This window comes from Pseudomonas sp. RHF3.3-3 (assembly GCF_048069595.1).
GTDB classification, from domain to species: Bacteria; Pseudomonadota; Gammaproteobacteria; order Pseudomonadales; family Pseudomonadaceae; genus Aquipseudomonas; species Aquipseudomonas fuscovaginae_B.
This window is the reverse complement of record NZ_CP182250.1, coordinates 5321752-5437094: the sequence shown is the minus strand read 5'-3', so window position 1 is coordinate 5437094 and position 115343 is coordinate 5321752. Positions and strand designations below refer to the sequence as shown.

The 115343-nt window shown below is 62.0% G+C and carries 97 protein-coding genes (2 of these 97 only partly in view); 70 read left to right on the top strand and 27 right to left on the bottom strand.

Annotated elements, in window-relative coordinates; genetic code table 11:
* Nucleotides 1-458 carry the beginning of a dipeptidase gene (locus tag ACMGT0_RS23645; RefSeq protein WP_416770051.1) on the bottom strand. The gene continues 1279 nt to the left of window position 1, outside the view, so the window shows 458 of its 1737 coding nt (coding positions 1-458); it begins with the start codon at nt 456-458; its stop codon lies beyond the left edge, outside the window.
* Nucleotides 459-632: 174 nt separating this feature from the next.
* A complete protein-coding gene (locus ACMGT0_RS23640) occupies nt 633-1274 on the bottom strand; it encodes a LysE family translocator (RefSeq protein ID WP_416770050.1) in 642 nt (213 codons plus the stop codon).
* Nucleotides 1275-1392: 118 nt separating this feature from the next.
* Here ACMGT0_RS23640 and ACMGT0_RS23635 point away from each other — a divergent pair, with 118 nt between their 5' ends.
* Nucleotides 1393-2343 carry a LysR family transcriptional regulator gene (locus tag ACMGT0_RS23635; protein ID WP_054063015.1) on the top strand — a complete coding sequence of 317 codons (951 nt, stop codon included), beginning with the start codon at nt 1393-1395 and terminating at the stop codon, nt 2341-2343.
* A gap of 149 nt (nt 2344-2492) precedes the next feature.
* On the opposite strand, the gene ACMGT0_RS23630 is transcribed toward ACMGT0_RS23635, so the two are convergent.
* Together ACMGT0_RS23630 and ACMGT0_RS23625 are read right to left on the bottom strand one after the other, a co-directional pair.
* Entirely contained in the window at nt 2493-2900 is a 408-nt protein-coding gene (locus ACMGT0_RS23630; protein ID WP_017905788.1) for a PA2817 family protein, read from the bottom strand.
* Nucleotides 2901-3009: 109 nt separating this feature from the next.
* Nucleotides 3010-5457, bottom strand: coding sequence for an acyl-CoA dehydrogenase (locus ACMGT0_RS23625; RefSeq protein WP_416770047.1), 2448 nt, complete (start codon nt 5455-5457; stop codon nt 3010-3012).
* A gap of 227 nt (nt 5458-5684) precedes the next feature.
* Here ACMGT0_RS23625 and ACMGT0_RS23620 point away from each other — a divergent pair, with 227 nt between their 5' ends.
* The 4 genes from ACMGT0_RS23620 (at nt 5685) to ACMGT0_RS23605 (ending at nt 8899) form a co-directional block, all read left to right on the top strand.
* Nucleotides 5685-6344, top strand: coding sequence for a transglutaminase-like domain-containing protein (locus ACMGT0_RS23620; RefSeq protein ID WP_273825744.1), 660 nt, complete (start codon nt 5685-5687; stop codon nt 6342-6344).
* A 43-nt stretch (nt 6345-6387) separates the two neighbouring features.
* Nucleotides 6388-7011 carry a glutathione S-transferase family protein gene (locus ACMGT0_RS23615; RefSeq protein ID WP_054061438.1) on the top strand — a complete coding sequence of 208 codons (624 nt, stop codon included), beginning with the start codon at nt 6388-6390 and terminating at the stop codon, nt 7009-7011.
* A gap of 179 nt (nt 7012-7190) precedes the next feature.
* Entirely contained in the window at nt 7191-8123 is a 933-nt protein-coding gene (locus ACMGT0_RS23610) for an ABC transporter ATP-binding protein (RefSeq protein ID WP_054061437.1), read from the top strand.
* Nucleotides 8120-8899, top strand: a complete 780-nt coding sequence (locus ACMGT0_RS23605; protein WP_054061436.1) for an ABC transporter permease — start codon at nt 8120-8122, stop codon at nt 8897-8899. The genes ACMGT0_RS23610 and ACMGT0_RS23605 overlap by 4 nt, the downstream gene beginning before the upstream one ends.
* Nucleotides 8900-8908: 9 nt before the next feature.
* Here ACMGT0_RS23605 and ACMGT0_RS23600 read toward each other — a convergent pair whose 3' ends face one another.
* Nucleotides 8909-9433 (bottom strand): DUF2062 domain-containing protein, encoded by a 525-nt coding sequence (locus tag ACMGT0_RS23600; protein WP_416770044.1) that lies wholly within the window; start codon nt 9431-9433, stop codon nt 8909-8911.
* 136 nt (nt 9434-9569) lie between these two features.
* On the opposite strand from ACMGT0_RS23600, the gene ACMGT0_RS23595 reads away from it, so the two are divergent.
* From ACMGT0_RS23595 to ACMGT0_RS23540, 12 genes are all read left to right on the top strand, one after another.
* Nucleotides 9570-11783 (top strand): DNA internalization-related competence protein ComEC/Rec2, encoded by a 2214-nt coding sequence (locus ACMGT0_RS23595; RefSeq protein ID WP_416770042.1) that lies wholly within the window; start codon nt 9570-9572, stop codon nt 11781-11783.
* A gap of 162 nt (nt 11784-11945) precedes the next feature.
* A complete protein-coding gene (locus ACMGT0_RS23590) occupies nt 11946-12581 on the top strand; it encodes a MotA/TolQ/ExbB proton channel family protein (protein WP_054061405.1) in 636 nt (211 codons plus the stop codon).
* Nucleotides 12578-13006 (top strand): ExbD/TolR family protein, encoded by a 429-nt coding sequence (locus ACMGT0_RS23585; RefSeq protein ID WP_054061406.1) that lies wholly within the window; start codon nt 12578-12580, stop codon nt 13004-13006. Before ACMGT0_RS23590 ends, ACMGT0_RS23585 begins: the two co-directional genes overlap by 4 nt.
* A complete protein-coding gene (gene lpxK / locus ACMGT0_RS23580) occupies nt 13006-14016 on the top strand; it encodes a tetraacyldisaccharide 4'-kinase (protein ID WP_416770039.1) in 1011 nt (336 codons plus the stop codon). Before ACMGT0_RS23585 ends, lpxK begins: the two co-directional genes overlap by 1 nt.
* Before the next feature lie 26 nt (nt 14017-14042).
* Nucleotides 14043-14228 (top strand): Trm112 family protein, encoded by a 186-nt coding sequence (locus ACMGT0_RS23575; RefSeq protein ID WP_017905777.1) that lies wholly within the window; start codon nt 14043-14045, stop codon nt 14226-14228.
* Entirely contained in the window at nt 14225-14989 is a 765-nt protein-coding gene (kdsB, locus tag ACMGT0_RS23570) for a 3-deoxy-manno-octulosonate cytidylyltransferase (RefSeq protein ID WP_054061192.1), read from the top strand. The genes ACMGT0_RS23575 and kdsB overlap by 4 nt, the downstream gene beginning before the upstream one ends.
* Nucleotides 14989-15453: a low molecular weight protein-tyrosine-phosphatase gene (locus ACMGT0_RS23565; protein WP_054061191.1), complete on the top strand. Its 465-nt coding sequence runs from the start codon at nt 14989-14991 to the stop codon at nt 15451-15453. Before kdsB ends, ACMGT0_RS23565 begins: the two co-directional genes overlap by 1 nt.
* Nucleotides 15450-16469, top strand: coding sequence for a UDP-N-acetylmuramate dehydrogenase (gene murB / locus ACMGT0_RS23560; protein ID WP_416770036.1), 1020 nt, complete (start codon nt 15450-15452; stop codon nt 16467-16469). The genes ACMGT0_RS23565 and murB overlap by 4 nt, the downstream gene beginning before the upstream one ends.
* A gap of 251 nt (nt 16470-16720) precedes the next feature.
* Nucleotides 16721-17191: a (2Fe-2S)-binding protein gene (locus ACMGT0_RS23555; protein WP_054061193.1), complete on the top strand. Its 471-nt coding sequence runs from the start codon at nt 16721-16723 to the stop codon at nt 17189-17191.
* Nucleotides 17188-19506 (top strand): molybdopterin cofactor-binding domain-containing protein, encoded by a 2319-nt coding sequence (locus tag ACMGT0_RS23550; RefSeq protein ID WP_416770034.1) that lies wholly within the window; start codon nt 17188-17190, stop codon nt 19504-19506. Before ACMGT0_RS23555 ends, ACMGT0_RS23550 begins: the two co-directional genes overlap by 4 nt.
* Nucleotides 19506-20492 carry an XdhC family protein gene (locus tag ACMGT0_RS23545; RefSeq protein ID WP_416770032.1) on the top strand — a complete coding sequence of 329 codons (987 nt, stop codon included), beginning with the start codon at nt 19506-19508 and terminating at the stop codon, nt 20490-20492. The genes ACMGT0_RS23550 and ACMGT0_RS23545 overlap by 1 nt, the downstream gene beginning before the upstream one ends.
* Nucleotides 20485-21093, top strand: a complete 609-nt coding sequence (locus ACMGT0_RS23540; protein WP_416770030.1) for a nucleotidyltransferase family protein — start codon at nt 20485-20487, stop codon at nt 21091-21093. The genes ACMGT0_RS23545 and ACMGT0_RS23540 overlap by 8 nt, the downstream gene beginning before the upstream one ends.
* A 50-nt stretch (nt 21094-21143) precedes the next feature.
* Here ACMGT0_RS23540 and rne read toward each other — a convergent pair whose 3' ends face one another.
* Entirely contained in the window at nt 21144-24485 is a 3342-nt protein-coding gene (gene rne / locus ACMGT0_RS23535; protein ID WP_416770028.1) for a ribonuclease E, read from the bottom strand.
* 719 nt (nt 24486-25204) lie between these two features.
* On the opposite strand from rne, the gene rluC reads away from it, so the two are divergent.
* Genes rluC through sppA form a run of 3 tightly spaced genes read left to right on the top strand, consistent with a single transcriptional unit; the run spans nt 25205 to nt 27820 of the window.
* Nucleotides 25205-26161, top strand: coding sequence for a 23S rRNA pseudouridine(955/2504/2580) synthase RluC (gene rluC, locus ACMGT0_RS23530; protein ID WP_054061148.1), 957 nt, complete (start codon nt 25205-25207; stop codon nt 26159-26161).
* Nucleotides 26151-26813, top strand: a complete 663-nt coding sequence (locus tag ACMGT0_RS23525) for an HAD-IA family hydrolase (protein ID WP_416770026.1) — start codon at nt 26151-26153, stop codon at nt 26811-26813. The genes rluC and ACMGT0_RS23525 overlap by 11 nt, the downstream gene beginning before the upstream one ends.
* A 20-nt stretch (nt 26814-26833) precedes the next feature.
* Nucleotides 26834-27820, top strand: a complete 987-nt coding sequence (gene sppA / locus ACMGT0_RS23520; protein WP_054061150.1) for a signal peptide peptidase SppA — start codon at nt 26834-26836, stop codon at nt 27818-27820.
* Nucleotides 27821-27869: 49 nt separating this feature from the next.
* Here the strand turns inward: sppA and ACMGT0_RS23515 are convergent, their stop codons facing one another.
* The gene (locus tag ACMGT0_RS23515; protein ID WP_054061151.1) at nt 27870-28448 is read right to left on the bottom strand and encodes a Maf family protein; all 579 of its coding nucleotides are present in this window, start codon (nt 28446-28448) and stop codon (nt 27870-27872) included.
* Between the two features lie 105 nt (nt 28449-28553).
* Here ACMGT0_RS23515 and ACMGT0_RS23510 point away from each other — a divergent pair, with 105 nt between their 5' ends.
* The 9 genes from ACMGT0_RS23510 (at nt 28554) to mltG (ending at nt 35915) form a co-directional block, all read left to right on the top strand.
* A complete protein-coding gene (locus tag ACMGT0_RS23510) occupies nt 28554-29081 on the top strand; it encodes a YceD family protein (protein WP_017905764.1) in 528 nt (175 codons plus the stop codon).
* 13 nt (nt 29082-29094) lie between these two features.
* Complete coding sequence (rpmF, locus tag ACMGT0_RS23505) at nt 29095-29277, top strand: 50S ribosomal protein L32 (protein WP_009406838.1); 183 nt, start codon at nt 29095-29097, stop codon at nt 29275-29277.
* A 3-nt stretch (nt 29278-29280) separates the two neighbouring features.
* Entirely contained in the window at nt 29281-30291 is a 1011-nt protein-coding gene (plsX, locus tag ACMGT0_RS23500; RefSeq protein ID WP_081006107.1) for a phosphate acyltransferase PlsX, read from the top strand.
* Between the two features lie 138 nt (nt 30292-30429).
* Entirely contained in the window at nt 30430-31368 is a 939-nt protein-coding gene (fabD, locus tag ACMGT0_RS23495) for an ACP S-malonyltransferase (RefSeq protein ID WP_054063004.1), read from the top strand.
* Nucleotides 31369-31384: 16 nt separating this feature from the next.
* Nucleotides 31385-32125, top strand: coding sequence for a 3-oxoacyl-ACP reductase FabG (gene fabG, locus ACMGT0_RS23490; RefSeq protein WP_010447167.1), 741 nt, complete (start codon nt 31385-31387; stop codon nt 32123-32125).
* Nucleotides 32126-32322: 197 nt separating this feature from the next.
* Complete coding sequence (gene acpP, locus ACMGT0_RS23485) at nt 32323-32559, top strand: acyl carrier protein (protein WP_017905760.1); 237 nt, start codon at nt 32323-32325, stop codon at nt 32557-32559.
* Between the two features lie 107 nt (nt 32560-32666).
* Nucleotides 32667-33911: a beta-ketoacyl-ACP synthase II gene (gene fabF / locus ACMGT0_RS23480; protein WP_054061154.1), complete on the top strand. Its 1245-nt coding sequence runs from the start codon at nt 32667-32669 to the stop codon at nt 33909-33911.
* Complete coding sequence (gene pabC, locus ACMGT0_RS23475; protein ID WP_416770021.1) at nt 33911-34726, top strand: aminodeoxychorismate lyase; 816 nt, start codon at nt 33911-33913, stop codon at nt 34724-34726. The genes fabF and pabC overlap by 1 nt, the downstream gene beginning before the upstream one ends.
* A gap of 1 nt (nt 34727) precedes the next feature.
* The gene (gene mltG, locus ACMGT0_RS23470; protein WP_416770019.1) at nt 34728-35915 is read left to right on the top strand and encodes an endolytic transglycosylase MltG; all 1188 of its coding nucleotides are present in this window, start codon (nt 34728-34730) and stop codon (nt 35913-35915) included.
* A gap of 464 nt (nt 35916-36379) precedes the next feature.
* Here mltG and ACMGT0_RS23465 read toward each other — a convergent pair whose 3' ends face one another.
* From ACMGT0_RS23465 to istA, 4 genes are all read right to left on the bottom strand, one after another.
* Nucleotides 36380-37225, bottom strand: a complete 846-nt coding sequence (locus ACMGT0_RS23465; RefSeq protein ID WP_416770017.1) for a hypothetical protein — start codon at nt 37223-37225, stop codon at nt 36380-36382.
* Between the two features lie 105 nt (nt 37226-37330).
* A complete protein-coding gene (locus tag ACMGT0_RS23460; RefSeq protein WP_416770016.1) occupies nt 37331-37594 on the bottom strand; it encodes a hypothetical protein in 264 nt (87 codons plus the stop codon).
* A 188-nt stretch (nt 37595-37782) separates the two neighbouring features.
* A complete protein-coding gene (gene istB, locus ACMGT0_RS23455) occupies nt 37783-38565 on the bottom strand; it encodes an IS21-like element helper ATPase IstB (protein ID WP_416768943.1) in 783 nt (260 codons plus the stop codon).
* The gene (gene istA / locus ACMGT0_RS23450) at nt 38562-39587 is read right to left on the bottom strand and encodes an IS21 family transposase (RefSeq protein WP_416768942.1); all 1026 of its coding nucleotides are present in this window, start codon (nt 39585-39587) and stop codon (nt 38562-38564) included. Before istA ends, istB begins: the two co-directional genes overlap by 4 nt.
* Before the next feature lie 636 nt (nt 39588-40223).
* On the opposite strand from istA, the gene ACMGT0_RS23445 reads away from it, so the two are divergent.
* Nucleotides 40224-41360, top strand: a complete 1137-nt coding sequence (locus ACMGT0_RS23445; RefSeq protein WP_416770014.1) for an RNA ligase RtcB family protein — start codon at nt 40224-40226, stop codon at nt 41358-41360.
* Nucleotides 41360-41977, top strand: a complete 618-nt coding sequence (prfH, locus tag ACMGT0_RS23440) for a peptide chain release factor H (RefSeq protein WP_273825762.1) — start codon at nt 41360-41362, stop codon at nt 41975-41977. Before ACMGT0_RS23445 ends, prfH begins: the two co-directional genes overlap by 1 nt.
* A gap of 82 nt (nt 41978-42059) precedes the next feature.
* Here prfH and ACMGT0_RS23435 read toward each other — a convergent pair whose 3' ends face one another.
* Entirely contained in the window at nt 42060-42815 is a 756-nt protein-coding gene (locus tag ACMGT0_RS23435; RefSeq protein ID WP_273825763.1) for a deoxynucleotide monophosphate kinase, read from the bottom strand.
* Between the two features lie 217 nt (nt 42816-43032).
* Here ACMGT0_RS23435 and ACMGT0_RS23430 point away from each other — a divergent pair, with 217 nt between their 5' ends.
* The 12 genes from ACMGT0_RS23430 to lpxO all read left to right on the top strand — a co-directional run bounded on the left by ACMGT0_RS23430 (nt 43033) and on the right by lpxO (nt 54887).
* The gene (locus ACMGT0_RS23430) at nt 43033-44019 is read left to right on the top strand and encodes a DNA polymerase III subunit delta' (RefSeq protein ID WP_273825764.1); all 987 of its coding nucleotides are present in this window, start codon (nt 43033-43035) and stop codon (nt 44017-44019) included.
* 35 nt (nt 44020-44054) lie between these two features.
* The gene (locus tag ACMGT0_RS23425) at nt 44055-44411 is read left to right on the top strand and encodes a PilZ domain-containing protein (protein WP_017905754.1); all 357 of its coding nucleotides are present in this window, start codon (nt 44055-44057) and stop codon (nt 44409-44411) included.
* Nucleotides 44412-44425: 14 nt separating this feature from the next.
* Entirely contained in the window at nt 44426-45208 is a 783-nt protein-coding gene (locus ACMGT0_RS23420) for a TatD family hydrolase (protein WP_054056831.1), read from the top strand.
* 418 nt (nt 45209-45626) lie between these two features.
* Nucleotides 45627-46265, top strand: coding sequence for a TetR/AcrR family transcriptional regulator (locus tag ACMGT0_RS23415; RefSeq protein WP_010447155.1), 639 nt, complete (start codon nt 45627-45629; stop codon nt 46263-46265).
* A 237-nt stretch (nt 46266-46502) separates the two neighbouring features.
* Entirely contained in the window at nt 46503-47471 is a 969-nt protein-coding gene (locus tag ACMGT0_RS23410) for a GTP 3',8-cyclase MoaA (RefSeq protein WP_054056832.1), read from the top strand.
* Between the two features lie 225 nt (nt 47472-47696).
* Nucleotides 47697-48302 carry a DUF4823 domain-containing protein gene (locus tag ACMGT0_RS23405; protein ID WP_054062990.1) on the top strand — a complete coding sequence of 202 codons (606 nt, stop codon included), beginning with the start codon at nt 47697-47699 and terminating at the stop codon, nt 48300-48302.
* Between the two features lie 16 nt (nt 48303-48318).
* Complete coding sequence (locus ACMGT0_RS23400) at nt 48319-48882, top strand: DUF1285 domain-containing protein (protein ID WP_416770011.1); 564 nt, start codon at nt 48319-48321, stop codon at nt 48880-48882.
* Nucleotides 48883-49133: 251 nt separating this feature from the next.
* On the top strand, nt 49134-49847 hold the full coding sequence (locus ACMGT0_RS23395) for a GntR family transcriptional regulator (protein ID WP_054056835.1): 714 nt from the start codon (nt 49134-49136) through the stop codon (nt 49845-49847).
* A complete protein-coding gene (locus tag ACMGT0_RS23390; RefSeq protein ID WP_416770009.1) occupies nt 49844-50848 on the top strand; it encodes an ADP-ribosylglycohydrolase family protein in 1005 nt (334 codons plus the stop codon). Before ACMGT0_RS23395 ends, ACMGT0_RS23390 begins: the two co-directional genes overlap by 4 nt.
* Nucleotides 50849-50957: 109 nt before the next feature.
* The gene (locus ACMGT0_RS23385; protein WP_416770007.1) at nt 50958-52424 is read left to right on the top strand and encodes a purine-cytosine permease family protein; all 1467 of its coding nucleotides are present in this window, start codon (nt 50958-50960) and stop codon (nt 52422-52424) included.
* A 12-nt stretch (nt 52425-52436) separates the two neighbouring features.
* Entirely contained in the window at nt 52437-53393 is a 957-nt protein-coding gene (locus tag ACMGT0_RS23380) for a PfkB family carbohydrate kinase (RefSeq protein WP_416770005.1), read from the top strand.
* A gap of 594 nt (nt 53394-53987) precedes the next feature.
* Nucleotides 53988-54887, top strand: a complete 900-nt coding sequence (gene lpxO, locus ACMGT0_RS23375) for a lipid A hydroxylase LpxO (RefSeq protein ID WP_054061103.1) — start codon at nt 53988-53990, stop codon at nt 54885-54887.
* A gap of 77 nt (nt 54888-54964) precedes the next feature.
* Here the strand turns inward: lpxO and ACMGT0_RS23370 are convergent, their stop codons facing one another.
* Both ACMGT0_RS23370 and ACMGT0_RS23365 read right to left on the bottom strand, forming a co-directional pair.
* Entirely contained in the window at nt 54965-55567 is a 603-nt protein-coding gene (locus tag ACMGT0_RS23370; RefSeq protein ID WP_054061104.1) for a hypothetical protein, read from the bottom strand.
* Nucleotides 55568-55718: 151 nt separating this feature from the next.
* A complete protein-coding gene (locus tag ACMGT0_RS23365; protein WP_054061115.1) occupies nt 55719-56585 on the bottom strand; it encodes a LysR family transcriptional regulator in 867 nt (288 codons plus the stop codon).
* Between the two features lie 109 nt (nt 56586-56694).
* Between ACMGT0_RS23365 and ACMGT0_RS23360 the strand changes: the two genes are divergently transcribed.
* Nucleotides 56695-57273 (top strand): DUF4865 family protein, encoded by a 579-nt coding sequence (locus ACMGT0_RS23360; RefSeq protein ID WP_054062986.1) that lies wholly within the window; start codon nt 56695-56697, stop codon nt 57271-57273.
* A 181-nt stretch (nt 57274-57454) separates the two neighbouring features.
* Nucleotides 57455-57940, top strand: a complete 486-nt coding sequence (locus tag ACMGT0_RS23355) for a GNAT family N-acetyltransferase (protein WP_054061106.1) — start codon at nt 57455-57457, stop codon at nt 57938-57940.
* Between the two features lie 87 nt (nt 57941-58027).
* Here the strand turns inward: ACMGT0_RS23355 and ACMGT0_RS23350 are convergent, their stop codons facing one another.
* The 3 genes from ACMGT0_RS23350 to copC all read right to left on the bottom strand — a co-directional run bounded on the left by ACMGT0_RS23350 (nt 58028) and on the right by copC (nt 60923).
* The gene (locus ACMGT0_RS23350; RefSeq protein WP_416770001.1) at nt 58028-59398 is read right to left on the bottom strand and encodes a gluconate:H+ symporter; all 1371 of its coding nucleotides are present in this window, start codon (nt 59396-59398) and stop codon (nt 58028-58030) included.
* Nucleotides 59399-59692: 294 nt separating this feature from the next.
* The gene (gene copD, locus ACMGT0_RS23345) at nt 59693-60544 is read right to left on the bottom strand and encodes a copper homeostasis membrane protein CopD (protein WP_054061108.1); all 852 of its coding nucleotides are present in this window, start codon (nt 60542-60544) and stop codon (nt 59693-59695) included.
* 4 nt (nt 60545-60548) lie between these two features.
* Nucleotides 60549-60923, bottom strand: a complete 375-nt coding sequence (gene copC / locus ACMGT0_RS23340; protein ID WP_054061109.1) for a copper homeostasis periplasmic binding protein CopC — start codon at nt 60921-60923, stop codon at nt 60549-60551.
* 354 nt (nt 60924-61277) lie between these two features.
* On the opposite strand from copC, the gene ACMGT0_RS23335 reads away from it, so the two are divergent.
* Together ACMGT0_RS23335 and ACMGT0_RS23330 are read left to right on the top strand one after the other, a co-directional pair.
* Nucleotides 61278-61823, top strand: coding sequence for a histidine phosphatase family protein (locus tag ACMGT0_RS23335; protein ID WP_054061110.1), 546 nt, complete (start codon nt 61278-61280; stop codon nt 61821-61823).
* 373 nt (nt 61824-62196) lie between these two features.
* A complete protein-coding gene (locus ACMGT0_RS23330) occupies nt 62197-62739 on the top strand; it encodes a cysteine hydrolase family protein (protein ID WP_416769998.1) in 543 nt (180 codons plus the stop codon).
* Between the two features lie 136 nt (nt 62740-62875).
* Here ACMGT0_RS23330 and ACMGT0_RS23325 read toward each other — a convergent pair whose 3' ends face one another.
* Nucleotides 62876-63955, bottom strand: a complete 1080-nt coding sequence (locus ACMGT0_RS23325) for a nucleoside hydrolase (RefSeq protein WP_416769996.1) — start codon at nt 63953-63955, stop codon at nt 62876-62878.
* Between the two features lie 119 nt (nt 63956-64074).
* The gene (locus ACMGT0_RS23320; protein WP_416769995.1) at nt 64075-64758 is read right to left on the bottom strand and encodes a TetR family transcriptional regulator; all 684 of its coding nucleotides are present in this window, start codon (nt 64756-64758) and stop codon (nt 64075-64077) included.
* A 409-nt stretch (nt 64759-65167) separates the two neighbouring features.
* On the opposite strand from ACMGT0_RS23320, the gene ACMGT0_RS23315 reads away from it, so the two are divergent.
* The 3 genes from ACMGT0_RS23315 to ACMGT0_RS23305 all read left to right on the top strand — a co-directional run bounded on the left by ACMGT0_RS23315 (nt 65168) and on the right by ACMGT0_RS23305 (nt 71315).
* Nucleotides 65168-67216, top strand: coding sequence for a hypothetical protein (locus ACMGT0_RS23315; protein ID WP_416769994.1), 2049 nt, complete (start codon nt 65168-65170; stop codon nt 67214-67216).
* Between the two features lie 196 nt (nt 67217-67412).
* The gene (locus ACMGT0_RS23310; RefSeq protein WP_416769992.1) at nt 67413-69659 is read left to right on the top strand and encodes an autotransporter outer membrane beta-barrel domain-containing protein; all 2247 of its coding nucleotides are present in this window, start codon (nt 67413-67415) and stop codon (nt 69657-69659) included.
* Between the two features lie 156 nt (nt 69660-69815).
* Entirely contained in the window at nt 69816-71315 is a 1500-nt protein-coding gene (locus tag ACMGT0_RS23305) for a hypothetical protein (protein WP_416769990.1), read from the top strand.
* A gap of 18 nt (nt 71316-71333) precedes the next feature.
* On the opposite strand, the gene ACMGT0_RS23300 is transcribed toward ACMGT0_RS23305, so the two are convergent.
* From ACMGT0_RS23300 to ACMGT0_RS23280, 5 genes are all read right to left on the bottom strand, one after another.
* Nucleotides 71334-72422 carry a fimbrial protein gene (locus ACMGT0_RS23300; RefSeq protein WP_054062981.1) on the bottom strand — a complete coding sequence of 363 codons (1089 nt, stop codon included), beginning with the start codon at nt 72420-72422 and terminating at the stop codon, nt 71334-71336.
* Nucleotides 72419-74983 carry a fimbria/pilus outer membrane usher protein gene (locus ACMGT0_RS23295; RefSeq protein WP_416769987.1) on the bottom strand — a complete coding sequence of 855 codons (2565 nt, stop codon included), beginning with the start codon at nt 74981-74983 and terminating at the stop codon, nt 72419-72421. The genes ACMGT0_RS23300 and ACMGT0_RS23295 overlap by 4 nt, the downstream gene beginning before the upstream one ends.
* 32 nt (nt 74984-75015) lie before the next feature.
* Nucleotides 75016-75771, bottom strand: a complete 756-nt coding sequence (locus tag ACMGT0_RS23290; RefSeq protein WP_416769985.1) for a molecular chaperone — start codon at nt 75769-75771, stop codon at nt 75016-75018.
* Between the two features lie 120 nt (nt 75772-75891).
* The gene (locus tag ACMGT0_RS23285; RefSeq protein ID WP_416769984.1) at nt 75892-76446 is read right to left on the bottom strand and encodes a fimbrial protein; all 555 of its coding nucleotides are present in this window, start codon (nt 76444-76446) and stop codon (nt 75892-75894) included.
* 265 nt (nt 76447-76711) lie between these two features.
* Nucleotides 76712-81742, bottom strand: coding sequence for an RHS repeat-associated core domain-containing protein (locus ACMGT0_RS23280; protein WP_416769982.1), 5031 nt, complete (start codon nt 81740-81742; stop codon nt 76712-76714).
* A 251-nt stretch (nt 81743-81993) separates the two neighbouring features.
* Between ACMGT0_RS23280 and ACMGT0_RS23275 the strand changes: the two genes are divergently transcribed.
* From ACMGT0_RS23275 to ACMGT0_RS23205, 15 genes are all read left to right on the top strand, one after another.
* A complete protein-coding gene (locus ACMGT0_RS23275) occupies nt 81994-84423 on the top strand; it encodes a hypothetical protein (RefSeq protein ID WP_416769980.1) in 2430 nt (809 codons plus the stop codon).
* A gap of 178 nt (nt 84424-84601) precedes the next feature.
* Nucleotides 84602-86434 carry a hypothetical protein gene (locus tag ACMGT0_RS23270; RefSeq protein WP_416769978.1) on the top strand — a complete coding sequence of 611 codons (1833 nt, stop codon included), beginning with the start codon at nt 84602-84604 and terminating at the stop codon, nt 86432-86434.
* A gap of 107 nt (nt 86435-86541) precedes the next feature.
* Nucleotides 86542-88971 (top strand): hypothetical protein, encoded by a 2430-nt coding sequence (locus tag ACMGT0_RS23265; protein ID WP_416769976.1) that lies wholly within the window; start codon nt 86542-86544, stop codon nt 88969-88971.
* Between the two features lie 69 nt (nt 88972-89040).
* A complete protein-coding gene (locus ACMGT0_RS23260; protein ID WP_416769974.1) occupies nt 89041-91338 on the top strand; it encodes a hypothetical protein in 2298 nt (765 codons plus the stop codon).
* Nucleotides 91339-91397: 59 nt separating this feature from the next.
* The gene (locus ACMGT0_RS23255; protein ID WP_416769972.1) at nt 91398-94292 is read left to right on the top strand and encodes a hypothetical protein; all 2895 of its coding nucleotides are present in this window, start codon (nt 91398-91400) and stop codon (nt 94290-94292) included.
* 59 nt (nt 94293-94351) lie between these two features.
* Nucleotides 94352-94837: a hypothetical protein gene (locus tag ACMGT0_RS23250; protein ID WP_416769970.1), complete on the top strand. Its 486-nt coding sequence runs from the start codon at nt 94352-94354 to the stop codon at nt 94835-94837.
* Nucleotides 94838-94855: 18 nt separating this feature from the next.
* Nucleotides 94856-99649, top strand: coding sequence for an RHS repeat-associated core domain-containing protein (locus ACMGT0_RS23245; RefSeq protein WP_416769968.1), 4794 nt, complete (start codon nt 94856-94858; stop codon nt 99647-99649).
* Nucleotides 99650-99890: 241 nt separating this feature from the next.
* The gene (locus tag ACMGT0_RS23240; RefSeq protein WP_054062969.1) at nt 99891-100151 is read left to right on the top strand and encodes a hypothetical protein; all 261 of its coding nucleotides are present in this window, start codon (nt 99891-99893) and stop codon (nt 100149-100151) included.
* Nucleotides 100152-100512: 361 nt separating this feature from the next.
* Entirely contained in the window at nt 100513-100743 is a 231-nt protein-coding gene (gene vapB / locus ACMGT0_RS23235) for a type II toxin-antitoxin system VapB family antitoxin (protein WP_054059261.1), read from the top strand.
* Nucleotides 100743-101141 carry a type II toxin-antitoxin system tRNA(fMet)-specific endonuclease VapC gene (gene vapC, locus ACMGT0_RS23230; protein ID WP_416769966.1) on the top strand — a complete coding sequence of 133 codons (399 nt, stop codon included), beginning with the start codon at nt 100743-100745 and terminating at the stop codon, nt 101139-101141. The genes vapB and vapC overlap by 1 nt, the downstream gene beginning before the upstream one ends.
* Nucleotides 101142-101277: 136 nt before the next feature.
* Nucleotides 101278-102420 (top strand): RHS repeat-associated core domain-containing protein, encoded by a 1143-nt coding sequence (locus ACMGT0_RS23225; RefSeq protein ID WP_416769964.1) that lies wholly within the window; start codon nt 101278-101280, stop codon nt 102418-102420.
* A gap of 368 nt (nt 102421-102788) precedes the next feature.
* Nucleotides 102789-103724: an RHS repeat-associated core domain-containing protein gene (locus ACMGT0_RS23220; protein ID WP_416769962.1), complete on the top strand. Its 936-nt coding sequence runs from the start codon at nt 102789-102791 to the stop codon at nt 103722-103724.
* A gap of 253 nt (nt 103725-103977) precedes the next feature.
* On the top strand, nt 103978-105054 hold the full coding sequence (locus ACMGT0_RS23215; protein ID WP_416769960.1) for an RHS repeat-associated core domain-containing protein: 1077 nt from the start codon (nt 103978-103980) through the stop codon (nt 105052-105054).
* Between the two features lie 232 nt (nt 105055-105286).
* A complete protein-coding gene (locus ACMGT0_RS23210; protein ID WP_416769958.1) occupies nt 105287-106303 on the top strand; it encodes an RHS repeat-associated core domain-containing protein in 1017 nt (338 codons plus the stop codon).
* Between the two features lie 173 nt (nt 106304-106476).
* On the top strand, nt 106477-107574 hold the full coding sequence (locus ACMGT0_RS23205; protein ID WP_416769956.1) for an RHS repeat-associated core domain-containing protein: 1098 nt from the start codon (nt 106477-106479) through the stop codon (nt 107572-107574).
* A gap of 179 nt (nt 107575-107753) precedes the next feature.
* Here the strand turns inward: ACMGT0_RS23205 and ACMGT0_RS23200 are convergent, their stop codons facing one another.
* The 3 genes from ACMGT0_RS23200 to ACMGT0_RS23190 form a co-directional block, all read right to left on the bottom strand.
* A complete protein-coding gene (locus ACMGT0_RS23200; RefSeq protein WP_054062966.1) occupies nt 107754-108392 on the bottom strand; it encodes a response regulator in 639 nt (212 codons plus the stop codon).
* Nucleotides 108393-108525: 133 nt separating this feature from the next.
* Entirely contained in the window at nt 108526-108798 is a 273-nt protein-coding gene (locus tag ACMGT0_RS23195) for a helix-turn-helix transcriptional regulator (RefSeq protein WP_054058599.1), read from the bottom strand.
* A gap of 467 nt (nt 108799-109265) precedes the next feature.
* Nucleotides 109266-110930 (bottom strand): electron transfer flavoprotein-ubiquinone oxidoreductase, encoded by a 1665-nt coding sequence (locus ACMGT0_RS23190; protein ID WP_054062965.1) that lies wholly within the window; start codon nt 110928-110930, stop codon nt 109266-109268.
* A 530-nt stretch (nt 110931-111460) separates the two neighbouring features.
* Between ACMGT0_RS23190 and ACMGT0_RS23185 the strand changes: the two genes are divergently transcribed.
* From ACMGT0_RS23185 to ACMGT0_RS23165, 5 genes are all read left to right on the top strand, one after another.
* Entirely contained in the window at nt 111461-112210 is a 750-nt protein-coding gene (locus tag ACMGT0_RS23185; protein WP_054058597.1) for an electron transfer flavoprotein subunit beta/FixA family protein, read from the top strand.
* Between the two features lie 2 nt (nt 112211-112212).
* The gene (locus ACMGT0_RS23180) at nt 112213-113142 is read left to right on the top strand and encodes an electron transfer flavoprotein subunit alpha/FixB family protein (protein ID WP_054058596.1); all 930 of its coding nucleotides are present in this window, start codon (nt 112213-112215) and stop codon (nt 113140-113142) included.
* A 374-nt stretch (nt 113143-113516) separates the two neighbouring features.
* Nucleotides 113517-114329, top strand: a complete 813-nt coding sequence (locus ACMGT0_RS23175; RefSeq protein ID WP_416769952.1) for a substrate-binding periplasmic protein — start codon at nt 113517-113519, stop codon at nt 114327-114329.
* 9 nt (nt 114330-114338) lie between these two features.
* Entirely contained in the window at nt 114339-114695 is a 357-nt protein-coding gene (locus tag ACMGT0_RS23170) for a DUF4398 domain-containing protein (protein WP_054059953.1), read from the top strand.
* Nucleotides 114692-115343, top strand: the 5' portion of a protein-coding gene (locus ACMGT0_RS23165) for an OmpA family protein (protein WP_416769950.1). 161 nt of this gene lie beyond the right edge of the window; 652 of the gene's 813 nt are visible here — the first part of the coding sequence; the start codon lies at nt 114692-114694; its stop codon lies off the right edge, out of view. Before ACMGT0_RS23170 ends, ACMGT0_RS23165 begins: the two co-directional genes overlap by 4 nt.

The window sequence follows — 115343 nt, the reverse complement described above, 5'->3', positions numbered from 1 at the left end:
CGGTTGTCGATGTTGCGAAAGTTCAGGTTGAAGGACTGTGCCAGGCTCTTGATCCTGTCGGCGATCCGGATGAACTCCGGGTTGTCGTGCTGCTCCACGCCGTCGACGCGAAAGGTCGGGATCTCGACCAGTTCGCGCAGGGTTTCGGTGGCGGCCTTGCCATACTTCACCCGTGCATACAGGCCGAGCAGGCGGTGGATCTCGTTCTGCTGTTCGGGGGGCAGGCTCTTGTCGCCCAGGAACGCGCTGATGGCCGGGCCCAGGTTGGCGCTCTTCGCCAGCTCGCTCTTGCCCAGGCTGCCGAGGAACTGCCGGAAATCCGTGACCGAAGTGTCGCTGAAGGACTTGAGAATAGCCTCGTTCTGTTGTGCGCTGAGGTTGGCCGAGGCGGGGATGGCGAGCGCCGAGAGACCGGCCAGCAGCGTGGCGCAGGCCAGTCGTTTGAGTGCGAAGTTCATTGCAGGAGGCATTCCTTTGCAAGCGGATTGTGGGAAATATCTGATCGATCAGACAAAAACCTGTTCAAGCTAACACCTTGAGCGCGTGATAAGGGAGCCCTTGTCCGTCGATTTTTCGCACAACTGTCGTGCAAATCTGCTTGCAGCACGCCTTCCATGTCGGCGCGGTCGGGCTTACAGGGACAGTACCAGCCGCCCGGCAAAGAGGATCAGCACGACGCCCATGCTGCGCTCGAACCAGTGACCCATTCTCAGGAAGGCCTGGCGTACCCGCTCGCTGGAAAACAGCAGGCTGACCAGGATGAACCACAGCGCGTTGACGGCGCACATCCAGAGCCCATAGAGCGCCTGGATCTGCAGCGGTGTCGAGGTGCTGACCACCGTGGTGAAGATCGCCAGGAAGAACAGCGTCGCCTTGGGGTTGGTGGCGTTGGTCAGGAAACCGGTTGAAAAGGCCTTGAACAGGCCCTGGCGCGGCGCTCCATCCGTCGCCTGTGCGGCGATGTCCGCCCGGGCCGCCTGCGGTTTGCTCCTGAGCAGGTTGAGGCCCAGGTAGAGGATGTAGCCGGCCCCGATGACCTTGGCGACATGCAGCAGCCAGGGTGCGCTGTTCATCAATGCGCCGACGCCCAGCAGCGTGTACAGCACATGCACCGAGATGCCGGCGCCAATGCCGATGGCCGTGAGCAGTCCGACCAGCCGACCGAAGCGTACGCTCTGGCGGATGGTCACGGCGAAGTCCGGGCCGGGGGCGACCACGGCGAGAAAATGGATGGTCGCCAGGGCGATGAATTCAGGGAGGTACTGGGAGTGCATGACGGTTTCCACGGGGCAGTCGTTGAGGGGCGGGGCGCTGATCAGCCTTGTCGGTGGCCAGTATAAAAATGGCCTGGACATGTGATAATCCACTCAAATCTCAATGGACCTGTGCGTCATGAGCATGAATCCACCCCTGGCACTGCTCGGCGAAATGGCGATTTTCGTCAAGGTGGTCGAGACTGGCAGTTTCTCCGAGGCGGCCCGTCAGCTCGGCTCGTCACCTTCGGCCGTCAGCCGCTCGATCGCCCGCCTGGAAAAGGCCCTGGCAACCCGACTGCTGCAGCGCACCACGCGCAAGCTGCGCCTCAGTGAAAGCGGCGAGGAGACTTTCAAGCGATGCCGGGAGATGGTCAATGCGGCCCGCTCGGTCATGGAGATCAGCGGTCAGTACACCGACGAGGCGCAAGGCCTGGTGCGCGTCAGCGTGCCGAAGGCGGTGGGGCGCTTCGTGGTGCACCCGCACATGCCGGCGTTTCTGCGACGTTATCCACAGGTCGACGTGCAGATGATTCTTGAAGACCGTCCCGTCGACCTGATCGAGGACAATGTCGACCTGATCCTGCGCATCACCGATCACCCACCGGTGGGGCTGGTGGGGCGCCAGTTGATGCCCATCGAGCACCTGCTGTGCGCGACCCCGCACTACCTGGCCGAGCACGGGACGCCGCGGCATCCCCATGACCTGTTGGAGCACAGTTGCATCTATCTGGGGGATACGCCCAACGATTCGCGCTGGAAATTCAGGCGGGGTGGCAAGACGGTGACGGTTGGCGTGCGCGGGCGCTATGCGGCCAATCATACGGGGGTGCGGCTGGACGCGGTACGGCAGCATATCGGCATTGGCAGCCTGCCGTATTTCACGGCCAAACATGCCCTGGAGCGGGGCGAGATCGTGCAGGTATTGCCGCAATGGACTTTCCTCGCGTCCTACCATGGCGGGCTGTGGCTGCTGTATCCGCCGACGCCCTACCTGTCGCCGAAGTTGCGGGTGTTCATCGATTATCTGGTGGAGTGCCTGGCGCGGGAGCCGACCCTTAAATCCGCCCAGGCCTCGGTATCACCTTGACCCGGGAGGCGCAACGGGCCTTGCAGGAGCCGGGCTTGCCCGCCAAGCTTTTAGTGTCCTCAAGGACCTCTTCGCGGGCAAGCCCGGCTCCTACAGGGCGGCGTCAGGCCACGGGGCGCAATTGACCCTCGGAGAGGGGAGGCGGGAAATCAGTGCTTGCTGTCCTGATCCGACAGCGCCAGCAACTGCTTTTCCTGGTTCCAGTCGAACGGCTCGTCGTTCTGTTCGGCTTCGTAGCGGCGCTCTTCCAGGGCCTGGTAAAGGTCCAGTTCCTCGTCGGGCATGTAGTGCAGGCAATCGCCGCCGAAGAACCACAGCAGGTCGCGCGGGACCAGATGGGCGATCTGCGGGTAGCGCTGGATCACCTGGCACAGCAGGTCCTGGCCCAGGTACTGGCTTTCGATCGGATCGACCGGCAGTTGCGCGCGCAGTTCATCGAAGCGCTCCAGAAACAACGCGTGGCTTTCCTCGGGCACCTGTTCGGCTTCGCCGACGGCGACCAGGATGCTGCGCAGGTGGTCGAGCAGGACCAGATGATCGGCAAGTACGTTGGACATGGCAGGGGCCTCAAGAATAAAACAGGCGCGGGAGTATAAAGCTCCGCACGCCTGTTGTCCCGTCGGGCGAGGCTGGGCGACGGACGGAGCGTCGCCGGCCGCTGGGCTGTCAGCGCACCTTGCCCGCGCTCGGGCTCAGTTCCTCCTTGCTGAAGTCGTCCACGTCGATCACCCTGCGCCGTGCCGCTTCGGCTTCGCGCAAGGCTTGCGCCTCGCGTGGTTGCAGCACTCCGGCTTCCAGGCCCGCATCGATCGCCGATTCCCCGGGGGCCGGCGCGAGCTGGCCGCTCCTGAGTGCCGTGTGCAGTTTTTTCTGCGCTTCATGGCTGGCGGCCAACAGGTCGTGGGCTTGCTGCAGGGCACCCACCGGATCGTCCGCCGCTTGCGGGCGATAGCAGCCGGCGAGGATCGCTTCCAGGGCCGGATCGCCCTTGGCTCGGCCCAGCACGGCGGCGACTTCGGCGTCGAGGGCGTCCGACGGCCCGGTATGCCGGCGGCCGAACGGGAACACGATGACCCGCAACAGGCAACCGAGCATTCGGCTTGGGAAGTTGCGCAGCAGTTCGTCCAGGGCCCGTTCGGCATGGCCGAGGCTTTCTTCCAGGGCCCAGGCCAGCAGCGGGTCGAGTGCTTGCGGCGAGTTCAGGTCGTGATAACGCTTGAGCGCCGCCGAGCCGAGATACAGGTGGCTGAGCACATCGCCCAGGCGGGCTGACAACCGCTCGCGGCGTTTCAGCTCGCCACCGAGCAGCATCATGCTCAGGTCTGCCAGCAGGGCGAAGGCCGCCGCCTGGCGATTCAGGGCCCGGAAATATTTCTGGCTCAGGCGGTTGCCCGGTGCCGCTTCGAAGTGTCCGAGCCCGAGGTTCAGCAGCAGGCTGCTGCCGGCATTGCCCACGGCAAAGCCGATATGCCGCAGCAACAAGCCGTCGAACTCCTTCAGTGCCTGGTCGTGGTCCTCGCGGGCGGCCAGGGCCATTTCCTTGAGCACGAACGGATGGCAGCGAATCGCCCCCTGGCCGAAGATCATCAGGTTGCGCGAGAGGATGTTCGCGCCTTCGACGGTGATGAAGATCGGCGCACCTTGCCAACTGCGGCCCAGGTAGTTGTTGGGGCCCATGATGATGCCCTTGCCGCCGTGGACATCCATGGCGTGGCCGATGCACTCGCGGCCGCGTTCGGTCAGGTGGTACTTGAGGATGGCCGACAGCACCGAGGGCTTCTCGCCCAGGTCCACGGCATTGGCGGTGAGCATCCGCGCACTGTCCATCAGCCAGGCATTGCCGCCGATTCGTGCCAGGGCCTCCTGGATGCCTTCGAAGGCGGCCAGCGGCACGTTGAACTGCTCGCGCACCTGCGCGTACTGGCCGGTGACCAGGCTGGTGAACTTGGCCGCGCCGGTGCCGACCGCCGGCAGCGAGATCGAGCGGCCCACCGACAGGCAGTTCATCAGCATCATCCAGCCCTTGCCGAGCATGTCCCGGCCGCCGATGAGGTAGTCCAGGGGGATGAACACGTCCTTGCCGGCGTTCGGGCCATTCATGAAGGCGGCGCCCAGCGGCAGGTGACGACGGCCGATCTCGACGCCCGGGGTATCGGTGGGGATCAGCGCGAGGCTGATCCCCAGGTCCTCCTGCTCACCGAGCAGATGGTCCGGGTCGTGAGCCTTGAACGCCAGGCCGAGCAGGGTGGCGACGGGGCCGAGGGTGATGTAGCGCTTTTCCCAGTTCAGGCGCAGGCCGAGGACCTCCTCACCGTTCCAGTCGCCCTTGCAGACCACGCCGGTATCCGGCATCGCCCCGGCATCGGAGCCCGCCAGTGGCCCGGTCAGGGCGAAGCAGGGGATGTCGTCGCCGCGGGCCAGGCGTGGCAGATAATGGTCGCGTTGCGCTTCGGTACCGTAATGCAGCAGCAGTTCCGCCGGCCCCAGGGAGTTGGGGACCATGACGGTGGAGGCCAGGTCGCCGCTGCGGGTCGCCAGCTTCATCGCCACCTGGGAGTGGGCATAGGCAGAGAAGCCCTTGCCGCCGTACTCCTTGGGAATGATCAGGGCAAAGAAGCCGTGCTCCTTGATATGCGCCCAGGCTTGCGGCGGCAGGTCCATGTCCTGGCCGATCTGCCAGTCGCTGACCATGGCGCAGAGTTCTTCGGTCGGGCCGTCGATGAAGGCCTGCTCTTCCTCGGTCAGTTGCGCCTTGGGATAGGCCAGCAGCTTGTTCCAGTCCGGGCGACCGCTGAACAGTTCGCTATCCCACCACACGGTGCCGGCATCGATGGCATCGCGTTCGGTCGCGGACATCGGCGGCAGGACCTTGCGGAACCAGGCGAACAGCGGGGCCGTGAACAACCGGCGGCGCAGGTCGGGCAGCAACAGGGGGGCGGCGACCGCCGCGAGGAACAACCAGAGCACCAGCATCAGGCCGCCGGGGGCATGACCGAGGGTTCCCATCGCCAGGAGATACAGCGCCACTGCGCCAAGGGCGGGCAGCGCGGCGATGCGCCGGTGTGCCAGGTAGGCGACGCCGAGCAGCAGAACCAGTATCCACAACAGCAGCATATTCAATCCTCCATGAGACAGGGCAAAAACACTTCAGAGCTTAGTCGGCATCCGGCAAGCCGGATGCCGGGGCTGTGTATCCAGATCGGTGGGAGCGGGCCGCCGGACGGATGCCGCCGCGCACTGCCCGCAAGAAAGGCACGGTGGGTCTGTGACTTGGCCGAATCGTCGTGCCCGGCGCGCGGTGCCCGGGGCTAGACTCGAGACTGGCCACGGGGACTGCGCTCATGCACGAGTATCTGAATCCAGGACGCTTCATCGATAGTGACCACCCGGCGGTGATGGAGTTCGCCGAGAGTCGTCGCGGCGCCAGCCGCGACCCGAGGGAACAGGCCATCAGTCTGTACTACGCCGTGCGTGATGAGGTTCGCTACAACATCTACGCCTTCAGCCGCAACCCGCAGACCTTGTGCGGCAGCCATGCCCTGGCGCTGGGGCAGAGCTACTGCGTGCCCAAGGCGACCCTGCTTGCCGCCTGCGCCCGGCACTGCGGGATACCGGCCCGGATCGGCCTGGCGGACGTACGCAATCACCTGTCGACGCCCCGGGTGCTGGAGTTGCTCAAGAGCGAAGTGTTCGCCATGCACGGCTATACCGAGCTCCATCTGGACGGACGCTGGGTCAAGGCCACGCCGGCTTTCGACAAGGGGTTGTGCGAAGCCTTCGGGGTGATACCGCTGGAATTCGACGGGCATAGCGACAGTGTGTTCCATCCCTACACCCATGATGGCCAGCGGCACATGGAATACCTGCGCGACCACGGGCAGTTCGCCGATGTGCCGCAGGCGTTGTTCTTCGGTCATCTGGCCGAGTGTTATCCCCACCTGTTCCTCGCCGACGCGCTGCCCTTGCGAGGTGACATGCGCGGCGATTTGAGTCGTGGCTGATCGGGCGTAGACTGCGTCGGCATTTATCCTGTGAGAGGCCGTCATGCTGAAGATCTGGGGTCGGAAGAATTCGTCGAATGTCAGGAAAGTACTATGGATTGCCGAGGAGCTGGGACTTTCCTACGAGTCCATCGATGCCGGTGGTGCCTTTGGTGTCGTGAACACGCCGCAATACCGTGAGAAGAATCCCAATGGCCTGGTGCCGATGATCGAGGATGGCGACTTCGTCCTGTGGGAATCCAACGCCATCGTCCGCTACCTGGCGGCCAGGCACGCCGCCAACCCGGTCTGGTCACCGGCGGACTTGCAGGTGCGGGCCCGTGCCGAGCAGTGGATGGACTGGGCCACCTCGTCCTTCGTCGCGCCGTTTCGCGTGGTGTTCTGGGGCGTCATGCGCACGCCGGCCGAGCAGCAGGACTGGACCGCGATCAACGCCGGCTTGCAAGCCTGTGGCGAGCTTCTGGCCATGGCCGACCGGGCTCTGGCGCAGCAGCCCTACCTGTCCGGCCAGGAGATCGGCCTGGGCGACATTCCCCTGGGCAGCTTCATCTACGCCTGGTTCGAGATGCCCATCGAACGACCGGAGTTGCCCCATTTGAGTGCCTGGTACGAGCGCCTCAAGCAACGTCCGGCCTACCAGCGTGCGGTCATGACCGCTTTGACTTAATAGCTACTATTAACGCGGGTTGCTGTACTTGTGCGGCGTAGCCAAGCACCATAGTCCTGGCGCGCCGCTATTGTTCACGACCCGGCGTGCCCTTATATGGGGCTATGGAAGGCCGGCCATGCGGTTGGTTTTCGCGCAGTTTCCCGACTTTTTCCTTCCTTCTTGGTGCATCGTCCGCTATGAGTTCCGCTCTGTCCATCCGGCAGCTAACCAAAACCTACGGCAACGGTTTCCAGGCCCTGAGTGGTATCGATCTGGACGTCGCCGAAGGTGATTTCTTCGCCTTGCTCGGCCCCAACGGTGCCGGCAAATCCACCACCATCGGCATTCTCTCGACCCTGGTGAACAAAACCAGCGGCACGGTGAATGTCTTCGGCCACGACCTGGACCGGCAACCCGCCGCACTCAAGCGCAGCATTGGCGTGGTGCCGCAGGAGTTCAACTTCAACCAGTTCGAGAAGACCTTCGACATCGTCGTGACCCAGGCCGGCTACTACGGCATCCCGGCCAAGGTCGCCAAGGAGCGCGCCGAGCAGTATCTGACCCAGTTGGGCCTGTGGGACAAGCGCGACGTGCCGTCCCGTTCGCTGTCCGGCGGCATGAAGCGCCGGCTGATGATCGCCCGGGCACTGGTGCACGAGCCGCGCCTGCTGATCCTCGACGAGCCGACCGCCGGGGTCGACATCGAGTTGCGTCGTTCGATGTGGACCTTTCTCACCGAGCTGAACGAGAAGGGCATCACCATCATCCTCACCACCCATTACCTGGAAGAGGCCGAACAGCTGTGCCGCAACATCGGCATCATCGATCACGGCACCATCGTCCAGAACACCAGCATGCGCCAGTTGCTCAGCCAGTTGCATGTCGAGACCTTCCTGCTCGACCTCAAGCATGCACAAACCGTCGCACCTAGCCTGATCGGCTACCCGAGCAAGCTGCTCGACAGCCATACCCTGGAAGTGCAGGTGGACAAATCCGTGGGCATCACCGAACTGTTCGGCCAACTGGCCACGCAGCAGATCGAAGTCCTCAGCCTGCGTAACAAAACCAATCGCCTTGAGGAACTGTTCGTGTCACTGGTAGAAAAGAATCTGTCGAAGGTGGCGGTATGAGTTCGGAGCTGCAGGCCAACCTGGTCGCCCTCAACACCATCGTCTACCGGGAAGTGCGTCGCTTCATGCGGATCTGGCCGCAGACCCTGCTGCCGCCGGCCATCACCATGGTCCTGTACTTCGTGATCTTCGGGAACCTGATCGGCCGGCAGATCGGCGACATGGGTGGCTTTACCTACATGGAGTACATCGTGCCGGGGCTGATCATGATGTCGGTGATCACCAACTCCTACGGGAACGTGGTCTCGAGCTTCTTCGGCAGCAAGTTCCAGCGTTCGATCGAGGAGCTGATGGTGTCGCCGGTTTCGCCGCACACCATCCTCGTCGGCTACACCCTGGGCGGTGTGCTGCGCGGCCTGATGGTGGGGATCATCGTGACCCTGCTGTCGCTGTTCTTCACCCACCTGCAGGTCCATCACCTGGGCGTGACCCTGCTGGTGGTGGTGCTGACGGCGACGATCTTCTCGCTGCTGGGGTTCATCAACGCGGTGTTCGCGCGCAACTTCGACGACATCTCGATCATCCCGACGTTCGTGCTGACGCCACTGACCTACCTGGGCGGGGTGTTCTACTCCATCAGCCTGCTGCCGCCGTTCTGGCAGACCGTATCGCTGGCCAACCCGGTGCTGCACATGGTCAACGCCTTCCGCTATGGCATTTTAGGGGTATCGGACATCCGTATCAGCGTGGCCATCGCCTTCATGCTGCTGGCGACCGTGGTGCTGTATTTCGGTTGCGCGCGGCTGCTGGTCAGCGGGCGCGGCATGCGCCAGTAATCTGCAGGATCATCCCTTGGCACGGCGCTGTTCCCGGCGCCGCTGCCATTGCCGGGCCACCCACCAGCGCCAATAGCTCATCGTCAGGCAGTAACCCAGGACGGCCAGCAGCAGCCCCAACAGCACCGAACCCAGCAGAAAGGGTTGCCACAGCGTCGACAGCTGGTCGCTGATCCACGCCCAGGTCAGTTCGTCCGGCAGGCTGCGTGGCGGCAGGTTCATCACCCAGCTTCCCAGCTTGTAGGTGCAATAGAAGATCGGCGGCATGGTCAGCGGGTTGGTCAGCCACACCAGGCTGACGGCGATCGGCAGGTTGCCGCGCAGAAAAATCGCCAGGCACGCCGCCAGCAGCATCTGCAACGGGATGGGTATCAGTGCGGCGAACAGGCCGACCGCCATGGCCCGTGACACCGAGTGGCGATTGAGGTGCCAGAGGTTCGGATCGTGGAGCAGCTGGCCGAAAAATCGTAAGTGCTTGTGTTCGCGGATGCTCTGCGGGTCGGGCATGTAGCGTTTGAATAGGCGACGCGGCATAGGGCTTCTCGGTCGGTTCAAGCGGGCAGTATGCCCGGATTCTACTGACGACCCATTCAGACATTGTGACAATTGATAAAGCAGCTGCCGGCCAATCGGGCTATTCCGAGAACTGAACGGGTTCATGGAGTGAGAGATGCGCACAGGGATGTTGGCGCTGGCGGCGGGCCTGCTGAGCCTGCGTTTTCTGCCGCAGTTGCCTCCGCTCGGGTGGCTGCCGGTGTTGTCGCTGCTCGGCCTGATGCTGTTGCCGTTTCGCAGCTATCCGGTCGCGCTGGTGCTGTTCGGTTTCAGTTGGGCCTGCCTGCAGGCTCACCTGGCCTTGAGTGACCGCCTGGCAGCGCAGCTGGACGGCCAGACACTGTGGCTGGAAGGGCAGGTGGTGGGACTGCCGGAAAACGATGGAGCAGTGCAACGCTTCGTGCTGGAAGACGCGAGCTCCCGGCGCACGCTGCTGCCGCGGCGCATGCGCCTGGCCTGGTACGGCGGGCCCGCGGTCGGCAGTGGCGAGCGCTGGCGGCTGGCGGTCAAGCTCAAGTCGCCGAGCGGGCTGCTCAATCCCCATGGCTTCGACCGTGAGGCCTGGTTGCTGGCCCAGCGGATCGGCGCCACCGGTACCATCAAGGACGGCCAGCGACTGGCCGCATCGCCAGGGTCCTGGCGCGACGGGATTCGTCTGCGCCTGCTGGCGGTCGATGCCTGGGGCCAGTCGGCGACCCTGGTGGCGCTGGTGCTGGGCGATGGTTCGGGTTTGTCGCCTGACACCTGGCGCGTCCTGCAGGACACCGGCACCGTGCACCTGCTGGTGATTTCCGGGCAGCATATCGGGCTGTTCGCCGCGCTGGTCTATGCCCTGGTGGCGGGGCTGGCGCGTTATGGCCTGTGGCCGCGGCACCTGCCCTGGCTACCCTGGGCCTGCGGCCTGGCCTTTGCCGCGGCGCTGGGCTACGGATTGCTGGCCGGCTTTGGCGTCCCGGTGCGCCGGGCCTGCGCGATGATCGGCATGGTGCTGCTCTGGCGCCTGCGCTACCGCCATCTGGGGGTGTCGTGGCCGTTGCTGGTGGCGCTGAACCTGGTCCTGCTGGTCGAGCCCCTGGCCAGCCTGCGACCGGGTTTCTGGCTGTCGTTCGCCGCAGTGGCGGTGCTGATCTTCTGTTTCGCCGGCCGGCTGGGGGCCTGGAACCTCTGGCAAACCTGGACCCGCGCGCAATGGACCATCGCCCTCGGCCTGCTGCCGTGGCTGCTGGCGCTCGGCCTGCCCATCAGCCTCAGCGGCCCGTGGGTCAACCTGGTTGCGGTGCCCTGGATCAGCCTTGCGGTACTGCCGCTGGCCTTGCTCGGGACCCTGACCTTGACGCTGCCCTGGATCGGTGAAGCGCTGTTGTGGCTGGCCGGCGGCCTGCTGGAAATCCTGTTCCAGGGATTGGCCCAGGTGGCGACACGGGTACCGGCCTGGCTACCCGGAACCCTTGCACCCTGGGCCTGGGGCCTGGGCAGCCTGGGTGTTCTGCTGTTGTTGCTGCCCGCGGGCGTGCCGTTACGGCCCCTGGGCTGGCCGCTGGTGGCCATGGTGTTGTGCTCGCCGCCGTCCAGGGTGCCGCAAGGGCAGGCCGAAATCTGGCAACTGGACGTCGGGCAAGGCCTGGCGATCCTGGTCCGTACCCGCCATCACAACCTGCTGTATGACGCGGGGCCGCGCTTCGGCGCGTTCGACCTGGGCCAGCGGGTGGTCCTGCCGACGCTGCGCAAGCTGGGGGTACGCGAGCTTGACCTGATGCTGATCAGTCACGCCGATGCCGACCATGCCGGTGGTGCCCTGGCGGTCCGCAACGGTATGCCGGTGAACCGGGTGATCAGTGGTGATGCCCCGGGATTGCCGGCACCCCTGCATGCCGGTACCTGCCCCAGTGGCGAGCGCTGGCAATGGGACGGAGTGAGTTTCGGGCTCTGGCAATGGGCCGCGGCGCAGGATAGCAACCAGCGTTCCTGCGTGCTGCAGATCGAGGCCCGGGGGGAGCGGCTGCTGCTGACCGGAGACATCGACACCCACGCCGAGCAGGCCTTGCTGGACAGTCCGCTGGCGGTCGCCACCGACTGGCTGCAGGCCCCTCATCATGGCAGCCGCAGTTCCTCGTCGATGAGCTTTCTCCAGCGACTGGCGCCGAGGGCCGTGCTGATTTCCCGGGGTCGTGGAAACAGCTTCGGCCATCCGCATCCGCAGGTGATGGCTCGTTACCAGGCATTGGGGATGGCGGTACATGACAGTGCCGAGCAGGGTGCGGTGCGCCTGGTGCTGGGGGCTTTTGGCGATGCGCAGTCGCAGCGCGAGGACAAGCGATTCTGGCGTTGATCCGATAGAGGGCTGAGCACTCCAGTCCCCTTGTGGGGGTGCCGGTGCAGCGTGATTCAAATAGCCCAGGGTTATTAAACCGCTCCCTGATGCGACATCACGTTCTTCGGCCCGGCCGACCCCTATGTTAGAGTGGCGCACTTTTTCGAGGGGGCTGTCACTGTGTGGGAATTGGTCAAATCCGGCGGCTGGATGATGTTGCCGATCATTCTGAGTTCCATCGCCGCCGTGGGTATCGTCGCCGAGCGCCTGTGGACCCTGCGCGCCAGCCGGGTGACCCCGGAGCATCTGCTGGGGCAGGTCTGGGTGTGGATCCGCGACAAGCAGCTGGACAAGGAAAAACTCAAGCAACTGCGCGCCGATTCGCCCCTGGGTGAAATCCTCGCCGCGGGCCTGGCGAACTCCAAGCACGGTCGCGAGATCATGAAGGAGTGCATCGAAGAGGCCGCCGCCCGGGTGATCCATGAACTGGAGCGCTACATCAACGCCCTCGGCACCATCGCCGCCATGTCGCCGCTGCTCGGCCTGCTCGGTACGGTGCTGGGCATGATCGATATCTTCAGCTCGTTCATGGGCTCGGGCATGACCACCAATGCGGCCGTCCTCGCCGGCGGTATCTCCAAGGCTCTGATCACCACCGCGTCGGGCCTGATCGTCGGTATTCCCGCGGTGTTCTTCCACCGCTTCCTGCAACGCCGCATCGATGAGCTGGTGGTGGGCATGGAGCAGCAGGCGATCAAGCTGGTCGAAGTGGTCCAGGGCGACCGCGATGTTGAAATGCCCGGGGGCAAAGCGTGAAGTTCCGCCGCAAGCCCCGGGAAACCATCGATATCAACCTCGCCTCGCTGATCGACGTGGTGTTCGTCCTGCTGCTGTTTTTCGTGGTCACCACCACCTTCACCCGCGAAACCCAACTGCGGGTCGACCTGCCGCAGGCGGTCAGCGGTTCGCCGGCGGAGGATCAACTGGTCAAGCAACTGGACATCGCCATCAGCGCCGATGGCGTATTCTCGGTGAACAACCAGATACTGCCGAAGAATGACCTGTCGACCCTGATGGAAGCGTTGCAGAAGGAGTCCAACGGTGACACCAACATGCCGCTGTCGATCAGTGCCGACGGCAAGACCCAGCACCAGGCCGTGATCACCGCGATGGACGCCGCCGGCAAGCTCGGCTTCAGTCACTTGCGCATGACCACCGTCGAGGCGGCGCCGGCGCCCTGATGGCTCTCTCGGACCGTTTGTTGCGCGCCTGGTACGAGGGCCATCCGGCCCTGACCCTGCTGCGCCCGCTGGAGTGGCTGTATCGTCGCGTGGTCGATGGCAAGCGCGCCCGCTTCGTTGCCGGCGCAGGCGACATCTACCAGCCTGCGGTGCCGTTGATCGTGGTCGGCAACATCACGGTCGGCGGTACGGGCAAGACCCCGATGATTCTCTGGCTGGTCGAGCATTGCCGGCGTCGCGGCCTGCGTGTGGGCGTGGTCAGCCGTGGTTACGGCGCCAGGCCGCCGAGCCTGCCATGGCGGGTACGTGCCGAGCAGTCCGCGGCGGTAGCCGGCGACGAGCCGCTGCTGATCGTCCGGCGCAACAATGTGCCGCTGATGATCGATCCGGATCGCAGCCGCGCGGTGCAGGCCCTGCTGGCCGAGGAACAGCTCGACCTGATCCTCTCCGACGACGGCCTGCAGCATTACCGCCTGGCCCGCGACCTGGAACTGGTGCTGATCGACGCCGCCCGTGGCCTGGGCAATCGCCGCTGCCTGCCCGCCGGCCCCCTGCGCGAGCCGCTGGAGCGCCTGCAGAGTGTCGACGCGCTGATGTACAACGGCGCCGACGCCGATCGCGGCGACGGTTTCGCCTTTCGCCTGCAGCCGACCGCTCTGGTCAATCTGCTGAGCGGCGAACGCCAGCCGCTCGACCACTTTCCCGTCGGCCAGGCGTTGCACGCGGTGGCCGGCATCGGTAATCCGCAACGTTTCTTCAATACCCTCGAAACGCTACACTGGCAGCCTGTGCCCCACGCCTTTGCCGATCATGCCGAATACAGCGCGCAGGCCCTGAGTTTCACGCCGTCGCTGCCGTTGGTCATGACCGAAAAGGACGCGGTGAAATGCCGGGCGTTCGCGGCCGCCGACTGGTGGTACCTGGCGGTCGACGCGGTGCCTTCCGAAGCGTTCGTGGCCTGGTTCGACACGCAATTGCTGCGTCTGCTGCCCGATCGTCTTTTGCCCTAAACCCCTTTTTATCCAGGGAACTCCTCATGGACACCAAACTGCTCGATATCCTCGCTTGCCCGATCTGCAAGGGGCCGCTCAAGCTCAGCGCCGACAAGACCGAGCTGATCAGCAAGGGCGCCGGCCTGGCGTTCCCGATTCGCGACGGCATCCCGGTGATGCTCGAGAGCGAGGCGCGCACCCTGAGCGCCGATGAGCGTCTGGACAAATGAGCACTCCGTTCATCGTCGTGATTCCGGCGCGGTATTCCTCCACGCGCCTGCCGGCCAAGCCACTGCAACTGATCGCCGGCAAGCCGATGATCCGGCACACCTGGGAACAGGCGCGCAAAAGCAGCGCCCAGCGGGTGGTGGTGGCCACCGACGACCCACGGATCGTCGAAGCCTGCCAGGCCTTCGGCGCCGAAGTGCTGTTGACCCGCGAAGACCATGAGTCCGGCACCGATCGCCTGGCCGAAGTCGCCAGCCTGCTGGGGCTGGAACCGGAGGCGATCGTGGTCAACGTCCAGGGTGACGAGCCGTTGATCCCGCCGGCGGTGATCGACCAGGTTGCGGCCAACCTGGCGGCGCACACCGAAGCGCGCATGGCCACCCTGGCCGAGCCGATCGAAGAGGTCGAGGCGCTGTTCAACCCGAACGTGGTCAAGGTGGTCAGCGACATCAACGGCCTGGCCCTGACCTTCAGCCGGGCCACCTTGCCCTGGGCCCGCGACGATTTTGCCGGGGATCGTGAACACCTGCCGAAAGGCGTGCCGTTCCGTCGGCATATCGGCATTTATGCCTACCGTGCCGGCTTCCTGCATGACTTCGTCGGCTGGGGCCCGTGCTGGCTGGAAACCACCGAGCGCCTGGAGCAGTTGCGGGCCCTGTGGCACGGCGTGCGAATCCATGTGGCCGACGCCCTGGAGGCACCGCCCACCGGCGTCGATACACCACAAGACCTCGAACGCGTTCGTCGTTTGCTGGAGGCCTGATGCGGGTCCTGTTTGTCTGCCTGGGCAACATCTGTCGTTCGCCCACGGCTGAAGGCGTCTTGCGCCACAAGTTGCGCGCGGCCGGTCTCGCCGAACTGATCGAGGTCGATTCCGCCGGTACCGGCCACTGGCATGTCGGCAAGGCGCCGGACAGCCGCAGCCAGCGGGCTGCGCGGCTGCGCGGCTACGACCTGTCGGCGCAGCGCGCCCGCCAGGTGAGCAGCGCGGATTTCAACCGCTTCGACCTGATCCTCGCCATGGACCAGAGCAACCTGCGCCACCTCAAGCAGCTGCAGCCGGCCCAGGGCAAGGCCGAGCTGGACCTGTTCCTGCGTCGTTACGACGGTGCGTTGGACGAGGTCCCGGATCCGTACTACGACGAGGAACACGGCTTCGAACAGGTACTGGACCTGATCGAGCAGGCCAGCGATCGCCTGGTCGACGAACTCCGGGGGCGTCTATGAGCCTGCAACCGCAAGCCGGTGTTTCCCTCAAGCCCTACAACAGCTTTGGCGTCGATGTCCGTGCCCAGTGGTTCGCCGAGGCCCACGGTGATGACGACGTGCGCGAGGCCCTGGCTTTCGCGGCGCAGCGGCAATTGCCCCTGCTGGTGATCGGCGGTGGCAGCAACCTGCTGCTGACCGGCGATATCCAGGCGCTGGTGTTGCGCATGGGCAGTCGCGGCATTCGCCTGCTCAGCGATGACGGCCAGCGTGTGATCGTCGAGGCCGAGGCCGGCGAACCCTGGCATCCGTTCGTGCTGGCTACCCTGGCCCAAGGCTGGTATGGCCTGGAGAACCTCAGCCTGATCCCCGGCACCGTCGGCGCCGCGCCGATGCAGAACATCGGTGCCTATGGCGTCGAGATCAAGGATGTGTTCGCTGGCCTCACCGCCCTCGACCGGCAGACCGGCGAATTGCGCGAGTTTTCCCTGCAAGAGTGCCAGTTCGGCTACCGCGACAGTCTGTTCAAGCACGCCCAGGGGCGCTGGCTGATCCTGCGGGTGCGCTTTGCCCTGAGCCGGGTCGAGCAGTTGCACCTGGGCTACGGTCCGGTGGCCGAGCGCCTGAAAGAGCAGGGTGTCAGTCAGCCGGGGGCGCTTGATGTCAGTCGGGCGATCTGCTGCATTCGCAGCGAGAAACTGCCGGACCCGGCGGTACTCGGCAATGCCGGGAGCTTCTTCAAGAACCCGCTAGTCTCGGCCGCTCACGCCGCCGAGCTGAAGCAGGCTCACCCCGCGCTGGTCGGTTATCCACAGGCCGACGGGCAGGTGAAACTGGCGGCCGGCTGGTTGATCGAGGCGGCCGGCTGGAAGGGCTTCCGCGATGGCGACGCCGGTGTGCATCGCCTGCAGTCGCTGGTGCTGGTCAACCACGGCGCGGCGACGGGGGAGCAACTGCTGGCCCTGGCCCGGCGGATCCAGGCCGATATCGCCGAGCGTTTTGCGGTTCAGCTGGAAATGGAACCGAACCTCTACTGAATGAGGCTATGCTGATCGTTGGTCAGCCGGAGCGCTTTCTCTCAAAGCCCTGTGCAGTCGGACTGCATGGGGCTTTTTTGCATGGAATGGCTTTCCCCGGGCTGGTCAAAACGGTAAAAAAGCCTCAACGAACGGCCCGGTGAAGCATCCGCTTCACAAGAGAGCCGATTAGCCTGAGTCGATCTGCTGCCGTCCGTGCGGCCCCTTGCAGATGGCTCGACCCCATGACCTTCAACGATGCGGGCGTGCCCATGATTACCCTGAAACTCAATGGTCAAGACCATCCCCTGGACGTCACCGAGGATATGCCGCTGCTCTGGGCTATTCGCGACGTGGCGGGTTATACCGGGACCAAATTCGGCTGCGGCATGGGCCTGTGTGGTGCCTGTACCGTGCATATCGACGGCCTGGCGGCCCGTTCCTGCGTCACGCCGATCGGCTCGGTGGTGGGCCGCGACGTGCGCACCATCGACAACCTGCACAGCGATCCGGTCGGCCAGGCGGTACAACAGGCCTGGCTCGACGGTGGCGTGGCGCAGTGCGGGTTCTGCCAGGGCGGACAGATCATGTCGGCCACTGCCCTGCTCAAGGTGAACCCCAAGCCCAGCGACGAGCAGATCGAGGAAGCCATGCTTGGCAATATCTGCCGCTGTGGCACCTACAACCGCATCAAGACGGCCATCCAGGCCGCGTCCGCCCATTTGCAGGAGGCCAAGGCATGAGCCGCTCCCTGAACGATTTCGCCCTGAGCAACCTCAGCCGGCGCGGCTTTCTCAAGGGGGTCGGCGCCACTGGCGCGCTGGTGCTGGCGGCCACCTGGGGCCTGCCCGATGCCTTTGCCGAAGGCGAGAAGAAGTACGGCGCCGACGGCATGCCCAATGGCTGGGTCGACGATCCCAAGGTTTATGTCAGCATCGACGCCGATGGCAGTGTGACGGTGGTCTGCAACCGTTCGGAGATGGGCCAGGGCGTGCGTACCAGCCTGAGCATGGTGGTGGCTGACGAACTGGAGGCCGACTGGGCGCAGGTCAAGGTCCGCCAGGCGCCGGGAGACGAAGTGCGTTTCGGCAACCAGGACACCGATGGCTCGCGCAGCATGCGTCACTGGTACGAACCCATGCGCCGCTGTGGTGCTGCCGCACGGACCATGCTGGAACAGGCTGCCGCGCAGCAATGGAACGTCCCGGTCGGCGAGTGCCGGGCGCAGTTGCACAAGGTTATCCACAGCCCGAGCGGGCGCGAGCTGGGCTATGGAGTCCTGGCCGCCGCTGCCGGCGCCCTGGCGGTGCCGCCGCGGGACAGTCTGCGGCTCAAGCAGCCCGCGGAGTTCCGCTATATCGGCAAGGAATCGACGCGGGCCATCGACGGTGCGGATATCGTCAACGGCCGTGCCCTTTACGGGGCCGATATCCATTTCGAGAAGATGGTCTATGCCACCGTGGCGCGTCCGCGGGTGTATGGCGGCAAGCTCAAGTCGTTCGATGCGGCGGCGGCGCTGAAGGTGCCTGGCGTGCTCAAGGTGCTGGAGATCGAACCTCGCCCGTTGCCGTCCGAATTCCAGCCGCTGGGTGGCGTGGCGGTGATCGCCAGCAACACCTGGGCCGCGATCAAGGGGCGCGAGGCGCTGAACATTGTCTGGGACGATGGCGACAATGCCCGCTACGACTCGGTTGCCTATCGCCAGGAACTGGAAGCCGCGTCGCGCCAGCCGGGCAAGGTGGTGCGCAATACCGGCAATGTCGATGAGGCGCTCAAGGGGGCCGCGAGCCACTTCGAGGCCGGCTACTACCTGCCGCACCTGGCGCAGGCGCCGATGGAGCCGATGGTCGCCATCGCCCGTTTCAACGACGAGCAATGCGAGGCCTGGGCGCCGACCCAGGCCCCCCAGGTCACCCGCGAGCGGATTGCCGAGCGGCTGGGCATCGGTTTCGACCAGGTCACCGTCCATGTCAGCCTGCTCGGTGGTGGCTTCGGGCGCAAGTCCAAGCCGGACTACGTCATCGAGGCGGCGATCCTGGCCAAGGCGATGCCGGGTACGGCGGTGCGGGTGCAATGGACCCGCGAGGACGACATCCACCACTCCTATTTCCACACCGTGTCGGCGGAATACCTGCAGGCCAGCCTGAACCAGGACGGTACGCCATCCGGCTGGCTGCACCGCACCGTGGCCCCGAGCATCACCGCGCTGTTCGCGCCGAACATGAACAACGAGGCGGCGTTCGAACTGGGCATGGGTTTCACCAACATGGCCTATGACATTCCCAACGTGCGCCTGGAGAACCCCGAGGCGAAAGTCCACACCCGGGTCGGCTGGTACCGCTCGGTGTCGAACATTCCCCATGGTTTCGCCATCCAGAGCTTCGTCGACGAACTGGCGCACAAGGCCGGCCAGGATCCGCTGGCCTATCAGCTCAAGCTGCTGGGACCCGACCGGCAGATCGATCCGCGCAGCCTGAGCGAACAGTGGAACTACGGTGAGTCGCCGGAGCGTTACCCGATCGATACCGGACGCCTGCGCACCGTGCTGGAAACCGCGGCCAAGGCGGCCGGTTGGGGGCGCAAGCTGCCCAAGGGACGTGGCCTGGGCCTGGCGGTGCACTACAGCTTCGTCACCTATGTGGCGGCGGTGATCGAGGTCGAGGTCAAGGACGATGGCACGCTGATCGTGCACAAGGCCGATATCGCCGTGGACTGCGGACCGCAGATCAACCCGGAACGGATCCGCTCGCAGTTCGAGGGCGCTTGCGTGATGGGCCTGGGCAACGCGGTGCTGGGCGAGATCAGCTTCAAGGAGGGCCAGGTCCAGCAGGACAACTTCCATATGTACGAAGTGGCGCGCATGTCCCTGGCCCCCCGGGAAGTGGCGGTGCACCTGGTCACGCCGCCGGGCCAGGTGCCACTGGGTGGTGTCGGTGAACCTGGGGTGCCGCCGATCGCGCCGGCGCTGTGCAATGCGATCTTCGCTGCCACCGGTCAGCGTATCCGCAACCTGCCGGTGCGTTATCAACTGCAAGGCTGGAACAAGGCGCAGGCCTGATGGACAGCGTCGATCTGAATGTCCTGCGCAGCGTCCTGCAGTGGCGCCGCGCCGGGCACCGGGTAATGCTGTACAGCGTGGTCCGGACCTGGGGCAGCGCGCCGCGCCAGCCCGGGGCGATGCTGGCCTTGCGTGGGGATGGCATGGTGATCGGCTCGGTGTCGGGTGGTTGCATCGAGGATGACCTGATCGCCCGCCTGCACGATGGGCGCCTGCCCGCAGACGGGCCCCCGGTGCAACTGGTGACCTATGGTGTCAGTCGCGAGGAGGCGGCGCGCTTCGGCCTGCCGTGTGGTGGCACCCTGCGTCTGACCGAGGAACGGGTCGGCGATGTCGCCTGGGTCGAGCAACTGCTGCGGCGTTGCGAGGCTCACGAGATCGTCGCGCGTGAACTGGATCTGCTCAGCGGAACGGTGACTCTGCATGAGGCCGGCCGGCAGGATCTGCTGAGCTTCGATGAGCGCACGCTGCGGGCCATCTACGGGCCGCGCTGGCGCCTGCTGCTGATCGGCGCCGGGCAGTTGTCGCGCTATGTGGCGCAGATGGCGCGGATGCTGGATTTCGAGGTACTGGTCTGCGATCCGCGCGAGGAGTTCGTTCACGGCTGGGAGGAACCGCACGGCCGTTTCGTACCGGGCATGCCCGATGAGGCGGTGCTGAATATCCAGGCCGACGAGCGCACGGCGATCGTCGCGCTGACCCATGACCCGCGGCTGGACGACATGGCCTTGCTGACGGCGCTCAATTCCAGGGCCTTCTACGTCGGTGCGCTGGGCTCGCGGGTCAACAACCGCAAGCGGCGGGACAATCTGGCGCTGCTGGGGCTGGGCAGCGAGGCGATCGCACGGTTGCATGGGCCGATCGGCTTGCCTATCGGCAGTCACACGCCGGCGGAGATCGCCTTGTCGCTGTTGGCCGAGATCGTCGCGATCAAGAACGGCGTGGAGTCACGGCAGAAGAAAGCGGAGCTGGCACCGGGTGAATGAGTCGATTGCCGCGATCATCCTGGCGGCGGGGCAGGGCAGTCGGTTCCGGCAGGTGGCCGGGGCCGATCAGGACAAGTTGCTGGCCGCTTGCGAGGGGCGTGACGGGGTGGTGCGTCCGGTACTGGAACAGGTGCTGCGCAGCCTGCCTGACAGCCTGGGCGCGCGGGTGCTGGTGACCACGGCGGATCGGCCTGAAGTGATTCGCCTGGGCCAGGCCCACGGCTGCCGGGTGCTGTTGCCCGGGTCCACGGGCATGGGTGACAGCATTGCCACCGGGGTCGCCGCCAGTGCCGAGGCCGACGGCTGGCTGATGGTGCTGGGGGATATGCCATTTATCCTGCCGGAGACCTTTGAACGGGTGCTGGCGAGGATGGCAAGGGAGAGGATCTGCGTACCGACGCTGGCTGGCGGGTATGGGCATCCCGTGGGGTTCGGCCGCGATTTCGGGGAGGCGTTACGGGCGTTGTCCGGTGATCGTGGAGCGAAGGCGCTGTTTGCCACGGGGCGGGTCGAGCCGGTGCCGGTGGAGGACCGCGGGATCGTCTGGGATGTCGATGTGCCTGCGGCTCTGGTTTTCGAAGCGCACCACCCTGACCCATGAAAAAGCCCCGCCTGCATCACTGCAGGCGGGGCTTTTCATTGGCCATCGAATCAGGCGTGAGGCTTGTGCTCTTCGACTGTTTCCAGGGCTTTTGGCGCGTGCTCGATCACTTCTTCGGCAGGCTGCGAGTTTTCCTCGGTAGCCGCTTCGTTGTGAACGACAGGGGCCGCAGGGGCCTGTTCCGCCTCGACAACCACCGGCGCCGGTTCGGCAGCAACGGCAGCTTCCTCGGCAGGAGCAGCAGCGGCGGCAGCCAGTTCGGCAGCCTTGCGTGCTTCTTCCTCGCGCTTGCGACGGCGTACTTCACGTGGGTCGTTCGGTGCGCGGCCATTGCTGGTCAGGACCACCGCTGGGGCTTCCACCGCAACCGGAGCCGCTTCTTCAGCGACCACTGGTGTGGCTTCGACAACCGGAGCGGGCTCAGGCTGAGCGACGACCGCAGGTTCCACGGCAGCAGGCTCGGCAACCACGGGCTCGGCAACCGGCGCTTCGACGGCGGCAGGTTCGGCAGCCCACTGGAAGGTGGCCTGGATTTCCTGAGCAGGTTCGGCAGCCTTCTCGACGACCGCTGCTTCAACTGCCGGTGCTTCAGCCGGGGCAGCCTCGACAGTCGGGGCTTCGGCGGCTGGAGCTTGCACGACTGGAGCCTCGACCGCCGGCTCAGGCGCGACGAACACCGGCAGCTCGGCGGCAGCGGTTTCGATCGGTGCTTCAGCTACCGGCGCAGCTTCGCGAACCTCGGCGACTTCCACTTCCGGTGCGGCGATCACCTCAACCGGGGTGGTCGCTTCAACGGCAGGCGCTTCAGCGGTCGGGGTTTCCAGGGTGGCGGCGGTGGCACGTTCAGCCTGCTGATGCGCTTCGGCTTCGGCGTTGGCGCTGATCGCGCTGCTGGCAACGGCGGCGGTCACGGCCAGGCCGGCAGCCAGTTCGGCGCCGCTGGCTTCGGCCTGCTGGCCTTCGCCGGCTTCATCCGAGCCTTCGATCACGTTGCCGTTGGCATCGCGCTGACGTTCACGACGGTTGCTGCGACGACGCTGGCCACGGGAGCGACGACGTGGACGCTCGCCACCTTCGGCGTTGTCCTGGCCATCTTCCAGTTGCTCTTCGCCCTGCAGGACTTCTTCCTCGCTGGCCGCGGCAGCCTGTTCGGCGCGTGGCTGACGCTCTTCACGCGGTGGGCGTGGCTGGCGTTCCTCACGTGGCGCACGGGCTGGACGTTCCTCGGCGACTACCGCGGCAGCGGCAGCAGCGGCTACGGCACCGACGGCCGGGGTGGCATCCAGCGGCTCGCGCAGTTCGCGTACACGTTCCTCGCGCTCGCCGCGTGGCTTGCGCTCTTCACGTGGGGCACGCGGCGCGCGTTCCTCGCGTGGTGGGCGCGGTGCACGTTCTTCGCGGGCGGCTGGCACGTCGTCACGGGTTTCACGCAGTTCGCGCGGGGCGCGCTCCTCGCGTGGCGCACGCTCCTCACGTGGGGCGCGCTCTTCACGCGGCTCGCGTGGTGCCCGTTCTTCACGAGGTGCACGTTCTTCGCGCGGCTTGCGGTCTTCGTCGCGGCGGCCGTTGCGGTTGCGGCTCTGCTGACGGCCGTTGCGGCGCTCTTCGTTGCGCGCCGGGCGTTCGGCGACAGGCTTCTCGACCACCACCGGCGCGGCCGGTTCTTCCTTGCCGGCGAACAGGCTGACCAGCGACTTCACCAGGCCCTTGAACAGGCTTGGTTCCGGGGCTGGAGCCGGAGCCGGAGCGGCGGCAACCGGGGCGGCCACTTCGGTCGGCACCGGTGCATTGGCGCGGGCCGGGGCGGTCTTGACCGCAGCTTCCTGGCGAACCAGGGTGCGGGTCGCGGCCGCCGGCTGGGCTTCTTCCGCTTCGGCGGCGGCGGCAGCGATCTCGTAGCTGGACTGGTTGTTGGTGGCGTCCGGGTTGTCGTCACGCAGACGTTGCACTTCGAAGTGCGGCGTCTCCAGGTGATCGTTCGGCAGGATCACGATGCGGGCGCGGGTGCGCAGTTCGATCTTGGTGATCGAGTTGCGTTTTTCGTTGAGCAGGAATGCGGCAACCGGGATCGGCACCTGGGCGCGGACTTCGGCGGTGCGGTCCTTCAGGGCCTCTTCCTCGATCAGGCGCAGGATTGCCAGGGACAGCGACTCGACGTCACGGATGATGCCGGTGCCGCTGCAGCGTGGGCAGACGATGCCGCTGCTCTCGCCCAGGGATGGGCGCAGACGCTGACGGGACATTTCCAGCAGGCCGAAGCGCGAGATGCGGCCGACCTGAACGCGGGCACGGTCGGCTTCCAGGCATTCGCGGACCTTTTCTTCCACGGCGCGCTGGTTCTTGGCCGGGGTCATGTCGATGAAGTCGATCACGATCAGGCCGCCGATGTCGCGCAGACGCAGTTGGCGGGCGATTTCTTCAGCGGCTTCCAGGTTGGTCTGCAGCGCGGTCTCTTCGATGTCGCTGCCTTTGGTGGCGCGCGCCGAGTTGATGTCGATGGACACCAGGGCCTCGGTCGGGTCGATCACGATGGAACCGCCGGACGGCAGCTCGACGACGCGCTGGAAGGCGGTCTCGATCTGGCTTTCGATCTGGAAGCGGTTGAACAGCGGTACGCTGTCTTCGTACAGCTTGATCTTGCTGGCGTACTGCGGCATCACCTGGCGGATGAAGGTCAGGGCTTCGTCCTGGGCTTCGACGCTGTCGATCAGCACTTCGCCGATGTCCTGGCGCAGGTAGTCGCGGATCGCGCGGATGATCACGTTGCTTTCCTGGTAGATCAGGAAAGGTGCGGAACGATCCTGGGAGGCTTCCTTGATCGCGGTCCACAGTTGCAGCAGGTAGTCGAGGTCCCACTGCATTTCTTCGCTGCTGCGGCCCAGGCCGGCAGTGCGGACGATCAGGCCCATGTCGGCCGGGGCGACCAGGCCGTTCAGCGCCTCGCGCAGTTCGTTGCGCTCTTCGCCTTCGATGCGGCGGGAGATGCCGCCGGCACGCGGGTTGTTCGGCATCAGCACCAGGTAGCGACCGGCGAGGCTGATGAAGGTGGTCAGGGCGGCGCCCTTGTTGCCACGTTCTTCCTTCTCGACCTGGACGATGACTTCCTGGCCTTCGCTCAGGACTTCCTTGATGTTGACGCGGCCTTCGGGTGCCTTCTTGAAGTACTCGCGGGAGATTTCCTTGAGGGGCAGGAAGCCGTGGCGCTCGGAGCCGAAGTCGACGAAAGCGGCCTCGAGGCTGGGCTCGATACGGGTGATCCGGCCTTTATAGATGTTGGCCTTCTTCTGTTCGCGCGCACCGGACTCGATATCCAGGTCGTAGAGGCGTTGGCCGTCTACCAGCGCAACACGCAACTCTTCGGGTTGAGTTGCGTTAATCAGCATTCTTTTCATGTAGTACCGTCGGTTTCCGGGCTGCCGGAAACGGCGTTCGGCACACACGACTTCTCACGGTCGGTGTCAGGTGCGTCATGGAGTGGCGGGCCATTCCAGTGTCTAGCGAGATTTCGGCCTACTAGTACTAGTGGCGAAGTCGCGACCGACGCTTCCTGCTTGCTGTGGTGGCATAAGCCCCGCTTTAAGCAAAACTGAGTCAGGAGGAGGAATCAACCGCGGGTGTGGACGATATGAAGCGTCTTGAACAAGCCTAATGCTACACAGTCCGACGGTTGTGCATCTCCACCCTACACGTATCCCTGATAATTCGGGTGCTGCCGCGCGCAGAATCCGCAGCGGGTTGCATTTACCGTGAACGCCTAAGGGCAGTTCACGCATCATGGCTAATTAGGCGTTGTTTCCGACGCCTTCGCTGTCGGTGGGTCCTGCGACTGACTGCACTTTGTGAACTGTCCGTGAATATCGGCTCGGGAGACGAGTGGTTACTCAGTTTCCCGGCTCGCTTCAGGCCTCATGTCACCTGCGCTTGTTACAATCGCGAACCTGCCAAATGTAGCGAAAGCCCCGTAGGACGGCCTCGCGTCCTGATGAATTGCGTGGGTCAGGGTCGGCTGTTTGCCGTTGTTCCGCTGCCCGGCCGCTTTTGGCGGCGTTCGCGACTATAGCAGCAATGATTAAGTGCTTCAATTCCATAAAAAATTGTTATCATCCGCGACATGACGACGACTACCCCCCCGACCTCTGGCGTTCAACTGCTCGAGGTTTCGCCGGAATTTGCCGGCCAACGCATCGACAATTTTCTCCTGGCCCGGCTCAAAGGCGTACCCAAGACCTTGATTTACCGCATCTTGCGCAAAGGCGAAGTGCGAGTGAACAAGGGGCGGATCAAGCCCGAGTACAAGCTGCAGGCAGGCGATATCGTTCGTGTGCCTCCCGTGCGCGTTCCCGAGCGCGACGAACCCGTGCCTGTCGCCCAGGGGCTGCTGCAGCGCCTGGAGGACTCGATCGTGTATGAGGACAAGGCGCTCATCGTGATCAACAAACCGGCGGGTATCGCCGTGCATGGTGGCAGCGGCCTGAGTTTCGGCGTGATCGAAGCCTTTCGTCAGTTGCGTCCCGAAGCCAAGGAGCTGGAGCTGGTGCACCGCCTGGATCGCGACACCTCCGGGCTGCTGATGATCGCCAAGAAGCGCAGCATGCTGCGCCATCTGCACGAGGCGTTGCGCGGCGATGGCGTCGACAAGCGCTACATGGCGCTGGTGCGGGGTCACTGGGCAACCTCGGTCAAGCAGGTGCGGGCCCCGTTGCTCAAGAGCAACCTGCGCTCCGGCGAGCGCATGGTGGAGGTCAACGACGAGGGCAAGGATGCGCTGACGGTGTTCAAGGTGCTGCGTCGTTTCAACGACTTCGCCACCCTGGTCGAAGCCAAGCCGGTGACCGGTCGCACCCACCAGATTCGGGTGCACACCCTGCATGCCGGCCACTGCATCGCCGGCGACAGCAAGTACGGGGATGACGACTTCACCCGGGAAATCCGTGAACTGGGCGGCAAACGCCTGTTTCTGCATGCCTACATGCTGACAGTGCCGCTGCCTGATGGCGGCGAGCTGAAGCTGCAGGCGCCGGTGGATGAAATGTGGGCCAGGACCGTGGAGCGCTTGAGTGCGGGCTGATTACAAACTGCTGATTTTCGACTGGGACGGCACCTTGGCCGATTCCATTGGTCGGATCGTCGAGGCGATGGGCGCGGCGGCAGGGCGCTCCGGTTTTCCACTGCGGGACGAGCGGGCGGTCAAGGGCATTATCGGTCTGGGCCTTCCAGAGGCGATTCGCACCCTTTATCCAGAAATCTCCGACGAAGAGCTGGTAGTTTTTCGTCAACACTACGCCGATAGCTACATCGCCCTGGAAGCGGTACCTTCGCCACTGTTTCCGGGCGTGGTCGAGTCCATGGCGGCGTTCCGCGAGGTCGGCTACCAATTGGCGGTGGCCACTGGCAAGGCTCGTCGCGGGTTGGACCGGGTGTTGAAGGCCCATGGTTGGCTGGATTATTTCGATATCACCCGGGCCGCCGACGAAACCGCGAGCAAGCCGCATCCGCTGATGCTTGAGGAGATTCTCGCCCATTGCGGCGTGCCGGCGTCCCAGGCGCTGATGGTCGGTGACTCGGCCTTTGACCTGCAGATGGCCCGCAATGCCGGCATGGACAGCGTGGCGGTGGGTTACGGTGCCTTGTCCCTGGATGAGTTGCAGGTGTTCGAACCGCGCCTGGCGATCGACAGTTTTCCTGAGTTGCATGCCTGGTTGAATGGCCAGGCCAATTGAGTCTACTGGGGTGAGCACATATGGCTGATGAATGGAATGCACCGTCCAAGGCGAATGCCGACGGCGAAGATAAAAGCTGGAAGCTGCTGGAGCGTACGCTTCAGGCCGGCATCACCGAGCAGCGTCGGGCCCGGCGTTGGGGGATCTTCTTCAAGCTGCTGGCCTTTGTCTACGTGGGAACCGTGTTGGTGATGCTCTCGCCCCTGGTCGATGTGGAAAAGAGCGCCAGTCGTGGCGCTCACTACACCGCGTTGATCGAGGTGCGCGGCATGATCGCGGACAAGGAGTCGGCCAGCGCCGACAATATCGTCGGCAGCCTGCGTACGGCCTTCGAGGATCCCAAGGTCAAGGGCATCATCCTGCGTATCAACAGCCCGGGCGGCAGTCCGGTGCAGTCGGGCTATGTCTATGACGAGATCCGTCGCCTGCGTGGCCTGCATCAGAATACCAAGGTCTATGCGGTGATCTCCGATCTCGGTGCGTCGGGCGCCTATTACATTGCCAGTGCGGCCGACGAAATCTATGCCGACAAGGCCAGCCTGGTCGGTTCCATCGGTGTGACGGCGGCGGGCTACGGATTCGTCGGTACCATGGAGAAGCTCGGCGTGGAGCGTCGCGCCTACTCCTCGGGTGAGCACAAGTCGTTCCTCGATCCGTTCCAGCCACAGAAGGCGGATGAGACCCGCTTCTGGCAGGGCGTGCTGGACACCACCCACAACCAGTTCATTGCCAGCGTGAAGAAGGGCCGGGGTGACCGCCTCAAGGACAAGGAGCATCCGGAGCTGTTCTCCGGGCTGGTCTGGTCCGGCGAGCAGGCGTTGTCGCTGGGGCTGATCGACGGCCTGGGCAGTGCCAGTTCGGTGGCACGGGACGTGATCGGCGAGAAGAAGCTGGTGGACTTCACTGTTCAGGAGTCGCCGCTCGACCGCTTCTCGAAAAAGCTCGGGGCGAGCGTGGCTGAACACCTGGCCATGTGGATGGGTTTCCAGGGGCCGACCCTGCGCTGACAGCCTCTGCGTACGCCCACCGTCATCCTGCGGTGGGCGTGTCCCGGGGTCAGGGAATCTCGACGCCCTCGGCCAGCAACATATCCACCAGGCGGATCAGCGGCAGGCCGATCAGGCTGGTGGCATCCGTCCCTTCGGTGCTCTGGAACAGGCTCACGCCCAGGCCTTCGGCCTTGAAGCTGCCGGCGCAGTCGTAGGGCTGTTCGGCGCGCAGGTAGCGTTCGATGCGCTGTTCGTCGAGCTGGCGCATGTGCACGGTAAAGGCCACGCAATCGACCTGGCAGCGGCCGCTCTGGCTGTTGAGCAGCGCCAGGCCGGTGAGGAAGCTCACCCGGGCACCGCTGGCGGCCAGCAACTGTTCCCGGGCCGTTTCGAAACGGTGGGGCTTGCCGAGGATGCGCCCGTCGAGCACCGCGACCTGGTCCGATCCGATGATCAGGTGCCGCGGGTGGCTGGCGGACAGGGCTCGCGCCTTCTGTTCGGCCAGGCGCCGTACCAGCGCTTCGGCAGGCTCGCCCGGCTGGTGGCTTTCGTCGATATCGGGCGAGCTGCACGTGAAGGGCAGGCGCAGGCGGTCGAGCAATTCCCGGCGGTAGACCGAGCTTGAGGCGAGTAACAACGGCAGCATGCGCTTCTCCTGAAGGTGGTCGGCGATTCTATCCACAGGCGAAGCCGACGGACAGGGCTGAATTTCCTTTGACATGGGCGGGTGCATCCCTATAATGCTGCGCCTATGTTGAATGACCCGATTCCACCTCACGTTGACCCGCGCAAATTGGCTGATCGCGGCACCACCCTCCAGGGTGAGCTGCTGCTGGCCGATTTGGAGAGACTCTGCGACCCGCTTTCCGACACAGTCGGTACGGTGCAGGCCAAATTCGTTTTTGAACGAGATGAACGTAAGTCTGTGGTTATCCACAGCTTTATTGACACCGAAGTCAAGATGGTTTGCCAGCGTTGTCTTGAGCTGGTCACCCTGCCGATTCACAGTGAATGCAGTTATGCTGTGGTGAAGGAGGGTGCGAATACCCAGTCGTTGCCGAAAGGTTATGACGTGCTGGAACTGGGCGAAGATCCTTTGGATCTGCAGGCATTGATCGAGGAAGAGCTTCTGCTCGCCTTGCCCATTGTGCCTGCTCATCATCCGGAAGAATGCCAGCAGCCGGCGGGGCTCGACGAGCCCGAACCAGCCGAGGACGAGGTAACGCGGTCCAACCCGTTCAGTGTATTGGCGCAGTTAAAGCGTGACCCAAACGTTTAGGAGTTAATCAATTATGGCTGTTCAGCAGAACAAAAAATCCCGCTCTGCCCGTGACATGCGTCGTTCGCACGATGCCCTCGAGGCCAACGCTCTGTCCGTGGAAAAGACCACCGGTGAAGTTCACCTGCGTCACCACGTTTCGCCAGAAGGCGTATACCGTGGTCGTAAAGTGATCGACAAGGGCGCTGACGAGTAAATCTTGTCCGCTCAGATCATCGCGATCGACGCAATGGGCGGGGACTTCGGTCCCCGCAACATTGTCCAGGCCAGTGTTGCCTGCCTTTCTACTACACCCTCGCTGCACCTGACCCTCGTCGGTCAACCCTCCCTCCTGGAAGAATTGATTGCTGGCTATCCGGCCGTTGATCGTGCGCGCCTGAATATCGTCCCGGCGAGCGAAGTCGTCACCATGGATGACCGTCCGTCCCAGGCCTTGCGGGGCAAGCCGGACTCGTCGATGCGGGTGGCCTTGCAATTGCTGCACGATGACCGCGTCCATGCGGTGGTCAGCGCCGGCAATACCGGGGCGCTGATGGCCCTGTCGCGCCATGTGCTCAAGACCCTGCCGGGCATCGATCGGCCGGCGATGGTCGCGGCGATTCCGACCCAACGGGGCTACTGCCAGTTGCTCGACCTGGGGGCGAATGTCGATTGCACCGCCGAAAACCTGTTCCAGTTCGCCGTGATGGGCTCGGTGGCCGCCGAGGCCCTGGGCGTGGTGCGCCCGCGGGTGGCACTGTTGAACGTCGGTACCGAGGACATCAAGGGCAACCAGCAGGTCAAGCTGGCGGCGGGGCTGCTGCAGCAGGCGCGCGGCTTGAACTACGTCGGTTTCATCGAGGGTGACGGCTTGTATCGTGGCGAGGCCGACGTGGTAGTCTGCGACGGTTTTGTCGGCAACATCCTGCTCAAGTCCAGCGAAGGGCTGGCGACCATGATCGCCGCACGCGTCGAGGCGCTGTTCCGGCGCAACCTGGCGTCGCGGCTGGTCGGTGCCCTGGCCTTGCCGTTGCTCAGCCGGCTGCGGGCCGATCTGGCGCCGGCGCGGCACAACGGTGCGAGCTTCCTCGGTCTGCAGGGGATCGTGGTCAAGAGCCATGGCTCGGCCGGCGTGCAGGGTTTGCAGAGCGCAATCCAGCGGGCGCTGATCGAGATCCAGGAAAACCTTCCCGAACGCCTGCATGGGCGTCTGGAGGACCTGTTGCTTTAGGCGTTTTGCCCGGCAGGCGCTTACAATGTGACCGCCCGGTTCAATGGGCCATCCAACTGACAGTTTATTGCGTTTCCGTTCGTTGTATTCCGACGGAACGCCAACTCTCCGACGATAAGATCATTAGGGGCTCGTTTCATGTCTACCTCCCTCGCATTCGTCTTTCCAGGGCAGGGCTCGCAGTCCCTCGGCATGCTGGCCGAGCTGGGCGCACAGTACCCGCTGATCCTGGAAACCTTCGCCGAGGCCTCCCAGGCTCTGGGCTATGACCTCTGGGCACTGACCCAGCAAGGTCCGGAAGAACTGCTGAACCAGACCGACAAGACCCAGCCGGCGATCCTCACCGCCTCGGTCGCCCTGTGGCGCCTGTGGCTGGCCGAAGGTGGTCGGCGTCCGGCCTACGTTGCCGGTCACAGCCTGGGTGAATACAGCGCACTGGTTGCCGCCGGCAGCCTGAGCCTGGCCGACGCCGTTCGCCTGGTCGAGCGTCGTGGCCAACTGATGCAAGAGGCCGTACCGGCCGGCCAGGGTGCCATGGCGGCGATCCTCGGCCTGGAAGATGCCGATGTCGTGGCGGCCTGTGCCGACTCCGCCCAGGGCGAAGTGGTCAGCGCGGTCAACTTCAACTCGCCGGGCCAGGTGGTGATCGCCGGTGCCAAGGCCGCCGTCGAGCGCGCCATGGAGGCCTGCAAGGCCAAGGGCGCCAAGCGCGCCCTGCCGCTGCCGGTGAGCGTGCCGTCGCACTGCGAACTGATGCGTCCGGCTGCCGAGCGTTTCGCCGAATCCGTTGCCGCCATCGACTGGCAGGCACCACAGATCCCGCTGGTGCAGAACGTCAGCGCCAGCGTTGCCGCCGATCTGGACAGCCTCAAGCGCGACCTGCTGGAACAGCTCTACAAGCCGGTACGCTGGGTCGAGTGCGTGCAGTACCTGGCGGCCCAGGGCGCGACCGAACTGGTCGAGTGCGGTCCTGGCAAGGTCCTGGCCGGCCTGAACAAGCGTTGCGCCGACGGCGTCAACACGTCCAACCTGAATACCCCGGATGCCTTCGCCGCCACGCGCGCGGCGCAGGCCTGAATTAGGAGAAGCCTGCATGAGTCTGCAAGGTAAAGTTGCACTGGTCACCGGCGCCAGCCGTGGTATCGGCCAAGCCATCGCCCTCGAGCTGGGTCGCCTGGGCGCCGTGGTGATCGGCACCGCGACGTCCGCCTCGGGTGCCGAGCGCATTGCCGCGACCCTCAAGGAGCACGGCATCCAGGGCACCGGCCTGGAACTCAACGTCACCAGCGACGAGTCGGTCGCTGCCGTCCTGGCGAGCATCACCGAGCAGTTCGGTGCGCCGGCCGTACTGGTCAACAACGCCGGCATTACCCGCGACAACCTGATGATGCGCATGAAGGACGATGAGTGGTACGACGTGGTCGATACCAACCTCAACAGTCTGTACCGCCTGTCCAAGGGCGTTTTGCGCGGCATGACCAAGGCGCGTTGGGGCCGAATCATCAATATCGGCTCGGTAGTGGGTGCCATGGGCAACGCAGGCCAAGTAAACTATGCGGCAGCCAAGGCAGGCCTCGAAGGTTTCAGCCGCGCACTCGCGCGTGAGGTCGGCTCGCGGTCGATTACGGTAAACTCGGTGGCGCCAGGCTTCATCGACACCGACATGACCCGCGAACTGCCGGAAGCACAGCGCGAAGCCCTGTTGACGCAGATTCCGCTGGGCCGTCTGGGCCAGGCTCAGGAGATCGCGCAAGTGGTCGCTTTCCTGGCTTCGGAGGGTGCGGCATACGTGACCGGAGCTACAATTCCGGTGAACGGCGGGATGTACATGTAATTCAAATGTGACGGATTGCTTCAAAAAAATGTCATACCAGCTGTCTAAAATCCGTTATAAAGCTGCAACTTATTGACGGGCAGGGGGACACGGCGGGGTGAAGGCGCAAGCTTTCGGTTGAAAAGCTGAAAAGCCTTTCTATACACTTACCCACCGGCCAGCTGCCTGAATTTTTCCATTAGGAGTGAAAACAAGGTATGAGCACCATCGAAGAACGCGTCAAGAAAATCGTTGCCGAGCAACTGGGTGTGAAGGAAGAAGAAGTCAAGAACGAATCTTCCTTCGTTGAAGACCTGGGTGCCGACTCCCTTGACACCGTTGAGCTGGTGATGGCTCTGGAAGAGGAATTCGAGACCGAAATCCCTGACGAAGAAGCTGAAAAAATCACCACCGTACAAGCTGCTATCGATTACATCAACGCCAACCAGGCGTAATAGTTTGTAATCTTTGCCTGCTGTCATGGAAAAACCGCACTGCCATCATGGCGTGCGGTTTTTTCTTTAGGTGAGGCAAACTGGTCAACAGGAAAAAGGAGAGTGCTGTGTCGCGTAGACGCGTCGTAGTCACCGGTATGGGGATGTTGTCGCCATTGGGTACGGATGTTCCGAGTACCTGGCAGGGCATTCTGGCTGGCCGTAGTGGCATTGGTCTGATCGAACACACAGACCTTTCTGCCTATACCACCCGTTTTGGTGGCTCGGTAAAAGGCTTCAATGTCGAAGAATACTTGTCGGCCAAAGAAGCCCGCAAACTCGACTTGTTCATTCAATACGGCCTGGCAGCCGGTTTTCAGGCGATCCGCGACGCGGGCCTGGAAGTCACCGACGCCAACCGTGAACGTATCGGCGTGGCCATGGGCTCGGGTATTGGCGGTCTGACCAATATCGAGGAAACCAGCCGCACCCTGCATGATTCCGGGCCGCGGCGCATTTCGCCGTTCTTCGTGCCTGGCTCGATCATCAACATGATTTCCGGCTTCCTGTCCATCCACCTGGGTGCGCAGGGACCGAACTACGCCATCTCCACCGCCTGCACCACCGGTACCCACTGTATCGGCATGGCGGCGCGCAACATCGCCTACGGCGAAGCCGACGTGATGATCGCCGGCGGTGCGGAAATGGCCGCTTGCGGCCTCGGCATGGGCGGCTTCGGCGCTTCGCGCGCGCTGTCGACCCGCAACGACGAGCCGACTCGCGCCAGCCGTCCTTGGGACAAGGGCCGTGATGGCTTCGTACTGTCCGACGGTGCCGGTGCCCTGGTACTCGAAGAGCTGGAGCATGCCAAGGCACGTGGTGCAACCATCTACGCCGAACTGATCGGCTTCGGCATGAGCGGCGACGCCTACCACATGACCTCGCCACCCGCCGATGGCGCCGGCGCGGCACGTTGCATCGCCAACGCCCTGCGTGATGCCGGGATCACCCCGGACCAGGTGCAGTACATCAACGCCCACGGTACGTCGACCCCGGCCGGTGACATCGCCGAAGTCGAGGCGATCAAGACCGTGTTCGGCGAGCATGCCCACAAGCTGGCGGTCAGCTCGACCAAGTCGATGACCGGTCACCTGCTGGGTGCCGCCGGTGCGATCGAGGCGATCTTCAGCGTCCTGGCCATCGCCGACCAGGTGGCGCCGCCGACCATCAACCTCGACGAGCCGGACGAAGGCTGTGACCTCGACTTCGTGCCTCACGAAGCACGGCGCATGCCGATCGACGTGGTGCTGTCCAACTCCTTCGGGTTCGGTGGCACCAACGGTTCGCTGGTGTTCCGTCGGTTCGCCGAGTGATGCAGAGCTGGGTCGACGGTCAGCCGGCTGATTCGTTGCCGCTCAAGGACCGCGGCCTGGCCTATGGCGATGGTCTGTTCGAGACCATCGCCGTCAGGGGCGGGCGCCCGCTGCTGCTCGAACGGCACCTGCAGCGCCTGGCCGACGGCTGCCGCCGACTGGGTTTCGCCGCCAATCAGGCAGTGATTCGCAGCGAACTGCTGGTCTACAGCGCCGCACTGGGCGAGGGTGTGCTCAAGCTGATCCTCACCCGCGGCGACAGCCTGCGTGGTTATGCCGCGGCGGCCGATGCGCAGCCGCGGCGCATCCTGCAAGGCAGCCCGCTGCCGACTTATCCACCGGCCCTGCAGAACCTGGGGATCCGTCTCTTTCCCTGCACCACCCGTTTGTCCGAGCAGCCGTTGCTGGCCGGTCTCAAGCACCTCAACCGGCTGGAACAGGTCATTGCCCGTAGCGAATGGCAGGATGGCGAGCATGCCGAAGGGCTGATGCTCGATGCTGCTGGGCGGGTGATCGAGGGCGTGTTCAGCAACCTGTTCCTGGTCAGCGATGACGTGCTGCGCACAGCCGATCTGAGCCGTTGCGGCGTGGCCGGGGTGATGCGTGCCGAATTGCTGGACCAGGCCCGGGACCTGGGGATCCCTGTGGATATTTCGGACATCAGCATGGAGCAACTCCGGCAAGCTGATGAGGTCTTTCTCTGTAACAGCGTTTACGGCGTCTGGCCGGTTCGCGCCTTGGCCGATCTGAGCTGGTCGGTAGGGCCGCTCACCCGTAAACTGCAAGGCATTGCCCGCGCGCTATTGGAAGTTTGAATTGAGACGTAAATTCTTGTTGCTGCTGCAGACGGGTCTGGTGCTGGCGGGATTGCTGCTGGGCGTATCGGCCTGGAAGATCCACTCCGCGCTGGAGCAGACTCTCGACCTGAAGCAGGAGCAACTGCTCGACGTGCCGACCGGTGCGACCCCAACCGGTACCTTCAACCGCATGGAGGCCGAGGGTACCCTGCACGATGCCTTCTGGCTGCGCCTGTACTGGCGCTTCAACATGGCCGGGGTGCAGTTGCACAGCGGCGAATATCGCCTCACTCCAGGCATGGATGTCCGCACCCTGCTGGGCCTCTGGCAGCGTGGCGAAGTGGTGCAGTACAGCCTGACCCTGGTCGAAGGCTGGAACTTCCACCAGGTACGCAGTGCGCTGGCCAAGCAGGAAAAACTCCAGCAGACCCTGGCTGGCCTCAGCGACAGCGAGGTCATGGCCAAACTTGGACATAAGGATGTGTTCCCGGAGGGGCGTTTCTTCCCGGACACCTATCGTTTCGTACGCGGGATGACCGATGCCGAGCTGCTGGAAAAGGCCTACGATCGCCTGCAGAGTGTCCTGGCCCAGGAATGGGAAAAGCGTTCGGCCGATGCGCCTTACACCGAACCCTACCAGGCGCTGATCATGGCGTCGCTGGTGGAGAAGGAGACCGGCGTACCCCAGGAGCGCGGGCAGATCGCCGGTGTCTTCGTCCGCCGGCTGCAGCTCGGCATGCTGCTGCAGACCGATCCGACGGTGATCTACGGTCTGGGTGAGCGCTATACCGGCAAATTGACCCGTGCCCATCTGCGCGAGGCCAACCCCTACAACACCTACCTCAACGTCGGCCTGCCGCCGACGCCGATCGCCATGGTTGGCCGCGAGGCGATCCATGCCGCACTGAACCCGGTGGAGGGCAAGAGCCTGTACTTCGTCGCCCGCGGTGATGGCAGCCACGTCTTCTCCGATGACCTGGACGCCCATAACAACGCGGTGCGCGAGTTCCAGCTCAAGCGCCGGGCTGACTATCGCTCCAGTCCGGCGCCGTCTCCGGCTGCGGGGGCTGCGGTGGATCCTGCGCCGGGTGCCGAGGTCAAGCCTGCTCCGCCTGTCCAGGAGTCCGGCGACCCTAATGTAAAGCCGGCTCCGGCCCCGGCAGAAATGCCGTCTGCTGCGGAGTCTGAGGCGACAGGAATGCACTGATTATGTGGTTACGGGCTGTTCTGGGCTGAGTTTGTTTGGCCTGGCTCGAATAGTCCGATCTGAATATCGATATTTCCGTTTGAGTTCGGGCAGATTCCGATGGGACTGCTTGTTTCTTGCTGGATCATCGTATGACGACCATCTGGGTGAGATAGGTGAGCGCCATGACAAAAGAAACCACTCTCGGTCTGGCGTGGGAAAATGTCTTCAAACGCTCAAGATGAGTCGGTGCGGCCTTCAGGCCATCCTGGGCGTCTGTAGCTCAGTTGCGCAAGACTGACGCCGATTTCCTGCAAGAGCGGCTCGCAGTGATCGATGATAGGGAGGGCAATCCGCGTGACCCTTTCGGCGCGGCAAATCTGTCTTTTCTGAATGGTCAGGGGCGCTCAGCGCGTCCGCGTGGAAAACACTTGAACAAAAAAAGACTCCTTTTTAGGAGCCTTTTCTTATCAAGAATGCATCAGCTAGTAAAAAATGCCAAAAAGGTCGCCATCAGTTACGAATTGACGCGAGTTGCGTAGAACCTGCTCCAGAAGGACGGGTCTCGCGCCGCTTTCTTGGCATACCAGGGATCGGAAGAGTATGCATCTTTTAAACGTAGTGATCCCCGCGCTCGCCTTTCCGCTTCTTGCAAGGTGATTACTCCAGCTTCCAAAAACTGGCTCCAATAGCTGTCCGCCTTCAGAATCGCAGAAGGTTTTTGCGATAAAGTCGTAGTGGGCATTGGCTATCTCCGGCACCGCATATTCAAGGGATGCAATCACAGTTTCAATCATGCGCTGGATGTTGTCCAGCGTGTGCCCCTTCACCCACTTCAATGGGGGGACACCTAACCGATCACTGCCCGTGATTTGCTCAGGATGGGGGGCAAGATGATCTGTAGTTCCGTATTTGATTGCGGAGCATAGCATGTTGTCGAGGCGCCTACGAAGCGCCAGGTCTGAGAGACCATCGGGATCTCCGACGAACGTGAGGCCCCGATTATAGGAAAAGGTCGCTACGGCAGCATAAATTGCAGAACCACCTAGGCCGGGGCGGCTTTCTGAGACGTCTAGCCAGGTTTCAATGGAGTTCACATAGACATTAAAGAAAATGTCCTGGTGGGCTGCTTGAAATGCAAAATCGTAGCGATGAGTCTCAGGCCTGTCTGCCAATGAATGTATGCTGTGGAGGGTCGAGCCTGGCAGGAAGCGCTCCATGATGTTCTTGAGGTTTCCTTCTCCTGACCGAGGGTTGAAAAAAAGATCTTCTTCCTTTGAAAGCCTTAAAAGCCATTCGGCTGCAAAAGTTCTGCCTTCTTTATCAACCATTCCCGGCCTGCTTATCGTAAACATCGCCCCCCATTAGCTTTGTAGCTAACGGTCTGCCCCTCTGGGGCTGTAGAGGGGCTTCCCAAGCTAAGCTCTTCATGAAGTCTAGCTATCTGCCATGCGCCCCTGCATCGCATCCAGCGCATCACAGCCATCCTGTAGTAGCAGATAGGCAGCGCCAGCAAAGTGGTAGAGATCGCGGTCGCAGGTATTGCCGATACTCATACAAGTGAGGCTGTGGGCCAGATCGCGAGCGGCCTTGATTCGTTGTACGGCGAATTCATGCAGGTCGTGAATCGGGGCTTTGAGATTGAGGAAGAGAACGGGTGTAGGAGTGAGGTTGCTTTGCAGTGGACGATATTGAGTCATTGATGAGGCTCCGTAACTTTGGGGCCACCACCTTTTTGCGGCTAAACAAAAGTAGGGTGGCAGCTGTGCGCGGGTTAGCCGACCGGGACCCATCGGAGCTACACCCGGCACACCTGTCAACGCCAACCCAAAACTGACCCCTCTACCTCATTTTTCGCCAACTGAAATTTGACCCCCTTGGCCTGTTTCTAAACGGTTTTCTCTGCCCTGGTCGGGCTGGTACCCGCCTTGCGTTTGTCCTTGAGGCGATAGCTGTCGCCCGAGATCTGCACGATGTGTGCGTGGTGTAGCAACCGATCCAGCATCGCGGCCGTCAGCGTCTGGTCATCCGCAAAGGTGCCAGCCCACTGGGTAAACGGCAGGTTGCTGGTCAGAATCATGCTGCCGCGCTCGTAGCGCCTGGCGACCACGTTGAAGAACAGGTTGGCTTCGTCGCGACCGAAAGGCAGGTAGCCAATTTCGTCGATGACCAACAACCGAGGCCCCATCACCGCACGGTTGAAATACTCTTTCAGGCGATCCTGTCGATGGGCCGCTGCCAGTTGCAGCATCAGGTCAGCGGCGGTGATGAAACGGGTTTTGATACCCGCCTGGGTCGCGCGATAGGCCAGGGCGCAAGCCAGGTGCGTTTTGCCTACGCCACTGGGGCCGAGCAGGACGATGTTCTCGGCACGTTCGACGAAGCTCAGCCCGGCCAACTCCTGCAGTTGCGCTCGCGGCGCACCGCTGGCAAACGCGAAATCGTACTGCTCCAACGTCTTGAGCGCAGGCAGTGTCGCCATCTTCAGCAATGTCTGGCGCGAGCGCTCAAGGCGTGCCTCAGCTTCAGCGCGCAGCAACTGCTCCAGGAAATCGGCGAAGCTCTGTTCCTGAGTCGCGGCTTGTTGTGCCAGGCCCGCCCAGTCCACCGCCATCCGTTCAAGCTTGAGCTGTTGGCACAGTTCGATGATGCGGGCATGCTGCAGGTTCATCGGCTCAACTCCAGTAACTCATCATAGACCGAAAGCGGGTGCTGCAAGCTCTCATGCGGTAGAACCCGTCCCAGGCGCAACGAGGTGATCGTCGGTGCGCTCGTCACCCGGCAGGCTGGTAGGGGCAGCAAGACATCACGTTCTTCAGCCAGGCGAGTTGCCGGTTTTACACCGGTGGTGCCATGTATCCGCTGGTGCGCGATTTCCTCGAGCCAACGACCAATATGCGCATTGGCGGTGGCCACATCCAACGGTAATCCCGCGCTCTTGAGCGTGGCCGCCAATGGTGTAATGAAACTGCCCTTGAGGTAGCCGTTGAAGCGCTCGACCTTGCCTTTGGTCTTGGCCCGATAGGGCCTACAAACACGAGGACGAAAGCCATATTCGTCGGCCAGCGCCAATAACCGGGGATGCCAGCGATGCAGACCTTCGCCATAGGCATCGCGCTCCAGGATGATCGCTCCGGCGTTGTCGAACAGCGCCTCCTCGGGTACCCCGCCGAAATAAACAAAAGCCTCACGCAAGCCGTCCAGCCATGCATCACTGTCTTCGCGGGCACCGAAGCGGACGAAAGTGACGCGGCTGTAGCCCAGCGTGGCGACGAATGCCTTGAGCGGGTTACTGCCCCTGCGGATGGTGGTGAAATCGACTTGCACCTGCTGACCGGGCGCCGTCTCGAAGCGCACCACAGGGTCATGACGCGGACATTTGAACGGTGCCAGGTAGGATTTGAGCCGGCTGATGCCGCCTGTGTAGCCTTGTGCCTGGACTTCACGCAATAGCACCGTCGCAGGAATCCAATGTGGCCGGGCCGCTTCCACGCGTTCTTGCAGATAAGCCTTGAACGGGTCGAGCTTCTCTGGACGCGCTGCTCGGCCTGTATAGCGCGGCGACTCGGCTTCGCCACGCAGGTACTTGCGCACGGTGTTGCGCGACAAGCCCAGCGTGCGCGCGATGGTTTTGATGCCCATGCCCTGACGGGCCAATACCCTGATTTCCACTGACTGCTCCTGGGTCAACATCTCGGCAGCTCAAAGCCGCCATGATGGCCCAGGGGGTCAAATTTGCGTTGGCGTTAGGGGGTCAGTTTTACATTGGCGGTGACACACACCCGTAGGTGTCCCGCGCACAGCTGCCATAACGTAAACGTCAGACAGTAGTAAGCCCCAGCATTGTAATCGCGGTGCTCAAGCTTCGTTAGGATTTTCGACCGGCTAAGATCGATCACCGATATGTCGATGACTACCGAACTATAGTCCAGCTCTTTTCCAAATAGTCGCTGCTTTTACACCTTGAAATACGAGCCACTGCAAGGGCCATTAATGGCGATTTGTAAGGGCTATTCCAGCCGAGACGCCAGGCAGAGTTGTTGTGGCATCGCCGTTTCTGCGTTAGCATGCCGGCCTTTCTTCCACCACGCAGCCAAGGAGACCATCATGCAAAACACCGCATCTTCCCTGGCAGAGCGCGCCCAAGCTTGAATTCCCCCGTGCCCGGCATCAGTGCCGCGCACGTCGAATGGCCTTAGGCCCCGGCTCTGCCCTAGCCAATTCATTTGCTGATTTCGTTTTACTGAACCGTCCGGTTCGGGACCGTATTGCGCCTGCGCGCTCGCCGCGCCAGGCCGTCGGCGTCCTGCCGGATGGATGGGACTATTCATGGGCAATTGCATGCAAACCCTGTCCGAGACCGTCACGCTGCTGGCCTCGGACGACACCTGGATCGAGGGCACCGCGATCCAGCAACTTCACACCACCGCTGCGCTGCCGGGCATGGCCCGGGTGGCCGGCATGCCGGACCTGCACCCCGGTCGCGGCTATCCGGTGGGCGCGGCTTTCTTCTCCGTTGGCCGCCTCTATCCAGCCCTGATCGGCGGTGATATCGGCTGCGGCATGGCGCTGTGGCGAACGGACCTTGCCGTGGGCAAATTGAGCGCCGACAAGCTGGACAAGCGACTGGGCAATCTGGATCGCCCGCTGGACGAGGACTGGCGCGAGCGGGTGGCGGCGCTGGGGCTGCCGGCCAATGGTTTCGACACCGCGCTGGGCACCATCGGCGGCGGTAATCACTTCGCCGAGCTGCAGCGGGTGGAGCAGATTTACGACACCGAACGCACCGCCGCGCTGGCGCTGGACCCCAAGCGCCTGCTGCTGTTGGTGCACAGCGGTTCGCGCGGCCTGGGCCAGGCCATTCTGCGCGAGCAGGTGGACCGGCACGGCCACGCCGGTCTGCTGGAGGGCAGTGCCGATTTCCTCGCCTACCTGGCCCGCCACGACGAGGGCCTGCGCTTTGCCGAGGCCAACCGGCAGCTGATTGCGCAGCGCATGTTGGAGCGCTTGCGCGCCAATGGCGAGCCACTGCTGGACGTCAACCACAACCTGGTGTCGCCGGCCCGCATCGGCGGCCTCGACGGTTGGCTGCACCGCAAGGGCGCGACGCCGGCGGATGCCGGCCTGGTGGCGATTCCCGGTTCGCGTGGGGATTTCACCTACCTGGTGGAGCCGCTGCCCAGCGAGCTGAGCCTGTTGTCGCTGGCGCACGGTGCCGGCCGCAAGTGGATGCGCAGCGAGTGCAAGGACCGGTTGTCGCGGCGTTTCAGCCCGGCGCAACTGATGCGCACCCGCCTGGGGGGACATGTGATCTGCGAGGATCGGCAGTTGATCTACGAGGAGGCGCCGGAGGCCTACAAGCCAGTGGACAGCATCGTCGATACGCTGGTCCGGGCCGGCCTGGTGCGACCGCTGGCACGGTTGGCTCCGGTGTTGACCTATAAAACCCGCGGGGAGTGCTGCTGATGATTCTGCTGCAATTTTCCGCCGCCCAGGGACCGGAGGAATGCTGCCTGGCGGTGACCAGGGCGCTGGGGCGCTTGCAGGTGGAAGCCGAGGCGCAAGACGTACGCTTGCAACTGCTGGAGCAGGAGGCAGGCCCGCGAGCGGGTACATTGCGTTCGGTGCTGCTGAGTCTGGAAGGCTCGGACGCCGAAGCGCTGGCAGCGCAATGGACGGGTACGTTGCAGTGGCGGGCGACCAGCCCCTACCGGCCGCGCCATCCGCGCAAGAACTGGTTCATCGGTGTGGCGCGCTGCCCGGAGCCGGCCTTGGGGCTCGAAGGGGAAATCCGTTTCGAGACCCTGCGTGCTTCCGGTCCCGGCGGCCAGCATGTCAATCGTACCGAATCGGCGGTGCGCGCTACCCACCTGGCCAGCGGTATCAGCGTCAAGGTGCAGTCCGAGCGCAGCCAGCACGCCAACAAGCGGTTGGCGCTGGGCCTGATCGCGCTGAAGCTGGAGGCGTTGGCGCAGCGCGACGCGGCCGATGCACGGGCCGCGCGGCGTTTGCTGCACCACCAGTTGGAGCGTGGCAACGCCGGACGGGTGTTCGTTGGCGAGCGGTTCGAGCCGCTGGGTTGAAGCCGCGAGGGGGGCGGCGGGCTTGCCGGCCCCTTCGCTGGCAAGCCAGGCTACTATAGGGGCGTGGGCTGCGGCAGGATTATCAATGTGCCTGTTGGGCGGTCTTGTGGTGTTGCCAGGCTCGTATCACCGTCTCCTGTAGCTGTTCGAGGCTGCCGTCATTGACGATCAGCACATCCTCGGGCAGGCGCGCCACGCCAAGTTCGGAGGAGTGGGCATTGACCCGCTGCAGGTTGGGGCGGGCGATGTGCCAGATGACGCCATGGTGTTCGCGCAGGTACCGGGCTTCGTTCTCGAAGCGGATGTCCTTGATGATGATCGTCGAGGCGCTCGCCGGCAGGGGAGGACGGCGCTTGAGCGGGGTCAGCGGCAGCTGGCCGCGTTTGGCCGCATAGTCGGGGTCGAAGGCCAGGGCGTGCCGTTCGATCAGGGCAACGGCATCCCGTGGGGAAATGTCCCAGCTCGGATCGACTTGTGCGTAATGCTGCGGGTCCCAGATCTGCCCATCGGAAAAATCGAAGAAGGCCTGGGCCGCCAGGCGGAAGGGGGCGTCGGTCGCGGACAGGTCCGCGGTGCCCGACCAGGTGCTGTCGTCCCGCGGTGGATTGATCTCGCGATCCGCCCGCTGCAACCAGTGGTCTGGGTTATGATTGCGCATCCACTCCGTGCCGACCTGCTGGAAGAACTCGCGCGGGGAACGGTTCCACAGGTCAATCCTGCGCTCTTTTACTGTATCGTCCCAGGTTTGTTCATCGCTCAGGCCGAAGAGGGCCTGGCAGCCGACCTTGAGCGGATCGGCCAGGGCAAAGGCGGCAGTCTCCGCCTGTGCGAGCAGCATTGACGCTACCGTGTCCTTGCCGGATCTGGCGAGTGCGGCGAGCCCGATGATGGTTCTCAAACTGTTGCTCCTGAAGCCTTGCCAGGGCGACCGGCGCGGACGGCCTCCCTGTTCACCTGTTGTCGAAAGGATACCCATACTGCTGTGTTTAGATTTTTTATCAAGATAAAACAACAGGCTGGCGCACCATGGGGCGTGATTGCGACGGGGTTGCAGCATGGCTGAAGCCTATCCCTGGCAGGACACCCTCTGGCAGCAACTGGCCGGCCGTACCCAGCATGCCCATGCCTATCTGCTGCATGGCCCGGCCGGGATCGGCAAGCGCGCGCTGGCCGAGCGGCTGATGGCGCTGCTGCTGTGCAAGAGCCCGGCGGGCCTGGAGGCTTGCGGGCAGTGCAAGTCGTGCCTGCTGCTGGCGGCCGGCAGCCACCCGGACAACTACATCCTCGAGCCCGAGGAAGCGGACAAGGCGATCAAGGTCGACCAGGTGCGTGACCTGGTGGCGTTCGTCGCCCAGACCGCGCAACTGGGGGGACGCAAGGTGGTACTGATCGAGCCGGTGGAGTCGATGAACATCAACGCCGCCAACGCCCTGCTCAAGAGCCTGGAAGAACCGTCCGGCGATACCGTGCTGCTGCTGGTCAGCCACCAGTCCAGTCGGCTGCTGCCCACCGTGCGCAGCCGCTGCGTGCAGCAGGCCTGCCCGCTGCCGGGCGAGGCGATGAGCCTGCAATGGCTGGCCACGGCCTTGCCCGATTGCAGCGAAGAGGAGCGGATGGAACTGCTGACCCTGGCGGCGGGTTCGCCACTGGCGGCCGCGAACCTGCAGGCCCAGGGCGTACGCGAGCAACGGGCGCAGGTGGTCGACGGGGTGAAGAAACTGCTCAAGCAGCAGATGTCGGCGACTCAGCTGGCCGAAGGCTGGAACGCCATTTCGCTGTTGCTGCTGTTCGACTGGTTCTGCGACTGGTCGAACCTGATCCTGCGTTATCAACTGACCCAGGACGAGGAGGGCCTCGGCCTGCCGGACATGCGCAAGGTGGTGCAGTACCTGGCGCAGAAGGCGTCGCGGGAAAAGGTCCTGAATATCCAGGACTGGATCCTCGCCCAGCGCCAGAAAGTTCTGAGCAAGGCCAACCTCAACCGGGTACTGCTGCTTGAGGCCCTGCTGGTGCAGTGGGCCGCTTTGCCTGCTCAAAACTGAGGTAGAATCGACTTATCCGCATTTCGGGAGTCCGCATGAACGAACCTATTGGTCCTGGCCCGCGCAACGGCATCCTGTCATTGACCATCAAGGACAAGTCGGTGCTGTACGCGGCCTACATGCCCTTTATCAAGAACGGCGGCCTGTTCATCCCCACCAACAAGAGCTACAAGTTGGGCGACGAGGTGTTCATGCTGCTCAACCTCATGGACGAGCCGGAGAAGATTCCGGTCGCCGGCAAGGTCACCTGGATCACTCCCAAGGGCGCCCAGGGCAATCGCGCCGCCGGTATCGGCGTGCAGTTCAATGACGGCGACAACACCGCCCGCAGCAAGATCGAAACCCATCTGGCCGGTGCCCTGAAGTCCGACCGTCCCACTCATACGATGTAGTTGCCACCTTTGCCATGCTTGTAGATTCCCATTGCCACCTCGACCGCCTGGACCTGACCGCGCACCAGGGCTCCCTGGACGCCGCCCTGGAGGCTGCGCGCCAGCGCGGTGTCGGTCATTTCCTGTGCATCGGCGTCAGCGCCGACAATGCCGCCGAGGTGAAGGCCCTGGCCGAACGTTATGCCGATGTCGACTGTTCGGTCGGGGTGCACCCGCTGGACGTCAAGCCCGACGCGACCCCGGCCCTCGACTGGCTGCTGCGCGAGCTCGATCATCCGCGGGTGGTTGCGATTGGCGAAACCGGCCTGGACTATCACTATGAGCCGGAGGCGGCCGAGGTCCAGCAGGCATCTTTCCGCCTGCACCTGGAGGCGGCACGCAAGACCGGCAAGCCGGTGATCGTGCATACCCGCGGTGCCCGTGCCGATACCCTGCAACTGTTGCGTGAAGCGCAACTGCCCCAGGCGGGCGTGCTGCATTGTTTCACCGAGGACTGGGACATGGCCAAGGCCGCGCTGGACCTGGGTTTCTATATCTCGCTGTCGGGCATCGTCACCTTCCGCAATGCCGATGCGCTGCGCGATGTGGCACGGCAGGTGCCGGCCGACCGTCTGCTGGTGGAAACCGACTCGCCGTATCTGGCACCGATTCCCCATCGCGGCAAACCGAACCTGCCGCAATACGTGCGGGAAGTGGCGGAATACCTGGCGATGTTGCGGGGCGTGCCTTACGAGCGTTTTGCCGAGCAGACCACCGGGAACTTCAAGCGACTGTTTCCGCTGGCGCATGTGGCCTGAGGGTTCGCCGGCTCGAATCGCAGGCAAAAAAAACCCGGGTTCTGGGGGGTGAATCCGGGTCAAGACCATTAGGAGTAAAACAAAGGCGCGCGGTCCATTGGCACCTTTATCGACGTGACACTTGGGGGATATGCCCGTCGACATTTGAAGTATTGGTCAGTATCGCGGTACGTCCAGTCAGGCCTGCTCATTTTTTAAACAGATTTGGAATACATCCGCTTCCCTTGAGTTCTCACATGTTCAGCCGGGGCGCGGGCCTTGTCGTAGAGCGACGCAGCGTGACCCGAACGAAGACTTTTTGACTGGCGAAGGCTGATTCGTCGACAGTGAAAACGAAAAGCCGCTGATGATTCGTGCAATTTGGCGCGGCTCAGGCATAATACTTCGCTTCGATTTTGCCCCTACAGACCTTTTTCTTATGCACAAAGAACCCCGTAAGGTCCGTGAGTTTCGTCGCCGCGAGCAGGAAATTCTCGATACCGCGCTAAAGCTGTTCCTCGAACAGGGTGAAGACAGTGTCACCGTCGAGATGATCGCGGATGCCGTCGGTATCGGCAAAGGCACCATTTACAAGCACTTCAAGTCCAAGGCGGAGATCTACCTGCGCCTGATGCTCGACTACGAGCGCGACCTGAACGAGCTGCTGCACTCGGCCGACGTCGACAAGGACAAGGAAGCACTCTCCCGTGCCTACTTCGAATTCCGCATGCGCGACCCTCAGCGCTACCGGCTGTTCGACCGCCTGGAAGAGAAGGTGGTCAAGGGCCACCAGGTCCCGGAGATGGTCGAGGAACTGCACAAGATCCGCGCCTCCAACTTCGAACGCCTGACCCTGCTGATCAAGGGCCGTATCAGCGAAGGCAAGCTCGAGGACGTTCCTCCGTACTTCCACTACTGTGCCGCCTGGGCGCTGGTGCACGGCGCGGTCGCGCTGTACCACTCGCCGTTCTGGAGCAACGTGCTGGAAGACCAGGAAGGCTTCTTCCAGTTCCTGATGGATATCGGCGTGCGCATGGGCAACAAGCGCAAGCGCGACACCGATCATTCGGTAGCCTGAGCTCTATACTTGTCACTGGAAGGGACTTCCGAGAAAGAACTTGCCAAAACCTGATTTTGGAGTCAGGTTTTGGCGGGTGCGGTGTCTTGATGTCACGCTGCACCTGCAGGAGCCGGCTTGCTGGCGATAGCGACCTGTCAGTCACGGATTGGCCGTCTGACATCCTGCCATCGCCAGCCAGCCGGCTCCTGTGGGGTCCGAGTCTGCAAGTTTCCAAGTTCTCCGTCGGAGTGTCCCATGATCGTTGACCGTCAAGGCAGGCGTTTTCGCAATCTGCGTATCAGCCTGACCTCCGCCTGCAACTACGCCTGTACCTACTGCGTGCCCAATGGCAAGCGGCTGGTGGCGGCCCAGGACGAGTTGTCGGCCGAAGCGATGGCGCGTGGGGTTGCCTACCTGATCGAGGCGGCGGGCATCGAGCGGCTGCGCATCACCGGTGGCGAACCGCTGGTCAGTCCAAAGCTGGAGGCCTTCATGGGCGCGGTGGGCAAGCTGGGGCTGGACGACATCAGCCTGACCACCAACGGCCAACTGCTGGCGCGCAAGCTGCCGCTGCTGCTGGAGGCGGGGATCCGGCGGATCAACGTTTCCCTCGATACCCTGGATGCGGATGCCTTTCGCGGTATCGCCCGGGGCGGCGACCTGGCCAGCGTGCTCGATGGCATGGAGCAGGCGCGGGCGGCCGGGTTGAAAATCAAGGTCAACATGGTGCCGTTGCGCGGGCAGAACCTGGACCAGGTGATGCCGCTGCTCGACTACTGCCTGGCGCGCGGTTACGAGCTGCGCTTCATCGAGCTGATGCGCATGGGGCATCTGGCCAGTGACCACAACGCCTTTCTTCAGCAGTTCGTCAGCCTCCAGCAGTTGCTGGAGTTGATCGGCGAACGCTACGCCTATCTGCAGGCCAATGCGCCGGTGGATGCCACCGCAGTGCGCTACGAGATCCCCGGTCGCGGTCATTTCGGGGTGATCGCCAACGAAAGCGTACCGTTCTGCCGCACCTGTTCGCGCTTGCGGCTGTCTTCCACGGGGTGGCTGCATGGCTGCCTGTCATCGAGCAACCGGCATTATGTCGGCGACCTGCTGGACAAGCCGCGCCATGAGGCCCTGCCGGCGTTGCAGCGCCTGCTGGTCCGGGCGTTGGGCGACAAGCAGTCGGTGGCGTTTTCCGGTGGCGCGACGGTGATGAAGATCATTGGTGGGTGATCGGCCGGGCTTCCTGTGCGCCCCGGTCGCGGATGAATCCGGCCCCCAGGGGGCACTGCGGTGATCACCAATCTTGTAGATGCCTCACAAACCCGTGGGCACCGGATTGATCCGCGAACAAGGCCGCCGCTGTCCTGCAAATCCCGACTCCCCATCAATCTGGCGCGGAAGCTGCATCCTGGGGCTGTTCGCCGGTTTTCCGTCACCGGCCTCTGGAGGATTAGGATGCGTAGCCTGGTTATGCTGCTGGCGCTGTTGGCGCTGGGCGGCTGCATGAAAGTCAGCGATCTGGGAGAAGGGGCTCGTTATCAGATGAGCGACGCAGGGCTGCTCGATCATAGCGATACGCGCCGCATCCACTCGTTCCGCATTCAGCCGGACTCCTTTATCTACATCGCCCAGGGCGCGTTCGCCCCGCCCGGCAGCGCCTACCCACGGCCCAACGTGGTGGCCGAAGAAGCCTTCAACGGCTTCGTCGAATACTTCCCGATGGTCCGCCGCGCCCGCGCCCCGGTCGGCCTCGACCAGGCCATGGCCGAGGCCCGTTCGGCCGGTGCCCACTACCTGCTGTACACCCGTTTCGCCAAGGCCGACGACCGGATCGGCAACTATGACGAATGGGCCGACCAGGAAGCCGTCGACCGCCTTGGCGTTGACACCGGGGTGATCCAGATCATGCTGATCGAGACCGGTACCCAGTACCTGATCGACACCGCACGGATCAGGAGTCGTGGCGGTTTACTGACGTTCCATGACAACAAACCGCAAGACCTGATCGCCAAACCGCTGGCAGAATATGCCCGTAGCCTGCTGGGCTTGAGCGATCAGTAAGTCATTCGGAGCGGACATGAGTGAATCAGGCAAGGCCAACGACCTGTTGGCGCAGATCCCCGGGACGGAAAAGGGGCTGCCACCGGTTCACCTCTGGAACCCGGATTTCTGCGGCGATATCGATATGCGCATCGCCCGCGACGGCACCTGGTATTACCTGGGCACGCCGATCGGGCGCAAGCCGATGGTCAAGCTGTTCTCCACCATCCTGCGCCGCGAGGGTGACGACTATTTCCTGGTCACCCCGGTGGAGAAGGTGGGCATCCAGGTCGACGATGCGCCGTTTGTCGCGGTGACCCTTGAGGTGCAAGGGCAGGGTGAGGCGCAGCAACTGCGTTTCACCACTCAGGTCGACGAGCAGGTGACGGCCGGTGCCGAACATCCGATCCGGGTGCTGATCGATCCCCACAGCGAAGAGCCGGCACCCTACCTCCTTGTGCGCAGCAACCTCGAGGCGCTGATTCACCGCAATGTGTTCTACCAGTTGGTCGACCTGGCGGTGACGCGGCAGATCGATGGCCAATCCTGGTTGGGCGTGTGGAGCGGCGGCAAGTTCTTCCCCATTGGCCTTGAGCCCTGAGGCCTCCCGTAACTGGGTTTTTGTGCGCTTTCTTGCTGCCGCCCTCTTGTGTAGGAGCAGGGCTTGCCCGCGAAAGCGGCCTTGAGATCGCCAGTGGCTTTGCGGCAAGCCGCAGGCCCTGGTGGCCTTGTGGGCCAGTCCGTTCCCGCAGGCTGCGCAGGCCTCCTGAACCCGTTCGTCAGACCACCATTCATCTTCCGGCAAGATAAATTTCTTGCAGCCACACGCCTCTTTCGGTTATCAAATTGTACATGATTAGACATGTCCGATTTGACAAGAAAAAACGGGTGGTCGATGAGCTCATCCGGCGCATCGAAAGCGGTCTTCTCGAAGACGGCTTTCTGTTGCCGGGCGAGCATCAGTTGGCCGAAGAATTCTCGGTGAGCCGTGGCACGCTGCGCGAAGCCCTGGCCGAGCTCAAACGACGCAACTACATCGCGACCCAGAGCGGCGTCGGTTCGATCGTCACCTACGACGGCATGACCCTCGACCAGGGGGCCGGCTGGGCCCAGGCCCTGGCCGATACCGGCGCGCGTATCGACACCGAGATCCTGCGCTTTGAGGCCGTGCGTCGGCCGGACCTGCTCAGCCGCTACGGCACCGAGCAGTTCATCGCCCTCGACCGGCGTCGGCGCAACCCCGAAGGGGTCGTGGTGTCCCTCGAATATTCGCTGATGCCGGCCAGCGGCGGCCTGGAACGCCTGCCCGAAACCGGCCTGATCGACGACTCCCTGACCATCACCCTGGCCGCCCATGGCTTCATCGGCCAGCACGGCGACCAGTGGATCGGCGCCGAGCCCCTCGGCGAAGTGGAAGCCGAACGCCTGGGCCGCCCGGTCGGTACGGTGTTCCTCAAGGCCCTGCGCACCACCTACGACCGCCAGGGACGTTTCATGGAGCAGGTCGAAAGCCTGCTCGACCCCCAGCATTTCCGCCTGCACCTGGCTTTTGGAAACCCGACATGACCCCGACCAGCCGCGCCCTTGGCGCTTTCTACGGGCTGGCTCTGGGCGATGCCCTCGGCATGCCGACCCAGTCCCTGAGCCGCGCGCAGATCCAGGCGCGTTTCGGCAGCATCCGCACCCTGGTGGAGGCCGGCCCGGATCAGCCGATCGCGCCGAACATGCCCGCCGGCTCCATCACCGACGACACCGAACAGGCGATCCTGGTCGGTCAGTTGCTGATCGATGGCCAGGGCCATATCGAGCCCGCCGTGCTCGCCGAACGGCTGATCGCCTGGGAGGCGGTGATGAAGGCCAAGGGTTCCCAGGACCTGCTGGGGCCCTCGACCAAGCGGGCGATCGAAATGATCCTCGCCGGCCACAGCCCCGAAGAAGCCGGGCGCTACGGCACCACCAACGGTGCGGCGATGCGCATCACGCCGGTGGGGATCGCCGCCGACATCGCCCGGCCCCAGCACTTTATCGACGCGGTGGTACAGGCCTGCCAGGTGACCCATAACACCACCCTGGGCATCGCCAGTGCCGCGGCGGTGGCCGCGGTGATCTCCAGCGGGATCAATGGCAAGGGCCTGGTGCATGCGCTGGAGGCCGGCACCGAGATGGCCTTTGTCGCCGAGCGGCACGGGCACTGGGTCGCCGGTGGCCGCATCGGCCCGCGCCTGCGCTGGGCCCGGCAGCTGGTCGCCGATTGCGCCGACTCGGAACTGGCCGACCTGCTCTACGACGTGGTCGGTACCTCCGTGGCCAGCCAGGAGTCGGTGGTGGTCGCCTTTGCCCTGGCCCAGCGCGTGGCCCGCGGCCAACTGAGTGCCTTTGACGCCATCTGCCTGGCCGCCAGTATCGGCGGCGACACCGATACCATCGCCGGCATCCTCGGTGCCATGCTCGGCGCCTGTGACGGCCTGGAGTGCTGGCCGGCCGAACTGATCGCGCAAATCATCGAAGTCAACGGTCTGGAACTGGTCCCGCTGGTCCAGGGCCTGATCGCCTTGCGTACCGCCTGACGCAACAACCCGCAATGGATTGCAGACCGCCGGGGCTGAAGGGGCGCACGTTCCCCCACGCCTCGTGCATTGCCCACAACCACAACAATGGCATCAGGAGCAGAACAACATGACCTCATCAAACGCCGGGCAAAGTGCCGGGCAGTTGGAAACCCGTGGCATCGAGCCGGCTCCCGAGGCCGAATGCAATGGCCATCCCCTGCAACTGTTCTGGGTCTGGTTCGCCGCCAACATCAGCATCCTCGGCTTGCCGCTGGGCGCCACCCTGGTGGCCTTTCGTGGCCTGGCGATCTGGCAGGCGATCATCGTCGCAATCATCGGTGCGGCGGGTTCCTTCGCCGTGGTCGGGGTCATCTCGATTGCCGGCCGTCGCGGCCGTGCACCCAGCCTGACCCTGTCACGGGCGATCTTCGGGGTACGCGGCAACATCGGCCCGACCCTCGTCTCGCTGATGTCGCGCCTGGGCTGGGAAACGGTCAACACCACCACGGCGGCCTTCGTGCTGCTGTCGCTGTGCTCGATCCTGTTCCACTCGCCGGTCGAGGCCAAGAGCGCGCCGCTGCTGACGCTGTTGTTCATCGCCATCTTCGTGCTGCTCACGCTGTGCGTCTCGGGTCTGGGCCATGCGACCCTGCTGGTGATCCAGAAATGGGCGACCTACGTGTTCGGCGCCCTGAACATCCTGGTCGGCGGTTTCCTCTGCGCCACCATCGACTGGAACGCGGTGTTCAATGCCACGCCGGCCCCGCTGAGCGCGATGATCATCGGCATCGGTACCATGGCCGCCGGCACCGGGATCGGCTGGGCCAACGCCGGCGCGGACATGTCGCGCTACCAGCACAGGAGCGTCAAGGCCGGCCGCCTGGTGGCTTCGGCGGCCTTCGGTGCGGGTATCCCGCTGGTGTTGCTGATCACCCTCGGCGGGCTGCTGTCGGTGGGCAACCATGACCTGGCCCAGGCCAACGACCCGATCATCGCGATCCGCGACATGCTGCCGACCTGGATGGCGGTACCGTACCTGATCACCGCCTTTGGCGGCCTGCTGCTGTCGAACAACCTGTCGGTGTATTCGGCGGGCCTGACCACCCTGACCCTTGGCCTCAAGGTCAAGCGCGTGCATGCGGTGATCGTCGATATCGTGGCGATCTTCGCCGGCTCCATCTACTTCATGCTGATCGCCGACAGCTTCTACGGTCCGTTCATCACCTTCATCTCGCTGCTGGCGGTACCAATCACCGCCTGGGTCGGGATCTTCGTGGTCGATCTGCTGCACCGCCAGTACTACAGTGCCAGGGACCTGATGAACGTCGGGCCGGGCAGCGCCTACTGGTATCGCGGCGGCGTCGAGTGGCGTGCCTGCGGTTCCTGGGCCGTGGCCATCGTGCTCGGCTTCAGTTTCACCACCATCGGCACCACGGCGCAAAACGTCTGGTTCCGCGGTTTCCTGTCCGACTCCTGGCTGGGCCACAATGGTTTGGGTTGGGTCGTCACCTTCCTGGTTGCAGGCGGTCTCTACGGCCTGCTGGGCGGCGCGGCGGACCGTCGTGCCGCCCTCGTGGAAAATGCCAATGGCTGAGGATGGCTGCCTGTGAGACGCAACCCCCGATTGCTGCATACCGGCCAGGTCATCGTCGACCTGGTCATGGCTGTCGACCAACTGCCCGGCAGCGGTGGCGATGCACTGGCCCATTCGGCCACCTTCGAGACCGGTGGCGGTTTCAACGTCATGGCCGCGGCGCAGCGCAACGGCCTGCCGGTGGTCTACCTCGGTCGCCATGGTACCGGCCGTTTCGGCGACCTGGCCCGTCAGGCGATGACCGCCGAAGGCATCCGCATGGCGCTGGAGCCTGATGCCCGGCGCGATACCGGGCTGTGCGTGGCCGTGACCGATGCCAGCGCCGAGCGGACCTTCATCTCCCATATCGGTGCCGAGGGTGGGTTGTCGGCCGAGGATCTGGCGCGGGTGCCGGTGCAGCTCGACGACTACGTCTATGTCAGCGGCTACAGCCTGCTGCAGCCGAACAAGGTCCAGCCGCTGCTGGACTGGCTGCTGGCATTACCGCGCGAGGTGGTCGTGGTGTTCGATCCGGGGCCGTTGGTGGACTCGCCGGAGGTTGCGCCGATGGCGGCCCTGCTGCCGCGCATCGATATCTGGACCAGTAACGCCGATGAGGCCCGGCGTTTTACCGGGACCGTGCAGATCGGCAGGGCGCTGGAAGGGTTGGGCCGGTTGCTGTCGGAACAGGCGCTGCTGCTGGTGCGTGATGGTCCGCAGGGTTGCTGGATCAGCCGGGCAGGGCAGGTCGAGCAGGTGCCGGGCTTCAAGGTGCAGGCCGTGGACAGCAACGGTGCCGGCGATGCCCATGCCGGGGTGTTCATCGCGGCGCTGGCCAACGGCCTTACGGCCAGCGAGGCGGCTCGACGGGCCAATGCCGCAGCCGCCATTGCGGTCACCCGCTGGGGGCCGGCGACGGCGCCGGGGACAGGGGAAGTCGATGCGTTGCTGGTGGCGCAAGGAGATATTGCCGGGCAGCCGACCCGCTGATACCAGCACAACGTGACAGCGTGATGACATGCAGACGTCGGTCTGGCCGGCTGTCGATGAAGTAGCGCGCCCTTACGGGGCTCGCACCTTCGTATTGCCAGAGCAGTTCGTGGGTTTCTCCCGCTCGGTGTTCATACAGGGGCACGGTCTATGAGTAGGCTTCCACCCCGCTTGCCTGGGAGCGTGCGCCGACACATAGAGAGGGCAGGGAATGCTTGTCGCTGTTCATCGCTGTCTCCTTTTCCGTCTGGTGAGCCACGTCCTTTGCCGATTCCGGACGGGCACCCCGGATTTAGCGCTGAACAGGGCGGTTTGCCTAGCTGTCAGAAATGACAGGTGCCTGGTCTTTTCAGCGCTTCACCGGGCGGCGAAAGGGACGCTGTTCGCGGCGGGTCGATCCATGAAAAATTGACGGAGATCCATACTGTGGGTGTTTTCCGGGCGGGTTGAACAGGAAACACTGGAAACCGGCGCGGCTGCTGTTCTACCCTACCGCGTTAGCTTCCCTTTCCCGACACCAGGATTCCGGTTTCTGCCCCGGGCCACCTGTGTGCACAAAGGGCAGCGTTCTTCCCGACTCTTGTGACGACGCCTGTGAAACTCATCATCATTGCTGTTTACGTACTGTCCATCGCGTATGTACACCTGCGCGGCCAAGTCCGGCACAAGCTGGGCCGCCAACTGAGCGACCACTCCAGCTTCCTGGCCCCGATCAACTGCTTCCTCTACCTGTTCTCGAAGATTCCGAGCCGCCCCTACCTGGAGGTCAAGGACTTCCCGGAATTGAAGCCTCTGCAGGACAACTGGCAGGAAATCCGCGAAGAGGCCCTGGCGCTGCTGCGCGCCGGCGAAATCAAGAAGTCCGAGCGTCCCGATGACGTGGGTTTCAACTCTTTCTTCAAGACCGGCTGGAAACGCTTCTACCTGAAATGGTACGGCGACAACCACCCGTCGGCCCTGGAGTTGTGCCCGCGCACCACCGAACTGCTCAACAGCATCGGCACGGTCAAGGCGGCGATGTTCGCCGAACTGCCACCCGGCTCGCGGCTGGTTCGCCATCGTGATCCCTACGCCGGCTCCCTGCGTTATCACCTGGGGCTCGAAACCCCGAACGATCCGGGCTGCTACATCAACGTCGACGGCCAGAACTACCACTGGCGCGACGGCGAGCCGGTGATGTTCGACGAGACCTTCATCCACTACGCGGAAAACACCACCGACAAGGACCGGGTGATCCTCTTCTGTGACGTCGAGCGGCCGATGCAGTACCGCTGGGCGGCGGCATTCAACCGCTGGTTCAGCCGCAACGTGATGGCTGCCGCCGCGGCGCCGAACGGCGACGGCGACAAGACCGGCGGGATCAACAAGGCCTTTACCAAGCTCTACGGCATCCGCCAGCGCGGCAAGGCGCTGAAGAAGACCAACCGCACGCGCTACTACCTGGAGAAGTGGGCGATCTTCGGTGGTCTGCTGGCGTTGTTCCTGCTGATCTAGTACCGCGATCCAGGGCGATGAAAAAGGCCGGACTCCTCACAGAGTCCGGCCTTTTCTGTAGCTCTACAGTGAATCGATCAGATGCCATCCTGCGGATGCAGGGTGCGCTTGGCCAGGTCTTCGGGGCTCTTTTCCTGCCAGACCTTCCAGTACTCGACGCGTTTCTCTTCAACGCTGCCCTTGTTGTTCTCGAACCAGGACAGCGACTTCGGCGAGTTGCCGACCAGTTCGGTGTCCTTGATCAGGTTGTCGACTTCCTTGCTGCCCTTGGCGAACTCGGCCTTGCTGTCGGAACTGACCGGCCACAGCGAGAAGCGGGCTTTCCAGGCGCCCATGCGCGGTGTCACCACGCTGTAGTAGGTCTTGCCCGCAGCCAGGTCGGCCTCGAGGAAGTCGGCGGCCTCGGAAACCACCATGAACGTGTGCTTGCCCGGGGTAGTGGGGTAGTTGATCTTGCTGCCGTTGGCCATGATGCCGATGAATTTGGTCTGGCCGCCGGTCACGTCATACAGCGACGCATCGATGATCTTGCCGACGAAGGAGGAGCGCATGAAGACGACCTGCGCGGCGTTCGGTTCGGCGCTCGGAATGGTTTGCGTGGGGGCCACCTGCATCGGGTTGCCGGCACAGCCGCCCAGCAGGGCGGCAGCGGCCAGAAGGCAGGCGTGGATAATGCGCATCGATTGCTCCTTGGTCTTGTATTCGAGTGGTTCCCTACTCAGGTGCGCCGCGGCAAGGCAATGCTCGCCGCTGCGGGCATCTTTCAGGCCCGCCCTTTAAAACATGAAGGCAATTGGCTATCAAGTATTTTCGGTTTTGCCGGAGCGGCCGTCAGCGCTCCTGCACCCCGCGAAACGCCGCACTCAAGGCCCGCAGTGTTTCCTGCGAGCGGGCATCCGTCGGGCGTGCATGCAGGATGATCTCTGTCATCGGCAGGGGTGGCAGCCCCCATTGTTCGCCGACTTCGATTGCGCCGGCCGGTGCCACCCGTTTGGCCAGGGCGGCGACGCCGAGGCCGGCGCTGACCGCCGCACCCACCGCCATCACGCCGCCACCGACGAAGACTTCGGTCCAGGCGATCGCCGCCTCGTCCAGCACCCGCACCGCCAGTTGCCGCACGCCACAGGGCGAAGCCATGGTCGCCAGGCGCAGGACACTGCCCGGGGTGTGCTGCCAGGTGGGGGAGGCGAACCAGCCGAAGCGCTCGACCACCAGCACCTCACCGTCATGCCGCTCGCCTTCGCTGCGCACGATGGCGGCATCCAGTTCGCCGCGGTCGAAGGCCGCACTCAAGTCCCGCGACGAGCCGATGCGCACCTCGATGATCAGCAGCGGGTCGTATTGCGCCAGGCGGCTGAGCAACAGCGGCAGGTCCGGGCCGGCCACATGGTCGCTGATGCCGATGATCAGCCGGCGGTTCTCAGGCACCTCCATGTCGCCCAGGGCCCGCTCATGGGCCAGCAGCAGGTGGCGGGCGGCCTGGATGAACTGCTCGCCGCGGGGCGTCAGGTGCACATGGCGTGGGGTGCGTTCCAGCAGGCGATAACCCAGGCGTTCTTCCAGGCGCTTGAGTTTCAGGCTGATGGCCGCCTGGGAGGTGTCCAGCGCCTGGGCCGCCCGGGTGAAGCTGGCGAAGTCGGCGATCAGCACAAAGGCCTGGACGGTATCGAGATCGAGAGGTCTGCCGATGTCTGCCATATCCATCTCTTATCACACATATATTGGAGGATATCTTGTTGTAATTATCGACCTTGCGCAAGCTGGCTCCGGGTTATCCACATCCGGTCATTGCCGAAGGAGCGCAGTCATGTTTGCCAAACAATATTCACACCGCTTGCCCGCCAACTACGACATGGAGCTGATCCGCCGCCGCGCGAGGGAACTGGGGCCGCGCTGGGACGGCACCCCAGGCATGCTGTTCAAGGCGTTCATTGCCCGCGAGCGGGGTGTGTTCGCTGCCACGGACAATCTCTACGCGTCGGTCTACCTGTGGGCTGACCCGCAGGGCGCCGCCCATTTCCTGATGGACGAGCGTTTCCAGGTGGTCATCGATTCGTTCGGGCGGCCGCAGGTCGAGGCCTGGCTGCCCTTGGAATTCAGCTTCGGCCCGGCGCGCGAGGCGAAGGCGCTGTACCGGGAGGAGTGGGCGATCGAGCCGCAGACCGATCGTATCGGCTTGCTGGCGGCCGAGAGAGAGCGGAGCCAGGCGATCCTGAGCCGGGAGGATACCCTGGCGTCCTTCCTGGCATTGGATGCAGCCAACTGGCGGCTGCTGCGTATCACGCTGTCGTCGGCCGCCCCGGATCGCAGCCGGGGAGGGCAGGTCTACGAAGTGCTCTACCTGGCGCAGTCCGATCTTGAGAGCCTGCGCCATGGGCGCTCATGAGCAGGGCCCGGAGCACTTTCGGCCCATGGCCCATCTGCAGGGACTGGCAGTAGGCGCCTTGCCGATCCTGGGGCTGACGCTGCTGGCCTGTCTGCTGTTGCCGGCGAATTTTCGCTGAAGTGTTTCAAGTGGCGACACAATCCGAATAGCATGGGCGACTTCATCGATTCTGGAAGCGCCCATGTCCCTCGAAATACGCGAAGCCCGGCCCAGTGATGCGCCGCAGATCCTGACCTTTATCACCGAGCTGGCCGAATACGAACGGGCCCGCCACGAGGTGCTCGCCAGTGTCGTGGACATCGAGCGCAGCCTGTTCGGCGAAGGCGCTACGGCCCACGGCCTGATCTGCCTGCGCGATGGCGAGCCGGTCGGTTTCGCGGTGTTCTTCTTCAGCTACTCGACCTGGCTGGGCCGCAATGGCCTGTACCTGGAGGACCTGTATGTCTCGCCACAGCAGCGCGGCGCGGGGGCGGGCAAGAAGTTGCTGCGGCACCTGGCGAAGATCGCCTGTGCCAATGACTGCGGGCGCCTGGAATGGAGCGTGCTGGACTGGAACGAGCCGGCGATCCGCTTCTACGAATCCATCGGTGCGCAACCGCAAAGCGAGTGGGTGCGCTACCGGATGGATGGCGAAGTGCTGAAGAATTTCGCCTATTCCGAGGACTAGGCCAGCTTCACGGGCCCAGTCGCGGATTTATCCGCGAAAGCGCTGGCGCAGGCAGCACTTTTCCACGGGATAACCTGGGGGGCAGCTTTACTGGAACCACTGCCACAACAGCAACGCCCCCACCAGCCCCACCACCGAGACGATGGTCTGCAACACCGACCAGACCCAGATCGTCTGCTTGAGCTGCAAGCCGAAGTACTCGCGCACCATCCAGAAGCCGGCATCGTTCACATGGCAGAAGAATACCGAACCGGCACCGATCGCCAGGGCCACCAGCGAGCTCTGGGTGCTTGCCAGGCCGGCCATCAGCGGGGCGAGGATGCCGGCGGTGGTGGTGGTCGCGACGGTGGCCGAACCCGTCGCCTGGCGCAGGGCGACGGCGATCAGCCAGGCCAGCAGCACGTAGGACAGGTGCGCTCCGCTGGCGATCTTGCTGATGGTATCGCTGACCCCGGCTTCCAGCAGCGTCTGCTTCAGGCCGCCACCGGCACCGATGGTCAGCAGCAATACGGCAATCGGCGCCAGGCTCTTGCGCAGCACGCCACCGACCTGGTCCCGGGCCATGCCGATCGACCAGCCCAGGCAGATCACCGCCGCGATTACCGCAATGCCCAGGGCGATCAGCGGTTCACCGAGAAACTTCAGGGTGATCGCCAGGCTGCCTTGCGGCGCCATGGCGACCTTGGCCAGCGTGCTGCCGAGCATCAGCAGCACCGGCAGCAGGATGATCAGCAGTGACACGGCAAAGCTCGGCTTGCGGCGGGTTTCGATCTTGGCGGTGAACAGCGCGCCGAGTTCGGCAGGTTCCTGGACATCCAGTCGCTTCGACAGCCAGATGCCATACAGGGGGCCGGCAAGAATCACCGCCGGTACGGCGATGCACAGGCCCAGCAGCATCGTCGTGCCCAGGTCGGCATGCAGTGCGCTGACGGCGATAAGCGGCCCGGGGTGCGGAGGCATCAACGCATGCAGTGTGGTCATGCCGGCCAGGGCCGGGATCGCCACCTTGAGCAATGGCTGGCCGGACTGCCGGGCGATGACGAAGATCACCGGCACCATCAGCACCAACCCGACTTCGAAGAACAGCGGCAGGCCGATGACCATCGCCACGAATGCCATGACCCAGGGCAGGGCCTTGCCTTTCGCATGCCGCAGCAGGGTCGAGGCGATCCGGTCGGCCGCGCCGGATTCAGCCATCAATGCGCCGAGCATCGCGCCCAGGGCAATGATGATCCCTGCCTCGCCGAGCAGGCTGCCGGCGCCCTTGCTGAAGGCCTTGGCGACTTCTTCCGGCGGCAACGCCGCACCGAGCCCGGCGACGAAGGTGCCGATCAGGATCGACAGGAAAGGCGGCAGTCTGGTCAGGCTGATCAGGACGATGATGCTGGCTATGGCGGCCAGGCAGCAGAGGATCAGGCGGGTGTCGTGGGCGAGCCACGCGGCATGTGAAAGATCCAACGGAAACCCCTTATTGTAATATCTTGTTACGTGTTTCCAGGGAATATACCTGAAGGATTCATATAGATGACTATCTGAGTTGGTTTTTTTGTCCATTGCGCCTGAATGGACGATGAGTGGCCTGGCCGCTGCCCGCTTCACAGGCAAGCCTTGCTCCTACAGGTTGTGGCAGGGCGTGGTCATGAAGTTCGATACGGACCTTGTAGGAGCCTGGCTTGCCAGCGAAGAGGCCCTCAAGCACGCCAACGGCTTCGCAGGCAAGCCTTGCTCCTACAGGGTTGTGGTGTGTGCAGGTCAGTTCATCAGCACGGGCGGCAGCGTGCCCAGCAGCGACACCGCGAGAATCGCGCCAAGGCCCAACAGCCATTCGAGAGTGACGCTGCGCCGCAGCATCGTGAAGCGCCCACGACGGCTCATCACCAGGTTGAACAGGGCCAACCCGAGCATCAGCAGGACCACCAGCACCTTGGCCAGCAATATCAGCGCAAAGCCCTGCAACAACGGTGTCGGCCAGAGGGTCCCGGTGAGCACGCGGACGTTGACCAGGCCGGTGACGACGATCACCGCGACCATCAGATAACCCAGATTGCTGAAGCGTCGCAGGATCCGCTCGAGGTCATGCCCGGCCGGGCGGCTCAGCACCAGGGCCAGCAACATCAAGCCGCCGATCCAGGCGCCGACCCCGCTCAGGTGCAGCAGTTGATTGAACATCAGCAACTGCCCACCCAGCCCGTCGAGCATGGCGCCATGACCCACCGGTGCCAGGGTCGCCAGTTGCAGGAACGCCAGCAGCAGGCTGACCCGTGGCGGCGCATTGGTGCCGAGGGCGATCAACAGCAGCAGGCTCAAGCCCAGGTGCCAGGTCCAGACCTGGCCGAAGAAGGTGCTGCCCAGCACCAGTTGCAGGGTGGGCAGGCGGATGGCGTCCGCCCCGTCATCGGTCATGCCGACGGTGGTCAGCAGCAACCAGGCCGTCGCACTGAGCAAGGCCAGCCCGGCCATCCAGCGGCGCGCCCTGAGCAGGCGTGAATCGAGCGCTGTGTCGGGCGTCGAACCGATCAGCAGGGGCCTGAACAGAGAGACCCCGAACAGCGACAGGACCATGGTGAAATGCACGAAACGACACAGGACCATGGCATCCGGCATGAACTCAGTTGCTCACCTTGAAGCCGTAGTTGCCTTCACTCTTGTGGGTATCGACCGAGACCGCATGCCAGTTGACCTGGTAGTCGCCCGCCTTCAGGGCGGCCGCCGGGGTCACGATCAGCACCTTTTTGTCGGCCGGATCGGTGGCGATGCCTTTCAGCGCGACCTTGCCATCGCCATTGCTCAACTCGACCTTGGTCAACGCCGCCTCGACACCTTCGCTGAATACCAGGCGCAATTCGCTCGGGGCGCTGACGGTGCTGTCGGCTGCCGGGGTTTCGCTTTTCAGGTGGGCATGGGCGAACGCGGAATCGGTCGCGGCGAAACCGCCGAGCAGGACAACGGTGCCGAGGAATTTTTTCAGGCGGGAAGATGACATCGATCAGTACCTTGATGATGGGAACAGGTGAGGATGCCGCGCAATGGCATGGAGGCCACAATAGCCGCTATGGAAGCGTTTGGCACCTGCAAGACAAAAAGGGAGCCGGGATGACCGACTCCTTTTTGTGTTGCAGATGTCCGATACTGTGGCGTCGGCCCTCTGAAAATTCTCCCGGGATTGTGCGTCAGGTCTGAGAAACGACCGCGCCTGGAAGGAGCTCGCGCTCGGTATCCAGAATGCGATTACAGTGGCGCCGTCGTGCCGGGTTCTCACCGGCTTCTATTCTTACAATAATGACCAGTGCTCGTGCGGCGTGTGCCCGCAGCGGGGCAGAACGGGAGAAATGTCCATATGGCGATCCGGCTCAGCGTTGTTTGCCATGCCCGTACCGAGGCTCAGCGTCTGGGGCGCTTCCCGCTGGATGAGCCGGTCGAACCCAAGGGACTGGCCAAGGCTGCCGAATTGGCCAGCCGGCTGAAAAAGCCGGTACGTATCCTCAGTGCACCGGAGACCCGCGCCTGGCAGACCGCCGAGGCGCTGGGCAGCGAGATCGAGATCGTGCCGGAGCTGGGGGACTACGATTTTGGCGAGTGGCAGGGCCTGAGCCTGAGCGACCTGCAGGAGAACGCCCCCGAGGCACTGGCAGCTTGGGTCAGCCATCCGGAGATGGCCCCGCCGGCGGGCGAGTCGGTGATCGCACTGTGCGCCCGGGTGGCGGCCTGGCTCGACAGTTTCCAGGAGGACGGGCACTTCGTTGTCGTCACCCACCCCTTCGTGATTCGCGCGGCGATTCTCCATGCGTTGCAGGCCGGGCCGGCCTCGTTCAACGCCATTGATATCGAGCCGTTGTCGGTGGTCGACCTGCGTCGCAACGGGCACTGGCGCTTGCGCTTCTAGGACCGGGTGGTCAGACGGGCCACCAGCGGCCGGCATACATGACTTGGCAGACACCCCGATGAACGAGGCGCCGCCGTCTTCTGTAGAAATGTCCGGATAGCCCCGACTTTCATCCATGGCTTGCACGCTATCGGTAGGCGGTGTGCAAGTTCAAGAGTGGCTGGGGTTGTCATTATCCTCGACGCTGTAGCATGATCGACCCTATGAAGATCGTCTCGCTGCATCTGACTACCACGACCACCGCGACCGCCCAGGGCGGGTGCGAGGTTGCTGTGTGAGTGATTGAAACGCAGTGAACCAGGGCCCCGCCAGCAATGGACGGGGCCTTTTGGTTTCCGGCCCCCTGCTGGCATCACCAGGAAGGAGAAACACCATGCAGGTTCACAGTCCCCAGCGCTCGGCGCTGTTGATCATCGATATGCAGGTCGGCCTGTTTCATGGCCCGGACAAGCCATGGGAGGGCGAGCAGGTGCTGGCACGCATCACCACGTTGATCGGGCAGGCGCGCCGGGCCCGGGCACCGATATTCGCTCTGCGGCACACTGGCCCGCAGGGCTCGCCGATCGCGGCAGGGAGTGTGGCGTGGCAAGTCCTGTCGGAGCTGGAGCTGGACCCGGCGTCGGATCATCTGCTCGACAAGACCCGGCCCAGCGGTTTCTTCGAAACCGGTCTGGCCGAGCAACTGGACGATGCCGGGGTGAAGCGGCTGGTCATCGTCGGGATGAAGACCCAGTACTGCGTCGACAGCACCTGCCGGCTGGCCCGGGACCTGGGCTTCGAGGCGGTGCTGGTGGGTGACGCCCATACCTGCATGGACACGCCCGGCTTGTCGGCTCGCGCCATCGTCGAGCATCACAATGCGACCCTGAACGGGGCGTTCGTGCAGGTGATGAAGGCGGCGGATGTGAGTTTCTAGAGAGGGGCGTGCTGCTGCCATCGCCAGCAAGCCGGTTCCCACAACGCATCGCGTCCTGCGCGGACTTTGCGTCTGGCGCAACTCGCTGTGGGCGCCGGCTCTGCTGGCACTGGCAGTGCTTCTGGCTACACGATCTTCAAGGTTTCCTGACCGGCGTCGGCAAGGTCACCAGCGATACATAGTCGTTCCAGAACTTCTTCTGGTCGACGGCGAACACCACCCTGGCCTTCTGCGTACCGACCGGTGCACCTTTGCTGTAGCCCAGCGCCCGGCCGTAGTCCGGACCGAAGTGGGTGTCGACGTCGATCCACATCTCGCGTGACTCGGTGACGATGCCTGGCTCGGTCAGGAACAACGCCGGCAGGCTGTCCCAGGTGAAACTGTGGTAGCCCGGGTCCTTGGCGAACTCCGGTCCGAACACGCTCTGGTACAGTTCCGGTACCGCACCCTTGGCGGCGATCACCCGTTGGTAGACCGAAGCGTCGAAGATGACCTTCTCGCAGACATCGTTGGGGAAGATCACCTGTTCGATCGGCGAGCGCAGGACGATCCGCGCCGCTTCCGGGTCGAACCACCAGTTGAACTCGGCGGCCGGCGTGGTGTTGCCGGGAACCTCGATGGCACCGCCCATGTACACGATGCGCTTGATCAGCGGCACGATATCCGGGGCCTGGCGGATCGCCAGGGCCAGGTTGGTCAGCGGGCCGATGGCCAGCAGCGTCACTTCGTGGGGGTTCTTGCGCACGCTGTCGATGATGAACTGCGGGGCGGTTTCGCTGCGCAGCCGGGTATGGGTCGCCATGCCGTCCGGCGGGGCCACCAGTTGCGTCGCCGAGGTCGGCCGCGGGTTCTTGAACGCCCCGGGCCAGCCGGAGCCGAACAACGCCTGCTCCTGGGGATAAGTGGCGAAATCATGCAGCAGCGGGTAGGCCGCGCCGGAGTAGACGCCGATCTCCTTTTCCACGCCCATGCGCTCGACCGCCTTCAGCGCGTCGACCTGTGCCTGGTCGACCCAGGCATTGCCGCTGACCAGGGTCATGCCGAGCAGGTCGATTTTCTTCTGCGCATGCAGCTGCGCGAGCATGATGAAGGCCTGGCCGTCGTCGTTGAGCACGTTGAAATCGGTGTCGAGAATGACCTTGTCCGCCGCGTGCAGCGAACCGGTCGACAAGCCGACGGCCAGCGCCAGCGCGCAGCCCTTGAGAAAGCGTTGCATGGTGATTTGCCCCAATGAGTTATTGTTGTATTGCGGTGGCCCAGCATGCCTGGCGATGCGGGGAAACGCCATCGGCAGGTAAGTGTCTACTTAACCAGGGGCACTGCCAGGCCGTTGAGTCAGGGGGAGGTTGCCGGCCGGGTCGCGGGCAAGTCCGCTCCTGCAGGTGAGAGCAGGACCCCGCGCACCACCAGGTCGCTGATGAACGCCAGCCACTCTTGTTGTGTTCGCTTCTGCGCCAGCGGTTCGCCGAGGAACGAGCTCAGGGTGTACTGGTTGGAGTTATAGAAATAACAAAGCGAGGCGATCATCAGGTACACATGCTTGATGTCCAGGTCCTGGCGAAAAAGCCCCTGGGCCTGGCCGGCCTCGATGATCGGGCGCAGCACGCCCACCGCTTCCCCCGACAGGCGCTGCAGTTCGCCGGATTGCCGGGCGTGCTTGCCCTGGTGCAGGTTCTCGATGCTCAGGATGGCGACGAATTCGGGATGGCGGACGTAGTAGTTCCAGATGAACGCGACCAGTTCACGCAAGGCTTGCTCGGGCTTGCCGAGCTCCAGGCGCAGTTTGCCTTCGGCCTTGTTGAACTGCTCGTAGATGTGTTCCAGCACGCAGAGGAACAGGCGTTCCTTGCTGCCGAAATAGTAGTAGAGCATGCGGTCGTTGGATTCGGCTTCCTGGGAAATGCTCTCGACCCTTCCGCCGGAATAGCCGTCGCGGGCGAACACCTTCACCGCGGCCTTGAGGATACGGGCGCGGGTCTGGTCGGCTTGCTGGGCGCGGATGCCGGTTTTCCTGGTCACCGTCTGGCGGTCCTTCGGCTGGAGGGCAGGAAGGCGAATATACCACGGCCCCCCGAAGGCGCTGTACACCGTGCTCTCGGCCCGCACACCCCAGCCGTCCGTTGCCCGCAGATCTACGAGCCGAGCCTGATCATCGCCGCCAGGGCGGCAAGCTGACCCACCTGGCGTTACTTCGAGCGCAGCCCGGAGGGCGGAGCAGGTGCCCTGAGGTCAGAAAGCCACTGCCGCTGAAAACCTGTCATTTCTGACAGTATCCAAATCCTTGAGCATGGCGTTAAATCTGTCCAGGCCCCAGTGGCCGGGCGAGTCAAGCCGAAGTGTCCGTGGACTGTCGTCTCGATCGACTGCCGAATCTTATTCCTTTCCCTGGCAGACAGGGTTTGATAGCGAACGAGAGGAGTGCAAGGACATGACAGTCTCCGATATCAAGAAGCTTGCGGCCCAGGGGCGGCAGGCGTTTCGTAAGACCCTGGCGGAGCGTCGCACAACGCCCAAAGATCCAGTGCTGCCTGTTCCCGTCGGAGTTATCGATCCTGCGGATGGCACCATCGGCAGGCCGTATAACTATGCGGCATTGAAAGTGAGTATTCAGAGATGGACCAATACTCCAAATCCTGGTGAAGACAATGAGGTGTTTCTATTCTGGGCGCCGGGACGCAACCCATCCGATGGTGTGTATCAACAGGTTGATAAAAGGCTCATCGATGGCAACAATTTGCCAGGTTTTCCTTTGGAAATGAATATCCCGCTTGAAGTTTGGAGAGATACCGAAGGTGCTTTTTCGATCAAGTATGATATTCGTTTAGCCAACGGCATTACGGATCACAGTGGTGTGTTCTCGGCGATCCGCGATACTAAAGCTCCTTACGCCGATGCTGATGAGCCTGAACCGTTGAAGTTGATACTGCCGACAGAACTCGAAGATGCCGATCTGGATGCGGCGGAGCCTACAGGCGTGGAAGCGGAGATTCCCGATTATCCCGACTATCAGCCGAAAGACAAAATAGCCTACTGGTGGGTCACCGAAGTCCCTTCATTCGATCCAAATGATCCAAATGCTCCGCTTCCCATTGCTAATGTTTCAGTGCCAGACGATCGAAAGATCTACTTTCCTGTCGATTATATTCGTGACAAAGGCGATGGCGGTTGCTTTGTCGCTTATACACTGTTCGATAAGGCGGGAAACCGCACTCCATTGTCTCATCCGACAGAGGTGGGTGTGGCGATTGGGGTGATGCCCAGCAACTTTCAAAATCCGAGCGTCCCTCAGTCCCAACCCAAGGGCTTTGTCAATCAGAAAGATGCGCTTGATGGTATCTATGTCGTTATCGAGGAGTTCACCCCCCATAAACCGACCGACAATATCGAGGTGACCTGGGGTCAGAGCAAGTTGACAGCGGAGCCCATCGGTTCATCACCGACATGGCCAAAGCGGATCAAGGTACCCGAGGATGTCCTGATCAAGGAGTACGATTGGAGTAACGGAGGGCGGATACCGACCCCCATCGGCTACCGGTTTCTGCGCGGTACGGTGCCACGTGGACCTTTCACCAGTTCGGTGGATGTGTACTTTTCCGTCCCGGGACCGGGCCCCGATAATCCGATCGATTGGCCCGACCCGGTCAATGCCGATATGACGCCTGGCGAAGTCTTTGGCAAGAGCACACCCGGCCAGCCCAATGTGCTGGTGCGTGCGGATGACGGGGAAGATGCGACGTTCGAGTTCACCTTTTATGACGATACAACGGCCGATGTTGGAAAGGTCATAGAGTTCTATTGGGGCGCTTACCATGTCGAGGAAGCCGATATCCAGCTCAAGGGCAATGAAGGCGGCGAAGACGAAACGGTGACTATACCCTGGAAGTATATCTATGATGAGGGCAACGATCCCAAGGTGCTTGTCCATTATCGGATCAGGGACAAGACATCCGACAACTGGCAGCGTTCGCCTTATACGGAGGTCAATGTCAATGCCGTGGTCTATCGGCCCGATGCTCCGGAGTTCGAGGGCGTCAACGAATTTGGTTTCCTCGCCTGCCCTGCATTGTACGATCCACCCTATACACCCGGTGGCCCGAATAACCCCGATGATCCGTCTGTGCGCCTGAGAATACCGGATCTGAGCAAGGATCTTGGACCCGGCGAGACACTCACATTGAAGTGGGTGGCTTATCAGCATTCGGACCCCACTGACGGCGAAATCGCTGCAGAATACGAGCTACCCGTCACTTTGGGACCGGACTGGCCCGTTACGGGATTTGTTTGGCGTATTGGCTATGACGCTTATGTCAAGCCTATCTATATACCGACGACCAGTCCGGGTGGAAGAGCAAGGGCAACTTACTCCTTTGTGGATAAGACAGGGGAGACTGTTACTTCGAAATGTGCCGATATTAAAGTCGGCATGTACGAATCCGATGAGCCCTGCCCAATACCGCCCAGGCAGCCGACGCCCTAGTTGTTTGAATAGCCAGAGTGGATAACCGCTCTGGCTGTTGTTTTTGTATAGGGTCGGCGTTTTTAATCGGAAATTTTCCTAACTCTATCAGGAATATTCCTACATATCAGTAGCTAATGAATCTATAGGCTTTTTCCTCCTTTTGGGTGTGACGATGGTTTAAAAATCAATGAATTTTCAATTTTCAGATGGCGTTATGCCGGTCGGTTCTGTGCTCAACCTCAATCCACTGGTGCGTGCGATCAGTTCGCCGGCCCGTCGTTCCCTATGGCGTCGTTGTTCATGGAGCAAGGTCGCCGCATTGACGTTCATACCGTTGCTGGTGTTCTGCAACGCCGCTCAGGCGCGGGATCTGATCAACGAGAATCTGACCATCGACCACACGACCGCCCCGGACAGCTATCGCCTGGTGGGCACTTCGGTACTCACCGCGACAGGCGCCTCGACCCTCGGCATCAGCGCGGATGTGGGGACCAGCCTTGACCTTGGCGGTACTCAGGTCAGCGGGGGGGCGGCGACCGGCGTTGCCCTGATAGGGGGCGCCACCGCCAGGATCGCCGCCGGCAGCACGGTGACCAGTGATAGAACCGCGCTGATTGTCGGCGAGACGGGGGGGAACGGTTCCACGGCCATCGTCAGTGACAGTGTCCTGGCGGGCGGTACCGCCGGCGCAGTGGTGAGTGGGCTCAGCAGCCTGGTGTTGAACAACAGCGTGGTGTCCGGCGCCACCAGCGATGGCGTGCAGGTTTTCGGCGGCACCCTGCAGGCAACCGGCGGTTCGATCACCGGCGGGCGCAACGGACTTCTCCTCGGCGATACCGCAGGCAGCTCCAACGGTTCCCAGGTGACGCTCGATGGCACCCATGTCGAAGGCCTCAGCGGGGCGGCGATCCTGGTCAACAACCCCGGAGGCAACAACGAGTCGACGATCAACGTCCGCAATGGCGCGACGCTGGTGGGCAGTAACGGCCTCCTGCTGCAAGTGATCGACGGTGCCAAGGCGAATCTCGATGTCAGCAACAGCGCTCTGGTCGGTGACGTGGTGGCCGAGGCAGGCAGTACCGCCAATGTGACCCTGCAGAACGCTGCGACCCTGACCGGACGCCTGCAAAACGTCGACACCCTGACGCTCAGCAGCCAGGGCAAGTGGATCATGGTCGAGGACGGCGAGCTGAAGAACCTGGCCATGAGCGGCGGCTCGGTGCAGTTCGGCCAGCCGGGCAGCTTCTACACCCTGTCGGTGGAGAACCTCAGCGGCAATGGCAACTTCATCATGCACACCGATTTCGCCACGGGCCGTACCGACTTCCTGGATATCACCGGCACCGCCACCGGCAGCCATACCTTGGATGTGGCCAGCAGCGGAGCCGACCCATTGTCCGACAAGCAGATCCATGTGGTGCGTGCCGCCGCCGGCGATGCGTCGTTCTCGCTGCTCAATGGCCGGGTCGACCTCGGGACCTTTTCCTACGACCTGATCAAGGTCGGTGCCAACGATTGGTACCTGGATGCCTCGAGCAAGGTCATCAGCCCCGGCACCGACTCGATCCTCTCGCTGTTCGACGCCTCGCGCACCGCCTGGTATGGCGAGTTGAGCACCCTGCGCAGCCGCATGGGCGAGGTGCGCATGAACAACGGCCAGACCGGTGGCTGGATGCGCGCCTATGGCAACCGTTTCGATGTCTCCGCCGACTCGGGCATGGCCTACAAGCAGACCCAGCATGGCCTGAGCTTCGGTGTCGACACGCCGTTGCCCGCCCTGGGCGATGGCCAGTGGGTGGTCGGCCTGCTGGGCGGCTACAGCCGTTCCGACCTGCAGATCAAGCATGGCACCACCGGCGAGGTCGACAGCTACTACATCGGCTCCTATGCCACCTGGCTCGATGCCGACAGCGGCTACTACTTCGACGGTGTGCTCAAGCTCAACCGTTTCCAGAACGCGTCCAGCGTCAGCCTCAGCGATGGCGCCAAGGCCAAGGGCAACTACGCCACCACCGGCGTGGGCACCACCCTGGAGTTCGGCCGGCATATCAAGCTCGACGATGGCTATTTCGTCGAGCCCTATGCCCAGGTCGCGGCCCTGGCGGTACAGGGCAAGTCCTACGCGCTGGACAATGGCATGACGGCCCATGGCGACCATGGCCGTTCGCTGCTGGGCACCCTGGGTTCCACGTTCGGGCGCGATATCGACCTGGGCGACGGGCAGGTCGTGCAGCCCTATCTCAAGGCCGCGGTGGTCAACGAGTTCGTCAAGCGCAACGACGTGCGGGTCAACAACACCACCTTCAACAACGACCTCTCCGGTTCGCGCCTGGCCCTGGGTGGCGGTGCGACGATGAAGGTCAGCGACAAGGTGCAGATGCATGCCGACCTGGACTACAGCCATGGCAACCAGGTCAAGCAGCCGTGGGGCGTGAATCTGGGCGTCGAGTACAAGTGGTAAGGCAGTGCCGGGTCGGCCTGGTGCAAACCACGGCGGGCAAACGACGATCCGCACCTGAGTAGTCGTGCGGCGGGGCGTTCAACAGCTTCACAGGTCAAGGCGCAGGCGGTCAGGTTCACTATACCCGGCCGCCTGTCCGGGGCGAGGAGAGCGATAATGTCGAAGTCCAAGCGTTCGAAAAACCATTCCCCCCTCCAGCAGGTCCAGGAACCGAAGGCTCCGCGGGCTCCGGACGCGCTGCCGGACATTCCGAATGGCGAGGAAAACCTGCTACCGATTTCGGCGCTGACCCGGCCTTTGACGATTATCGTCCCCATGTGGGGTAACTCCGTGCCGACCCCGCAAACCCCGGAGTCGGTGCGACTCAGATGGGACCGTTCGGAATTTGGCTTCCGGCAATGGACGGCTCCGGTCCCGGAGACGGACCTGGTCTTCGAGGCGCCGGTGGAGGGCTTTGGCGAAGGTCAGCATGAAGTCATGTATGAGCTGACCCTGGCCAACGGCGAGAAGTTCGACTCGCAGAAGCTCACGCTGACCATCGATAAAACCAAGCCGCTGTTGAACCAGACCGACGAAAAACCGATTTTCCCCGACGAGATCCGCCTCAATGGCGTGACCGCCGCCTACCTGGCGCGTCCGGAAAACAACGATGAGGTCAAGGCGATCATCCCCCCTTACGATGCGCTTGCTGGCGGGCCCAGACCGGGCGATGTCATCACCTGGTACCTGAATGAAAGAACCGGAACGGGCGAGCCGGATCAACTGAGGGTCGATCAGTTGACCGTGCCTGATCCGGTCCCTGCCGTACTGGAAGCGGTGTATCCGGGACGGGCGTTTCGCGATTTCGGTGACCGCGAAGGTTATGCGCGCTATCGGGTCGAGGACCGCGCGGGCAATCGCAGCGAGTTGTCGGCGCGGGTCGATCTGGATATCAAGGCCGCGCCAATACCCCGTGACCTGAGCTACCCCCGAGTGAAGGAAGCCACGGGCAGTCCCCAGGCCAGTCAACTGAACCCCAACCCCGCCGACGTCGTGCTGAATGGCGCCATCGTGATCATCCCGCAAAATGCGCTGATCTCGGAGGATGAAACCGCGGCGGTGCTGTTTGGCGAACCGGGTTCCTTCGGTTTCTATCAGGCGGACACGCCGACCACCGTCGGCGGTCGCGAATACCGTATTCCAAGGGAATACATCGCGCGCAATCTGAAAAAGACCATTCCCGTCTCCTTTGCCGTCAGCGTGCCCAGCCGTCCCGATCCGCTGCCCTCCGCCGTCCATCAACTGAGCATTTCCAGCCTGACCGACCTGCCGATGATCCAGTGCGACAAGGTCACGAACGACCGGCTGCCGCTTTCGAGCATTGTCGACGGGGGCGTGGCGACCTTTACCCTGGGCAGTTGGAAGTACCTGTCGACCTCACAATTCCTGCGGGTGAGGGTCATAGGGCTGCTCGCCGGCGGCGGGCAGGAAACCATCACGGTACTGGAGGCCGCTTCAGTCCCCGCGTCCGGGACGGTGCCGGCGGGCACTATCTCGAAAGCTACACTGCAGCGTTTCAAGATAGGTGAAATGCTCGAGATCCGCCCGTACGTCAGCTTCGACAACAAGGCGACCTGGTATGACTTTCCCTATCCGACTCCGACGCTGACCGCCTGACACGCCCGATACCTGTTTCTAGCGGTAGGTGATGGTGAAATTCAGCGCTCCCCTGGCATTGCCGGGCTCCACCCGAGCCTCGGTCTGGTAGAAGCGGGCCATGAAGTCCAGCACCGTCGTGCCGGGCCTGATCGGCGTCATGGGCACCTCGGTGCCCAGGGCCACCGGGGTCACGCCATCGCCGCGCAGGACCTGGATGCCGAACCCCGAGGCGCTGGAGTCGCTGGTCAGGCTGAAAATCCCGCGGTCTTCGTCGATCGGTTGCGAGCCGCGAACGCCATCGAGCCTGATGGTCGCCATGGCGACGTTCTCGTCTTCGGGGTCGGCCTCGCAACCGGTGAGCGTGATGGAGAACGACACCGCCGGGGTGCCAAAGCCCGGGCCGCTGAAGTCGGCCGCGTCCCACTCGCCCAGCCGTACCGGGTCGGCACTCACCGGGTTGCCGGTGGTGCCGCACTGAGCCTGGATCACCGTGCCCTGGGCGGCGAAACTGAAGCCTTTGCCCACGCCGCTGAACTGGCCGCTGAACAGTTCGCTGCCATCCAGCGAATGGGGACCGGCGGGAATCGGGCCGGTCTTGATCAGGGTGACCCAGGCCCGCAGGCTCTGCAGGGAAAAGGCGAAGTGGCCGGTGGGTTGGTCCTGATAGGCGTCGAACGGCGCCACCGGACGGCCGTCCACCGGGATGAAGGTGTTCAGGCCGCTGCCGTCGAAGGGGAATCCCAGTTTGATAAAGGCCCCGACGCCCGGAATATTGGTATTGAATACCTTGCCGTTCAGATCCTCGCCATTGACCGGCGGCAAGTCGCCCGGGAACAGCGCGACACTGGGCCGTGCCTGGAAATTCAGCACCACGCCGGGGGTTTCGATCCGGCACCCCAACTGCGAGCTGCCGCCGCTGCTGAAGGTGTGCCGGGCAAAGGTGCCGATGACACTGCCCTGCGGTGCATTCAGGGGAACGTAGAGGGTACCCAGTTGCGCCTGGAAGGCCAGAGGCCCGCTACCGATCTCCCAGTAGCAGCTGTCGTTGCCGGCGAAGGCCGCCCCGGCCTGGCCGCCGGCCGCCAGCAGCAGGGCGGCCAGCAGTTTTCGTATCGATCGGTTCATGTCGTTTCCTGCGTTGAAGGGGCGGTGGGTTCCGAGGTCTGGCACGTCAGTGTCTGCACGTAGTAGCCCTGGGTCTGTTCCAGCTGTTGCGGGTCGAGCCACAGTGGGCAGCCCTGGCCGTTGTCCTCGCCCCAGCGTACTTCCAGGCGCTGAACCTGCGGGTCGATGGAGAGCAGCACCTGGCCGGCCTGGCCGACCGTGCCGAGTGGATTGCCGTGGGCATCGCTGACCTGGGCGCCGAACGGCAGCGGCTTGCCCTGGGCGGTCAGGGCGGTGATCAACAGGCGGTTGACCGTGCGCGCCGCGAACCGGGTCTTGACCACCGCGCCCCGGCGCGGCACCACCTGGGCCGTGCCATTGTCGATCTCGACCTCCGGGCCCAACTGGTCGGTCTGCAGACTCAGGGTGTTGGCGCGATAGGGGCGCAGATAAGGCACCAGGGCAAAGCCACGATCATTGGTGATCACCCCGGCGGCGTTCTGCACGCCGATGCCGGCGATATCCGGCACCTCGACCAGGGCCGCGGTCTCACCCAGATAGGGCCCCATTTCCAGGCCGTCGGCATGCAGCAACAGCGCGCCGCTGGCATTGAGCGAGGCGTTGCGGTAATTGCTGCCCTGGGTCAGGCCGGCACCGATGTTGCCCGAGGCGCCCTGATAGCCCAGCGACAGCGCGGTGTTGTATTGGTCATGGGCATCGCGGCTGACGCTGGTGCGGTAACTGATCCGGTTGTCGTCGGCCTGACCGCTCAGGCTGCTGCGTTGGCTGGAGCGGCCGGCGCTGTTCTGCAGGTCGAACGAGAGCATGCTCGACGAGCCGAAATCCAGTGGCAGCGACACGCTCAGACCGAACTGGCGTTGCTCGCCCACCCGGGTATTGGGCCTTTCGCTCAGCGATTGTTGTGCGAAGACGCTATAGGAAACGCCACGATGGTGGGTGTTGAAGCCGAATTGAAACTGGCGCTGGGTGTAGTGGGTCTGCCAGTAATCCTGGTGCGACACGGTCAGGTTGAGGGAACTCTGCCGGCCGACCTTCTGGTAGACACTGGCCTCCAGGCGGCTGCGCCGGCTGCCGATGAAGCGGGTATCGCGTTCGCGTTCGCGCACGGCCTCCTCGAAGTCGCGGTAGCCGGCGGTGGAATAGCGATAGCCGGCGAAGCGCAGGTTGGTGCCGGTCTGGAACGATTTGCCGTATTTCATCGCATAGCTCAACCCCTGCACCTTGCCTGTCGCCGGGGCGTCGATGGTCGCGCTGGAGTGGGTCAGGTCCAGCGCCAGGGCGCCGAACGAGCCCAGGTCACGGGCCACGCCCAGGTTGCCGGCGCGATAGAAATCGCTGCCCATCAGGCCGCCGTAGAGGGTCGAGCTCCAGCCGGTGCCGACGGCCAGGGTGCCTTGCCAGAGTGGCGCGTCCGAGTCGAAGCCGATGGCGTTGTGGCGCCCGATGGCTGTGCTGTAGCGCCAGACCCCTTCGCGCAGCAGATTGGACAAGGTGGAATAGGACTGGGTGAAACGCTGGACCTGGCCGTCGGCCTCGGTCAGCACGATCTCCAGTTCGCCACTGCTGGCCACGGTGCTGAGGTCATCGATTTCATAGGGGCCGGGGCTGACGAAGGTGGAGTAGATCGGGTAGCCGTTCTGCAGGATCTCGAGCTTGGCGCGGCTCTGGGCGGTGCCGCGAATGATCGGCGCGTAGCTTTGCAGGGTGTCCGGCAGCATGTCCTGGTCGGAGGCGATGATGGCCCCGCGAAACGCCAGGCTCTTGAAAATATCGCCACTGGTGAAGGTGTCGCCCAGGGTCAGGTTCGCATTCAGGCCGGGCAGGTCGCGCTGGGCATAGCTGTAGGCGCTGTTCCATTCCCGCCGACCCTGGTCGTCCAGGCGCAGCGAACGATTGCCGCGCAGACGCCAGGCGCCGAGGTTCACGCCGCCGTTGAGGTAGAGGTCGTCGCTGTGGCTGGAGCCCCCCAGGCGGTGCCGGCTCTGCTGGGTCGAGAGCTGATAGTTGACGAAGGCGGCATTGATGCCGGTCTCCCAGTGCTCCGGTGCGATATAGCCGATGACGTCGCGGCGCATGGCGATCTGTGGAACGGAGATTTCCAGGCGCAACTGGCTGCCCTCGAAGTGGCTGTCGGCGCCGGGAATGACCCGGGCCAGCTCGACGCAGCCGCCTGGCGTAGGCGCGGTTTCGGCCAGGCTGTCGAGTTTTACGCCCAGTGTGCCGAGCAACTCGGCGGACAGGCAGGGCAGCAGGCGGTTGCCCTTGGGGTCCAGGCTGAAGTCCAGTTCCCGGCTGCCGGCGGGGCGCTGGTTGATCAGCAACTCGACCCGGTAGCGTCCCGGTCCCAGGTCGTTCTGCTGGCCCAGCGCCTTGAGTGCCTGGCTGCCGGCCTCGTGGGCATATCCCGGGTGCTGGTGCAGAAAACCGGATTGGAACTCGATGGGCGGTTCCGCCAGCGCGCATTGGCTGGCCAACCACAGGGCACTACCGCCGGTTACGGGCAGCAGGTAACGCAGACGCCGGCGCCAGACTGGCCGCCGATCTCGGAAGAATGGAGTCATGATGGCTTTCACGCAGGGCAGGAGGGCATGCCTCAGGGGGTCGATTGCACGGGCGCATGCAAGGGCGCGCTGACGGCCCCGTAGTCATTGATGGCGTTGAAGCTGACGCGCAGGCCGGATGCCGGTCTCACCGTATCCAGGGCGAAGTGCTGTTGCTTGAGCGGCTCGACCATGGCCGGATTGTTCAGGGTTTCCGCTTGGCCGTTGCCGCTCAACTCGATGCGGTTGAACGACACGTGAAAGGGCGTCGGGTTATGCACCAGCAGGTGCGGTTTGCCATTGATGGGCCGGACCGACCACTGCAGGTCCTTGAGGCGGCTACCGGGTTTTTCCTTGAGCTGCACGGGCCGGTAGAACAGCTTGATCCGGGTGCGCAGGGCGATGTTCAGCACATTGCCTTGCACGCCGCTGGCCTGGGGGATTTCCTGGACGTTGAAGTAGAACAGCGACTCGCGATCGGTCGGCAGGCTGTTGGGCAGGCCATTGATCTGAACCTGCTGCTCCTTGCCGGGGTTGAGCCGGAACAACGGCGGCGATGGCATGAAGGGCACGGCGGTGGTGGTGTCGTCTGCGGCGGTGTTGACCCAGGTCTGCACCGCGTAGGGGCTTTGGCTGGGGTTGTTGACAATCAGCGAGACGTTGCGTTTGTCGCTGTCGAACACCACGCGCGTGGCGTTCAGGCTCAGGGCGGCCTGGCTGGACGGGATGTGCGAGGCCAGCAGCAACAGGGCCGTGCCGGCGCCGGCGGCAAGACGCCAGGACGCCACCTGGGGAATGAAACCGAGCATGGATCAGTACCTCTGGAACAGGCGCGAGGTTCGCGCCTGAAATACAGCGTGGAGTGCCCTGGCTTGATCGAGGTTCAGGCGCGGCTGGCCGTCGCCGCCAGGGAACGCGGTAATGGCCGGTCAGTTGACGGCGACGACGAACAGCACGTCGGCCGAGGCGCTGCCGGGCAGCACGCTGCTGCCGGCCGGGGCGGTACGGCGGTAGTAGGCGTTGAACAGCATGTCGGTCGGGCCGCTGGCGTTCAGGTCGTATTCGGCGGAGGTGCCGCCGGGGGCGACCGAGCTGCCGGTCTTGTCGCGGATCACGATGGCCACACCCTTGGCCACGCTCGGATCCTGATCGGAGCCCACGGAGAAGTAGTTGCCGCTGGGGTCGGCGGTGCCGTTGAAGGTCACTTCCGCCGCGGTACCGCCACAGGCGGAGGCGTCCCCGACGCGCAGGGCGAAGGCCTTGCCACGGTATTCCTGGCCGGGGGCGGTGAAGCGGCCGGCGTCGACGCTGCCCATCTTGACCTGGTTGCTGATGGAGCCGTCCTCGGGGTTGACCACTTCGATCGGGCAGGTGCTGCTGGTGATCTTGCCTTCGAAATTGATGGTGCCGGTGTTGGCGAAAGCATGGGTGCCCGCCAGGCTGGCGGCCAGGCCGAGGGAGAGGGCGATCAAGGGTGTTTTCATCGATGCTGATCCTGTTGCTGCGCAGTGCCCGGCGTTTTTGGGGGTAAGGCGAGACTCCCGGGGTGCACTGCGATACTGAGAGGCCGGTGTTGTAGGGAAGTGTCTCGGGGCGGGAGTCTAGGGAGGGGGGGGGGCGGGGGATATGAGAGAGTTCTCAATGTGGGGGAGGTGGCTGCGTATTGCCGGGTATGGATGTAAACGCATCAGGCACAACATGGGTGGATGCTGTGCCTGATATTGAACCTTTGTCTGGTCTCCGGGAAAACTACGTGAGGAATGCTCTGAGCTCATAGTTTTTCTTTTTAAGCGCGGTTTCTATATTCTGTACATTATGTTCTCCCACTTGAGTTGTATTCTTAAGTGTTGTCTGCATTTCTACCAGGAACTCGTCAAATGGACTTTGCTGCTGGACTTTTGTGTTGGGAGGGGGGGGATTTGCAGCCCTCCCTCCTGAACCAGCGCCATTATTTGTCGGAGGAGCAAAATTAGAGCCGCCAGAGGCATTATTAGGAGCAGGAGAAGCAGCAGGTCCTGATGCTGGTACCTTGTGGATGGGGCGTGGAGATGGTAGTGGTGTTGGCGCCGCCGAAGCAGACTGAGCTAGACCAGCACTGATTGGTTGCGCTCTTGGTATTGTAATGCCGGGTTCTGGCACTATTGTTGGCATTTTTGGGCTAAAGCTTCCTTGATGACCCAGCAACCAACTGAAGCCCGAGGTGGAGCGGTAGCCTGAGGCGGAGCCCCGCATGACGGTGCTTGCCAGCCCAGCCACCGCTATATGGGCAACACTGAGAACCGCTGAGGCTATTCCCATCCCAAAGGCGGCCTTGCTAAAGGTCTCATTCCTGGTTTCCACACCCACAGCCTCGAAAACCGTGGCACCGGCGGCCATCCCTACGCCCACTGCCGAGATTATCACCGCAGCCGGTGTGGCGCTGCCCAGGGTGCCTATCGCGATCGCGAAGGAGACCGCTACCATGGCCGCGCCGATGATCACGCCAATCCAGTTCTTTTTCGGCGGATCCGGCCGCCGTACGGGGGGCTCGTCTTCGTTCGGTACGCGCGTGCGGCCCGTGGATGAGGCGTGGCCAGTGGGGTCGGTCATCAGGATCGGGTTGCCCAGGCAGTAGCAATAGGGGTTCAGGCCGCCTGAGCCGAATGGGCTGAGGTTATCGCGGCTATGGAACCGCATCAGTTGCGGGTTGTAGGCCCGGTAGCCGCTTCCCAGCAGATACCAGCCGCTGGCCGCTTCGCGCAGCTCGCCGTTGAAGGCCTTGAGGCTGAGCAGCGTTTCGTCGCTGCTGCGTTCGCCATAGGCGTTATAGACCGCCGTGCGCAACTGGCCGCTCTGGCCTTCTCCGAGCACGCTGCCATTGCCGTCGCTGAGCAGCAGCAGGGTCTGGTCGGGGTCGCCGGGTTGCTGCTGACCCAGGTTCTCGAGAAAGTGGGTTTGCCGGTCGCCCTGCACCAGATGGCTCAGTTGCCCGCCCTGGTAGAAACGCAGGATTTCTTCCTGGTTGGCCTCCTGGGAAGCCAGCAACTGGTCATGGCCGTCATAGCGATACTGGCTCACGGGCTGCTGGTTGGCGGCGCGAACCTCCAGCAGGCGGTTCTGGCTGTCGTAATACAGCCGTTGCCCCTGCAGGTCGTTGAGCAGGTTGCCATTGGCGTCGTACTCGAAGTCCTGCCGTTGCACCGCCTGGCTATCGAGACTGCGGCTGATACCGGTCAGTTGGAAGGGATCGTCGCTGCGGTAGTGGTATTCGCACATCTCGTCCGTACCATCGGCGAACCGGGTCAGCCGCAGGGTGATGTTGTCCAGCGGGTCGAATACATAGACCTGTTCGCTGATGGCGCGACCGTCTTCGCCCTTGGGCAGGGTCAGGCCGGAGCAGCGGTGCACTTCCAGGCGCCCGCGCTGGTCATAGAAGAAGGTTTCCTTGAGCAGGCTGGTCAGGTTGCCCTGCCCGTCATCGAGCTGCAGATGGCGGCTGCCGAGTTGCCCGTCGATATCCCAGTGCTGTTCGAGCCGGCGTGTGGGGTGGCCGTCCAATTGTTGGGTGCGCAGGATCTCGCGGTTCTGTTCGTCATACCCCAGGGTCGTGACCAGGTGGCTGCCGGCGGCGGTATCGGTGGTGGTGCTGCTTTCGAGCCGACCCAGGCGGTCGTAGTGGAAGCTGGCCTGCAAGTTACCCTGGGCGATAAGTTTCAGGCGCCCGTCGCCGTAATAGTGGTATTCGCTGACGAACTCGCTGGAGCCGTTGCGGTCGATGCGGCGGATCGGTGAGCCGTTGAGCGAGCTGACATGCTCGGTTTCCCAGGTCTTGCCCTGGGAGTCGGTCCAGCTTTCGTGGCGCAACCGGTTATCCGGGTAGTAGCGGTAGGTCCTTTTACCCTGCGAGTTCTCCGCCGCGGTCAGCAGGGCACTGAGGGGGTCGTGGACGTAGGTGGACAACTCTTCCGGGGCCTCGCGCCGTTCGGGTTCGTCGGTCAGTTGCAGGTTGTACTTATAGGTGATCGACTCGCCCGCGGCGGTGATGCGTTCATGGGGCTGTAGCTGTTCGTCCTGGTAGAAGAAGCTTTCCCGGTAGGGCCCGGTTTGAGTCCAGGTAAGGCGTTCCAGGCCGTCGAAATGTTGGGTGCCGATTTCGGTTTCCTCGCTTCCCCGCAGCACGCTGAGCCGGGTCGGCAAGTCGGCCTGGCTATGTTCTGCGTAGGCGCGCCGCACCGTGGTGTTGTCCGGCAGGGTGGTACTGAGCATGCGCAACCAGGGGTCGTAGCTGAAGCGGGTCACACGTTTTTTTTCATCGGTCTGCCGGGTGCAGTTGCCCAGCCCGTCATAGCGGAAGCTGCGGCTGGAAAGCCTTGCACCCTGGGCATCCTGGCTGTGCACTTCCACCGGTTTTTCGAACAGGTTCAACCAGGTTTCGCTCTTGCCGCTGATCAACGGCCTGGCCCCAGGGCTCTGCTGCCAGGTGGTCTGGATCGGCCCCCGGGTCCATTTCAGCGGATCGCCGATGGGATTGAAGTCGGTATGTTGTTCGACCCCCGCCGAGTCGATGACACAGGATTGCCGGCCCCAGTCGTCATACTGGTAGCGGGTGACATAGGCCTGTTTATCCTCTTCGAAATAGTCCCACAGAGTCTCTTCGATCAGGTCGCCCAAGCCGTCGAAACGGGCGCCATAGGTTGGCTCGACCCGTCCCTGGTTATTCTCGTGGACCTGGTCGCGCTCCTCGTAAAACGCTCGACCCAGGCCGTCGAACACGGTTCGGGTGGTGATCTCGCGGGCACTGACGATGGTCTGGCTGCCGAACTTGCCCAGCCCGCCGGACAAACTGTACGAATACTGGCGAGAGGCCTCGAAGGCGGTGCCTGGGGCTGTGGTTTCGCGGGTGAGTCGACCCAGGTTGTCGTACTCGTAGCGGATCCGGGTTTCATTCGACTGTTCCAGCAGCAGCCAGCCGGTGAGCAGCGCATGCTGCTGGATCGTGGTGCTGCTGGCCGCGTCGAAATCGGTGGTCAGGATTTCCATGGTCTGCCTGGCTGGTTCGGGCACGCCACCGCCACTCACTACTTCATAGTGGAAGCGGGTCCGGGTGGTCATGCCATTGAGGGTGATCGCCTGTTGCCGGGGCTGGCCGTGAAGAAAGCGATCAGCAGGCGCGTCATGGTATTCAAAGCGCGTTTGTTGCAGGGTTTCTTCCCGTTCCTGGGCCGTGCCCGGGTTATGCACCTGCACCAGGGTTTCGCTTTCCAGCACCGTGACGGGCGGCTGCCGGCTGTCGCTCAGCGGTTGTTGCTCGATATAGCGGCAGTATGTCTTAAGGGTGGGCGCGGCATCGTAGTCGCTGGACACTGCCGGGCTCATGGTCCTGCTGCGGAGCTTGCGGACAAACCCATAAGGGTCCCTCGGGCAGTCGGCCTCGGTGCCGTCTGCGAGGAAGTAGCTGCTGGTCCTGATCTGGCCATTGGCCTGGGTATGTTTCAGTTCATTGCCCGAAGTGTCGTAGGCGAAGCTTTCGGTTTCCTCGCGATGGCGCGTGGCATCGTTCTTCAGGCGCCAGCGGGTGACGACTTTCATGGGCAACTGGTAGGTCGTCGGCTGGGCTACGACCGAGCCGCCGACCAGGTTGTAGTCTGTCTGGGTCTCCTGGATCGTATTACCCTGCTCGATGCGTTCCAGGGTGAGCGAATGAAACCGGTTGAACTGGCGCAGGGTGCTGCGCACGGGAATTCCACCTCGATAGTGGGTCTGCGTGGTTTCATAGATGTAGTCGGCCATCTGATAGATCAGCGGATCGTGGTAAGTACCGCTCCAACTGATGGGCAGGGTATTGCCCAGGAAGTTCTTTCCGTCCGCTGAATAGCTGTAGTGCACTTCCAGTTTGTCGGGGTTCTGTGGATCGCCATCCGGATACTGCTCGTGCCGGGTGACCCTGGGCAGCTTGCGCGTGGCGCTGTTGGGGAATGCGTGGTCTTCGCCGTAGGTGATGCTCTCACTACCCCCTAGCGGATTTTGTACGGCGACGATGACAAGGTGTTCATGGCGGTAATCGTAGTCAAAGCGCCAGGTACCGGTTTGTCCCGTGCTATCGGCCGGCAGGGTGATACTGCGTACGTGGTTCTCGGTGCCGATATCGAAACCCAGCACGTAGCGGGCCAGGGGGCCTCCACTGGGGCCGCTGCCGGGATGCAGGTCCAGGGTGAGGCTACCGGTATCGCGCCTGATCTCGAGAATGGGCGTGCCGTTCTCATCCTTGATCGATTCGAGCCGGGGATGCTGGCTGTTGAACAGTGCATAGCTCAGCGTCAACTTGTGCCCCAGGGGCGAGTGGATCTCCACCGGTACGGCGATGATTTCGTTGCGGCCATGTTCCTCCAGTACTTCTACCAGACCGTCCTTGTGCACCACCTTGTAGCGACGCTTGCCCAGTTCGGATGCCGGGTAGTTGTAGAAGCGGAAACTGTCGAGTTTCCTGGCCTGCATCAGCAGTTCGTCGTTGGCGCCGTTGCCGGTGACGATATGCAACTCGCCGGTATAGAGAGACAGCACCCGGCTCGTCGGCGCGTACTCCGACAGTTGCAGAGTCCAGCCGGTGCCGTAGCCACGGTCTTCGCGATTGAGCGCGCTGAAGGCCAGGGACAGGGGAAAGGCCGGGCCGCGCAACTGGTTCGCTTGCAGTTCCGAAAGGTCGAGCGATATCCGGTATTGCCCGGTACGCGGGTCGACACCGTTCTGTATCGCCTGCATGAAATTCAGTGCCGACGAATGGAGGGAAGTGGAGCTGCTCATGGAAGTAAGCCTCTGTATTGATCGCGGACCAACACTCTCGATATCGCCGACGAGTACACTTCAGCCCGTTTTTAAGCCGTATGGAAGTTTCGTTGAGAACATGGGAACGATAATTGGCGAATCTTCGTTATCCACGGTAACAGATCACTTGGCGGGACAAACCTAGCAGTTCTACTAGTAGGCACCGGGCTGGGCCAGGCGTAGAAGTCGCTTATTCAAGTGGGGTTCCCTATCATAACGGAGCTACGGTCATGGTGGCGTCGACTTATACAAAAGCTGAATTATTGGCTTGGTTGAAAGATGAAAAACGCATGCTCGGTTGGGATGCGATTATCGCGTTACAGCGCGATGCCACCAATACCCTGCTGCTGCAGCAATATATCGAGCACTTTGACCAGGGCGCTTCCTACTGGTCGGGGATTGGCGGTTTCATCCCCACCAGCGGCAATAATGTCATGGAGGCCATCAGCAACTTCACCCTGGATGTGCCGCGTTTGTTCTTTGAAGACACCGGGCTCGACAACTCCCGGGCCAATCTCGAGATGGCGATTGTCGAAGGCAGTCAGTTGACGCTGCTTCGAGTCATCAACCACTGGGCGGTGACCCGGATTTCCGAGTATTCCCCCAGCGAAGGCCCGCGCCTGTACCTGGACCTGCTGCTGGCCGATGTGCCGGGAGAGATCGACGGTGACCGGCGCATCCGTCTGGACCTTAAGCAAAGCAGCGATTTTCGCCTGACTTTCGCCAAGACCCAGTCGGAACAGCTCGAGGGCGGCCGGTTTTTCAAGCTGCTGTTCGAGCAACTGCCCGACGATCAGCGTATCTGGGTCATGGGGGAGATCAAGGAGGGCACCAACCCGATGATGCAGCCGGAATCCTTTGGTCTTCGTACACAACAGGGTGGGGCAGCGGGCGAGGGGGCGATCCTGGCCTTCGTGCGCATGAAGGGTCGGCACGAAGGTGGCTTTCCGGGGGCGAGCAGCGGTTTTCGCTACCTGATTCCGAAGGATGCGGGCAAGGACTATTCCGCCACGGTATTGCTCAGCCGGGGGCGGGTGATGATGGCGCAGTTGCTCAAATCGTTCGGTGAATTGATGGGCGATGATGATTTTTCCTACGTCTTCGATCAGGACAATGAGCTGATTTTGGCGACCTCGACCGGAGGAAAGTTCGATATTCCGAACCAGCGATTTACAGAGCGTTTCGAATTTGGTTTTCCTTCCGGGATAGCCTGGATAAATATTATTTTTGGGTTCGATAGTTTTTCGATACCCTTGGCTAATGCGTTGGTGTTGGAAGTCAAAGGGCAGGAAGTGACGGTCCGGCTGCGTGCTCGTGGTCAGATACCTATCAAGTTTTACCGTGTGGAAGATAGTGATCCACCGATGTATGTCGAGTATTTTTCCGGGGACTTCTCTCAGCACTACAACCTGTCCATTCTTGCGAATTATGAGTTGGTAGACAGCAGTGGTGGCGGAGAGATCAGGCTGAAGTCATTCAAGTATGAGGCCTTTACCGATGAGTCAGGTTCGCCCAGCGAATGGGCACCCTCTTCAAAGGTCAGTCGTGGAGGCTTGGAACCAGAGGAGCTGGCGTATTTCATACAGTATGTAGAAAGTCAGAGTGCCGCGATCACGGCTGCAGCCACGAAAAGAATTATAGACGGTCCCGAGTTTGAAAATGCAATCAAGGAAGCATTCGAGCGCCAGTTTCCCTCAACTCTTTCGGTAAGAGAGTTCGTCGAAGAAAACATTGAACTGCATTTTGGCAATGCCATTGTCGGCAACGAGGTTCATTCTCCCGGCGATGTCGGTTTCTTCGGCCGGGTCAGCCCGCAACAAACCCATTTTGCAATCACCACGCCAGAGCCGTTGCTGGCGGCGGGGGCTTCCCATGCATTCCAGACCCAACCGGCCGTCAGCGGCCTGCGCTGGACGGTGCAGGACCTGCGCCGCAGCGCACGCAACCCGGGCAGCATCGACCCTTCCACCGGCCTGTACCGGGCCCCGCAAGCCGGGCAGATCGAGGGCCGCTTCACCCGGGTGCGGGTCACCGCGACGGACCCGGCGACGAACTTTCGCAGTGCGGCCCTGGTGACGGTGGTGGCCAACCCCCTGACGATCAATCCGCTGATCAGCGTTTGCGATCCCAATGAACGGGTCGACCTGGGTCTGGGGGTACTGGGGCAGGGCCGCGTCGAGGTAACGGTCAGGCGTCCGGGGCCTGGCAGCGGCACGATCGAGCAGCAAGATGGCCAGTACACCTATGTCGCTGGGGATCGAGTGCAAAGGGAAACCTATGTACTGGACGAAGTCGTGGCGACCTGCGAGGGGCAATCACGATCGGCCTGCATGCTGGTCAAGCAGCAGAATCCGGCCCTCACCGTATCGCCAGTGACCGATGCAGGCCAACTGTCGGCGGGGCAGATACAACTCAAGACCGAGTTCAATGGCCTGGATATCACCAAGGATGTGGAATGGCTCATCGCGTTCGACGGGCCAGGGCAGATGGATGCGGATGCCCCAGGCCTCTATCACGCGCAGCCGAGTGCCGATGCGCGGTTCGTCTGCATCATCGCGCAATACGACATGGCGGGCTTCGGCACTTTCAAAGGCCACGTCATCCTGCCGTTACCGCTGATCGAGTTTCCCAGTGAGTTGCAGATGCTGAGTGAGCCATGACGCCAGCCCTCCAGGGTTGCACGCTGACGCTAGCCGACCGCCCGTCTCTTGCAACCTAGCAGTTCTGCTAGTAGGCAGCCTGTTACGACCAGCGTACAAAAGACTCATCCGCGACACGTCGAAGTCTCTGTGTCGGCGACCCGAGCAATGACGGGAGTCAAACCGGAGACGCCATTCCATGAGTACCAAGATCACCCCACCTGTCCCTCTCGTTCCGCTGCTGAGCCGTGACAATGCCCTGGATCTCGACAGCCTGGGCAGCGATGATCTTATGACCTACATCCAGTACCCCGGCATAGCCAAAGGCCATCTGATCGCTCCGCAATGGCGGGGCCGTGCCAGGGACGGCCAGGCGATCGATGAAACGGCCAATCAGGATGTGGACGATCGCCTGGAGTACGACGATAACGGCGACCCCTGGATGCCGATCCCCATCGTCAACAGCAAGGTCGTGGCGCTGGACCAGGGCGAGGTGTTCTATTCCTATCGCTACTCCGAGGATGGCGGCAACACCTTTACCGATGAGTCGTTGCGGCTGTTTTTTTATGTCGGCAAACGGCCCTGGATGTCCAGCCTCCTGTTGCCGGTCGCTCACCTTAAAGAGTCCCATGATCGCTGCGTGGACGTGAACAGCGACCCGGTACTCGATGGCGCCACCCTCACGACGGTGCCCTACCAGGCCATGGCGGAGGGCGATGAGCTGGCGTTCGTGTGGGCAGGCTACCGGCCCGGCTCCCCCACTCCGATTGTGGAAACGTACTACAAAACCGTCAGTGCCGAGGAAGTGGGGCATCCACTGGAGTGGCACCTGCCCTATGCCCGGTTGCAGATCATCAAGAACGGTTATGCGTTGATGAGCTACAGCGTGACCTATGCCGATCCGGTGGATCCGGCTGCGCCACAAACATACTCCGCCGAACAGCGGATCGCCGGTGTGCCCCCCAGCGAGCCGCTGCTCCCCCTGTTGTCGGTGGTTGGTCATGCCGGCGGGCAGATCGACCCTTCGCTTTACCCATTCGGCGTACCGCTGCGCATCCCACCTTATGCCGACCCGCAGGTCGGCGACACGGTGGTGGTGTATGCCGATGGGGAGAACTCCTCGATCCAGCTTTCGATGCAGTTGGATATTACCAACGTCGAGAGCGCCATCCTTGAACTGCGCCTGGATGCCCGCTGGTTGCAGGCACATTATGGCGAAGAGGTCAGCTTGAGCTACCAGTACGCAAGGGCCGGCGCTTCGCTCAGCTCTGAAGCCCTGGTCCTGAGGGTACGTAGGCAACTACGGTTGTTGGCGCCGGTCGTCGAGAACGCCGTGCCCTACGATGACGATGGCACCGGCATACCCAAGGGTTGGATCACCGCGCCCGGTGCTCAATTGGGGGTAGTTATCCGGATACCGGAAGAGGGTGAGGTCGTCCCCGCTGACGAGCGCTGGGTGGTATGGAGCGGTCATGACGGAGACCATCGGGTGGATAACCCCGTTGGTGGGTCCGATTGGCGGTACAAGATCGTTTCCGAAGTCATTCCGGCGGATCTGGGCAAGTGGGTGAAGATCCGTTATGCGGTCATACCCGTCGGTGAACGCGACACTCATTGGTCGCCGGACTTCGAACTGTATATCAAGGATTTCGAGGGTGGCTGGCCGTCGCTTCAGGCCGAAAGCCCGAAAGTCAGCGATGGACTAAACGGTATCAGGCTGAGCCAGGTGGGCCAGTTCATGGTCTTCAAGGTGTCCTACTGGCAATTCATGGACGAGGGGCAATTGCTCAAGGCGCACATCTCGGGGATTCGTGACAGCGATGGTGAGACTGTTTCCCGAACGATGCGAGATGAGAGCGAACCGGTGACCGAGGACGAGTTCTACGACGGCCAGGTTCTGGTGAAGGTTTCTGGTGACTTTATCCAGCAATTGAGAATTGGTGAGCAGTTTGATGTCACCTTCGAAGTCAGCTTCGATAAAGGTAATTCCTACAAGTCTTTTGGTGTAAAAGCATTCAAGTTGCTGGAGTGATGCTCCGTACTTTCAAGGTGTTTGCCGGTTTTTAACGAGCAGGGCTTTTCTGTGAATTGACGGTGCTTGGGATAAGTGTCTGCTGTTTTTGAACGGTATCAGGGGTCATGATCATGACAACTACGACATATACAAAAGCTGAACTGCTGGCTTGGCTGGAAGATGAGAAACGCATGCTCGGTTGGGACGCGATTATCGCATTGCAGCGCGATGCCACCAATACTCTGCTGCTGCAGCAATATATCGAGAGATTCGACCAGAACTCCTACTTGTCGGGAATTGGCGGACTCGTACCCACCAGTGGCAATAATTTCATGGAGGCCATCAGCAACTTCACCCTGGATGTACCGCGTTTGTTCTATGAGGATACGGATCTCAACGATTCCCGGGCCAACCTTGAGATGGCGATTGTCGAAGGCAGTCAGCTGTCGTTGCTTTGGGACATCAACCACTGGACGGTGACCCGGATCCAGGAGTACTCCCCCAGCCAAGGCCCCCGCCTGTACCTGAAGCTGCTGCTGGTCGATGTGCCGGGACAGATCGACGGTGACCGGCGCATCCGCCTGGACCTGAAGAAAAGCAGCGACTTTCGCCTGACTTTCGCCGAGAACCCACTGGAACAGAGCGAGGGAGGAAAGTTTTTCAAGGAGCTGTTCGAGCGACTGGACGATGATCAGCGGGTATGGGTCATAGGGGAGATCAAGGAGGGAGCGAACCCGCTGATGCAGCCACAATCCTTTGGCCTTCGTACCCAGCGAGGTGGGGCGCAGGGAGAGGGAGCGATCCTGGCCTTCGTGCGTATGCGGGGCCGTCACGAGGGTGGCTTCCCGGGTCCGAACAGCGGCTTTCGCTACCTGATTCCGAAAGATGCGGACAAGGACTATTCCGCCACGGTATTGCTCAACCGCGGACGGGTGATCATGGCGCAGTTGCTCAAGTCGTTCGGTGATTTGATTGGTACCTATGATTTTTCCTACGAATTCAATGATGACAAGGAACTCATCAAGGCGACATCGAACGGAGGAAAACTCGATATTCCGGCCCTGGAGCTTACAGAACGTTTCGTGCTCAAATTTTTGGGTCGTGAGGCCTGGGCCGAAGTGACCTATGGGATCGATGCTTTCTCGATACCCTTGGCCAAGGCTTTGGTGTTGGAAGTCAAAGGGCAGGACGTGACGGCCCGACTACAGGCCTCTGGTTTTGTACCCATCAATTTAAAGCCAGGGGAGGGTGACCCAAAACTTTCTCCTGGAGATCTTGAAGAGGGTAAATTATTCAAATACTACAGTTTGTCCATTCTGGCGGATTATGAACTGGTCGATACGAACGATGGCGGAGAAATCAGGTTGAAGGCATTCAATTATGAGGCCGATACCGAAGAGCCAGCTTCGTCAAGCGAGTGGGTACCCCCTTCAAAAGCCAGTCCCGGATGGCTGACGCCGGATCAATTTGCTACTTTCATTCTTTATATCATAGGGTCGCTTTTCTTGTTTTTGGGTGAGGCTCTATTGAGAGTCCTGCTGGGGCCCGCGTTTAAGAATGCGATTGAAGCAGCCTTCAAACACAGTATTCCCTCAAACCTTTCAGTCAGAGAGTTCGTCGAAGAAAATATTGAACTCAACTTTGGCAATGCCATTGTCGGCAACGAGGTTCATTCTCCCGGCGATGTCGGTTTCTTCGGCCGGATCAGCCCGCAACAAACCCATTTTGCAATCACCACGCCAGAGCCGTTGCTGGCGGCGGGGGCCTCGCACAGGTTCCAGACCCAACCGGTCATGAGCGGCTTGCAATGGACAGTGCAGGACCTGCGCCGCAGCACGCGCAACCCCGGCAGCATCGACCCTGCCACTGGCGTGTACCAGGCCCCGCAAGCCGGGCAGATCGAGGGTCGTTTCACCCGGGTACGGGTCACCGCGACCGATCCCACGACGAGCTTCTACAGCTCGGCACTGGTAACGGTGGTGGCCAATCCACTGACGATCAACCCGCTGATCACCGTTTGCAGTATCAATGAGAAAGTCGAGCTGGGCGTGGGGGTACTGGGGCAGGGTAGCGTCGAGGTGACGGTCAAGAGTCCGGGGCCCGGCAGCGGCACGATCGAGCTGCAAGGTGGCATCTACACCTATGTTGCCGGGGCAGGAGTGGGGACGGATACCTATGTGCTGGACGAAGTCGTGGCGACCTGCGACGGGCAATCACAGTCGGTCTATATGCTGGTCAAGCGGCAAAATCCACTGATCACCCTATCGCCGGATCCCGATGCAGGCCAACTTCCGCCTGGGCAGATACAACTCAAGGCCAAGGTTGCTGAAGATGTAACGGGCGTTGTGGAGTGGCTTATTGCATTCGAGGGACCAGGTCATATGGATGCGGATATCCCGGGCCTCTATCACTCGGACCCGAATGCCGATGCGCGGTTCGTCTGCATCATCGCGCAATACGAGATACCGGGCTTCGGCACTTTCAAAGGCCACATCATCCTGCCTTTGCCGCTGATCGAGTTTCCCAATGCATTGCAGCAGTTGAGTCATCCGTAACGCGGTTCGACTTTTAAACGAACAGCTCTATTTCATCCACGCTGATCCGTTATCAGCAGGAGATCGAACATGGCCGGTTTTTCGCTGGAGGAACTGTTGGGCTGGATGCAAGGTACCAGCCGCATCAATGACTGGGACCATTTGCTCGCTTTATCGGGGCGTGCCCTCAATACCGCATTGCGCGATCAGCACGCGACCCGCTTGAGCCTGGGTAACGCCTTGCGCGGCATCAGCGGTTCTTTTGAAATACCCGATACGCCGGGTGTGATGGTCCAGTACCACCTCAACGACTGTGCCCTGGATTACCCCGTACTGTCTTTTGCCCAGGTTTCGTACGTATCCAATAACCTGAGCGTCAGCCTGCAACTCAGCGGCGGCCAGAAAATCATCACCCACGACGGTGCTGTCCGTTCGCTGGGTACCTACAGCCTGCTCGATGGCCCACGGTTGGAGTGCGTCGTGCCGATCACCTTCCGCGCCGCCAGCGCCGGGCAGGAGGCACAGGTGGTGTGCGACCTGGCGCAGGAGGGGGCCGTTTTCCAATTCATGGACGCTGACACGCAGAATGAGCGGGATGCCGGCGGGCACTTTTTCAAGCAGCAACTGCAAGCGCTGGGCGAGCGCAGCAGCTATCCGCTGGTGGGTTTTGCCGACCAGGGCAACCCGTTCATGCACCTCGAACGGGTCGAGATCGGTAGCCAGTCGCCCGAGCCCGGTTCCGAAGAGGGGGCCCTGCTGCTGTATTCAACCATGGCCCATGGGCAAGCCGGCCACAAGCCGAGCAATGACTCGGGCTACAAATACCTGATCCCCAACGACCCCGGCCAGGACTACGAGTTCGCCGCCCAGTTTTCCGCCAGCCTGGTCAGCCGTGCCGGCTTCGCCGTGGCGCTGCTGGATACCTTCGGTGCCGATAATTTCGAATTCGTCCACCAGCGGGGCCGCGCCCGTCGCGCCCGGGCAACCGGCATCCGGGCCAAGGCCGGCGCGTTCAGCGTGCCCCCGGTGAACCAGTACAAGGATGACCGCTACGAGTACCGCAGCGAGGCCTTCGAACTCTCGGCGACGCAGGGCGCCGCGCCGCTGTCGGCCGATTTCGAGGAGACCCGGGTGGTGCAGCACTGGCAGACCCGTGGCAGGGTGAAGGTGGAATATCGGCTACAGAGCGACACTTCCTCCTGGACCACCTATACCGTTGAGTTTTCCTGGCGCCTGGAGCAGGTGTTCCAGTTGGTGAACGACGAATTTGGCGCGGGAGTGGAAGGCGAAGTGTTCGTGCCCCAGTCCCGCGAGCCAGACGTCGTGCCGATCGATTTGCCAGACAACGTGTCGGCGGATATGCGCCAGCGCATCGTGGCTTTTGTCGGCCATATCGTGAAGACGGCGCTGCTTGAACGCTACTCCGAGAAGCTGACGGCCGAGGTGGCACCGGATTTTCTCGAGCACACCGACGTGGCCGATATCCTGCCGCTGCAACCTTCGATGATCGCGATGCCACGAGATTATGTTGCGTTCGGCCCATTTGCCTCACCTTCGGGCTCGTTGCGGATCGTACCGGCCAACCCCTCCGTGCTGGCGGGCGGGCGCCTGGCGTTCTCCGTCGAACCACAGCGGTCGGTGGTGTACTCCCTGGATAACCTCGACGCCAGCAACGCGGGGACGATCGATGCGCAGGGAAACTACCGCGCACCCCCACGCCATACCCTGGGAGCCCGGCCTTCGGTCCAGGTATTGCTGCGCGCCGAAGACCCCCAGAGCCGTGAGAGCTGCGTCACGATCATTACCGTGCTGCGCCAGGCGCTGGGGGTGCTCACCGATATCCAGGTGTGCAACCCGGGCGAGCAGGTCGAGTTGGCCGCGTACTCGCAGGGGGACGGGCCCTTGGAGTGGCAGATCGAGAACCCGGTCGAAGGTGAAAGCGGCACGCTTGATCTCGACGAGACTTCGCGGCACTGCACCTATACGGCGGCCGGGCCGGTGGCGGGGAAAACCTATGTGCTCGATGAAGTGAGCGTGACCGACCCGGCCAGCGGCGAGACGGCCTCCAGCCATGTGGTGGTGCTGCAGCGCACCTCGCTCCTGCACATCAGCGCCGATTTCGCTGGCTCGACTCCGGGCAGCGTGCAGTTGCAAGCCTCGCTCAATGGCGTGCCCGTCGAGCTTGGCGTGGAGTGGGGCATCGGCTTCGCCGGCCCCGGCACCATCGACTCACAGGGGCTGTACCGGGCGGACGCCGAGAGCACGGCGCACTTTGCCTTGATTACCGCGGTTTTCAACGCCCCGGTCATTGGCACGCTGGAAGGCTATTTCATCCTGCCACTGCCCCTGGCGAACGCGGCAAAGGTCCTTGGCCGCCTGCGTCGCTAACCAAGCGGCTGGCGGTTTTCATCAGGATGTGACGCATAAACTTGAGAGAGTACGCAATCATGGCCCGGTTAAACGAACTGCTGTCAATGATGCAAGGAAAGTTGATCACACGCGGGTGGGATGCGATTTTTTCCTGTAACCGCGTGCGGCTTAACCATTTGCTGGAACAGCAATATATCACCCGTTACGAACAGTTCTGTTTCCTGCCGTATATCAGTGGTCAAACCCGCACGGGTGAACAGAACGACGAAGTTATCCAGGTGCAGTCCCTGCGGTTGGGGCCGCCCCGCCTGTCGTTCGAAAGCGCCACATCCAGGGATTCCACGGCCACGGTCACCATGGCCATCACCTCGGGCGAGATTCATACCTGGCATCGCGAGGCGGGTGCAGCGCTGCAATTGCGTTCCCGGTTCGATGTCACGCAGCAGCAGGGCTTCAGCGTGACCATGAGGGTCGACCTCAAGGTGGTGGTGGCCGAGGTCGACCACCAGGGCCGTATCACCATGGACCTGCGCGGGGCCACGCGATTTTCCTGCGACTTGCTGGGGGCGCCGGAGGCGGAGGCCCTGGGCGCGTTCTTCGAGCAGCGGTTCAATGAACTGGATCCCGGCCAGACGAGTTTCCAGTTGGGGCGCATCAACCTCAAAGGCTATCGCAAGCTGACGCCGGAACGCTTCCGTTTGCGCACCCAGGCGGAGCCGGGGGCGCGAATCAAGGGCGCTCCCAATGAAGGCGATGGTGTGGTGTTGGCGCTGATCGAGGTACGGGGCGGCAAGGGGTTGGGGCAGGAACTGGGCGAGGATTTTCCCATCCTCATTCCCAGCGACTTGGAAAGCGGCCAGCCCAGGTACACCGCCTCGCTGGTGGTGTCGCGGGAGGTGCTGTCCTATGCGGTGGGCGATGACCTGGAGGTGCCGGAAAGCCTGTTGTTCCCCGAGCAGAACTACTTCAAGGTGCTGTCGACCCACACGCCGCACGATTGGCTGGCGGTGGGCCAGATCAGCCCGACCACCGCCAGTGTGGTGGTGCAGCCCGCGTTCGCGGCCATCAAGGCCGGCCAGCAGCAGCGTTTCCAGTTGCTCGACTGGCAGGGCCAGCCGCTCACCGGGGTGACCTGGAGCGCGGTCAGCCTGCGCAGCCACTCCCTGGAGGGGCATGGTCGGATCGATGGCAGCGGTCTCTACACCGCCGTGTCACCGCAAAGGATCGGTTATCACAATCTGGAGGTGGTGGTGACGGCCTCCGTGGGCAACTACCACGCCTCGGCCCTGTTGCGAGTGGATTTCGAGTCCCTGGAAGTGGCTCCGGCGCTGCAGGTGCAGGATGTGGCGCAGCAGGCCGCTATCGACTTGAGCGTGGCGGCCAACGATGGCAAGACCGTCACCTGCAGCCTGCTTGCCCCCTTGCATGGCAGCCTGCAGAAAACTGATCAGGGGGCGCATTGGCGGTTCACCGCTAATGCTGAAGCCAGGGGCAAGTCGCTGTCCCTGCAGCGGGTGCTCTGCGAGACCGGTGCGCCTGTCCAATCGGTTGAGTCGCTGCTGGTCTTGAACAATGCGCAGTCCTTCCTGCACGTCGAGCCGGCCTTCATCCCGCACCTGGCGGGGGGCGCCAATGTGCAATTGCGCAGCGACGAGAGCGTGCTGCCCGATGTGCCCAGGCGCTGGAGGATTCTCAGTGGTGTCGGCAGTATCGACCAGCAGGGCCGCTACACGGCACCGGCGGGCGGCGTCAGTGAGGCCACGGTGCTGGCCTGTGAGGTGGTGCGAAATGGCGTGGTGCTGTTCCGGGACATCGCCCTGCTCGACAGGACGCAGGCGGAGCCGGAGCCGACCTGGAAGGAATTATCCCTGTTCAAGATCGAAATACCCGCCGGAGAGTTTGACGAGAGCCAGGGGCGGATGTTGCGCAACGGTTATCAACAGTTGCGCGTTCGCGTGACCACCAAAACCCAGGGCGTCCTGGTGGAAGGCGAGCTCAAGTATTTCAAACTGAGCCTGGCCGAGCGGGCGAGTATGCGCCTGGCCACCAATGTCGGGCGGAATTTCCTGGAGATTATCCCGCCCGACCAGGAGGGTATCGAGGATGTCCCTTCGGGGCTCGAATGGCAGGTGCGCAAGACGCCCAGCGAATATTTTGCTATCGCCGACCCTCGGAACCCGGCCCAGTCGAAGATCGCGGATGAGCCGCCTGTTACGTCAGGAGAGGACGATTCGTTGACCGAGCAGTACTTCTATCTGCTCAGCGTGGCGGCGAAGAACGAGAGCACCGCCCTCAGTGCCGGATTTCAGCAGGACCATGTCGATACCTGGCATTGGTCCGGAGAATCAGGGGGGGGCGGTGTGGGAACGAAAATCACCGTAGTCGCCGTGGATCCCGGAGTGTTCGAGTACAGCTTTACCCGTGAGAAGCGGCTATGGGGCATAACCACGGGCAGTGTGGAAGACCAGATGAACTATGAACTCAACAGCGGTGATTTCTGGTTATTGACGTGCCGCGGGCAGAAGTTTATCACCCTGGAATTCCCGCCGCACCCGGGGGCAATGAACGAGATCAATCGGTCGATGATTCGTTGGGAAAGCGAACGGCCTACGGAAATCATGTTCAGTTATACCGTGTATTACTTCGAAAGCCCGATGCTACCCGATGAAAATACCGGGAAAACCGGATTTGACGATGCTCTGCGTACGATCCCTGTAATGGACAACCAGCCCTTGAGGCTGAGTATCGAAAAGCCCAGCCCTTATGAGCCAGGAACGTTTGGTGTCGTGTTGGGGCGGGCCGATAATGTTAAGTTTATTATGCCGAAAGATTCTCCGCGCCCGTTACTGGATCAGGATCTGATCGTTGCCCTGCGGGACGAGAACGGTAATTTGCACCAGCGTCGGATATATTTCAACGCCAGTCAAAACGTAGGCACCCGAAATATGCTTGATCAGTCAAAATATGCTTGATCAGTCGAGGTTTGCGATCTGGCGGCGTTGATATCATTTAATGCGAGAGGATTATTGTCATGAATCGGCTCAAGGTGGTTTCACTGGGGCTACTGTTCTGCTCGATCAACCCGGTCGCCAGTTATGTTCTGGCGGCGAATGAGGTGGAGGGCTCGATAAGCATGGCCCAATACGCGGATGGCGGTGGCACTACTTGCGTTGTTGAATTAAAAACCATGCAGATCGATCTGGGGTATTACAAGGAGTGCAAGAGAGATAAGCTGAACTTCTTTAAACTGAATGGTGTTCCCTCGGGAACGACTATTGAGTTTAATTCGAATGCTCAATGCAGTCCCAAGGGTAATTGGCATTATACTGTGCGTACTTATATTGAGCCGACCGATACCATATATATATCTATTCCTGACAAGCTTTCTACGCATAAGCCTAAAGACATTGTTTACAAAGGGGTGCTGTTGGAGTCTTATCATTATAATGGTGGGTATATAAATGGTCAGTTGGCTTGCATGCATATCAAAAAAGGCGATTTGGTGCCAAAACCATAAGTTACGGAGCACAAGGTCATGAGCGATGCCACTTCAGTTCATTCCAATGCCTTTAACTTCATGAGTTACTGGCAGGGCGGGGTTGATCCACGAACCAACCAATACACCCTGTCCATTGACTTCCCGGAGTTCAAGACCAACTACCTCAATGGTCCGCTGGTGCCCCTGGCACTGAGCTTCAACCCGATGAATCTGCTCGACAGCGGTTACGGGTTGGGCTGGAACCTGCAGTTGTCGCAGTTCACCCCCCATGACCAGATGCTGTCGTTGAGCACCGGCGAGCGCTTCAAGGTCACCGGGCAGGATGGCAACGAACAGATCATGAAGGAGCGCAAGCTGACGACCTTTCGTTTCTATACCCATGACGGGGCGGACTACGACTATCGCCTGGTGCACAAGTCCGGCCTGATCGAGCGGCTCAAGGTGCATGGCAGCGGCAATGATCGGATTGCCCTGCCGGTGGAGATCCTGTCGCCCGAAGGCCATAAGGTCACGCTCGGTTACCGGAGTTTCGAGCAGCGCCACTGGATGCTCGAGTGGATCGACGATATCCAGGGGCGCCTGGTGCAGGTGCGCCGCGATACCGGCAGCCTGACCCTGGACCTGCATCCCGGCAAGGGCCCCGGCAATGGTGCGCTGGCCAGCTATGTGGTGACTCTGGATACCAGCGCCAGCAAGTTGGCCAGGGTCATTACCTTGCCGGCTGATGCCGGAAGCAATATCAGCTGGCGCCTGGATTATCAAAAGATCGGCGATTATTTCTGCCTGTCGCAGATCCAGACGCCCATGGGAGGGCGCGAAGTCGTGGACTACGATGCCGTCGGCCATGAGTTCCCCTCCGGCAGCGGCCGCCGGCCCGTGCCCCGCGTATCTCGTCATCGGGTTTTCCCCGGCGGCGGGCAGCCCGATGTCGATACCCGCTACAGCTATGACGACAGCAGCAGCTACCCCGCCTCGAACAATTTCCTCGGACGAAACCTGTCGTTGACCTGGACCGACGACGGCCTGGACAACCTCTACAAGGCCACCGATCGCAGCTATGAGTACGGCAGCACCGAGCACCTGATGTCGGAAAAGGGTGAGAAGCTGCGCAGCATCAAGCGCACCTTCAACCGCTTTCACCTGCTCACCCGGGAAACCACCCGGCGCCATGACAAGGAGCAGGAGGTCGAGACCACCTACCACCTGGACGATGGCCCCTTCGACAGCCAGCCGGCCTATTTCCAGTTGCCCTTCGAGACGATCAACCGTTGGTGGGTGGTCGACACCAATCGCCGGCGCAGCGAGAAGTCGAGCACCACCTACGACAGTTTCGGCAACCCGCTGGTGGAGACCCAGGCCAACGGCATCGTCGAAACCAATACCTACTACCTGGCCGCGGGAGAGGACGGCTGCCCCGCGGACCCCGATGGTTTTGTCCGTAACCTCAAACGCAAGACCACGACCCCGGCGCCGGGCCATGTTGCCGGAGCCCCGACCCTGCGTACCGACTATCGCTACACGGCCCAGCCACCTCTGACCGGCAGCGCCCGTACGGACTGGCTGGCGCTCGAACGGGAAACCCGGGTGCGGCAGGGCACCACCGACAGCGAGTTGCAACGTACCGACTACAGCTACTACAACGCGCCCGACGACCCGGTGAGCCATGGCCGCATCCAGCGCCAGGGCGTCGTCATGAACGGCAAGACCACCTACACCGACTATGTCTACAGCGCGCTGGCCAGCGCCCGCCTGGGTGAGACCGTGCTGCAGACGCTGCAGACCCTGAGCACCGACTTCGATACGGTGAACAAGCTCATCACCCTGGAAAGTTCGTTGCTCAATGGCGAGTCGCTGCTGGAGCGCGATGACAACGATGTGGAGATCCGCCGCACCTACGATGCCCTGAACCGGGTCACCAGCGAGACCGTGGCGCCGGACGACCCTGTCTACAAGGCTACGCGGCGCTACGAATACTCCCTGTCGTCCAACCTGCAGCAGCGCGCCGAGCAACGGCTGTTCGACGTCAAGGGGGTCAAGACGGTGACCACCCTCGATGGGCTGAACCGACCGATCCGCGAGGAGCGCGCCGATGCCGACAGTGCCACGCCGACGACGATGCGCCAGACCTACGAGGCCAGCTACGACGAGTTCGGCAACCTGATCCGGCAGGTGGAGTTCGACTGGTGGGATGTGGACTGGGCAATGTTCAAGAACGTACCGCTGGTCAGCCAGTTCCAGTTCGATGACTGGAACCAGCAGTGCTGCGTGATCCGCCCCGACGGGGTCGAGGAGCACACCGAGACCGACCCCATCGGCGACGGCGTGACCGGGCCCACGGAGCGTAGCTGGCAACAGGACGCTGCCACGCCGGCCAAGCGCAGCGGCGTCACCGTCACCCAGTTCAACCTGTTCGAAAAGCCGGTGCTGGTCGAGCGTATCGATCTGGCGGACAAGCCGATCAGCCGGCAGAAGAACAGCTATGACGGTCTGGGCCGTTCGGTGAAGGAAGAGGTCGGGTTACGCAGCCCGTTGCGGATCACCGAATACAGCTACGACGCCTTCGACCGGCTGGTGCAGAACAGATTGCCACTGGGGGCTGTGGTGGTCCGTGAGTATGCCGAACACAGCGCCGAGGACTGGCCCACCCTGATCAGCGTCGACAAGAAGACCCTGGGCACGCAAGCCTTCGATGGCCTGGGACGGATGACCGAGTCGGTCACTGGTGGCCGCCTGCAGACGCTCAAATATGAACCGCAGCAGAACCAGCCCAAGCTGGTGACCACGCCCGGTGGGCAGGATATCGGTTACGAGTACCGCCCCTCCCTCTGTGAGGAACCGCGGCAGCGCCGCCTGCCCGGAGTCACCAGCGACTACGAGTACGACCCGCAGAACGCCCGCCTGTTGAGCTGCAGCGAAACGGGCCAGACCCTGAGCCGCACCTACTTCAGCCACGGCGAACTGAAAAGCGAGACCCGCCAGGACGAGGGCGGGCCCGAGCGGGTGATGCACTACCTCTACAGCCTGCGCGGGCGCCTGCTGGAATACACCGATGTGCTGGGCCAGACCCAGGAATACCGTTACGACCTGCAAGGCCGTCTGGAACAGACCTCCCTGGGCAGCACCCTGTCGCGCTTCCATTACGATGAGCTGGGCAATGTCCGCCTGATCGAAACCGAGGATGAGAGTGCCCCCGGTCAGAAGCGGCGGGTGAGCATCGCCCTGGAATACGACGAGTTCAACCGCGAGATCGAGCGACATTTCGACCTCGATGGGATCCGGCAGACGCTGACCCAGCGCTACGACGATGTCGATGCCCTGCTGACTCGCACCCTGGCCGAAGGCAGCGAGACCCTGCGCGCCGAGCGCTACACCTATGACCTGCGCCGCCGGCTGGAGACTTATACCTGCACGGGCAGCCAGCCGCCTGAGGACCCTTATGGCAATGCCATTGCCAGCCAGACCTTCATCCTCGATGGGCTGGACAATATCACCTGGGTGATCACCGAGACGGCCGATGGCAAGAGCAATGTGGCCGAGTACCTGTTCAACAATCCCCAGGACCCGGTCCAGTTGACCGAGGTGATCAACGCTGGCGATGCCGGCTACCCGCCATCGATTCAACTGACCTACGACCCCAATGGCAACCTCACCACCGACGAAGCCGGGCGAATCCTGGAATACGATGCGCTCAATCGCCTGCTCAGCGTCAGCGCTTCAGACGGTGGCACGCCGCGGCGTTACAACTATGACCCGCTGGATAGCCTCTCGCACCAGCAGGAGGGGGGCGAGAGTCAGCAGCGCTTTTATCGTGATGGGGAACTGGCCAATACCCTGGGGCCGGAGCAGAACCGGACCTTTATGCGCGGCGGCGACAGCCTGCTGGCCGAGCGCCAGGGTAACGGCACCCTATTGCTGGCCGGCGATGCGGCCAACAGCGTGCTCAGCGAAGTCGACCCGCAGGGAGAGCGCCGGGATATGGCCTATAGCGCTTATGGTGAGCGCAGCGGTGGGCGAGCGGAGGGGTGTACGCTGGGGTTCAATGGGGAACTGCGGGAAGAGCAGAATGGGTGCTATCTGCTGGGAAACGGCTACCGGGCGTATAGCCCGGGGTTGATGCGGTTCTATAGCCCGGATAATGAGAGTCCGTTTGATGACGGGGGGGTGAATGCGTATGCGTATTGTGAGGGGGATCCAGAAAATACTATTGATCCGACAGGGCACTTTAATACTTTGAGGTTTTTAAGTACTCCTATACGGCACTTCTCTCGGCTGTTGGGGGCATATAAGGAAAAGGTTGCAGCAGCAGGGAAAGTGTACCCTCGTTCTTCTTCTATCCTTCCCGCTACTCCTCCGTCTCCAGCTTCTAGCGTCAAATCTATAAATGTGGCTAAGCGTACACCTTTGGAAACTCATCGTGAATTCTATAAGGTATCGTCGAGGGATGCAAACGGGAGGATATTTAATCCATTGCCTAAAGATAATCCAATGCAGGGGCTCCCGTCGCCGTCAGTGTCTGGTGAGCGAGCTGCAACCAGTTTGTCTCGCAGTACCAGTGAGATTTCATCATATAGTAGTTATGAGAGTGTTATGAATTCGGCAGGAAACCGCATGTCTTCGCCGATAAAAGGATCCACGAGTGTGAATCTTGAAAAGCCTAAAGCCAATGTTGTTAGGGATGGGACTTGGGATAATCTTTATGATCGAATGATGCGGCAGCAGTTGACTGGAAAGGCACCTAGGAAGACAAAATTTACTCCATCGTTGCCTGCTAAGGATAATTTGCCTAAAGATCCGAATCGGCTTGCTCATAGGTTTGGCGGGGGAGGGTAAAAGTACTGTGTTCAATATTTTCATGCCGGGTGTTGCTCGGCATGGAAATATTGAATGTTTTTATATTTAATATGAGTGGTTGATCTCTATATACAATATCTAAAACTTTCCCCGCTGTTGCAGCCTTGCGCTGCCTGAGGCTTGGGGCCTATAGTCCATTGGTCGCTCATATTGGCGACACGGGTTTGGCGACTCGTTAAATAGACGAGCGATGTTTTCATTTAAAAACGAGGCCTTACCCATGACCAAATACGTCCCCCTCACCGCCATCGATTGCCTGATCCCCAGCCTGCTGATCGACGCCGACAGCCCGACCGATGTCCTCCACGCCAACGCTGCCGCGCGCTTTCGAACGGCAACGCAGATGCTCGAATCCCTGGCCCGCATCGAGTTGCACAATGCCAATGATATCGACTTCCAGCACCTGCTCCAGCTTCCGGCCATGGTGCTGCGCGATGGCTGCGACCTGATGGATGTACTGGGCGGGCGCCTACCGGCCTGAATCGCCCTCGCGCCCCTGAGCACCTGCCAGGGGCGCGGCGCAAACCTGATACTTCTGCCAGTACCCAGCGCCGCTGGCCTGGCGGCCCCTGCTCCAGGGATATCGAACCCTCTGGAGCCCGCGCCATGGCAATCTCTCGAACCTTGCTGAGCCAGTACCGTTACGATTCGCTCGACCGACGGGTGGCATACAGGCCGGTCCAGGCAGAACGTGTTACTGGTGGATGCCGTAGGTGGACCATTGAGGTTTTTCAGGCTGGCTGAAACGGCTCGAATGGATCGGGATTTTGTATATCCCATTGACATATCCCTTTGCCGATCTACACTGGGATATACATTAGGCATATCCCTTCAGGTGCGTTATGGAGCAAGGTTCTGTTTTTCAAAGCAACCGCAGTCAGGCGGTACGTTTGCCAAAGGCTGCTGCGCTGCCCGATGACGTAAAGCGTGTTGATGTAATCTCTATCGGCAGATCGCGGATCATCACGCCGGCGGGTGAGTCCTGGGATAGCTGGTTTGACGGCGACGGCGTAACCGCTGATTTCATGACGGATCGTGAGCAGCCGGCCGATCAGGAGCGCGAGTCTTTCTGATGCTCAAGTTCATGCTCGATACCAATATCTGCATCTTTACCGTGAAGAACAAACCTCAGCACGTGCGCGAGTTGTTCAATGCGCACCACGGGCAAATGTGCATCAGTGCCGTCACCCTGATGGAGCTGATATACGGCGCGGAAAAGTCCTCGAATCCAGGGCGGAATCTGGCGGATATCGAGGGCTTTGCAGCGCGCCTGGAGGTACTGAAGTACGATCAGGACGCAGCCGCTCACACGGGGCAACTTCGTGCGGAACTGGCGAGAGCGGGTACACCCATTGGTCCTTATGACCAGATGATTGCCGGCCATGCCCGCTCGCAGGGGCTGATTCTGGTCACGAACAATCTGCGCGAATTTGATCGGGTGCCGGGCCTGCGGGTGGAAGACTGGGTCTAGAAAGGCTCGGGCGATTGTTTGATTGGATATCAGGGCGATGCCACCGGGCGAAAGCCTGATACTTCTGCCAGTAGCCAGCGCCGCTGGCCAGGCGGACACTGTCTCCAGGGATTTCGAACCCCTTGGAGCCCGCGCCATGGCAACCCCTCGCACCTTGCTGAGCCAGTACCGCTACGACCCGCTCGACCGGTTGGTGGCTTGCCGTCCGGTCAACCTTGACCCGCAACAGCGTTTCTATTGCAAAAGCCGCCTGGCCACCGAGATTCAGGGGGCGATCGTCCATTCGTTCTTCCAGTCGGATAACGGACTGTTGGCCCAGCAGCGACGACAAGGGGCAGGCCGCGAGACCGTTCTGCTGGCGACGGACCAGCAAGGTTCGGTGCTGCAGGCCTTGGATGGGAGGCAACGTCAAGCTATTGCATACAACCCCTATGGCCATCGGGCACCCGGCAACGGTCTATTGAGCTTGCGGGGCTTTAATGGCGAACGGCCGGACCCGGTGACCGGGCATTATTTATTGGGTAATGGCTATCGGGCCTTCAATCCGGTGTTGATGCGGTTCAACAGTCCGGACAGCTTGAGTCCGTTTGGAGCTGGAAAGTACAATGGGTATGCTTACTGTGAAGCGGATCCGGTGGGCAACATCGATCCTACAGGGCATTTTGCCAATCCCTATGCGCTTATAAGCTTAGTGTCAGGGTTAGCGGCGACGGGTTCAGCTATTGCTGCCGGCCTTACAAAAGACGAGACTCAGGTTGCTTTGAGTGTAGCTGGTGCGTTAATGGGGATAGTCTCAATTTCGTCTGGGCTCTTAGGTATTTATGCTAGAGCGAGCAGAGTTCAAAGAGATTGGCGGGCGCGTAACAATCGAGAGGCTGCTATACGGCGCGATCAAACTAGTCGGGCTGAAAGGGATTTAGAATGGGGTGGGATTCTTAATCTTCCCCCAGATTCTCAGGCTACTGCTCGTCCTTATTCTGGGGCTCCTCCCTCTTATTCTGAGGCTACTACTCTTTCCTCTGATGCTCCTCCCTCTTATTCTCAGGTTGCTGCGAAATATTCAATGTCATCAGAGGTAACCAGAAAGTTTGTACACCCTGTTACTGAGGTGACTGAAAAAACTGTGTCGATTTCAAATCAAAAAAAATATGATGAATTGACCCGTAGGCTGGAGAAGGCTCGTAGCAGGCAATGGGTGAAAGATGAAGATAAGATACGTAATGAAAGAAATAAGCTTGTGACGGTGACGAAGTTGGTGAGAACTGTGAGAAATTGGTGAGATTTTTGTTAAGTTGCGTTGTTGCGCGGTTGTAGTAAAGTCAGGCTTCACTTTCACACTAGACGAAACCTTGTGTGGAAGTGAAGCCTGCTCTGCTTAAGGCGAGAGCAGGGAGTGGCGGTATCCATAATTCCTAAAACTCCCTCATGTTGTCCTTTGCCTTATCTGAAACCTTGCTCCTATGGTTCATAGGCCGCTCATATTAGCGATACGAGTTTGGTGGCTCCTGCAAGGGGACCGTGTTCGGGGCGGGCGTCTGTACTCCCGCCAGGGCCTGGGCAGAAACCTGATACTTCTGTCAGTACCCAGCGCCGTCGGGTAGATGGACACTGTTCTCCAGAGATATCGAACTCTCTGGAGCCCGTTCCATGCCAACCTCTCGCACCTTGCTCAGTCAGTACCGCTACGACCCGCTCGACCGGCTGTTGGCGTGCAACACAGCCAACCTTGGGCCACAACAGCGCTTCTACTGCAAAAGCCGCCTGGCCAGTGAGATTCAGGGGGCGATTGCGTATTCGTTTTTCCGGACGGATGACTGGCTGCTGGCTCAACGGCGGCGCAAAGGGGAACACCAGGACACCGGCCTGCTGGCGACGGATCAACCCGGTTCGGTGCTGAAGTTCCTGGGTGAGGCGCAAGCCGAGGCCATGGTGTACAGCCCTTATGGCCAGCGCACGCCTGGCGGTGGCCTGTCGAGCCTGCTGGGCTTCAACGGCGAGCGGGCCGAGCCGGTGACCGGGCATTATCTGCTGGGCGATGGCTATCGGGCGTTCAATCCGGTGTTGATGCGCTTCAATAGCCCGGACAGCCAGAGTCCGTTCGATAAGGGGGGGATCAATGCCTATGCGTATTGTGGTTTGAACCCTGTGGGCAACATTGACCCAACAGGGCATTTTTATTGGAGGCTTGCTGCTTTTGCAGTGGGTGGGGTTCTGACTGTCGGTTCGGTTATTGGTGGCCTCGCTCTGGGGGACAAGGCTGGTCAGGCGTTGGCTATAGCCGGTTCGATAACGGGGTTAGCCGTGATGGGATTGGGATCTATATTTCTTAACCCGGGTGGAGCGAGGACTGTGCCCGGCGCGAGCATGACTCGAAGAGCCGGGAGTATTGTGCAGGGGGGAGGGACTCAACCTCTGCTCTCCTCTGCAGATTTGCCACCTGAGTATATTCAGACAACAAAGCTAGCTTCTATACAGCGGTCAGATAAGTTGGCACGGAAGTTCGGGATGGTGCTGAGCTCAACGCCTCCCGAACCGCCTCCGCCAACTTATGAACAGGCAATGCAACTAAGGCGGGGAAAATAGATGGGTTGTCGTTCGGCGATGGTTCTGAACAGAGCCCCGATTCACCGAGGTGTCGGACCGCCGCGAATAGGCCAGTGAGGCTGATAGGAGCTTCGCAGGCAAGCCCCGCTTCTACAGGGCGTGGCGGCTTCGAGGGAGTGCCTGCGCAGGCCGGATGCCCTGGCGCAGAAACCTGATACTTCTGCCAGTATCCATCGCCGCCCCTCAGGTGGACACTGTCTCCAGGGATATCAAGGCCTCTGGAGCCCGCGCCATGCCAACCTCTCGCACCTTGCTCAGTCAGTACCGCTACGACCCGCTCGACCGGCTGTTGGCGTGCAACACAGCCAACCTTGGGCCACAACAGCGCTTCTACTGCAAAAGCCGTCTGGCCAGTGAGATTCAGGGGGCGATTGCGTATTCGTTTTTCCGGACGGATGACTGGCTGCTGGCTCAACGGCGGCGCAAAGGGGAGCACCACGACACCGGCCTGCTGGCGACGGATCAACCCGGTTCGGTGCTGCAGTTCCTGGGTGGGGCGCAAGCCGAGGCCATGGTGTACAGCCCTTATGGCCAGCGCACGCCTGGCGGTGGCCTGTCGAGCCTGCTGGGCTTCAACGGCGAGCGGGCCGAGCCGGTGACCGGGCATTATCTGCTGGGCGATGGCTATCGGGCGTTCAATCCGGTGTTGATGCGGTTCAACAGCCCGGACAGTTTGAGCCCGTTCGACAAGGGCCGGATCAATGCCTATGCGTATTGTGGTGGAGATTCGATCAACAGGGTGGACCCGACTGGGCATGTGTGGGTGCCGAAGCAAATGAATTCGCTTGGGACAGTAGCATCGTCCTCCCTGACACAGACCGGCCGCGTGTCCGGGGCTGCTGCGGGTTCCAGTGGTCGTGCTGTAGTTGCATCTCGAACTGCTTGGTCAGGTTCATCTGCAGGTACCTCTCGAGCTGTGCCTGACCTGGCCAGTGCTGCTGAAGGGATAACCACGGCTTATCCGTGGCAGCGTCGACCAACCTTGGGGGCTATATCGGAAGACTTTTACAGCGGGAGGCAAGTGCTGTCGTTGGAGTCTCGACAACCTGCTCCGGTGGCACGGCAAAAAATCGGAGGGTTCAAGCCGGCGCAAGAACAACAACCCGCGACTGAGGTGCCGCGAATTCGGGAGGATGCTGATTCACCCGCTGCGGGAAGTGATTCGTCTGTAACTACTGCGGCCTCGCCAGTGGCTGATAGACAAGCTTCAAAAAAAAGAAGACGGATTATGCGTGAGATTCTTTTGCTTAGAGCGTCTGGGCTGTCGGGTTCGCCTGAACATAAATATTGGGTGCAGCAATTGAATTAGGTTGAGTAGTCTGTAAGGAGTAAGGGCTGTGGTCGATTATTCCGGCTGCCATTTTTTTGCTTTGTCTCGCCTGAAGTCCTGTGCCTACAGTCCATGGTTTGCCTGCAGTAGCGACCCGAGTATCGGGCGGGCGCCTGCGTGGTGCAAAAACCTGATAGTTCTAACAAGTAGCCAGCACCCCTGGTCAGGCGGACACTGTCCCTAGGGATTGCACCTCTTTGGAGTCCGCACGATGGCAACCGTCCTTATCCTGAGCCAGTACCGGTACGATCCGCTTGATCGGCTGGTGGCTTGCGCCCCGACCAACCTGGCACCGCATCAGCGTTTCTATTGCAAAAGCCGCCTGGCCACCGAGATCCAGGGCGCGGTGGCCCATACGTTCTTCCTGTCGGATAACGTCCCGTTGGCCCAGCAACGGCGACAGGGTGCGGGCCGCGAGACCAACCTGCTGGCAACGGACCAGCAAGGCTCGGTGCTACAGGCCCTGGATAGAGCCCAACACCAGGCCATGGTGTACAGCCCCTATGGCCACCGTGCGCCTGCCAATGGTCTGTCGAGCCTGCTGGGCTTCAACGGCGAGCGGGCCGAGCCGGTGACCGGGCATTATCTGTTGGGCAATGGCTATCGGGCGTTCAATCCGGTGTTGATGCGCTTCAATAGCCCGGACAGTCTGAGTCCGTTTGATAAGGGTGGGATGAATGCGTATGCCTACTGTGTGGGGGAACCCGTTAACAACGTTGACCCGACAGGGCATATCAAATTCCGTAAAATGTTTGAGATTTTCGGGCAGTATCCCAAAAAAAGAATAAACTACTCCATTCAGGGTGTTGAGGTTAAACTTTACAAGGAATATGCCCCAGATTTTTTCAATGATCCTACACCCGTTTACAAAGGGATTGACGAGACTTTGTATGATCGCGCCAGTGAGGGTGTTTCAAAAATGCTGTCTCGGGATAGGGAGTTGGTTTTCAGGAATACTGAAGTTGTAAAGGCTGAGAGGGCGCTCGCTGAAAGAATTAGTTCTGAGGGTAATACTATTGGCCGTATTAATGGTTATCCTCAATGGGTCCTGTCGATAGAAAATCAGAGGCTTGAATATAAGAAGGAATATAATTTGTTCCGGGCTGAGTTGAAAAAGCACCTGTTTGAGCCTGTCCCCAGGTTTGAATCTCCAAAAGAACAGGTTGGCAAAATACGCAGCGGCGAGACAAAATGGGAGACATTTGAGGATTCGCCCAACAGAGGGTAAAGGTTTCGAGAGTTTTCTGATCGAGGTCTCAACTGTCGTACAGGTTGCCACTTCTCGATGGTACGCGCCTGGGGGATGCCTGCCGGCGGGAACCTGATAGTTCTGCCAGTAGTCAGCATCGCTGGTTGGGCGGACACTGCCTGAAGGGATAGCAACCCCTTTGGAGCCAGGCCATGGCAATCTTGCGCACCTTGCTGAGCCAGTACCGTTACGACCCGCTCGACCGGTTGGTGGCCTGCAGTCCGGTCAACCTTGACCCGCAACAGCGTTTCTATTGCAAAAGCCGCCTGGCCACTGAGATACAGGGGGCGATTACCCATTCGTTCTTCCAATCGGATGATTGGCGGATGGCCCAGCAGCGGCGACAAGGGGCAGACCGCGAGGCCACTCTGCTGGCAACGGATCAACAAGGTTCGGTGTTACAGGCTGTGGACGGCGTGCAGCGTCAGGCCATGGCGTACAGCCCCTATGGCCATCGGACACCCGGCAGCGGCTTGTTGAGCTTGTTGGGCTTCAGTGGCGAACAGCCGGACCCGGTGACTGGGCATTATCTGTTGGGCAATGGCTATCGGGCGTTCAATCCGGTGTTGATGCGGTTCAATAGTCCGGACAGTTTGAGTCCGTTTGGCAAGGGCGGTATCAATGCCTATAGGTATTGTGAAGGAGATCCGGTTAACCAGCTAGATCCTACGGGGCATATTCCTGGAATGATGAGTTTATTTAAGGGACTGGGAAATCTTACCGCGCAGAGGCCCAGAGGGGGCGCTCAGCGTGGAGTTTATGTCACTGTTCATGGTGTCGATATTAATCCTCCTACTAAGCCGGGCTATTTTTTTGATATTGTCAGTAATCCGACAGATAAATTTCCAGCGAATGATTTGGAAAGGCTTTTTCAGTCCTTGGAGGCGCAGCGTATATTTCCTGGTCGTGAAAATCTAAGTGGTCTAAGAAATATGAATGCTGACCTTGTGGGGCGTAGCAATGCCATTATGAAGCGGGAAAAGTTTCTAGTTGAGACTTATAATGCTGATCGCATGATATCGTATAGTAGAATAAATAAGGCTGCTCGTGTGCATGTTGTCCCTCTTAGAAAGGAGTATCAGGAGCTTCGGGCTTCTTTTTATAGAAAGTTTAAGGAGCTTGATAGTTTAATTGGGGGTTGGCGCCTGCCTGACAGCGGTCGGCCGCCTCTTCATCCTAGAGTGAGGAATGATCCCCGCTGGTTTATCCGCACTTTGGAGGATGTGATATTTGATATGCGCGTAGATTGAATCGTAAGCCCGTGCTTGACGCTGTACTTATAGGAGGAGCCGGTCGGCGCTCGATTGCTCACAATACTGGTCTAGGTACCGCGAAGTATCAGATATCCCGCGTTATCGTTAACGTCCATCGCGAGCAATCGAGCGTCGACCGGCTGCTCCTACAAGGGCGTGATGGTTTCGAGAGAGCGTCAGCCCAACCCCGCCCGCCGCATATAGTCCACCAGCTCGCTATCATGCCGCAGCCCCAGCTTTTCCATGGCGCTGCGCTTCTGCCGGCTGATGGTCTTTTCGCTGCGATTGAGCCGTTCGGCGATCTGTCGGCCGTTGCAGGACTGGCCGAACAGGCGCAGCACTTCCAGCTCCCGTTGCGACAGCGGGGCATCGAGCAGGTCGCTGGTGCCGTGCATTTTCAGCATCAGCGCGAAGCTGGGGCTGAGGTAGCGGCGGTCGGCCCCGACCTGGGCCACGGCGTTGCTCAATTCGTGCAGTGGTCGATTCTTGTCGAACAGCCCGGTCACCCCCTGGTCGAGCAGCTCGCGCAGCAGCGCCGGGCTGCTGAGCATGGTCATCACCAGCACCTTGAGCGTTGGATAATGCCGGCGGATATAGCCGATCAGGGTAATGCCATCGGGGAAGCGGCCATTGGGCATGGACAGGTCGGTCAGCAGCAGGTCGCAAGGGTGCCGTTGCAAATGGGTGACCAGGGCATCGGTGCTCAGGGCTTCGTGCAAGGTCAGGTCGGCATCGCGGTTGGCGACGGTAATGGCCATTCGCGCACCTTGCAGCACGACGGGATGATCGTCGGCCAGGAGGATATGTCGGGTCATGGAACGGGATCTTGGGCTTGGAAGGTGGCTGGGGCGAAGAAGCTGGCGTTGCGGATCCTGAGGGTCACAACCGCCGAGTGCAGGTCTCGTGTGACGATCAGGTCAAGGGCGCGGATTCATGCAGGGCATGGAATCACGGCTTTACCAGGCCCATCTGAGCGGCCTGGCGCAAGGCGACCCAGCGCGATGACACGTTGAATTTCACACGGATATTGGCGAAGTGGTAATTCACCGCCGACTCCGTGCAGTCGAGGATCCGGGCGATTTCCCAGGAGGACTTGCCCAACATCGCCCAGCGCATGACCTCCAGCTCCTTGCGGGTGAGTCGGATGTGGGGCGCGCCATCGCCGCTGGGTTGTACGACTGGGGGAAGGGAGGGGGTGGGTTTGGGTTGTAACGCACGCATATCGGAAACTCCCGCAAAAAACAGTTGAGGAACTTCAATCGGTTTTCGGGCTGGGCGGCTCGGGATCCCTGACGGAAACGGCCCTGAGGCCAGCGGTGACTTCCCTAGGTTGCCCATGAGGTTATAAACAAAAAAACGCCGTTTGGGACCTGTCAGAATTGACAGGTGGCGACCGATGGAAACTGTACTTGGATGAGTGGTCCGTTTCTGTAAGCTGATTCTTTATGTGCTGTGGGCTGGAGGATCAGGCGGGCCGGTAGCCAGAAAAGACGGGGAAGGTCTTTGTTTACAGTCAGTTAATGGAGCGTTTTTTACCGGTGGTTTTTCGGGGGGAGAGGGCAGGGGCGGGGGCGGAGCACGCTGGTTTTTCGGGTGCCGCTGGTCGTTTTCTTACCGAGTGTTTCCTGCTTTCGAAAAGGCAACAAAAAGGCCCCCGAAGGAGCCTTGATGCCATTCAGCCAGCCATCTCACATGTTCGGATAGGTCGGGCCACCAGCCCCTTCCGGCGCCACCCAGGTGATATTCTGCGATGGATCCTTGATGTCGCAGGTCTTGCAGTGCACGCAGTTCTGGGCGTTGATCTGGAAGCGCTTCTCGCCGTCTTCCTGGGTGATCACTTCATACACGCCCGCTGGGCAGTAGCGCTGCGCCGGCTCGTCGTACAGCGGCAGGTTCCTGGTCAGCGGAATGCTCGCATCCTTGAGCTTGAGGTGGCACGGCTGTTCTTCTTCATGGTTGGTGCTGGAGAGGAATACCGAGCTGAGCTTGTCGAAGCTGAGCTTGCCGTCCGGCTTGGGGTAGTCGATTTTCACCGAGTCCTTGGCCAGCTTCAGGCAGGCGTAGTCCGGCTTGTTGTCGTGCAGGGTGAAGGGCAGCTTGCCGCCGAACAGGTTCTGCTCGACCCAGTTGAAACCGCCACCGATGATCGGGCCGTACTTGTGGATGGCCGCGCCGAAGTTGCGGCTGGCGAACAGTTCCTCGTACAGCCAGCTGGCCTTGAACGAGATGACGTAGTTGTCCAGCTGGTCACCGCCCTCGGCGCCGGCCAGCAGCTTCTCGGCCACCGCTTCGGCGGCGAGCATGCCGGATTTCATCGCGGTGTGGCTGCCCTTGATCTTGGCGAAGTTCAGGGTGCCGAGGTCGCAGCCGATCAGTGCGCCGCCGTTGAAGACCATCTTGGGCAGCGAGTTCAGGCCGCCCTTGCAGATGGCGCGGGCGCCGTAGCTGATGCGCTTGCCGCCTTCCAGGTACTGCTTGAGCACCGGGTGGTGCTTGAGGCGCTGGAACTCGTCGAACGGCGACAGGTAGGCGTTGCTGTAGGACAGGTCGACGATCAGGCCGACCACCACCTGGTTGTTTTCCAGGTGATAGAGGAAGGAACCACCGGTGTTCTCGGTGCCCATGATGTCCAGCGGCCAGCCGGCGGTGTGGACCACCAGGCCCGGCTGGTGCCTGGCCGGGTCGATTTCCCAGATTTCCTTGAGGCCGATGCCGTAGTGCTGGGCGTCGGCTTCGCTGTCGAGCTTGAAGCGTGCGATCAGTTGCTTGCCGATGTGGCCGCGGCAACCTTCGGCGAACAGCGTGTATTTGCCACGCAGTTCCATGCCGGGGGTGTACAGGCCGTCTTTCGGGTTGCCTTCACGGTCGACGCCGAGGTCGCCGGTGATGATGCCGCGTACCACGCCATTTTCGTCGAACAGCGCTTCCTGGGCGGCGAAGCCCGGGTAGATCTCCACGCCCAGGTTCTCGGCCTGCTGGGCCAGCCAGCGGCACAGGTTGCCCAGGGAGATGATGTAGTTGCCTTCGTTGTGCATGGTCTTGGGCACGAAGAAGTCGGGAACCTTGGTCGCGGTCTCGCCGTTGCGCAGGACATAGATGTCGTCGCGCTTGACCGGGGTATTGAGCGGCGCACCGAGTTCCTTCCAGTCCGGGAACAGTTCGTTCAGGGCCCGTGGTTCGAACACCGCGCCGGAAAGGATGTGGGCACCGACCTCGGAGCCTTTTTCCACGACGCAGACGCTGATTTCCTGACCCGCTTCGGCGGCTTTCTGTTTCAGCCGGCAGGCGGCGGACAGGCCTGCGGGGCCGGCACCGACGATGACCACGTCGAATTCCATGTATTCGCGTTCCACAGACTCTCTCCTACTCTCAAGGCTCAACAGTTTTCTTCTGATTGGAGGTTTGGTGTCCCGCTCCAGGAGGGGGGAGACATCTTTCTCTCTAGGTGGCGCATTATATCTACACCACTATCAGCGTCCAATACAAACGTTTGTTTGAATTCGCTGGAGGCCAGATAAATCAAAGTAGCGCGGCTTATGACTGACCATTTTGCCGTATTGACCAGAATAGGCGTTCCGGTCAAGATACGAGCGGTTTTGCGCTTGCCGTAGGCTAAACGGAGGCCGCAAGAGCACGTCTAAAGACAGGACGAAGACAGCGAAAGTGAAGTGGCACGCCGATTCTGGCGCGAAGTTTACACGTCCATCGGTCCCGTGACTGCACGGTCACGTCGGACGGACGGTCATGAACCGGAAGACAGCCAGGCTTTCGTGCAGATGTCGGCGTTTTTGGAGGTGCCCTTGAGCTTCACGCGCGCGCCGCTGAGCATCCAACCGCCAGGTACGCCTGGGCGACTTTCTTTTCACCGGAGAGTGAGGAATCCATGAAGGTTCTTGTAGCTGTCAAACGCGTTGTCGATTACAACGTCAAGGTTCGCGTCAAGGCGGACAATTCCGGCGTCGACCTCGCCAACGTCAAGATGTCGATGAACCCGTTCTGCGAAATCGCCGTGGAAGAAGCGGTACGTCTGAAGGAAAAAGGCGTGGCGACTGAAATCGTCGTCGTCACCATCGGCCCGTCCACCGCCCAGGAGCAACTGCGTACCGCGCTGGCGCTGGGTGCCGACCGCGCCATCCTGGTCGAGTCCGCCGACGAACTGAACTCCCTGGCCGTGGCCAAGCTGCTCAAGGCCGTGGTCGACAAGGAACAGCCACAACTGGTGATCCTCGGCAAGCAGGCGATCGACAGCGACAACAACCAGACTGGCCAGATGCTGGCTGCGCTGAGCGGCTACGCCCAGGGCACCTTCGCCTCGAAAGTCGAAGTGGCGGGCGACAAGGTTGCCGTGACCCGCGAAATCGACGGCGGCCTGCAGACTGTGTCGCTGAGCCTGCCGGCCATCGTCACCACCGACCTGCGCCTGAACGAGCCACGCTATGCGTCGCTGCCGAACATCATGAAAGCCAAGAAGAAGCCGCTCGAGACGCTGACTCCGGATGCTTTGGGCGTTTCCACCGCCTCCACCAACAAGACCCTGAAGGTTGAAGCACCGGCTGCACGCAGCGCGGGCATCAAGGTCAAGTCGGTTGCAGAACTGGTCGAGAAACTGAAAAACGAAGCGAAGGTAATCTGAACATGACTATCTTGGTAATCGCCGAACACGACAACAAAACCGTCGCTCCGGCCACCCTGAACACCGTTGGCGCCGCCGCGAAGATCGGTGGTGACATCCACGTGCTGGTTGCCGGCCAGGGCGTTGGCGCCGTTGCCGAAGCCGCCGCGAAAATCGCTGGCGTGTCGAAAGTGCTGGTGGCCGACAACGCCGCCTACGCTCATCAACTGCCGGAGAACGTCGCTCCCCTGGCTGCCGAGCTGGGCAAGGGCTACAGCCACGTCCTGGCCGCCGCCACCTCCAACGGCAAGAACATCCTGCCACGCGTGGCCGCCCAACTGGACGTCGACCAGATCTCCGAGATCATCTCGGTGGAAAGCGCCGATACCTTCAAGCGCCCGATCTATGCCGGTAACGCGATTGCCACCGTGCAATCGAGCGCTGCGGTCAAGGTCATCACCGTGCGTGCAACCGGTTTCGACCCGGTTGCCGCCGAAGGGGGCTCGGCTGCCGTCGAAGCCGTTGGCGCCGCTCACGATGCGGGCAAATCGTCGTTCGTCGGCGAAGAGCTGGCCAAGTCCGATCGTCCTGAGCTGACCGCTGCCAAGATCGTCGTCTCCGGCGGCCGCGGCATGCAGAACGGCGACAACTTCAAGCACCTGTACGCCCTGGCCGACAAGCTGGGCGCGGCAGTCGGCGCTTCCCGCGCCGCGGTCGACGCCGGTTTCGTGCCGAACGACATGCAGGTCGGCCAGACCGGCAAGATCGTCGCGCCACAGCTGTACATCGCCGTCGGCATCTCCGGCGCGATCCAGCACCTGGCCGGCATGAAGGATTCCAAGGTGATCGTCGCGATCAACAAGGACGAAGAGGCGCCGATCTTCCAGGTGGCCGACTACGGCCTGGTCGCTGACCTGTTCGAAGCCGTGCCCGAGTTGGAAAAGCTGGTCTGATCCAGCCGCTTCACTTATAAGAGAACCCGGTCTGGTGACCGGGTTTTTTTTTACCGAATCGCTGTATCTGTACCGCGTCATGGCGACACCGCCTAGGCTATGTACGAAATCGCTTGAAACTTGGTTATGCGGCGTTAAAAACCGGCTCGGAATGCTCATTGACAACCAGTCAAGTCGGGCGCGACCCCGGGCGTTCCTCGCCGGTTTTTGCCTTGCCTAACCTGCGTTTCAAACAATTTCGTACACAGCCTACTGTAGGAGCAGGGCTTGCCCGCGAAAGCGTCGGCTCGGCCAGCCAATATGTCGACGGACCTGACGCTTTCGCGGGCAAGCCGCGCTCCTACAGGGGGCGGCGTGGATTGGAGAAATTTGTCATGGACGTGCTTCGCGTCGCCGCATTGTCACTGCTGTTCGGTCTGCCTGCGCAGGCCCTCGCCGTCGGTAAGTGCGAGCGTCTGATCGTCACCGGCAGCCCGGATGCGCCGCCCTACCTGTGGCGTGACCCTGAGGATCCGGTGCACCTGATCGGCGCCAGCGCCGACCTGTTGCGCCAGGTCGGCGGCGAGCTGGGCCTCAAGATCGAGGTGCTCTACGGTGGCAAGCGCTCCCAGGCCCAGGAGGAGGTGCGCAGCGGGCGCATGGACCTGCTGGTGGACGCGCCGATCGCCGTCAATGAACTGGACGCGCTGGATTACATCCACCCGGCGCTGGTGCAGAACGACTTCCTGGTCTGGACCCGCAACGATTCGACGCTCGTCTACAACACCGCCAACGACCTGCATGGACACACCGGTGCCGTCTCGCAGAAGGCCCGGTTGACCCAACCGTTCGTGGAATTCAGCAGGCAGCACCTGACGCTGCAGTACACGCCGGCCTTGCCCCAGGCCTTCCAGAAGCTGCTGCTGGGCGAGGTCGAGTATGTCCTGGCCGGGCGGTATGCCGGCATGGTCACCGCCCAGAGCCTGGGCATGGCCCGGGACATCGCCCCGCGGGCCCAGCCGGTGGACCAGCCGGGCCTGTTCCTGGCGGTGTCCCACAACTCGGCCTGCAATGACGCCTGGTTGCGCGGACAGCTGGCAAAAAAAATGACAGAATTGCCCGCTTCCGGTCTGACCGAGGCCGTGTTGCAGCGCAATCTGGAGCGTTGGAAGGCGCAACTGCAACCGGTCGGCGCCCCCAAACAGTAGGAATTTGCTTTGAGTATTCGACCTTTATTCGCTGCCCTGGCCGTCGTGGCCCTGGCGGGTTGCGCGGCCGATCCGGCGCCGAATGAACAAATGCGTCTCACCGAACGTGCGCTCGAACAGGCCCGGGCGGTTGGCGCCAAGGCTGACGAAGTCGCCGAACTGAAACTGGCCGAAGGCAAGTTCGACCGTGCCAAGTCCGCCATGGCCGACCAGTCCTTCAAGAAGGCCCGCATGCGGGCCGAGCAGGCCGAGCTGGACGCGCGCCTGGCCGAAGCCCAGGTGCTGACCGCCAAGAGCGAGGAGGAACTGAAACTGCTCAATGCCCGTATCACGCGCCTGCGCAAGCAGTTGGGAGACGCCCAATGATCTATCCGAGCCGAATGGTCGGCGTCCTGCTGGCGCTGGGCTGTGTCAGTCTTTGCGGTTGCGCCGGCCAGCAGGCCAGCGAGGCGGCGCTGCAACAGGCTTCCGCCAGCTTCCAGAAGGTCAAGGAAGACACCAATGTGCTGCGTTATGCGCCCAAGGACGTGATCCGCGCCGGTGAGTCGCTGGCGCGCGCCGATCGCCTGTCCGGCTACTGGGGCAGCAGCGGCGATGTGGCGCATTACGCCTACCTGAGCGAGCGCTACTCGGACATCGCCCGCCAGCACACCGAGCAGGCCCTGAACCAGGAGCGTGCCGCCAAGCTGGAACTGGAACGTCAGCGCCTGCAACTGGCCCTGCGCGAGTCCAAGCTGATCAGCGTGCAGCAGCAGGGCAAGTGGGTGGAGGAGCAGATCAGCCAGGCCAGCACCCAGACCGATCGCGGGCTGGTGATGACCCTGGGCGACGTGTTGTTCGATACCGGCGAGGCCGAACTGCAGAGTTCCGCCAACCGGGCGATCCTCAAGCTGGTGCAGTTTCTCCAGCTCAACCCGAAACGGGTCGTGCGCATCGAAGGCTACACCGACAGCACCGGCGAGAAGGACAGCAACCTGCAGTTGTCCCGCGACCGGGCGCAGTCCGTGGCGGACA

Bases quoted from the DNA above. Each gene is read 5' to 3' on its own strand.
- ACMGT0_RS23640 (WP_416770050.1), bottom strand. From the start codon at position 1,274: ATGCACTCCCAGTACCTCCCTGAATTCATCGCCCTGGCGACCATCCAT.
- ACMGT0_RS23635 (WP_054063015.1), top strand. From the start codon at position 1,393: ATGAGCATGAATCCACCCCTGGCACTGCTCGGCGAAATGGCGATTTTC.
- ACMGT0_RS23630 (WP_017905788.1), bottom strand. From the start codon at position 2,900: ATGTCCAACGTACTTGCCGATCATCTGGTCCTGCTCGACCACCTGCGC.
- ACMGT0_RS23625 (WP_416770047.1), bottom strand. From the start codon at position 5,457: ATGCTGCTGTTGTGGATACTGGTTCTGCTGCTCGGCGTCGCCTACCTG.
- ACMGT0_RS23620 (WP_273825744.1), top strand. From the start codon at position 5,685: ATGCACGAGTATCTGAATCCAGGACGCTTCATCGATAGTGACCACCCG.
- ACMGT0_RS23615 (WP_054061438.1), top strand. From the start codon at position 6,388: ATGCTGAAGATCTGGGGTCGGAAGAATTCGTCGAATGTCAGGAAAGTA.
- ACMGT0_RS23610 (WP_054061437.1), top strand. From the start codon at position 7,191: ATGAGTTCCGCTCTGTCCATCCGGCAGCTAACCAAAACCTACGGCAAC.
- ACMGT0_RS23605 (WP_054061436.1), top strand. From the start codon at position 8,120: ATGAGTTCGGAGCTGCAGGCCAACCTGGTCGCCCTCAACACCATCGTC.
- ACMGT0_RS23600 (WP_416770044.1), bottom strand. From the start codon at position 9,433: ATGCCGCGTCGCCTATTCAAACGCTACATGCCCGACCCGCAGAGCATC.
- ACMGT0_RS23595 (WP_416770042.1), top strand. From the start codon at position 9,570: ATGCGCACAGGGATGTTGGCGCTGGCGGCGGGCCTGCTGAGCCTGCGT.
- lpxK (WP_416770039.1), top strand. From the start codon at position 13,006: ATGGCTCTCTCGGACCGTTTGTTGCGCGCCTGGTACGAGGGCCATCCG.
- ACMGT0_RS23575 (WP_017905777.1), top strand. From the start codon at position 14,043: ATGGACACCAAACTGCTCGATATCCTCGCTTGCCCGATCTGCAAGGGG.
- kdsB (WP_054061192.1), top strand. From the start codon at position 14,225: ATGAGCACTCCGTTCATCGTCGTGATTCCGGCGCGGTATTCCTCCACG.
- ACMGT0_RS23565 (WP_054061191.1), top strand. From the start codon at position 14,989: ATGCGGGTCCTGTTTGTCTGCCTGGGCAACATCTGTCGTTCGCCCACG.
- murB (WP_416770036.1), top strand. From the start codon at position 15,450: ATGAGCCTGCAACCGCAAGCCGGTGTTTCCCTCAAGCCCTACAACAGC.
- ACMGT0_RS23555 (WP_054061193.1), top strand. From the start codon at position 16,721: ATGATTACCCTGAAACTCAATGGTCAAGACCATCCCCTGGACGTCACC.
- ACMGT0_RS23550 (WP_416770034.1), top strand. From the start codon at position 17,188: ATGAGCCGCTCCCTGAACGATTTCGCCCTGAGCAACCTCAGCCGGCGC.
- ACMGT0_RS23545 (WP_416770032.1), top strand. From the start codon at position 19,506: ATGGACAGCGTCGATCTGAATGTCCTGCGCAGCGTCCTGCAGTGGCGC.
- rne (WP_416770028.1), bottom strand. From the start codon at position 24,485: ATGAAAAGAATGCTGATTAACGCAACTCAACCCGAAGAGTTGCGTGTT.
- rluC (WP_054061148.1), top strand. From the start codon at position 25,205: ATGACGACGACTACCCCCCCGACCTCTGGCGTTCAACTGCTCGAGGTT.
- sppA (WP_054061150.1), top strand. From the start codon at position 26,834: ATGGCTGATGAATGGAATGCACCGTCCAAGGCGAATGCCGACGGCGAA.
- ACMGT0_RS23515 (WP_054061151.1), bottom strand. From the start codon at position 28,448: ATGCTGCCGTTGTTACTCGCCTCAAGCTCGGTCTACCGCCGGGAATTG.
- ACMGT0_RS23510 (WP_017905764.1), top strand. From the start codon at position 28,554: ATGTTGAATGACCCGATTCCACCTCACGTTGACCCGCGCAAATTGGCT.
- rpmF (WP_009406838.1), top strand. From the start codon at position 29,095: ATGGCTGTTCAGCAGAACAAAAAATCCCGCTCTGCCCGTGACATGCGT.
- fabD (WP_054063004.1), top strand. From the start codon at position 30,430: ATGTCTACCTCCCTCGCATTCGTCTTTCCAGGGCAGGGCTCGCAGTCC.
- fabG (WP_010447167.1), top strand. From the start codon at position 31,385: ATGAGTCTGCAAGGTAAAGTTGCACTGGTCACCGGCGCCAGCCGTGGT.
- acpP (WP_017905760.1), top strand. From the start codon at position 32,323: ATGAGCACCATCGAAGAACGCGTCAAGAAAATCGTTGCCGAGCAACTG.
- pabC (WP_416770021.1), top strand. From the start codon at position 33,911: ATGCAGAGCTGGGTCGACGGTCAGCCGGCTGATTCGTTGCCGCTCAAG.
- ACMGT0_RS23465 (WP_416770017.1), bottom strand. From the start codon at position 37,225: ATGGTTGATAAAGAAGGCAGAACTTTTGCAGCCGAATGGCTTTTAAGG.
- ACMGT0_RS23460 (WP_416770016.1), bottom strand. From the start codon at position 37,594: ATGACTCAATATCGTCCACTGCAAAGCAACCTCACTCCTACACCCGTT.
- istB (WP_416768943.1), bottom strand. From the start codon at position 38,565: ATGAACCTGCAGCATGCCCGCATCATCGAACTGTGCCAACAGCTCAAG.
- istA (WP_416768942.1), bottom strand. From the start codon at position 39,587: ATGTTGACCCAGGAGCAGTCAGTGGAAATCAGGGTATTGGCCCGTCAG.
- ACMGT0_RS23445 (WP_416770014.1), top strand. From the start codon at position 40,224: ATGGGCAATTGCATGCAAACCCTGTCCGAGACCGTCACGCTGCTGGCC.
- prfH (WP_273825762.1), top strand. From the start codon at position 41,360: ATGATTCTGCTGCAATTTTCCGCCGCCCAGGGACCGGAGGAATGCTGC.
- ACMGT0_RS23435 (WP_273825763.1), bottom strand. From the start codon at position 42,815: ATGCTGCTCGCACAGGCGGAGACTGCCGCCTTTGCCCTGGCCGATCCG.
- ACMGT0_RS23430 (WP_273825764.1), top strand. From the start codon at position 43,033: ATGGCTGAAGCCTATCCCTGGCAGGACACCCTCTGGCAGCAACTGGCC.
- ACMGT0_RS23425 (WP_017905754.1), top strand. From the start codon at position 44,055: ATGAACGAACCTATTGGTCCTGGCCCGCGCAACGGCATCCTGTCATTG.
- ACMGT0_RS23420 (WP_054056831.1), top strand. From the start codon at position 44,426: ATGCTTGTAGATTCCCATTGCCACCTCGACCGCCTGGACCTGACCGCG.
- ACMGT0_RS23415 (WP_010447155.1), top strand. From the start codon at position 45,627: ATGCACAAAGAACCCCGTAAGGTCCGTGAGTTTCGTCGCCGCGAGCAG.
- ACMGT0_RS23410 (WP_054056832.1), top strand. From the start codon at position 46,503: ATGATCGTTGACCGTCAAGGCAGGCGTTTTCGCAATCTGCGTATCAGC.
- ACMGT0_RS23405 (WP_054062990.1), top strand. From the start codon at position 47,697: ATGCGTAGCCTGGTTATGCTGCTGGCGCTGTTGGCGCTGGGCGGCTGC.
- ACMGT0_RS23400 (WP_416770011.1), top strand. From the start codon at position 48,319: ATGAGTGAATCAGGCAAGGCCAACGACCTGTTGGCGCAGATCCCCGGG.
- ACMGT0_RS23395 (WP_054056835.1), top strand. From the start codon at position 49,134: ATGATTAGACATGTCCGATTTGACAAGAAAAAACGGGTGGTCGATGAG.
- ACMGT0_RS23390 (WP_416770009.1), top strand. From the start codon at position 49,844: ATGACCCCGACCAGCCGCGCCCTTGGCGCTTTCTACGGGCTGGCTCTG.
- ACMGT0_RS23385 (WP_416770007.1), top strand. From the start codon at position 50,958: ATGACCTCATCAAACGCCGGGCAAAGTGCCGGGCAGTTGGAAACCCGT.
- ACMGT0_RS23370 (WP_054061104.1), bottom strand. From the start codon at position 55,567: ATGCGCATTATCCACGCCTGCCTTCTGGCCGCTGCCGCCCTGCTGGGC.
- ACMGT0_RS23365 (WP_054061115.1), bottom strand. From the start codon at position 56,585: ATGGCAGACATCGGCAGACCTCTCGATCTCGATACCGTCCAGGCCTTT.
- ACMGT0_RS23360 (WP_054062986.1), top strand. From the start codon at position 56,695: ATGTTTGCCAAACAATATTCACACCGCTTGCCCGCCAACTACGACATG.
- ACMGT0_RS23355 (WP_054061106.1), top strand. From the start codon at position 57,455: ATGTCCCTCGAAATACGCGAAGCCCGGCCCAGTGATGCGCCGCAGATC.
- copD (WP_054061108.1), bottom strand. From the start codon at position 60,544: ATGCCGGATGCCATGGTCCTGTGTCGTTTCGTGCATTTCACCATGGTC.
- copC (WP_054061109.1), bottom strand. From the start codon at position 60,923: ATGTCATCTTCCCGCCTGAAAAAATTCCTCGGCACCGTTGTCCTGCTC.
- ACMGT0_RS23335 (WP_054061110.1), top strand. From the start codon at position 61,278: ATGGCGATCCGGCTCAGCGTTGTTTGCCATGCCCGTACCGAGGCTCAG.
- ACMGT0_RS23330 (WP_416769998.1), top strand. From the start codon at position 62,197: ATGCAGGTTCACAGTCCCCAGCGCTCGGCGCTGTTGATCATCGATATG.
- ACMGT0_RS23325 (WP_416769996.1), bottom strand. From the start codon at position 63,955: ATGCAACGCTTTCTCAAGGGCTGCGCGCTGGCGCTGGCCGTCGGCTTG.
- ACMGT0_RS23315 (WP_416769994.1), top strand. From the start codon at position 65,168: ATGACAGTCTCCGATATCAAGAAGCTTGCGGCCCAGGGGCGGCAGGCG.
- ACMGT0_RS23310 (WP_416769992.1), top strand. From the start codon at position 67,413: ATGCCGGTCGGTTCTGTGCTCAACCTCAATCCACTGGTGCGTGCGATC.
- ACMGT0_RS23305 (WP_416769990.1), top strand. From the start codon at position 69,816: ATGTCGAAGTCCAAGCGTTCGAAAAACCATTCCCCCCTCCAGCAGGTC.
- ACMGT0_RS23300 (WP_054062981.1), bottom strand. From the start codon at position 72,422: ATGAACCGATCGATACGAAAACTGCTGGCCGCCCTGCTGCTGGCGGCC.
- ACMGT0_RS23295 (WP_416769987.1), bottom strand. From the start codon at position 74,983: ATGACTCCATTCTTCCGAGATCGGCGGCCAGTCTGGCGCCGGCGTCTG.
- ACMGT0_RS23290 (WP_416769985.1), bottom strand. From the start codon at position 75,771: ATGCTCGGTTTCATTCCCCAGGTGGCGTCCTGGCGTCTTGCCGCCGGC.
- ACMGT0_RS23285 (WP_416769984.1), bottom strand. From the start codon at position 76,446: ATGAAAACACCCTTGATCGCCCTCTCCCTCGGCCTGGCCGCCAGCCTG.
- ACMGT0_RS23280 (WP_416769982.1), bottom strand. From the start codon at position 81,742: ATGAGCAGCTCCACTTCCCTCCATTCGTCGGCACTGAATTTCATGCAG.
- ACMGT0_RS23275 (WP_416769980.1), top strand. From the start codon at position 81,994: ATGGTGGCGTCGACTTATACAAAAGCTGAATTATTGGCTTGGTTGAAA.
- ACMGT0_RS23270 (WP_416769978.1), top strand. From the start codon at position 84,602: ATGAGTACCAAGATCACCCCACCTGTCCCTCTCGTTCCGCTGCTGAGC.
- ACMGT0_RS23265 (WP_416769976.1), top strand. From the start codon at position 86,542: ATGATCATGACAACTACGACATATACAAAAGCTGAACTGCTGGCTTGG.
- ACMGT0_RS23260 (WP_416769974.1), top strand. From the start codon at position 89,041: ATGGCCGGTTTTTCGCTGGAGGAACTGTTGGGCTGGATGCAAGGTACC.
- ACMGT0_RS23255 (WP_416769972.1), top strand. From the start codon at position 91,398: ATGGCCCGGTTAAACGAACTGCTGTCAATGATGCAAGGAAAGTTGATC.
- ACMGT0_RS23250 (WP_416769970.1), top strand. From the start codon at position 94,352: ATGAATCGGCTCAAGGTGGTTTCACTGGGGCTACTGTTCTGCTCGATC.
- ACMGT0_RS23245 (WP_416769968.1), top strand. From the start codon at position 94,856: ATGAGCGATGCCACTTCAGTTCATTCCAATGCCTTTAACTTCATGAGT.
- ACMGT0_RS23240 (WP_054062969.1), top strand. From the start codon at position 99,891: ATGACCAAATACGTCCCCCTCACCGCCATCGATTGCCTGATCCCCAGC.
- vapB (WP_054059261.1), top strand. From the start codon at position 100,513: ATGGAGCAAGGTTCTGTTTTTCAAAGCAACCGCAGTCAGGCGGTACGT.
- vapC (WP_416769966.1), top strand. From the start codon at position 100,743: ATGCTCAAGTTCATGCTCGATACCAATATCTGCATCTTTACCGTGAAG.
- ACMGT0_RS23225 (WP_416769964.1), top strand. From the start codon at position 101,278: ATGGCAACCCCTCGCACCTTGCTGAGCCAGTACCGCTACGACCCGCTC.
- ACMGT0_RS23220 (WP_416769962.1), top strand. From the start codon at position 102,789: ATGCCAACCTCTCGCACCTTGCTCAGTCAGTACCGCTACGACCCGCTC.
- ACMGT0_RS23215 (WP_416769960.1), top strand. From the start codon at position 103,978: ATGCCAACCTCTCGCACCTTGCTCAGTCAGTACCGCTACGACCCGCTC.
- ACMGT0_RS23210 (WP_416769958.1), top strand. From the start codon at position 105,287: ATGGCAACCGTCCTTATCCTGAGCCAGTACCGGTACGATCCGCTTGAT.
- ACMGT0_RS23205 (WP_416769956.1), top strand. From the start codon at position 106,477: ATGGCAATCTTGCGCACCTTGCTGAGCCAGTACCGTTACGACCCGCTC.
- ACMGT0_RS23200 (WP_054062966.1), bottom strand. From the start codon at position 108,392: ATGACCCGACATATCCTCCTGGCCGACGATCATCCCGTCGTGCTGCAA.
- ACMGT0_RS23195 (WP_054058599.1), bottom strand. From the start codon at position 108,798: ATGCGTGCGTTACAACCCAAACCCACCCCCTCCCTTCCCCCAGTCGTA.
- ACMGT0_RS23185 (WP_054058597.1), top strand. From the start codon at position 111,461: ATGAAGGTTCTTGTAGCTGTCAAACGCGTTGTCGATTACAACGTCAAG.
- ACMGT0_RS23180 (WP_054058596.1), top strand. From the start codon at position 112,213: ATGACTATCTTGGTAATCGCCGAACACGACAACAAAACCGTCGCTCCG.
- ACMGT0_RS23175 (WP_416769952.1), top strand. From the start codon at position 113,517: ATGGACGTGCTTCGCGTCGCCGCATTGTCACTGCTGTTCGGTCTGCCT.